Here is a 115,343-nt window from a genome sequence, read left to right as displayed (position 1 = left end):
CCGGCACGGCTTCCTTGACACCGGCCGCCTTGGCTTCGGCCACTTGCTGGCCGGCTTCGACTTCGGCTTGTTTGATCATCTCGTTGGCAGCCTTGTCGGTAATCACCCCTTGTTTGACCAATTGCTTGATCAAATTAGTGGTGGTATTGCGCAATTTCAGCAACTCTTCCTTTTCTCCGGCCTGCACGGTACCGATCAGCCCCGATAGCGCCAGGGCCATCAGCTGTTTCTTATTCGCCATTGTTTTACCTGTGGATACTTAAATACGTGATGAAATTTTTAACTTGATCGGTTGCTGCATGCCCGGCGGCGGTGCTTCCGCCACGCGGTCGAACTTATTCAACAAGCGGCTGAGCAATTCGTCGATGTCCGCATCGTTGCTGCCCTTGGCCAATTCCACCCGTTCTACCGAGCCGTCGGCTTTCAGCCAGACCTTGACGATGGCGGTATAGCCTTTACGGCGCAATTCTTCGTGGCTGCTGAGAATGTTCAGAATCCCGTTCTTGACCAAACCGCCGTACCAGGCAAACGGGTTGCCGGCGCCACCGCCGAACAAGCCGGTACCGCCCTTGCGGGCCGCCAGACCAAAACCGTCCGACCCGGCCGTACCCTCAGCATCCAGACCCAGATCGCGCGGCGGTGCTTGTTCCGGTTCGGGTTCCGGCTCAGGCTCGGGTTCCGGATCCGGTTCCTTGATTTTTTCCTTGATCTCAGGCTCGGGCGGCTTCTCGACTTTCGGCGGTGGCGGCGGAGGGGGCGGCGGTTTAAACAAGGTAACCGGCTGAATTTTTTTCTCGTTTTTCGCCGGCTTTTTGTCGACGAACTCCATAATGATTTTAACGACGTAAAAAATCGCGATAGCGGCAATTACGGCAGCAATGAACATGGGAATATAAACCCGCCAATGTTTTTTCTTTGACATGTCGCAAGGCTTTATTTGGTCAGATTTTGGGTAACCAGACCGACCTGGGTGATTTCCAGTTTGCCGAGCAAAGCCAAAATATCGACGACGCTTTGGTACTGGACGGTAGCATCTCCCTTAACAACAACCGGCAATTCCGGGTTGGCGGCTTTGTATTGCATCAGCGTCGATTCCAGCTGTTCCATCGTCACCGGAAAGGTATCCAGAAATAAAGTGCCGTCAGCCGTCACGGTAATGGCTTTAGTTTGCGGCTTAGCCAAACTGGGTGTGTTACTAGCCTTGGGCAGATTGACTTGCACGCCTTGCACAGCCGCCGTAGTCATCAAGATAAACACCACCAGCAACACATAAGCCAAATCCAGCATAGGCGTAACGTTGATTTCGTCGTACGCCGCGTTTTCTTCTTGAACTTTCATTGAATCTTCTCGGGTTTTCGTAGGGTACGCAACGCATACCGGCAGACTTTGGCAAGGTACGCATTGCGTACCCTACGAACGTTTAATTAGCTATGCTGCTCGGCCAGTTTGGCGACAAATTCGTCAACAAACACATGCATGTCGGCGGTCACGGCCTTGATCATGCTGCCCAAATAGTTGTAAGCAAACAGCGCCGGTATCGCCACGCCCAAACCGGCGACGGTGGCCGCCAAAGCCGCGGCGATACCGGGCGCAATAGCGTTGACGTTCACTTCGCCGCTGGCGGCAATCGCCGCAAAGGTGATCATGACCCCGACCACGGTGCCCAGCAATCCCAGAAACGGACCTCCGGAAATCGCGATGGTCAATAACACCATTTGCGAATTAAGTTTTTGCAGTTCCCGCACCAACACGCCGTCCATCGAGGCCTTTACCGCGTTCAACGCCTGGGCAGACAAGCCCTGTTCGGCCGCTTCGGCGCCCACGCTTTTGGCCAGACGTTTGTTCATTTCCTGCACACCAACGTGATAAATCCGGTAGATCGACGAACCGGCAAACGCCGAATGATTGCCGGTCAAGGACAGCAACAACGGCGATTCGTCATAATCTTCCTGGCCGTCTTCGTCCTGGTGATCCAGATTGCTGATATTTTTGGCGCCCAATTGGCTAAAGGCGTCTTCGAATTTTTTGTTCTCACTGCGGGTACGGTTCAGGACAATCGCTTTGCTGACGATCACCAGCGTACTGACGACAAACATCACCCCCAGAATCCCGATGATGACCCAGCCGTCCACGGTAACGTTATCCAGCGTCGACATCAGATAAGATTCGCCGCCCTCTTCGCTGTCGGGTGTGCTGTCTTCACCGTAGTTCAACAATGCCGACGACTGACCTTGCATAAGCGCGGCGAATTGCAGGTAATTCTGGTCACGAGCAACCTTGGCAATACCAAATTCGTCAATGGCACCGACCAAGCCGCGTGAACCGTCCACCGCCGCGCCTATGCTCATATCACCCAACAGCGAAGGCACGCTGGCCGGTAAGATACCGACCGGTTTACCGTCCACATACAAGGTAAAACCGTCCTTATTCCCTGCGACTGACAAATACTGCCAAGTGGCCAAATTCAGATCGGCGGAACTGACCAACTGCTTACGATTAACCTCCAAAACCGGGGTTTGACCTCTAACAGATAAAATCAGCCCATCCCGCGCGAATATCACCCCGTCGGTTTGCGCCTGATCAATTTTTACCCATGCCGAAACGGTCCAGCCAAATTCGACCGCCATTTGAATCGCAGGCGTTGCCGTGATGCGTATCGCTTGACTACCGTTAAAACCGCCCGCTTCGCCAATGGCTCCACCTTCCACAACGGTTTGGGTAGCGGTGGCCGGTTGATTGGCGTAGGCCGTAGCGTCTTTCACCGGACCGGCTTCGAAGTGATAGGCAACCGCTTGCGCCACATCGAAAATTCCCGGCGCATCTTGGCCGTCTACAGCCTTGGGATTGCCGTAATACATCCAGAACATCGGCTCATCGGCCGTAGCAATGTCCTTGGGCAATTTCACCCAAATCAGCGCCATCTCGTTGACCGTATCGATCTTTTCGATATAAAACTTCAACGGAGTCTTATCGTCGCCGGCCATGAAGCGCAAATCTTTGCCGTTTTCGCCCAAATCGGCGAAGAAGCTGAAATTGCCGGTATGCAGTCGCACCAGCACCAAGCCCTCCGCTACCGGCGTCACGCCGCCCTGCTGCAATTGCTGGGCATCGATGGTTATTTTCTTTCTATAACCCCAGTCGTCATTCCACCAAGCTTGGGCCAGGCCGGGCATGGCTAACAGGGCCGCTACTAAAAACACAATCCGTTTCATGATCACTCTCAAATCAAAACATAAACTGGATTATCCCAACGTTTTTTTACATGATTATGACGGGCGGGAAAGAATCGAAAAAACGGGAAAAAAATAGTATTAATACGACCGAGTTAGCGCAGGCCGACACGCCCACTGCCCGCTGCGAACACGGGCAATTCAGCCATTGTCGGCCTGAATGGCAAGACAGCAGGCTATTCACCAAAACCCAGAATATCCACGCTCAAGATACCCAAGGTGTTGGTCGCTGCCTTAGCGAGTTTTTCGGCTGCATCCTTGCCAACATTGCCGGTGCTATCCAGCGATTTGCCGACCGCCGCCGCCACATTGCTGACACCGGTCAAACCGGCGGCGATGCTGCCGGTCGCGGCGACCGGCACGCCCACGGCAGAACCACCAACATCAATATTATCCGCGCCCACAATGGCCGTTGCCGCCAGCGTGATGTTATTGCCTCTGATACCCGCCTCACCGGCATCAATGATGCCGCGCGGTGCAAACAACAACACGTCGCCTGCTCCTACCGTTCTGATACCGCCGCCCTGCAACACCGGCGATACTTCCAGTACCGGCATCCCCGCCGCGTCGTAACTGACTTTAAGCGGTGGAGCCGCCAACGCGGTTTGCGCACTCCGACCGGCATCGACATCGCCTTCAGTGGAACCGCCGGTTATATTGCCGTTACCCAAAGTCACCACGCGCTGGATGTTCACGTCGATGTCGTTGCGGGCCAGCAGATTGGCCTCACCCTGCTTTTTCACGATCACGCCCAACTCATCATCTTCCTTTGCTAAACCAATATCGGCGGTTGCCAAGCCCACGGTAATGCCGCCATTGGGGGTAAACAGATTGGCGTCGCCGCCGTCCTTGGTTTGTATCGAGCTTAAAAACAGCGATATATTGCCCAGCTTGGGCCTGACCAACTCACGGGCGTCGTCTTTCTCGCGGTCGCTAGCGCTGGCAAAGGTTTTGCCCTGCCTCGTCAACTCTGCTTCGATTTTTTGCTGCAGCGCGGCGTTCAAACTATTCAAGATATTACTGGCGCTGGTATCGGCGTTAACTACAATGCCGTTCGCAGCGTCAACACGGTAATCGCTATTGCCTGCCAATAAGGTGGTACCGGGGAACAGCGACTCGATGGTAGCCAGCAATTTTAGCTCGGCCAGATCCTGCGCCTGTTTGGTGGTGGCTTTGGCCAGCGTGCTGGCATTGGCTTTTACCTCCTGCAAAAACACCGATTGCACGACGCTTAACAGCTTGCTGTCTAACCGGGCCTTATCCACCGTGGAAAGCCCGCTAAATACCAGTTTGGCCGCATCGACACTTAACGACGGGTCGCCGGTGATGCTGCGCATTTCCTGCACGAACAAATTCAGGTAACGCTGATTTTCCAGGACGTATTTACCAGAATTTGCCATAAACCCTTCGGCAAAGCCATTGCTGTCCAGCGCACCGCCAGCCAAACCGGCAATCACGGCAATGTTGGCACCGTCATCGGCCAGCGCGGCGTTGGATTGATCGCCCGAAGATGTAATGCCTATGGACGATCCCAGATTCACATCCCGGCCCGCCAGCGCGGTTAATTGTCCGGGACCGGCCACGTCTATGCCTTGATCAGCTTCGATGATATTGCCGGTATCGGGGTGAATATTGATCGTGTAACGAATGTCTCGGCCGGCATTAAAGATACTGACCGCGTCGGCATTGTTATGTTGAATATTAAACGTGGCGCGGACAATATCCTTACCGGCGCTGACCTCGGCGGGCTTGGCCAATACGAATACGATGTCATCGTCGATACGGCCGATGTTGCCGGTGCCGGTACTGATCAACACCGGATTCGGGTCATTGGCGTGCAACGGCGTGCTGGCATGTATCGCGGTGGGCGATTGCGGTTGCTGAATATCCAGAACCTTAAGCACATTGTCCAAGTCGGTTAAGGAAGACCCGAAGAAGGGCAATGCGGCGCTAGGTAATGCCGCGGGTTCCGCATCGCTCAAAATAATCCGCGGATTACCCTTACCGGTTAAATTCTCAGCCGCGAATAACTCCAAGTCACCCTGCGCCGATGGGTACAACGTAAAGCTCTTATCGACGGCAATATTGCCGTTCAGTGCGTAGGCTTGTAGGCCGGCCGGATAAACCAAAAAGCCCTCGGAGATATTGGTATTGGTGGCCTTCTTCAAACTAGCGATGTCGTTTTCCAGGCCAAGGTCGCCGGAGAGCGTGGTCAATGTCACATTGCTGTCGGTGCTATAGCGGAAAAACCGATTCGACGAGCCATTAATCAAATCGACCGACTCCGGCAAGGTCACGAACATCGGATCGACAATCGCTTCCAGGGCCATGGACTTGCCGGCGACGACATTAAACTGCGCATCGCCCAAAGCCAATATCGGATTCAAACCCTTGTTGGTACCGGCTTTCAAAGAGCCGTGCGCATAAATATCCGCCGCCCCGCCATCCACATAAAACACGCCGCCGGCGATATCGCCACCCGCCTGCAATTGCAGATTACCGCCGCCGTTCACTTCGACCACATTGGTCTTGAACGTGATAACAGTGGCATCCGCTACCGGCGTATCCCGTTCACCTACCTGTTTACCGGTGGTAGGGACCATCACCGACAAGTCTTCGACATTTCCGCCCGCGCTGATGCGGACATTACCGCCGCCGAAAGCGGTTACGCTTTGCTGATGCTGACGAGAAAAGCCACTTGAGTCGCTGATACCCAAGGCCACGCCCCAGGCTGTCGGACGTTCCGAGTTAAATTCCGTACTGTGCTGATTGCTGTTGGACCAATCGCCGGTGCGCACCAAGGCATCACTGAGCAATTGCGCACTAGGTTTGGCGTCTATATCCCGCCCCACCTGAATGCTGATGTCGCCGCCGTCCAAAGGATATTCTGCGTAGAACAATGCGGCCAAATCCGGTCCGCCGCTGCCCCAGCGTTTGGCATCATCCACATCCGCCCGGCCCGCCGTGTAGATCGCCGAGTTTTGATTACCGTAAACCAAGTCACGCGCCGCACGAATATCAATATCGCCGGTGCCGGTCCGCACGCTGACATCATTGGCTAAACTGACGTCGCCGCTGCCGGCACTGGTCAACAGACTGGCAGAGGCCAGCACTGTCATTGCATCGGCGGAACCCAAATCGGCGCCGCCGATCAGCTGGTAACTCCATGAAGCTCCGGTTTGCAAATAATCGCTGACGTTGATCGGTCCAAAACTTGATGAATTCAAAACCCCGGTGGAAAAACCGTCGCTCAAATTGGCATTGATTAACAAATTGCCTTTCGCTCTAAGCGTTAACACCCCAACCAGATCGTTGTTCGCGCCATAACGCCAGGCTTCTCCGCTATCGAGTTTCCCCAAATCCCAAGTCTCGGCGATAGTCAAATTGCCGCTGCTGCGAACTTCCACCCCGGGGATGATGGTAAAACCGGCGCCAAAGCGGCTGTTAGCCACATTGGCCGCCGCCAAATCCGCCATATAAGCTAGATTATCGTTATGCATCGCCTGCTGTTCGGCGGAGGCGATACGGCTGTTGTGATAAATGCGCGCGCCTTCAACGGTAACGTCGCTATCGCCAACGATAGTACCGGCAGCGATGGCTTTGACGTTAATGTCCGCCAAACCGTCGCCGTCGGTATCTTCGCGGTCGGCACGTAAATACACCTCGCCCGCCGCACCGGTTCCAGCCGCTGCGACGTTGATACGCGCGCCGGACTGGATCTCAATGCCGGCGCCATCTGCCGTGGCCCCATCGATAGACGACAAACTGACCTTGCCGCCGTTGCCGTTCACCGCTTGCGCGTTCGCCAGAATCAGCGCCGAGCTATTCAGCGTCAGCAGATCTTCCGCTGCCAAGGTCACCGAACCGCCATTCGCACCCGCAGCATCCAAGGTGCCGGCAATGCTGATACTGCCGGTGTCGGCGCTCAGATTGATCGCATTAGCACTCACAGTTTGCCCAGCCTCAACCACAATGTCGCCGCTGCGGGTTCTCAGTTCGACAGCACCGCTAAAACCGGCGGCGGTAAACACCGCATTTAACACACTAAAGCCGCCGGCGCTCAAACTGCCGGTATCAATGGCGACCCGGCCACCGTTGGCCTTACCGACGCCATGAGCATCGATAAAACCGTTGAATTGCACCTGGCCGGCGCCGGCTTGCGCGGACAACAATCCGGCCAGCATATCGGCGTTACTGGCGTTTAGCAGTAGCTTACTGCCTGCTTCGGCGCTGACATTGCCATGCTGAGAACTCAGACCGATTTTGCCGCCGGACAGATTCACCGGCTTGCTTAAGCCCGCATAAGCCACCGCGCCGGACACATCGATCAATGCATTCCCACCTAAGGTCACATTACCCTGCAAGGCATTCAAGAACACATTACCGGTTTGATACAACAAAGCCGTGTTCAAACCAATGCTATCGGCTTCCAACAGTAATTGCGCAGCTATGCCTTGGGTAGAAGCGGTTAGCACCTGGCTGCCACCCGTGAGCGACAAGTTATGGCCGCTGGCACTGATGATGGTTTTAGCGCCGTTCTCGGCACTGACATAAGGTGTGCTGACACTTAAGTCGGCCAATGCGGTCAAGGTGCTATCACCCTTGCCCATCATGCGCTCACCGGCATTAACATTCACTGCGGCAAATCCCGACAGCTGGAATTTACCTTGGTCCAGCAGCAGCTCTTGCACATTGATATTCAATACCCCGCCGCCGTCGCCCGCCAAAACACTGCCCGTAGACTTACTATTGGCAATACTCAGGGTTTTCACATTCAAAGACAGGGTTTTCCCGGCATTGGCTTTGCCCGCCAAACCCAAGGCGTCGATACGTAAATCACCGAATTGAAAAGGCTGACCCAGCGCATCGGTTTGCAATAACTCGCCGTACAAATTGACCATACCCCGGCTGCTCAACACCAGCTCATTAACAGTCAAGTGCGCGAGCTGAGTATTATCCAGCGACAGGCCGTTCGCTACGCCGGCGGTCTCGCCGAGGTTGATGGTCTCCGCGCCCAGATACAAGGAACCGCCGGCCAGATTCAATTCGCCGGCCATTTTGGTCCGCCGTGTCGAGTCCAGCGCCACCGAACCCGCGCCGGCCGAAATGATCGCGCCGGCATTTATAGTCAGATCGCCTTTCAAGCCCTTGGCGCCGGTTCGGTTGATCGTTGCCTGTTTGCCCGCCGATGCGCGCAGCAATGCCCCATCTCCGTTCAGCTCCAGCACCGTATCGCCATCGGTATCCGCAACCGCGCCGCTGGCTTCGATTTTGGCACCCTGTTCAAGCGTGACGGTTTCGCTGGCGGCCAGCAAGGCCTCCGGCGCTTTCAAGGTCGTGTTTTGAGCTAGCGTCACCGACTTGGCGATGACATCCAGCTTGGTGTGGCCGGTCGTCGCGTCAAAGCTTCTCACCGCCCCGAGCAACAAACTATCCACTCTAAACTTATCCAGGTCGCTAACCAACAATTCAACATCGTCGGTTGCGGCGGTTGTGCCCAAGGCCAATTTATCCGCCACGATGTCGACCAAGCCGCCACGTCCGCCCTCGACCACATCGGCCACCACGGTGGGTAGCTCCAGACGGGTTTTGGCGTTTAGCACCAATTGCCCGGCATCTTGCGGCAGACGCGGAATCGCCAGTTCTTTATTTACCGCTCTATCCGCGAAAAATTGGTTGGCCGAGCTGATGTTGTATTCGCTGCGGGTTTTCGCGATGCTGCCGGCTTCGACGACAAACTCCGACCAATACTGATCGCGGATGTCTGTTCCGGCAACGCTGCGGTAGCCGGTGACGACAGCTGCGCCATCGACCCGGGTTCTACTGGTGCCGGGAATGGCATTGGCGCTGCCGGCGACCGGCGCCACCAAAAATGCATCCGGCAATAAGGCGTAACGAGCCGGCAGTAAGGCGTAGTAGCCGGCGGCAAGGCCGCTACCGGCACCGATGTAAATGCTGTCGCCAGTCTTCAAACCTGATTCGGGAAACGATTTGGGGTCGAACGGCGAATAACCGGACATACCCGGCACGACCGCAAAGCGCTGATCAGTATCAAGAACATCTACCGAACCGCCATCACCGGGAATAAATTCGAAGCCCAATAAATCGCCGCCGCCGGATAAATCTACCAAAGCACCGTCTTCCCGAAGGATTTGCGCGGCTTTAACGGTTATTTTTTTCTCTGGGCTTTCAAACACCCGCTTTTTATCCGTTTCAGCCGGTTTCAGATCGGGGTTGACCACGTTAAGATTGTTGCCGGTGCCGGCCAATGGCAACAACCATTCCAAGCCGCCTTGCGTCACGCCCAACGGGATAATTTGCCCCTTGGCCGAGACCGACGTAACGCTGTCGGCGCCGAAGGTCACCGATTTTGTCGCGTCCAAAACGATCTCACCCAAGGGCGCGGTGAGCACGCCGTTTTGGACGATATTCGGACCCTGCACGGTCAAACTACCCAAGGCCGACAGCACCGGCGTTGCACTACCGCTTTTGTTGAAAGTCACCGTGCCGTTCGGATCGCCGGTGACCGCCAAGGTAAACTCGGTCAAGGAGGTGGGATAAACCTGCGCCGCAGTTAAATTAAGTTTGGAAAAGGTTTTAAATTCGCCAACAAAATCCAGTTCCTTACTGTCGATCCTTATACCTTTCAGGCGAATATCGCCAGCGGCGGCAAGATCAACCGTATTAAAACCGGTCGTTACCGAGCCACCGACCAAATCGATTAAATCGGCATTAACCGCCAATCGGCCATCCCCGTTGCTGGCTTTTACTAGCGGCGCGCGATAGCTATCCGACCCCAAAGTCGCAGTAGTAGCGCTGATTTGCACATTACCGGTATCGGCGGCGGTGTTCCGCTCCCAACCGAAATTGACTGCATCCAAAGCAATAGCGTTATTCAGTTGCAGATCGACGTCGCCAGTAAAACGAATCTCACCCTTCTCTCCGGATACGGCCAGATCCACAGAGCTAAAACCGCCCTCGCTAATCTGCTCGGCAGCCAGATAGCCAATGCCGGTCAGCCGGTCGCCGGGCGAGTCCTTCTTGGGTAACGAATCGCCGGGTTTAGAAAAAACGGCAGAAAACGGTACATTCCGTTCCTGGGAGATTTTCAAAATGCGCGGCGCGCGCGGAAAGATGGAGTTCTCTATGTCCGAATCGCGGCGATTGTCTACGTTAAGAAACACCGACAGTTTGCCGCCGGAGGTGCCTGGCGCAACGCCGCCGGCGGCTTGCATATCGCCGTCCAGGAACGCGCCTTCGGCGGCGGTAACGTTAATGCTGCCGGCATGCGAACCTACTAGCGTGGCAGCAAAACTCGCGCCTATCGCGGCGGGACTATTACCCGGTAAATCCAGGATGTCTTGGCTACCGGATACATTGATCAAAGAGCCGGCCTGGGAGGCAAAAAAGCCGCGTTGCGCATTGACGACCACCTTGCCGCCGTCAAAAACCTTACCGATACGCCGGCCCAAGCCGTCCACGGTAATTTGACTGCCGCCGGACACATCGATGCGGGCAGTGCTGCCCAGCCAGATGCCTTGATTCTGCTGGTACTGCGGATCGACCTCACTTTGATCGGGAATAATATCCAGAGCCACCGTACCGCCATGTGCGACGATCCGGCCATCCAGCACCAGGGACGAATCGGACTCTAGCGTGACGCTGCTTAAATCGTCGGCGTTAATCGTTGCGGTAGCAGCCACCAGCAAATTGCTGTTGGCATTAATCCCCGCGGCATGATCGGCTCGCAAGGTCAATTTGCTGGGTGCGCGCAGTTCCGGCAACAAGGTCGTCAAATCCGCGAACGCTCCGATACCGTCGGCATTAGCCTGTTCCAGATAGGTGTTGTTTAGTACTCTGTTCTGTTGGCGCAGCTGGATATTGACGCCGTCTTCCACCGTCAAGCCGTTCAGGTTTGCGCCTATATCAAACTCGGCAAAACCGCCTTCGCCGAAAAACGTCGTAGCGATTTGCAAAGGCTGTACGCCGCCATCGCCTATGCTAGGCGTCTCTTCCCGGCGAATGGCTACCGCATTGGCTTTTACGGTAAAGCCGCCGCCTTGTTGCATGGCATAAGCGTGCATGACACCATCCAGCAACACGTTGGCGCCGGCCTTGTCTATGGCAGGTTCGGCGACCAACACAATACCGCCCTCTTTAAAAGTATCACCCTCGCCGGTGTTTCTTTGCGCCTTACCGGCTTCCAGCTTACGGTCTTCGTGCAACCAGGCCCCGGCGCTAATGTCGATCAAGCTGCCGGCCCGCAAATTCACGCCGCCGCCGTTACCCTTGGCCTTGGCAATAAAACTACCGCCGTCTATGGCCACCGTCTTGCCATCAAGATTTTCCGGCTGGGCGAAATCGTTAATCCATTCCCCGCGCAAATCGATTGTCGCCCCGGAAGCCAGGTTAATCTCGCCTTGCAATCCCGGTGCGTTGGTTTCGGCGGTTTCCAGTTTTACCGTGGCGCCGGCACCAACGATATTGCCGCGCACGTCAATCGCGCCGCCTTGTAACGTCAGATTACCGCCGGCCGCCAAGCGCAAGGTCGCATTCTCGGCAAGGCTGATGTTACCGTTGGTTTTAAACACCGCAGTATGCACGCCGCCGTCGATGAGTTTGTTAGCATCCACGGCCAGAGCCATGGCCAAGCCGTCATTTCCGACCGGGAACACCTCGTCGATATCCAAATCAACGCTGTTTTGCACACCAGCGGAGAAAATCAAGGCCTGCGCATTACTCAGGGTAAACGCGGTATCGACGGTCAGACGGCTGCCTTTGGCCTGCTCGGCCAGCGTCCGCTGCCGCCTGCCGTTAGTGGTTTTACCCAATAGCTCGCCGTCTAAAATCGCGTTGTTGGCTCGAATCATCAGGCTGCCGGCGTCCTGGCCTTCCACATAACCCGGTTCGAAACGCGCCAGCGTGAATGGACCGTCGATTTTCCAGACTTTGGTGATGCCCCATTTCTGATATTTTTTCACCACCTCGCCGTAAATCGCCTCGTAAGGCACTAAAGGATCGGCTTCGCTAATATCCACCAAGCGGCCATTGGCCAGCAGTTTACTGGTGGTAATAAAGCCATCCAGATAGGTAAGCTCGCCACCGGAAAAGTCCAGAACCGCGCCTTTTTCCAGGATGACATCGCCTTCGGAGTTAAGCACAATCTCGCCGCCGTTAACCATCCGTTCGGCGACCGTGCGGCCAATCCCTGCCACGGTGGGCTCAATGTCCGTGAGCGGCGTACCTTCTCGGATGTCCACCAAGACGGTCTTACCTTTTAATATCCCGGTCTTTTGCAACGGCGCGTCTTTCAATTCAAAGTTGCGCAGTTCCACTTCCAAGACATTGCTTTCCATGGTGCGGATGACTTTATCGGTACCGGACACATCGATTTTCGCGCCGGCATCGATCAGGATCCGGCTATCGTTTTTTTGGCTGTTGTCGGCAACCGGATTTAACGGCGATTTGGTCGCGGTAATTGATACCTTGCCCGAAGGCGCGTTGATTTCCGACCCAGCCTGTAAATGCACCTTATCAGCCATAATCTCGACCCGAGATTGCGGCTGCACCTGACCGGGTACAGCGGTTTTCTCCACCAACACCTTGACGGTTTCGCCGGACTCTAGATTTTGCGTTTCCTCAATGTATTCCACCTCGGGCAAAATCTCGGTAGTACTGCCCGCACCCAAAGTCACTTGCGCGGAACGCCCCAAACCATCGCCTTTATCTGTCGTGCGGGTGGTGGACTTGGCGGCTATTACTGTCTCGCCGCCTTCGGTCTTGGTGGTGAAACCCTCCCTAGCCAACAGACGGATAGTGCCGTTCACATTGGTGGAAGTCGTTGCCGACACCTTGCCGCTTTGTTTGACGGCAAAGCCCATCAAGGTGACGTTACCGCGATTGGCGGCGATGTTGCCCAAGTTTTCCACCTTGCCGCCGGTTTCGACTTCCACCAGCAAGCCGCGCACATCGTTATTGCTTCTGTCATCGGCGGTAGGTGCTTCCTGTAAGTACACCTTGTCGGTCGCCGCCGCCATGATCACCTGGCCGCCGGGCGATTCCACATCGCCTTTGTTCATGATGCTCGGCGCAATCACCAGGATGCGGCCGCCCTCGCCGGACTTAATCCGCGCTCCGCTTTCCACTTTGATTTCGATGGGAACTTTTTGGCCGTTAGCATCCAGCTTAAAACTGCCGTCGGTATTTTTTTGATAATAATCGCCGGAACCGACAAAAGCGGCGCGACCATCCTTGGAGACAGTGCCGATGGTTTCTTTATCAAAGGTTTTTTCGAAACTGACATCCATCGTCGAAGCCACCAAACCGCGGGCATTGACCACGGAATCCCTACCGAACACGAAACCGTTTTTATTGACCAAATATATCTGGCCGTTGGCAGTCACCGAGCCCAAAATCTGGCTGGGATTTTTACTGGGATCGACGATTTTATTCAGCGCGATGGCGCTGGCGCTGGGCTGTTTGAACTCGACGGAACTGTCGGCACTGACGTTGAATTTATCCCAATTCAGAATAACCCGGTCGGTTTCCTGATTAATGGTCATATTATTGCCGATGACGGAACGACTGGCGCCACCCATGCTGGCCCAAACCGCGCTGGGCACCGGTAACTCGGCGCAAACCGGCGAGACGAAAGCGATCAGCATACTGCCCGCGACTGCCGACTTTACGCAAGCCGCAATAGGATTTAATCTGAAAAATACCGCGTCGCCATGCTGATGCTGTTGTCTATTAGTCATAATTTCGCCTGTGCCAATCCAAGAAACAACCGAATAAAATCAGTTGGCAACCCGGCTGTCTTGACTGACAAGACCCGCGGCTTTCCGCCCCCGCCTCGCAACGGGTTTAGCAATATTTAAATAAAATGGTAAAAATTATAAAAATAACTTTTAACTACCTAAATAACCGTTTAATTCAGAATAAATACTAATTTAAAACAGCCGCATAATAACTGTACAAAAGTAGTATCAAGGCAATATAAAATATTACATATTTATTACATGAAATAGATTTGCAATAAATATGTAATATTATTAAGCGAAACCTATAATCTAAAATAATCGTATTGCCCGCAAAAGCGGCTGCCCAGGGAAATCCACAACCTGGATTCGCTGCACGGTCTGCGGCTCCCGCATACGCGAGAATGACGAGTTTTTAGCGACCCTCTAGGGAGCCACTGATAGTGTCTTTTCCCTCAGCAGGCTGTCGTAAACACGCCTTGCCCGGAAGGCGATACCGTTAATTCTTAAGGGTCCGCGTAGGGTGGATAAGCCTTGCGCATCCACCACGATTGCCGGATGCGCTTCGCTTATCCAGCCTACGATTCATTAACGCTGTTTTGACTGAATAATTAAGACAGGAGCGAATAACCCAAAGACACCAGTTAATTCGCTCCCGTCTTCCGCAACCATTCAGCCACCGCGCCCTAAAATTGGGTAGCAATCCTAAAGTCCACCCTATTCTCGCCGCGCCGGACAGTGCCTTGGTCCAGCAGCGGGATACCAAAATCAAACTCGCCTTGCACATGTTTAAACATATCGAAACGTAAACCCACGCCGGTGCTGGCCAGCGCCATTTCATTAGCATTACCGGGCAAGGCATCGACAATCCAGCCTTTCCCGGCATCGACAAACACCAGCGCCCGCATTTTGTCGAACTCGTCCCATTCGTCCGGCACCAGCCGGGGGCTATACCATTCCAGCGAGGCGGTCACCCCGTCATCCGACAGCGCATTAGTTTCCAAATAACCGCGCACGGTTTGATAGCCACCCATTGAAAACTGCTCGTTACTGATCAACGGCGAATCGGTGATCTGTCCGGACATGCGCGCCGCCACTTCCATACCCCATGGCAAGTCATGCCGGTAATCCATACCGCCGCTCAGATAGATAAAATTGGATCGGGCTAAAAAGCGCTTGTCGGCAAACTGCTGCTCATCGCTGCCCAAGCCGCGTATCGCAAAATTAACGCCCACATTGAAAGACAGCAAAGACTCGGCATCGCGGTAATTGCCGCTGTACTGGGCCATGAACGGCAGATAACTGATAGGGGTTTTTAAGGTATCCGAACCTAATAAATTCAAATCTTCCTTAAAGTCTTTGTAATCAACGCCTAGCGTCGCAGTGTGGGTGTAATTATTTAGGGTCTTCAGCGGCGACACAAAACGCGCGCCGTAAATATCACCGCTACCAATCACCGATAAGGCGCCGGCGCTGGCAATTTGCGACGTTGACGATGAACTGACCGCGTATAAGGCCAGGCGCTTATCGTCATCAATGACCGGCAGCACATAACTGCCCACCAAAACCTCCACTTCGTCCGGATTTTCCGGCGAGGTTTGATACATAAACGAAGCACTGTGAAATTTTTGCCAGAGATTGTCGTAACGCAGCGATACCAAGGTCCGTAAGCGGCTGGTGTTTTGCGTATTGTGAGAATTCACTTCCACCTTGCCGTGCAAAGGCAGTTCGTCTTTCACCTTTAGATCCACTTCCAGCGTGCCCGGCGTTTCACCGGCGCGCAGCACCGGCACCACGGTTCTATCCTGGCTCTCGCCGGCCAACGTGGTCAATTGCTCCTGCATTTTTTGTAGATTGGGGACATTACCCTCGGCCAGCTCAGGTACTTTGGCTTTAATGGCCCCCAACGAGAAATAACGGGAATCGGTAACCCGCAAGCGCGACACCTTGCCTTCCGTCACCTGTAAATACACGACGCCGCCGACCACGTTCTGTTCGGGAATATCCACGGAGACGGTTTGATAACCTTTACTACGATAAAGCTCTTCCAGTGCGGTACGGGCTTCCTCCACGGTATCGATGGTTTTTTTCGGCCCCAAAAACCGGTAAACCGTGCGTTCAACCAGTTTCCGGTCCAATAAGGTGCTGCCCTTCATCCGCAGCTCCAGTAAATCGAATTGATTGCCGGTTTCTTCCGCCTGACCAAGCGCGCTGGCCGTCAGCAACACAGCCGCGAGACCGAAACGGACCGAGCCTAAAAACAAATGTTGTTTCATTTCACCCATCGCAAAAAAAGACAGCCTCCGCAAGCGAAGGCTGTTTGTATTCAATGCGCATCCTTGCGCGAACCTCCAGCTATTACACTAAAGGTTTGTTACATGCTGATTACATCGGCTTGCTGGTGTTGGTAGATGATTTGATAACCGGCACTTGGCAGTTGCTCAAAGAACCTGAGGCAGCGTGCGAGTAAGGCATAACAGGTGCATTGACATTCAAGGTGTCGGTGAAGTTGTTGCCGTTACCGATAGCCAGATAACCTGATTGACCGAATGGGTGAACAAAACCAATGTTCAACTCGGTAGCCAGAATGGTTGGTGAAGCCGCGTCGGCAGCGATTTTAGCGATGACGGTAGATTTATCCGCGCTGATACCTTTACGCCATTGGAAGGTTTGCTCAACCCAATCCATATACTTGCCTCTGAAGGCTTGTTCCAGAGTCGGTGCTACACCGTCCACTTTGATAAAGCGGTAATGCTTGGCGTGCGTGGCATTGTTTTCCAAGCTTTGGTGACCGATGGCCCAGCCTCTGTTACCGGCAGTGTTAACCGCAGTGTTGAACACGTCTGGATTAGTCGTAGTGATTTGTTTAGCCACCGCTTCGCCGTCGGCAAAGTCTTCCAGACACAACTCCATATCACCGGAACCGCTAACTTCATGCTTAACAGGACCCGCTAAATTAGAACCCGTCCAATCAGGTGACAAACCGGCAGTACTGCAAGGGTTGTTCAGGAATTTGACGTATTGTTGTGCGCCGGTACCGGAACCGTCGATACGTTTGCAAAAGTGCACTTTAGTATCGTTAGGGGTAACGTTTCTGACAGTGCCATCGGAATCGGTGTAAGTCAAACCGGCAGTCAAGCTGGTTAAGGCAGTGCCGTTTACTTTAAACTCGGACCATCTTTTGATTTGACCGGAGATCAATTCAGCCACTTGTTGTTTGCTCAAGCTAGGCATACAGGCTTCGGTGTAATCGCCCGGTGCGCAGCTGCCGCCAAAACCGGCCAACAGGTTTTGCGCTCTTTGCAAAGCCACGTACAAGTTATCGGAAACCGGCACACCAAATACCAAAGCCGCCGCAGGCACCACGTTCAGAGCCGCGTCGGCAGCCACTGGATCAACCGCAGAAGCGTTTGAAGGTTTGTTTGGGCCAACAAACAATTTTGGCTCGACATCGGAAATACCGGCATCGGACAGCACGTTGGTCAGGTTAGCGCCGCTGGCGTTGCAAAACCAAGTGTTGGTCGCGCCTTGTTGCGTGCAGTTACCGTTGTCGATACGCATCGCCGCAATCGCCACGCCGTCGATCAGCGGGTTAACGCCTTGCGCAGAACCGCCGGCAGAACGTTTGTGGAACAGGACTTTAGCCGTGGTTGCCGCAGAACCGTTGACGGTCAGGCCGGGTACGTTAGTAGAGTTCAGTGTGCAGAAATAAGCACTATGGTTTTTACCTTCGGAACCCGCTGTACCGTTGTCTTTAAATACATCCAAAGTACCGGCGTCGCACAAGTTCACAAACAAGGCAGCCAGGGCTTTGTCTTGCGCGCTAGCGCCGGACATGAAGATTTCGATATCCGGCGTAACGCTAGGCGCATGTGCGGATGCACCTTGCGAGAAACCTGCCAGAGAAGCCACTGCGATAGCAGCAGACAATAATTGCTTTTTCATTGTATATCTCTCAATTGATTGAATTTAGAGTGTGAGCCGACCCGTTCTTGAAGAGGGAACCAGCGAAACAGAATCCGGCCGGCTCAAGACGTTTGCGGGATTAAACCGCCAGCGATTTACGGCGAGTGGCGCGCAGTACACCCATCAGACCGGCGCCGAACATCCAAACTGCGGCTGGCAGCGGCACAGCAGCAGGTGCAGCGGTGTAGGTCAATGAACCGACATTGCCGTTGATTGCAAAATTCCATGTACCTGGAAAAGTGACTAATTCGCCAGTGTCGAAGTCGCTATCATTGACTTTTTCATGAACAAAGGCCAAAGCGGTGCCCAATTGGCCTTGCCCGGTAAATGGCAATGCGGTTTGCAAATCATTACCGTAAACAGCAGTGTAGCCTTGTTGGCCGACTGTTTTGAAGGTGCTCAGGTTGTTGGCATTAGCATCTTGAGTTTGGATATAGCTGACCAAATCATTCCATTTACTCATGCTGTTGCTAATGTCTGCTGCGTTGGTATCGAAAGCAGCAGGTGCAGGAACTACTGAAGTTGTATAGAAACCATACTTAGCAGTATCTGAAGGGTCGTTCAGTAATCCATGTCCACCCGAAACACCCCAAGTAACGTTGTTGCCGGCAGTGTAAGCAGCAGCGAACGATTGGAAGTTGTTGTCGCTCAGTGTGAATGACAATGGTTGGCTGGGGTTAGCCAAAAATTGTTCAACAGTGATGCCCAAATCCAGCGTGTAAGAGTTTTGTGCTGTGTAGTTAACCAGGTTAAACAAAAACTCACTACCGTCTGCTGTTGCATCGCCGATAGCTTGGATACGCGCTTCCGCGGCGCCTGAAGCGGCCGCTGCCAATACTGCAACTGCCAACAATTTTTTAGACAATTTCATTTTTAAAACCTCATGTTTAAATTTCGATTAATGACATAAGGTGACAGCCCAGCCGTCTTGACCTGCAAGACCCGTGACTTTCCGTCCCCGCTTCACAACGAGTTTGGCTTTTACACGCTTTAGATTGCACTCGACACCATCTAACATCCTGACAGCGCCGCTTTGTTGCCCCCGCGACCATGTTCCGCCTAGCCTCCTCCCTATCCTCTTCCTTCGCCGCTCCTTGTTCGTGCCGTCCGTGTTCCCTAGTTGCTCCCGAATCTTTGCTGAACGGCCGTTCCTCAACCCCTCAACTTGGCGCGAATTATTCCAGAGCAATAGCGGCGTTTCGGTTACAGCATTGTTAAATTAACGTGACATGTAATACATCTGTATTACAAAGCCCGCTGCTAACACGAAAATTCAGCTGATGACTGGGCGCGGGAGGGAGCGATGAAATCTAAGATTCTATTTGCGGGGGTCGCATCAGTGCGATTCAGTTAAGGAAGAAACCCCTTCTCCCTCCGGGAGAAGCTTGGGATGCGGGAATCAAATAAAGCTATTTTCGGTGTAGCCTAGGTATTAGTGGCCGCTAGCTCTCGACGGCAAGGGCCTTGCTGGCTATTGAGCAAGTTAGTTAAATCCAAAAAGTCCGTCATGCCGCCGGGTTAAGGGCGTCCGGTGCCATGGATGGCAAGCTTCGAACTCTGCGTGCGCTGAACACGGCATTCCCCGACAAGCAAACGCCTTGCGACCGCTTCACCAATCGATTGGGAACACTGGGCTCCCGCCTGCGCGGGAGCGACGGACGTTAAAGGCCAGGCTAATATGAAGGCGGGCTAAACAACGCCCAACAAGACTTTGGCGTTAACGATACCGTCCGCATCGGCCGGTTTTTCCACATCGATTTGCAGCACTTGCAAGCGGTGTTTGGTTTCCAAAATTGTCAGCCATGACATCAGTCGGTCGAAGGCCAGATTTTCCAGCCAGACGCTGACTTTGTCCTCGCCTTCCGGTGACAGATGTTTGATCGCCGGTTTTATATCCAGCTGTTGGCTGCTGAAATCGACTAACGCCAGCGGCGATTGATTACCGCCATCCACTGCCGGCGTATCAACCGCGGCTTGTTGCCGCAAAGCCGCCGCTTCGTTGCCGACTTGTTGTAAATAGCTATAGATTTGCTGTTGCGCCTGGATTTTTAGCGTCAGCAAGCGGCTCTGCTCCGCCATCGGTTGGTAAAACAGCAGGTATGCGCCATACACCAGTACGACCAATAAACCGCCCAGCCCCAGCACTCGCTCTCTGGGTGATAGTTCAGCAAAACGCTGGGTTAAGTCATTTTTCGCGAATCTCAAGTTGCGCCTCCACGCCGTTTGCGCCGCTATCGGCGGATTGAAGTTTCACCAGCATGCTGCTTTGCAGTTGTTGTTTGAATTGCTCCAGCTGGCCGATGTCATCGGCAACCACATGCAACTGCAAACCGCCGTTCAGGAAATTGAGCTTTTTCAGGTGCACGGCGGGCGTGTCTTTCAATACCAAGCCGGACCGGTAAAGCAAGCGCATGAAACCGCTACCGACGGAATCGTGTTGTTTTCTGAGCAGCGCCAGTTGTTGCTCGGCTTGGGCTTTGACATTAACGATACGTTTCACTTCGGGAAAGCTTTGTTTGAACAGCGCTTGGGTTTTTGCTTCCAACTCGCTCAGCTCGGCTTGCTGTTGCCAGTAGGTGTGCAATAAGGCGTAGCTCTGCACCGCCAAGGCCACCGCCAGAATAATGGCCGCCGGCAGCCACTGTTGCCAGCGGTCTACCTTTCGGCTGCTGACAGCATAGGCACCGCTCAACAAATTCAGCTCTACAGGCAATAATTCGACGGCACTCGCCATGAATGACAAAGGTGCTTTGATGACCGTGTCCATACCGGTAATAGCCAAACCGTCCGGCAGCTTGCTGTCTTCGCTGCCTTTGCATAGCAGCAAAGTCTGAAAATCAGCACCTTCGGCACGGACTTTTTCCAACAGCTGCGGCAGAAACAGCGCATCCACACCACCGCCCAAATAGGCAGCGCTGCGCAGAATGGCGTTGCTGTCGTCGAGCAACAAAGTCGCTGGTCCGGGCTGATACGGCAGACATAAGGTTTCCGGATACGCACCATCCAGCTGCAAACCGGCTTCCTGAAACGGTGTAAGCAGCGCCGCTAATGTTTCGTGCGTAATCGCCGCCACGGCGAGTTTATCCCGGTCCTGCTTTAACCAAACCAGATGATAATTTTCCACGTCCTCGGCCAGTAAATCTTCCAAGGCAAACGGCAAGGCTTTTTTCAGTTGCGCGGTGGTTTTAACCGCCAGCTCGATTTGCAATAACAACACCGAGGCAGCCGGCAATAACAGCAGCACAGACTTACCCTGCGCAGCCGCTGTTAACTCGGCCATCGTGCCGGATGCCGGCTGGCTATCAGGCTCGGCAAGATTCAACCATTCCAGTTTATCGGCCGATTCGGCGCCGAATCTGACCAGCAGTTTCTCAGCCATGCGCCAAGCCCTGGCGCTGGCGCTTCACCACTTGCGCGCCACCACTATCGCGTTGCAATTGCGACTGAAACTGCAAATGGGTTTTGCCCATATCAATTTGCCCTTGTAATAAAAAATTTTGCGAACTGACACCCAAGCCGTATTTACCGATGCCGGCATCGGCAACCGCTTCGTCCTTTAAAAATTCGGCGACTTTTGCGAAAGGCTTGCCTCTGGCCCTGAACATGGACGCGGCCCGATCGGCGCTGATGTCGTCCGCCAAACAGCGCAGCACCATGGCGCTGGCGGTATTGATATTCAGCGGCGCGTAGCCTTCCACCACATACACATACGGCAATAATTTCGAATAAATCTCGCGCGTCATGCCTTTTACCAACAGCAACTCGCTAACATCTGCAAATTGCCGGTTCGCGGCGCGGTAGGCCGGCTTGGATCGAGTATAGGTTTCGTCTTCCGCACCGTGCGGATAGCTAGCGTCCATATCCGCGTCTATCCAATCCACGATTGCCTGCGCCAATTCGGTTTTCAGTTTCAGTACCGCCAGTAAGCGCTCCAGACGTTTCACATCGGGCGCGGATACTTTGCCCTCGACCAATAAGTTGTTCAGATTGATCCGGCCTTGCAAGTCATCAAGCTTCGCTTGCATCGTACCGCCGGCCACAGTTGTCCTTGCCAGCGGTTCGGACCAGGTGTCATCCAAACCATCGACATCACCCACTTTGGCATCGGCCGCCAGCCGGCCAACAGCCCAGCTTTCCAGGCCATACGCATATTCCCAGGCTTGCATGCTACGCAACTGATTTTCGGTGCGGCGTATATCCAGCTGCCGCGCGCTGGACATGGACACCACCGCGACCGTGGCGATAGCCAGTATCAGCATCACCGTGATCAACGCTATGCCGCGCTGCGCCTGATGCAGCGATCTCATTCCCGCACCAGAAACAGCCGACGCATATCACCCAGACCAGCCAAGTTAAAATTCGCTTCCACCGCTTTGGGTAATCCGCTGCCGTCTGCCGGCCAATGCGTAGTCCAGTCGCTGCCGAAAAAGCGCAATTCAAGCGCATTAACATCCAGCAATTTTTTCCGGCGAAACTGCGTCTGTTGGGTACGATCCAACACGGTCCAAACTTGCCTGTACAAACTGCCGTTTTCCAGGCGATAACTGACTCGTTGCAACTGACTTTGCATGGCCAAAGCCGACCATTCCGGCACGCTGCGGGTCAAGGTCAGCAAATCCTCGCCATTACCACCGGAAAACGCCGGCTGTTCGCTACCGAATTCGTCACGAATAGAACGCGGTAAGGCTTGGGCCAGATCTTCGTTCAGCAGATACAAGGTTTGCTGCAACGCAGCAATGCTCTCCGAGCGCTGTTCGGTTCCGGCTCTGGCATCCAACACCGCACGCAAACCGGCATAAGCCATGGCCGCCATGATGGCAAACACGGCCATCGCGATCAGGATTTCCAGCAAGGTAAAACCGCGACCGGCGCTATTTTTCATGGCCTGCCGGAATATGACTAAGCAGACCGGCGTAAGGTGACTTGTCGCCTTCCAGAAACACCTCAATCCGGTAATCCCAGACAGTGCCGCCGAGACTCGGCGTCACACCGCGCCTGGCCTGCCAATACCAACGCCTGCCAGCCATCGTTTCCCATCCATCCCGGTTTTCCGGTTTTTCGGTATCCAAACGCAATTGCACCGCATGATTGGCGGCTATCGTTGCTGCTATGGTTTTGTTTTCCAGGTACCAGAGGTTCTTGGTGTTATCGGCGGTAATCTTGATCAGACCGGCCATCAGGATGGCTAACAGGGCCAGCGCAATTAGTACTTCCAACAGCGTGAAGCCGCCGTTGCCGGAGTATTTCATGGCTTCACGGCGACACTGGAAATTGCCAAGCCCTCATCCGCCGTATTACTCAACCAAAACCGGAACTCGCTTTTGGCTAAATCCAAAGCAATTTGAAACATCGCAGAGGCCCCGTCCGGGGTAAACACAATCTGCGGTTCAGGATGTACTTGGCCGCCGAACCGTTGATTCAGATACACTGGCTTTTCGTCTAGGCTTAAAGCCAATCGCATACCGGCTGGCAAATCCCGCTGTCTAAATAGCGCATCGCCAGTCTCAGCCTGCCACTTGCCTTGTGCCGGCGACAGAAAACGATAACCCTGGCCAACCAACTCCAAGCCGATACTTTCGCCGCGTATCATCGCTTCCTGCTCAGCCAGAGCCAGCAATTTTGCCAGCCGCTCAACTTCCAATTGTTGCTGCTTGCTGTGATCGGCATTGCCCATCGCCAGCATCGCCATGCTGCTCATCAAGCCGATCAGGACCATGGCAATTAACAGTTCTATCAGCGTAAAACCGCGCGCCTTCAAGCTGTGGTACGGCCTTATTTTTGCACCCAATTGGTGATGTCCGCGCCGGCTTCGCTGCCGCCTTCCACACCGTCGGCGCCAAAGGAATACAAATCAAATTCGCCGTGCGCGCCGGGCTGCATATAAAAATACGCTTTGCCCCAGGCATCGACCGGCAATTGATCCAGATAGCCGCCCTGCTTCCAATGCGCGCCGGCCGGTAGATTGGCGGGTTTATGCACCAAAGCTTCCAGGCCTTGGTCGGTGGTGGGATAGCTGAAGTTATCCAGTCTGTACAAGTCCAGCGCGGCGCTGATGGCCCTGATGTCTTGCAAGGTGCGCGTGGCGCGGGCCTCGTCCGGTCTGCCCATGATTTTCGGGACGACGATGGACGCCAAGATGCCCAAAATCACCACCACGATCATCACTTCGATCAGGGTAAAGCCTTGCTGTTTTTTATTGCTCATAACGGTTTAAAGTCGGATTGGTTTAAACAGGTCCCGGCCTGCGGGACAACGGGGAGAAGATTAAGAAGATAACGTGACAGGCGTATGACAAAACCGCTATCTAATCAGCTGGTTCATTTCAAATATCGGTAACAGAATCGCCAGTACGATGGTCAGCACCACCAGGCCCATGAACAAAATCAGAGCCGGCTCGAACAAACCCATGGTCAATTCGGTCAGCGCCTGAATATCGCGCTCCTGATCGTCGGCGGCGCTTTCCAGCATGCGCGGCAATTGGCCGCTGGCCTCGCCGCTGGCGACCAAATGTATCGTCACCGGCGGGAAGAAGCCGCTGGCTTCCAGCGCCTTATTCAGGCTCTGGCCTTCCCGCACGCGAATCGCGGTATGCGCCACCGCTTGCTGCATGGCGTTGTTGGACAAAACCTGGCTGGATATTTTTAGCGCTTCCAGCAACTCCACGCCGCTATTGGTCAAAATTGCCAAGGTGCGGGTAAATCGCGCGGTGTTTAAGCCTTTGGAAAAGCGGGCGGTAATCGGCATGGTCAGCAGCCAACGGTGAAACAGCATGCGCGGCCGCTCCCGTCGCAGAATCAGCTTGGCGGCTACCGATAAAGCCCCGCCAATAGCCAGCAGCAGCAAGCCATTGCTCTGCAAAAAATCGCTGCAACTAATCAGCCCTTGGGTAATGGCCGGCAGTTCGTGGCCCATTTTGTCGAACACGCCGGTGATTTCCGGCACCACGTAAGCCAACAGGCCGACGACCACCAGTACGGACACGGACGACAGCAACACCGGATAAATCATCGCCATCTGCAACTTGCGATGCAGCTGGCCTTTGTCGCTGAGATAATCGGCCAGTTTTTCCAAGACCTGATCCAACTTGCCCGACGATTCGCCGGCTTCGATAGTGGCGCGGTACAAGGGCGGAAAGGTACTGGGAAATGCCTGACAGGCCACGGCCAGGCTTTGGCCTTCCAGAATCCGGCTCCTGATCGCAAGCAAAATCCGTCTGGCGCGATTGGATTCCAATTGCCGAGCGATAATGCCCAGTGCTTCGTCTATCGCCAAACCGGACTTCAGCAAAGCCGCCAACTGCCGGGTGATATGCGCCAACGCGCGCATGCCGATGTTTTGAGCTAAAAACGGCGACTGGCCTGTGCGTTCTTTTTTATGAACTTCCTGAATGTCCAGCAGGGTTAAGTCGTTGACTTTTAATTGCTGGCGCGCGGTTTTGATGGTGTCGCTTTCAATCGTGCTTTTAACCGCCTTGCCCTTGCCGTTCAGCGCTTTATATTCGAATACCGCCATGGCCGATTTTTAATCTTTTAAGGTGATGCGGATGGCTTCGTCGATGCTGGTGTCGCCATTCAGGACTTTTTCCAGCGCGCTTTGCTGAATGCTGCGCGAAGTCAATCGGGCATGCCGTTCCAGTTCCAGGTCACCGGCGCCGTCATGGATTAACTGCTGCATCACGCTATCTAGCATGATCATTTCAAAGATCCCAGCCCGGCCTTTGTAACCGTGGTTATGACATTGCGGACAACCTTGGGCTTGATACACAGTTACGAATTGGTCGGCATCGCCGCCATAACCCAGCTTGGCTAAATCCCGCGCCGGCACCTGCTCCGGCGTTTTGCAATGCGGACACAATTTGCGTAGTAGCCGTTGCGCAATCACGCCGACCAAGCTGGAGGCCAACAAGAACGGTTCTATGCCCATATCCCGCAGCCGGGTGATGGCGCCGACGGCGGTATTGGTATGCAAAGTCGATAGCACCAAATGTCCGGTCAAGCTCGCTTGCACGGCAATTTCGGCGGTTTCCCGGTCGCGAATCTCGCCGACCATCACGATGTCCGGGTCCTGGCGCAAAATTGCACGCAAGCCCTTGGCAAAGGTCATGTCTACCTTGGCATTAACCTGAGTTTGGCCGACGCCGTCCAGGTAATATTCGATAGGGTCTTCGACGGTGAGAATATTGCGGCTGCGTTGGTTCAATTGATTAACCACCGCGTACAAGCTGGTGGTCTTGCCGGAACCGGTCGGCCCAGTCACTAAAATAATGCCATGCGGCCGGGCGATCATCTGCTGAATGCTGTCAAGTTCGTAATCCGACATGCCGACTTGTCTAAGGCTTAACTGATTAGCCTGCTTATCCAGCAAGCGCAACACCACCCGCTCGCCGTGGCCGGAAGGCAAAGTCGATACCCGCACGTCCACGGTGCGGCCGCCGATATTCAGGGAGATGCGGCCGTCCTGCGGCAAACGCTTCTCGGCGATGTCCAGCTTGGCCATGACTTTCAGGCGGGAAATCACCATCGGTGCAAATTCGCGTTGCGGTTCGATAATCTCCCGCAAGGTGCCGTCCACCCGAAACCGCACCACCATGCGTTTTTCGTAGGACTCGATATGAATGTCCGAGGCGTTTTCCTTGATGGCTTCGGTCAGCAGCGCATTGATCAAACGGATGATGGGCGCTTCGTCCTCGCTTTCCAGCAAGTCTTCCGGCTTGGGCAGATGCTGCGCCATCTCCGACAGATCCAGATTGTCCTGCATATCGGCCACCATTTGCTGGGCATGGCCGGTTTTATGTTCGTAAACCGCCTGCAACAGCCGTTCGAATTCCTCCGCACCCACCGCTTCGTAACTGGCCGGTCTAGCAACGAAGCGGCGGATTTCAAGCAAAGCCGTTACCGTGGCTTTTGGTTGGTAAACGATACGCGCCTGCTTCGCCGAACATTCCGCGACCAGCACGCCGTGGCGCTTGGCAAAACCGTATGACGGCAGCCTGATGTCGGTCGGCGCTGGCGCTGTCGGTTCAGCGCTGGCCATTGCCGCCAGCCTCGCCGCGATTGTCTTGCCCGGCCAAATTGTCGTCCGGTAAATTGTCCAGCAACGGCTGTTTCTGCTCCGGCATCAACAATACGCCGTCTTCGTTAAACTCTTGCTGCTTGTCGCGAATGTAGTTGTATTTGTCGTGGGTCAAACCGCTGGATTTACCCGCGTCCCGGATGATTTGCGGGCGCAAAAACACCATCAGATTCTTTTTGGTGATGGTCGTGGAATTGGTTTGGAACAAATAGCCCAGATAAGGAATGTCCCCCAACAGTGGCACTTTATCCACGGTTTCGGTGATGTCGTCTTCGATCAAGCCGCCCAATACCAGGACCTTGCCGTCATCGACCAATACGCTGGTTTCGATTTTGCGCTTATTGGTCTGCAAATCGGCGCCGGTTGTGCCTTGCACCACACTGGAGACCTCTTGCGCGACTTTCAATTTAACTGCGTTGCCTTCGTTGATCTGCGGCAAGACTTTGAGTTTGATACCGATGTCTTCGCGCTGGATAGTCTGAAACGGCGTGCTCAAGCTGCCGCCGACCGACGGCGTGTATTGGCCGGTGGTTAACGGGATGTTACGGCCAACTATCATGCTGGCTTCTTCGTTATCCATCGTCACCAGCGACGGCGTGGATAACACGTTGACGTCGGTATCGCTGGCAAAGGCGGTCAGCAAGGCTTTTAGTTCGCTACCGGCTAGATAACCGATGCTCAGGCCCTTGCCGGCGGAGGTAATGAATTGCGACAAATTCAAAGAGTTGCCTTCGCCCTTTCTGCTGGCCGCAAACACACTGCCATCGTCCTTGGTTTGCCATTCGACGCCGATGTTCTGCGATTTGTCGTAGCTGACTTCAGCAATAATCGCTTCGATATGCACTTGCGCGCGGCGCACGTCCAGCTGCCGGACCACCGATTTCAAAGTCAGCATCAAATCGTGCGGCGCCGTGATAATCAGCGCATTGGCGGCCTCGTCGGCCCGAATGTCAAAGTCCTTGGCAGTAGTGGCTTTGGTTTTGGCTTGATCGGCTTTTTCGTCCTTCAAAGACCCCACCCCGGTCAGCGTTTCCACCAATTCCTTGGCTACCGCATAACGCATATAAATTACTTCTGTATTGCCGGCTTTTTCCATCGGCGTATCCAGATTGGCGATCAAGGCGCGCATCTGCAAACGCATCTCCGGGTCGCCGCCCAGAATAATGGAATTGGAGCGTTCGTCGGCCACCATGGGCGGCGGGACAGCCGTGGTTTTTCCGGCATTATTGCTGGTAATCAGCGTATTCAGCGGCAGTATCAAATCGGCGGCGTTGGCATGCCGCAGATTGATGATTTCAATGTTTTGTAAATCGCTTTTATCGATTTGCTTGATCATCGCTGCCAAGCGCTTAACATTCGCGGCGGTATCGGACAGGATGACGGTGTTACTTTCCGGCACGGCGCCGATAAAGGCGTATTGCGGCATCAACGGCAACAGGGTCTGTACCAGTTGCGTGGCATCGACATGATGCACCTGTAACACCCTGGTCAGTTGCTCGTCGCCGTTCTGTGGGTTGCCGCGCAACTCGCTTTCCTCGCCGTCCTGCTTGGCGGTGACGTTGGGAATAATCTTCACCACATTGCCGTTCGGAATCGCGGAGTATCCGTGCACCTTTAGTATGGACAGGAATACATCGTAGACTTGCGCGGACTTCATGGGCGTGGAAGTCACCACCGAGATATTGCCGGTAATGCGCGGATCGATAATAAAGTTTTTACCGGTGACATCGGCAACCGTTTCGATCAGGGCGCGAATATCGACATCTTTCAGATTCAGCGAGAATTCGTCTTTTTCCGCCAGTACCATCGGGCAGAATATGGCCAGCAGCAAGCCGATCAACAAGCGTGTTTTCATTTGCAGTTTATAAGGGAGGGAATTATTCGGCGGCGGATGGCGCGTGGACGCTATCTTTTTTTAATAACAGGGATTCCCGGCGTTCGCCACGCTTCAGCAACACCCGGTCGGCTTGGACAGACTGCAACACCGCGCCGCCGGGCAGTTCATCGCCCAGCCTATATTTCTTTTGCTGGCCGTCGTCGGTTTGGATGATGCCGCTGGCATTTTCCGGATTCTTGGATAAAAACAGGATGCCCAGCAGTTTGAGTTGCGATTGCGTCTCCGCAACGGCGCCATCACCAGATACGCTATCCGGGCTTTGCCCGAACAAATGCCAAGTGCCGATTTCCGACAAATCCATGGGCGGATTTTGCGTGACCATTTCGGGTGAGATGGGCGCTGCGGACTCTGCCGGCATCTGGTCGACATCGGCCAACGCATCGGGCAGGTTGGCATACAACACCGCAAGCAAATAAACCGTCGCCAGCGCTGTGGCAAGCCATGGCAAAGAAACGCCGCCGCCTAATCCACACGCCGCTGATTTCCAATCGAAAGCAAATCTTGAATATCCCGCAAATTTCATCATGCTTGGATTATGCTGGGAAAACATGACTGTTTTATGACAAAGCCGGCCCGGCCGATAGCCACCCATCTGCGTCGGCAGCTGGCTTGCCGGTAGCCCTAAAGCGCTGATAAAGTCGGTCGAAAAACTGAACCCACCCACATTAACTAAGCACATGAATGGATTATCAACCCTGGCACAGGCCTTTGGCGGCGAGGCGAGCCGCATTGAGGGAATCGACAAATTAGCCAGCGATTTAAATCGCTGGTATTTGCAACAGCCGCCGGACCGCAACTTTCTGCATCCCTGTTTAATCGGCGGCAATCCGGCCCTGGTGTGTCAAGCCGGCCTGAGCCGCGACGCCGCCTCAGCTTATGCCGAATTGGCAGCAATAGCCCGGCGCTACGACATCTATCTTAAAGAAGACAACCGGCAGCGCGACGATAGCACTATCCAGCATAACCGCCGCCGCGAAGTCAGTCTGGTATTGAGTTTTTGCATCGGCATGCTGGGCTCTTCGCGCATCGTAAGCGCCAACGATTTGCAGCCGGTCAATGCCGTGCCGGCCGTCGCCAGCCAATTGGCCGAACCGGTCAACAGCATGCAGGCCAAGCTATCGGTCGATCAGGACGGCGCAGCCACGATACGCTTGCGTCTGCGTAAACCGCCCAGCGCCGCGGAAGTGATGGCGGCCTACAGTCAAAAGCAGGCCACGCTGAACAGCGATGCGCTGGCGAAAACGGAAATTGCCAATTTTCTAAGCACCATCTACCAGGCCGAGTCCGCCGATCCCTCTAATATCCGCGCGGATCTGGCGGTGATGGCCGACTACTTTTCGCACTACCCGCAAGCCGTGAATTTGCTTAACGAACTGCGCGGCCAAAAACTCGTACTCAAATACCGGCAAAACACCTGGCAAACCCAGGCTTTTGGCAACGAATTTGGTGTGGATAGCGTAACGATTTATTTCGATACCCGCTTGGGTGCGCAATTGCTGAACGAACCGGGCTGCGACAGTACACCCGCCTGTAGCATCTCGCCTGCCGACGCCTTACTGCACGAGTTGCTGCATGCCAAATTGATGTTGCTGGACAGCCGGCATTTCATAGACGGCGGCGGCATGGCCCAGACTTTGTACCCTTTTGAGCACGAACGCGAAGTGATCAATCACGAAAACCGGCTTTACCAAGATATGAACCAATTGGATGGCCGTGCCCGTCCTTTAAGGCATAGACATAGCGGCGAGTTATTGCAAGTCTCCTGCCCGGCCTGCAACCCAACAAAGCAAGTTGCGTCAGGCGACCCAAGTCTGTAAAACTAGCGAAATTTCGTGATAGACATAACAAAAACTACTCAACACAGGAGACACACCATGACGCCCATATCCAGCCGCAATGTTGCCGAAAAATGGCGGTTTGCCCGACTCGGCGGTTTCGATCAGGTTGAATTGCAGCGCGGTAGCGATTTAATCGGACTGCCTGAACTGGATCAGAAATTATGGGCGGCGCTGAGTTGCCCGACCCACGGCTTGTTCTTCGACAACCAAACCCTGGCGTTGCTGGATACCGATAACGACGGCCGCATCAGAGCGAACGAGGTCATCGAAGCGGTGCGTTGGGTGAGTAAAGTGCTGAAAAACCCGGCCGATTTGATCCAACAAAACACGACCCTGCCGCTGGCGGCAATTAACGATCAAGATGAAGAAGGTCAACAGCTACTGGCCTCCGCCATTGAGATCTTAAAAAACCTGGGCAAGGCGGATGTAAGCCAAATCACCGCCGACGATCTGGCCGATATGACCAAGATTTTCGCCAACACCCAATTTAACGGCGACGGCATTATTCCGATTAAAGCCGCCGGCGACGAGGCCGGCCAGCAAGCCATCACCGACATCATCGCCTGCTTGGGCGAGGTTGAGGATCGCTGCGGCGAGCCGGGTATTAATCTGGAAAAAATCGAGCAATTTTTTAAAGATGCCGGCGCATACTTCGATTGGTGGCAACAGAGCGACGCAGAAGCCGTGCGGATTCGCAATCAAATCGCCGACACCGAAGCGGCAGCGGCCTTGCTGGCGCAAGTAAAACCCAAAATCGACGACTTTTTTACCCGCTGCCAATTAGCGGAATTCGACACCGGCGCAACCGAGTTGTTGAACCCAGCCGACAGCCGCTACGAGCAACTGGCCGGCATCGATTTATCCGCCGGCAGTGAAGAGCTGGCTAAACTGCCGCTGGCCGCTATCGCCGCCGGCGCTAACTTGCCGTTAAATGCCGGCTTGAATCCGGCTTGGCGGGCGGCGATAGACCAGTTAAAAACCCAGGTGCTGACACCGCTGCTGGGCACTTTGGATAGCTTGTCCGACGCACAATGGCAAAGCGTGGTCGGCCAATTCGCCGATTACCAGGCTTGGTTGCAGAAAAAACCTGCCAATGCCGTCGAAAGCTTGGGGCTGGAGCGCATCAAAACGCTGTTGCAAAGCGATACGCAAGCCAAATTGACCGGCTTGGTCGAACAGGATTTGGCTCTGGAACCGCACGCCAAAGCCATCGATTCTGTCGTGCGCTTGCTGCATTACTACCGCGATCTGTACACCTTATTAAACAACTTCGTGTCGTTTCGCGATTTTTACAGCCCGGAACCGCACGCTATTTTCCAAGCCGGTACCTTGTATCTGGACGGCAGAAGCTGCCAATTGTGCGTGAAAGTGGATGACGTGGACAGCCATAGCAAATTGGCGGAACTGAGCAAAATCTTTCTGGCCTATTGCGTCTGCCGCCGCCAAGGCAGCAACGAAACCCTGACCATCGCCGCGGCCTTTACCGGCGGCGACAGCGACAATTTGCGCGTCGGCCGCAACGGCGTGTTTTACGACCGCAATGGCTTGGACTGGGATGCGACCATCGTCAAAATCATCGAAAACCCGATCAGCATCAAAGAAGCATTCTGGGCGCCTTATAAACGTGTCGCGCGGATGATTAACGAGCAAATGGAAAAAAGTGCGTCGGCCCGCGACAAAGCGGCGCACGAAAATACGTTTAAAGGCATTTCCGAAGCCGGCGCGAATGCCGGACAAGGCAAGGAACCGCCGGCCCCGTTCGACGTCGGCAAATTTGCCGGGATTTTCGCCGCCATCGGCTTGGCAATCGGCGCGATCGGTACTGCGCTGGCCACCGTGATGAGCAGCTTCATGGGCTTGGTTTGGTGGCAAATGCCGCTGGCCATCATCGGCGTGATGCTCGCGATTTCCGGCCCATCCATGTTTATCGCTTATTTGAAACTACGCCAACGCAATCTGGCACCGGTTCTGGACGCCTGCGGCTGGGCGGTGAATGCCAAAGCCTTTATCAACATCCCGTTCGGCCGCTTGTTGACCGGCATCGCCAAATTACCGAAAGACGCGGAAATGCAAATGGTCGATCCATTCGGCGAAAAGCAAAGCCATTGGAAAAGCTACGTGTTTTTGCTGATCCTGCTGGCCGGCGCGGCCTACGCTTGGCATAAAGGCTATATCGGACCCAAGCAAGAAACGGAACAAGCGGCCCAGGTGGAGGAAAAAGCGGCGCCAGCGAAAGTTGATGCGCCTGCTCCGGCAGCGGCCTCGGCAAAGCCTGCGGAACCGGCTAAGTAAGCCTATCGTTGCATACGACCGGAGCGGCGGCGCTTATCGGCTGTTGCTTCGGCCCTATCTAGTGTTGAAAATGTAGGGCGTCAATAGGCGTAGCCGTATTGCGCCGTATGTTGGCCTTAAATCATTCGGCGCATTACGCTAACGCTAATGCGCCCTACGCGGCTGTTTTAGCTGTTGGTAGACGCTTATATTGTAAACTTTCGTATTGTCACAATAAGGTGCTGTTAGAAACCAGGTAGTGCCTAATCTAACGAAATTATTGATTTTTTCAGTTCATCGACAGTAGTTTTATATGCAATGTCTTTCAAGTCGCCAACATGAAATGTTTCGCTATTTAATTCGTCTGTCGCGAAAAATGCAAATCTATATTCGTTTTGATATGCATACAATTTTCTTTTCCTGAAAATTGACTCAACTCCTTGGAATTTGGTGCTAGTCGCTTCATCATTAAAATATCCAACAAGACCGTGGTGCATTTCTTTATCGCAATGCTCTTTTACTCGATCTATAAATTTTCGCACGTTAGTTATGACAATCGCTATATTGCCAAGCTCAGAAGATATTTTTTCTTCAATTTTAATTTGCTCGCTTATGCGGTAATTTATTTCTTTTTGAAGGGACACCCTTTCCTCTTCGGTTGAATATTCAAATCTGAAGTCATCGATTGCTATTGCATACATGCAATATATTTTATAATAATCATATTCTGTTGTTTGTACTGCTGTTGGAGCGGCCAGATCGGCTTCTGTGATTGTTATTTCATCATCTGGGAGTCCTTCTATATTTTGTGGCAGTTTTAGAGAAATAATGCAGTCTTTCGGTTGAAGAAAAAGAATTAACCCTTCATATCTATCTCCTCTTACTTCATTGCCTTCAATTGCTTTGAAATTTCTTAAAGCTTGGCAATACATTTCCCCATTATTTAAAAATGCGTCTGCATAAGCTTCGTCGCTGTCTTTGAATACTTTAACAAGGCAGTAAATAATTTTCTTCATTTAATATTACTTTTCTAAAATTCGATCACAGGTTGCTTCATACTCATATCGGACGGAAAAACAGGGTGTAGTGCATTGGGTTTTATTTTCAATGCCATTTCAACAAATTCTTTGTCTTCCTCATTTACGTAAAGTATTTTGAATTTCTTTACGCCAGCTTTTTCAGATCTTCTGAGGTCATATAAATATTTGCCTCTAAAGTTTATGGTTCTCATGAGCAGAGAATAAAGACCGTAACTAAATCGATCGTTTAGCGCCTCAATTTTTTGAGCAACTAATGGGTTGCTGGCTATGTCTGAAATTGATTTCAGCAAGTCAACCAAATCATTTTTCTTCGCTTTTGCTGGGGCTGTCAGTTGGTGTTCAGTGCATAGAGATTTAAGCTCGCTAACCTTTAATTGACCAAGTGCGTCTTCGCTCGTTGCTGCGGTGAATACTTTATTCTTCGGAAAGCTTGACGGAAATTTTCCAATTTTTGTGAATCTGCTATTCCATTCCTCATATTCATCCCATTGCCAATCCCTACCTTTGAAATATTTTTCCCATACAATAGAGTGATAGCCACCCATGTTAAGGAATCCACCATCGCATTTTTTTATAATGGAGTGAATTTCCTTCCCTTCATTTTCTGTTAAACCAGATATGTCAGAAATCATTGTCTTGAAAACCTCGTCATAGCATTCAAAGATTTCTTTATCTGGTTTTATTGTTGGCATTGAATTGTTGGGTTGAGGCAGAAGGATGCTTTTATTGGTGGGTTCTTCTTTTTTACCGATTGATTTCAGAAAGTCAAAAATTCCCATGATTTCTCCGAGTTTGTGAATTCAAGCTGAAGGGTTAGTCAGGTAGGGTGGGCACGGTTTTTGTGCCCACGCGGAATTAAAGCAATCGCGCGAAATGGTGGGCAGAAAAGCGTTGCCCACCCTACATTTGAATATGGCTTGCTCAGTGCATATAGGCATTTACTGCTCATAAAGAAAGTATTGTCACTCGCCAGCATATCGACATTCCGGATGCCTAAAGAAAGATTTCACGACATCCGGGAGTTTCTGTAATCGGTGCATGGCCGATTGAACGAGTTTCTTTAATTCGATTTTATTTTCCGGCATTTGCTTGGCGACACGCGGCTTGATATAGCCCCAGACCTGTTCATCGGGATTCAATTGCGGCGCATACGGTGGCAAAAAGGCCAATTTCAACCGGCCTTGCTGCTGGTCCACAAAGGTTTTTACGATCTTGGTCTTGTGAATCGGATGGCCGTCGACGACCAGAATGATCGGCTGTTCGGCACCGCGCAGCAGGCGCTTCAAGAATTCAACAAATACCTCGGCGGTGACGTTGCCTTCCTGCACCATGAAGCGAAAATCGCCCCGCGCACTGACCGCCGAGATCAGATTCAAACCATATCGGCGCCCGGTTGCCTTCACGATGGGTGTGCGTCCGACCGGCGCCCAGGTAGTGCCGGCATGAAAGTCAGAACGGACGCCCGCTTCGTCAGCAAAATAAATCACCGCGCCGGTGCGTTTCGCTTCGGCCTTCAAGGCAGGAAACTCGTCAGCCTGCCACTTTTCCACCAGCACCGGGTCTTGCTGCCAAGCCCGATATAAGGGCTTTTGCGGGGTAAAGCCGAGAATCCGCATGATCCGCCCCACACTCGGTGCGGTCAGGCGCTTACCAAACTGGCGGTGAATGATTTCGCCGATCAACGACAAGGTCCACAAGCCACACTCCAGTTTCATCTGCCAGGGCGTTTTATCTCGCACCATCTCGGCAATCCAGCGCATTTCTTCAGGCGTCACCAGCGGTGGACGCCCCGTGATCTTCTTGGCCAGCAGGGCGTTTTGCCCCCCGGTCGCAAAGTCTGATAGCCAGCGAAACACGGTGCGGATGTTGACGCCCATGACTGCCGCTACGCTGGCAGCGGTCTGCCCGTTTTTCACTGCTTTGACCGCCTGCTGACGCATTACTTGCAGGGTATGGTGATCAATTTCTCGACCATCGGAATCTCGTTTACATTTCATGCGCGTATTATCGCATGAATATGGCTTAACTTATTTTAAGAGCAGTAACACCCGTCCAACACTTTTCCCACCTAAACCTCACGGCGCAATCATGCCATTGTGTAAATAGCTTTCTTCGTAATTAAATACGATATTCGCATCAGGCAAGACCAGCGATTCGTCCTTGCCTTTGTAGTCCAAACGAAACAATAAATCCTTGATGATATTGATCCGTGCGGCTTGTTTATCGTCGGATCTAACGACAGTCCAGGGCGCGGATAAATGGTGGGTTCTGGCAAACATGATGTTGCGGGCTTCGCTGTATTGCTGCCAGTGTTTTTGGGCTTCCTTGTCGATGGGGCTGATTTTCCATTGCTTCAGCGGATCTTTTTGGCGTTGTTTTAAGCGTTCTTTTTGTTCGGCTTTGCTGATGTCCAGATAGTATTTCAGCAGTTTGATGCCGGAGCGCACCAGCAGCTGTTCGTAATGCGAGACGGTTTCGATGAACTCGTGGTATTCGTCGTCGTTGCAAAATCCCATCACCCGCTCCACGCCGGCCCGGTTGTACCAACTGCGATTGAACAACACCATTTCCTGGGCGGCCGGCAAATGGTGGGTGTAGCGTTGAAAATACCAGGTGCTGAGATCGCGGTCGGACGGTTTACCCAGTGCCACCACCCGGATTTCCCGAGGACTAAGATGTTGAATGATGCGCTTGATGGTGCCGTCTTTACCGCCGGCATCGCGGCCTTCCAGGATGATCAGAATTTTGTCGCCATGCTTGATGATGTGATTCTGCAACTTGACCAGTTCCACCTGCAATTGCTGCAAGGTATCTTTGTAGACCTGTTTGTCGGACTTTGGTGGGTGTTTTTTGCTCATAGTTACCTGCCTGTCTAAAAGGGTTTCCACCGTTCCGGCTTATTCAACCGCGTTGTCGCTCACTGCCCATTCTCACCCGCAAAATCAGATTTTTCTTTTGCTTCCTGAGTTCAAGAATGTCTTCGACGTTTTTTTCGTTGAGAACCTGATTCTTTAAATACAACACGTCGTTACAAATAATCTCGGCGGCTTCCATGCCTGCTTGCAACTGGGTCCAGGAAATTTCGATAATCGGCCGTTCGTCGACAGTTTCCGATTCGGCAAGCAGCGCCAGAAAGGTATCAACCACCCGTGGGTCGTAGTCCTTGGCTTTTTTACTCAGCAGCCGCTCTTTCACTTGCTCGGTCGTCATCGCGGTGCCGGTGATCGAGCCGTCCAGATAATTGATATAGTCGCGCACCAGGGTCAATATCCTGGTACCCAAGGGTATCTCCGCGCCCGCCCAACCCAAAGGTTGGCCGGAACCGTCGAAATGTTCATATTGTGCGGCGATGAGTTCGGCAGCGTTATGCAAGGGTTCCAGGCCTTTTAATAGCGTTTGCCCTTCCAAAGCGTGGTTTAAGTAGCGTTTGCGTTGCTGGCTGTTCATGCTTAACAAAGCCTGGGTCAGCAAACTGTCCGGCAAACTCATTTTGCCGATTTGCAGCAATAGGCCGGCATAAACTAAATCCTTCAGCTCGGCGGCATCCATGCCCAGCCGCCGTCCGACTTCCCTGGCATTTTCCGCCACATATTTGGCATGACCGCTTTTGATGCCCGGCCGCATTTCGATGGTTTTGGCGAACACCTTAACCGAATCGGCATACTGTTTTTTTAAGGCATCGTGGGCTTGATCGATCATCTGCAAAGACTTTCTCAGCTGCTCGGTGCGCTTTTCGACCTTGTCTTCCAAACCGGCGTTCAGCTCTTTCAGCTCCTGATTTTGCCGGTTGATAATATCAAACAGCTGCCGACGTTCGTCGCGCAGGCGCTTTTGTTCCAGCGCGTTGTTCACCAGAATTTTCAGTTCGTTGTCTTCCCAAGGCTTGCTGCAATAACTGTAGATCTTGCCTTTGTTGACGGCGGCGATGGTCGATTCAATGTCGGCATAGCCGGTCAGTAAAATTCGCACGATATTCGGCCAACGTTCAGCCGCCCGGGTGAGAAACTCGGCCCCATCCATCTGCGGCATCCGCATGTCGGAGATAATCAGATCGATGGGCTGTTGCGCCAAAATCTCCAGGCCGTCGGCGCCGCTCTCCGCCATATAGACTTGATATTCCGCACCGCGAAACAGGCGTCGCAGGGCCTTTAAGACATTGGGTTCGTCATCGACGAATAATAAATTGGCAACGGTTTGGGAGTCTGGGGATAGCTCGGTCATGGCGCGGCTGCGATAATCGTTAACTGGCAGGGGTACGGGTCGGCAAATAAATCCGGAACCGAGTTCCTCGGCCTATTTCCGAATCTATCTCGATACGACCATGATGGTCCTGGATGATTTTGTACGATAGCGACAAGCCCAGGCCGGTACCTTTACCGACCGGCTTGGTGGTAAAAAACGGATCGAATATCCGCATTCGGGTTGCCTCGCTCATACCTTGGCCGTTATCCTCCACGTCCACCCAAACCCAATCGGCATCCTGATAGCCGGTACGCACCGTGATTTTGCCGAAATCTTCAATGGCTTGCGCGGCGTTGACCAATAGATTCATGAATACCTGATTCAACTGCGCGCCAACGCATTCGAAAGGTTTGATACCGCCGTATTCCTTCACCACTTCGGCCTTGTATTTCAGTTCGTTGTTGACGATATTCAAGGTGGCATCAATCCCGGCTTCCAAATCGAACATCTCCCGGCCCTGCTTATCGATCCGGGAAAAATCGCGTAAATCCTGGACAATTTTCTTCGCGCGAGTCGCACCTTCCAGAGACTCTTCCACCAGGTCGGCGGCGTCATCTTTCAGAAAATCCAGATCGACCGTATTTTTAAACTGTTTAAAGGCTTGCACGTCCGGGTGATTATCCGCCAGTTGCCCGGCCAGACGCTCAGCCAATTCGGCGGCCTTGGTGAGTTCTTGTATGTATTGTTTCAGGCTGTTAAGGTTGGAATAAATATAACCGAGCGGATTATTGATCTCGTGCGCCACCCCGGCCGCCAATTGGCCGATCGAGGCCATTTTTTCCGATTGCACCAGATGGGCCTGAGTTTCCTGAAGTTTCTGATTGAGCAGGGTTTGCTGGTTTTTTTCCATCTGCAGCGTCTGATTCGCTTCTGTCAGCGCTTGGGTGCGCTCGCGAACCCGTTCTTCCAGTTGTTGGTTCAGTTTCAGCAAAGCGGTTTCCGCCTGCTTTTGCGTGCTGATGTCCATCCCACAGCCCATCAAGCCGGCAAATTTACCGTTCTTGCGCATCCTGGGCACAGCGGTTTCCAGAATCCAGGTTTCCTTGGCATCCTCGGTACACAGCCGGTACTGAATCTTGAACTTGGTTAATTCCTGCGCGGCTTGCTGATAGGTCTGTACCACCTTGTCCCTATCGTCGGGGTGTATCGTGTTTAGCCATTGCCGGCGGTCGACGAAACCGCGTTCGATGTGAAAGGTTTTAAACCAGAAACGATTGCAGAAAATCGGCAGGTTTTTGGCGTTGGTGATCCAGATCAGGGCCGGGAGATGGTCGGCAAGTTCCTTGAAACGCTCTTCGCTTTCCCGCAAGGCCGAATACAAATTGCTGTGCAAAATATCGACATGTTCATCCTTATCGATACTGACTTGCTCGGCGTCGATGCCCTGATTAAGGCTGATCGCCATCAACTTGTCGGTTTTTAAAATATGGTGGCAAAGCCAATCCACCAAAAAATCCAACAGATCCTTGGAAATGACCGAAACATCGGATTGCGCCTCGACATGCACTTGCTGCATTTTATCGATAAATTCTTGATGTTGCTGGCAATGCTGGTCCTGCATCCGCGGATTGAAGCCTGCCTCCATCATCAGTTGCTCTTCGTGTTGGAAGTGCTCGACGGTATACTCGACCAACTGCTTGACGGTTTCCAGCACGGTTTGCAGGTCCGCGCCCAAGGCGTTTAATTCATCCAGGCGATTAATCAGCGCGACCAGTTGCCGATGCTGATTATCCACACTTTCTATACCAACCAATAGTTGGTCGTTCCACGTTAAAATACTCATCCGCGATCCATTCTCAGGAGGGTCAAGTCTGATTGCCGACCTTTGGCATTATGGCACAATGCACTTACGCTGTCGGTTATTTCAAGACTCAGGTTATTGCTATGGATATTCAAGATTTCGACGGTTTACAAGCCTTGCTGGATTCAACGTTTCCGAAAACCTGTCGCAGTTGCGGTTACGTATATCTCTCGGCCGAGCAGTTTTTCATCGAAACCCAAGACATGCCCCATGGCCGTTCATCGTTACGGTCGGCTATTGAGGACGATGGCTTAATTCTAGTGGAAGTATTCAGAAACTGCCGCTGCGGCTCTACGCTGATGGATGAATTCGGCTGTCGGCGCGACCAAAACGAGGATGGCCTGCAGCAGCGTCTGGTTTTTGAGACGATACTTCGGGCCATGCAAGCCCGAAACGTTCCCGCAGACGTTGCCCGCATGGAGATTATCAAATTTTTACAAGGCCAACCCAATACGCTGGTGGCGCTGCTGAATATTGAACTGTTGCCCTAAGCAGCAACCTGCTCAACCCTGCAGGGCTTCCAATTCATCCCAACGCTGATAGGCCTCACTTAGATCGGCCTCGGCGGTTTGCAATTGCGCCAGTTTGGCGGCCACCGCATCGGGACTTTGTTTATAAAAACCGGCTTCGTTCATTTCCGCTGTCAGCTGGGTTTGCAATGTTTCCAGTTGTTCGATCAGCGCCGGCAGTTGCTCGAGTTCCCGCTGTTCTTTAAAGCTAAGTTTCTTGGCCGGCGCGGTTTTGGGTTTTTCTTTTTTCACCGCTTGTTCGGCAATCTTTACTGCTTCGGCTTTTTTGTTCTGCTCCATCAGGGCAAACCAATCGGCATACCCGCCGATGTATTCTTCCACCCTGCCCTCGCCTTCGAACACCAACACACTGGTGACGACGTTATCCAAAAACTCCCGGTCATGGCTCACCAGCAGCAAAGTGCCTTGATACTCCACCAGTTTTTCTTCCAGAATTTCCAGGGTTTCCAAATCCAAATCATTGGTGGGTTCGTCCATCACGATCAGATTGGCGGTCTTGGTAAACAGGCGCGCCAGCAGCAAGCGATTTTTTTCGCCGCCGGACAGACTTTTAACCGGCGAACGGGCGCGGGCCGGCGCGAATAAAAAGTCGGCCAGATAAGACATGACGTGGCGTTTGCCATCCGGTGTATCGACAAACTCGCCGCCGTCCAGCACGCTGTCGGCCACGGAGATTTCCGGATCAAGCTGTTCGCGCAATTGGTCGAAATACGCGATTTGCAGATTGGTGCCCAGCTCGATGCTGCCGGTGGTCGGTTGCAATTGGCCCAGCAGCAACTTTAATAAAGTGGATTTGCCGGCACCGTTGTTGCCGATCAAACCGATTTTGTCGCCGCGTTCGATGCGCAGCGAAAAATCCTTGATGATGGGTTTGTCCTGATATTGAAAATTGACATCGATGGCTTCGACCACTTTCTTGCCGGACGCTTCGCCTTTATTCAAACTGAGCTTGGCGGTGCCCTGGGTATTGCGACGTTCCGAACGCTCGGCGCGCAATTTCTTCAGCGCTCTAACCCGTCCCTCGTTGCGGGTCCGCCGGGCTTTGACGCCTTGCCGGATCCAGACTTCTTCCTTGGCCAGCTTCTTGTCGAACTCGGCGTTTTGATTGGCTTCGTCTTCCAAAGCCGCCGCCTTGCGGGTCAAATAATCTTGATAATTACCGGCCCAGGACGTTAATTGCCCGCGATCCAGATCGATAATCCGCGTCGCCAGTTTTTGTAAAAATGCCCGGTCATGGGTGACAAACATGACCGCGCCCTGGAAGGCCAGAATTTGCTCCTCCAGCCAGGCGATGCTTTCGAAATCCAGATGGTTGGTCGGCTCGTCCAGCAACAACACTTCCGGTTCGATCACCAAGGCGCGCGCTAGTGCGACTCGGCGTTTCCAGCCGCCGGACAGGCTGCCGACCAGCACGTCCGCCGGCAATTGCAGTTTGCTCAATACCGCTTCGACCCGGGTTTGAAACTCCCAGCCATTGTCGGCTTCCAGCTTATGTTGCACATCGCCCAAAGCTTGCAGCGACTGCTCGCTGCCATCCATATGGCTCAACAATTCATGGTAACGGGCGATGACCCGGCCCAATTCGCCAAGTCCACCAGCGACGGCTTCGTAGATCGTGTCGTTTTCGTCCAGATTGGGCGATTGCTCCAACCAAGCCAGGCGCAGTTCCGGTTGTTTCCAGATTTCGCCGTGATCGGCATGAATATCGCCGGCGATGATTTTCATTAATGTGGATTTGCCCTCGCCGTTGCGGCCCAGCAGGCCGACCCGCTCGCCGGCGTCGAGTTGAAAAGCGGCGTTATCGAGCAGCGCGTGGGTGCCGAAGGCGATGGAAACATTGGTTAAACGGATTAAAGGCATTTGTTTTGTAGGTAACGTCTAAGTAAGTCCAGCGCGAATAAAGTCGCCTGGTTTTGTTTGGTTTTAAGGGCGCCATAGGCGCTAAGCTGGGTCGAGACCACGCCGCTGGGTGTGGCTAGGGCATTGTAAAGGACTATGGCTTTATCTTTATCCCGGTAATCTTCGGCGCTACCGGCAAAAAGCTGAACTAGGGCAAAGTCGGTTTGCTCGCGAGCTTTCAGTTGTTCCGCCCAAATTTTGGCGATAGGCAGTAAATCGCCGCCTCCCGCTTCGCCTGCACCGGTGTTGCGCCCCCAATCCAGATTGATTTCAACGCGCCTCAACCAGTCGCATCCCAAACATTTGGCGGCCAACTGGCCTTGGCTGGCAGTTTCCAGCAAGGCGAGCGAATAAGATTTCCGGCTCATGGCCTTGCTCACGACATCCAGCAGATCGCCCTGCGCTTCTTCCAGGCCATCGATGGCAAACACGTAATCGCCGATTTTGTCAGCCACGGCGGCCACGCAGCCACGCTTTTCTTGCTCGGGGAAATTACTGGGAAACAATAGTTTGGTCTGCACTTCATCGGGCGCGGCACGAAACCCCAGTTGCACACCCGCGGGCACATCAAATTCGGCCAAGCACTGCTGAATCGCCGATTCGCCTATGCCTATGCTGCGCAAGCTGACCAAACACGCCGGCTGTAGCTCAAAACCCTCCAGCAATTGCGGCCTGACTAGCGAGGTAAACATATTCTTCATTTCCGACGGCACACCCGGCAGACACACGAACCAGCAGCGTTTGAATTGCAAGGCAAAGCCCGGCGCGGTGCCGTAAGCGTTGTCGATACGTATGGCCGACTGCGGCAGCAAAGCTTGCTTGCGATTTGCAGGCGGCATCACGCGATTGCGGCGGGCGTAATACTGTTGAATGTCGGCAAAAGCCTGTTCGTCGAATCGTAAAGGCTGACCGCTGGCGATACTGACTGCTTCGGCGGTTAAGTCGTCGATAGTCGGCCCCAAACCGCCGGTGCAAATACAGCAGTCGGCGCGCTCGGCAATTTCCGTAAACAAGGCCACCAAATCGTCCACGTCATCGCCCACCGCCGTATGGCGTTTCAGCGTAAAACCTAGTTCCACCAATTGCTGGGAGAGCCAGGCGGCGTTGCTGTCCACGGTCTGCCCGCAGACAATTTCCTCGCCTTGCGAGAATATTTCGGCAATCTGTTTCATAACACCCGATACCAGAGCGGTAAGCTCACTAAACTCAAGGCCGTCGTCACCGTCACGGCCATCGCATATAAACCGCTGTCCAGCTTATAGCGGTCGCATAACACGATGCCCATCACCATACTCGGCATGGCTATATCCATCACGGCCGCCGCCCTGGGCTGACCGGTCAAATTGAGCAGGTTTGCCAGCCACAAGGCAATCAGCGGCATCAACCCTAGTTTAACTAATGCAGTGGGGACAATGAACGGTACGTTGCGCAGGCGTATATCCCGCCAGCTAAGCGCCAAACCTAACGAAAAAATCATCAACGGTGCGACCGCTCCGGAACATTTTTGCAGTAAGCCGGCAACCCAGAACGGTATCGGCACCTGATTGAGGTTTAACACGACCGCGACAAACGCAGCCCAGAACGGCGGCGCATTGAAAAATGCCAACACCGATTTTGGCTTAGGTTCGCCGCTAGCGCCGTAATGGCGGGCCAGCATGATACCTAAGGTATAGACCAACGGCGCTTCGGCAAATAAATCGATCTGAATGACCAAAGACCGGGTCCAGTCGCCGAAAATCTGCTCCAATACCGGCAGGCCCAGATAGGTGACGTTTGGAAAAGCCGCCGCCAAAATCACCGCCCCGGTTTGCGGGTTTTTAAATTTAAACAACTTAGCAAGCAGCCAGGTCGCCAAAATCGACAACAAGATACTGATAAAACCCAATGCGGAGTATTGCAGCGATTGCCAACCAATATCGGCCCGCCACAGCACATCAAGCACCATAACCGGCATAAAAAAATAGTACACCACGCTGGTTAATACCAACCGGGTCTGGTCCGCCGTCAAGCGGTTAGGGGTCAATACTCGCCAACCGGCACCACACAGCATCAGCGCGGTCATTTGCATCAAGGTTGTATTCATGCCGCGCATTTTATCAGGCTGGCGATGCTGCCACCCGGCTAAAGCATTCCGATCAACCAAGGCCCTTAAATTTTCCGGATGCGTGTCCCGCAAAAACGGGGGCGGCGATAGATAAAGGCCGGCTAACCATTCCAGTGTTCTGGCTAATGCCGCCCATCGCCGGATGGCGCTTGGGTAAAAGCCTTATCGAGCAACTGTTCGAATTGGTCGGCCGGGACCGGTTTGGAAATTAAATAGCCTTGTCCGTAATCGCAGCCCATTCGGTTTAATAGATCGTATTGTTCCTGGGTCTCTATACCTTCGGCGACGACCTTAATGCCCAATTTGTGCGCCATTACCACGATGGCTTCGCACAAGGCCATGTCGCTGGAGCCGGCCACCAGACTCCGGACAAACGCCTGGTCTATCTTGATGTAATCGATGTCGAATTTTTTCAAATAGGCCAGAGACGAATACCCGGTGCCGAAATCGTCCAAAGCCACCTGCATCCCGCCATCGCGAAACGCTGACAGTTGCTCGCGCGTGCTGTTGCTGGCATCCAATATCAAGCCTTCGGTTATTTCAACGATCACACTCTGGCCCGGCAAATCCAGCTCTTGCAATAAGGCAAGCCATTGATTGGCTTCCATGGCTTGCCGGCGGAACTGCACGGGCGATTTGTTGACGCTGATCTGGAAATCCGGATGATAGGTCTGCCGCCACTGCTTAGCCTGGTGCGCGGCAGTGTCAAAAACCCAATCGCCAATATCGACGATAACCCCGGTATCTTCGGCAACCGGAATAAATTCGGCCGGGCTGACCATGCCCAGCGTCGGATGCAGCCAACGCAGCAGGGCTTCGGCTTTGGCTATGCTGCCGCTGGCAAACTCGATAATCGGTTGGTAATGCAGTAAAAACTGCTGACGGGCCAGCGCGCCGTGCAAATCGTTGGCCAGCCGCATGCGCAGTTGGGCGTTCTGCTGCATCAAGGCAGTGAAATATTGGTAGCGGTCGCGACCCTGATTTTTGGCGGCGTACATTGCTTGATCGGCATTTTTTAATAAGGAATCGGTGTCCAGCGCATCGTCCGGATATAGGGCAATGCCGATACTCCCTGAAATATAGGCCGTCTCATTGCCCAAACGAAACGGTTCCGCCAAAGCCTGCAAGATGTTCCGGGCGATCCGGTTGACGCCATCCACTTGATCCAACTCGCCGAGAATCACGGTAAATTCATCGCCGCCCAGTCTGGCAATGCTGTCGCAATCGCGCACGCAGCCGCTGATGCGCCGCGCGGCTTCCTTCAACAAGATGTCTCCCATGAAGTGGCCCATGCTGTCATTGACATCCTTGAAACGGTCCAAATCCAGAAACATCAATGCCACATGCCGGCCATGCCGAAAAGCCTTTTTGATTTCCTGATTAAGCCTATCTAAAAACATATTGCGATTCGGCAAACCGGTCAGCGGATCGAAATTGGCTTGCCGCCAAATCAATTCCTCGGATTTTTTGCGTTCGGTAATATCCGCGATCAAGGCCACTCGCCTGTGTACACCGCCACTCTCGTTCAGAATGGAGTTGATGGTGACCCACTGAATGCAATCCTCGCCGTTCTTGCGGCGGCCGCTGATTTCGCCGGCCCACTGGCCGTGGGTATTGATCACTCGCAAGACGGTTTTATAGAAAGCCTGATCATGCGGCTCTGTGGTGGTACCGACAAAGGCCCGGCCTATCACTTCGTCCGCCGAGTAACCGGTTACCGTAGTAAATGCCGGATTAACCGTGATGATAGTGCCCGTGGCATCGGTAACCATCATCGCTTCGCTACTGTTCAAATACACCAGGGCCGCCAGTTGCATTTCCTCTTCGGCGCTTTTCCGCGCGGTGATGTCCTCGTACACACCCAGCACGCCGATGATCTGTTGCTGTAAATTACGTAAAGGCACTCTTGAGGTCCTTAAATGCATGGTTTTACCTGCCGGCCCCATTAGCGTTTCTTCGTAATTCAATTTTGCCGTATCGCTCTCGATGACCTGCTTATCGTCTGCGCGATATAAGTGCGCTAAATCCCGCCAAACCAATTGCTCATCGGATTTACCGATCAGTTCGGCCGGATTCTCTAGCCCGGCATCTTGACTGAAGGCTAAGTTGGCGCCCAGATAACGGTAATTCAGGTCTTTCCAGAATACACGGCTGGGGATGGTGTTGATGACGGTTTGCAGCATGTTTACCGAATCGGCCAGTTTGTGCATCGCTTCCAACCGTTCGGAAATATCGCGCAAAATCAGTAATTGATTGCCGGCCAAGCTATCGCCTAACAAGACAATGTCGACCAACACCATCCGACACCTGCCATCCTTGCAACAGACTTTCAATTCCGCGGTTTGGCCGGACTCGGTAGCAGACTGGGGAACACGCTGATAAGTATGCCAATTAGCGATGACCTGTTGCCGATATTCAGCGTCGGGATGGGCATGCCACCACCATTCCGCCAAGGTCGGAATATCGCTTAGGGTATAACCGAAGGTTTTTACGAAAGCCGAGTTCAAATAACTGATATTGCCCTGGCTATCATGCAAAGCATAGGCAATCGGCGACTCTTCGATAATGGCGTGAAATTTGGCTTCGCTAACAGACAGTGCCTGATGCGCTTGATAGAGCCGCTGGTAAGGCAGTTGGATGCTGTTGAGGAAAACCGAACGGTAAATCAGGCCATAGGCGACCAACTTATAGGCATGCCCGAGCAAAATATACAAATCGCTGACGCTGGCATAAAAGGTCGCGAACAACTCGCTCATGGCCATGATCGCAGCAGCCGCCGCCAAACCGGCCGGATCGTAGGTATGTTGGCGGCGGGTTTGGCGTAAATAGCCGATGGCGCTGACAGCATAGACGCCAGCCAATACATATTCGCAGGTTTTTTTAAAAGAGGTTAAACCATCAACTGCATCAAAGGTGCGCGGCAACCAATCTTGATGGAAAAACACCAGCCAGCAACTGAGGCCAATATAGAGCAGCACAACGCTCAGCATCAACGCCCGCGACACCGGGGTTATCGGCCGGTTTGGCAGCAACCATCCCATCACCAGACCTATCGCTGCAAACCCGCGGGCCATTAGCCAAAAAGCGATGGCTTTTTCCGGATCGCTTTCGGTGATAAAGGCCGGCATGCCGCTGAAAGACAGGGTATGCATTAAATCGAGGACCGCCACCCCCAAGAAGCAGCAGGCCAGCATCAGGAATCCGGCGGAATTCTCCTTTTGATAAACGCTCCAACCCACCGCGAAAACCAATGCGGAAATCACGATGGAAAAACCTTCCATCAAGGTATGCACGCCCAAGGATTGGCTGACAAAGGGCCGTAAGTAGTCTGCCAGCGGAAAATACAAGCTAAGCAACTGCGCAAGTAAAAGTAGTAGCACCGTCCAAAGCAGAGGCCTGGCCTGGTTTTGTTCGCGATATTGCTCCACAGTGATCCCTTGCTGTTTACCGGTCTGCCGACATTATGTAGATTTAAGTCTGTTGGCGGCTAGTGTTATTGTTATGTTTTGTCGATGGTGCTATGGGTACTGTCAATGCATCAGCGGGCTCATTCAGTACGCTAAAGCTCGCCAATGTTGCCTAATTATGTCGATTTGCCCGACGTCCAGTTGCGCAGTGCGGGAATGTTCCCGGCATAAGGCGCCGCGAAAGCCCAAATAATCCGGACCTAACTGCACTAAACCCGCTACATCGTCGACGCGCAAGGAACCGGCCAAGCCACTCAGCAAACCCAGGCCGGCGACCCTATCGACAAAAAGTTGCAATTCGTCGAACGTCATCAGCCGCGTCAATGAACCGAGTTGTTTATTGGCGGTATCCAGCATCACCCCGCGAAAACCGGCCTGGGCTAAAGCATCAATCATCGCAAAATCCGGGCGGGTATCGGCAAACAATACCGCCACCAGAGCCACGCCCCGCGCAGCAATCGCCTGTAAACCCTCGACGCACGCCAGCCAGTCGCCGTCCGGAAAAAACCCGATTTTCACATAATTGACGCCGGTAGCCGCCATGGCTTGCACGGCCGGCAGGACCAGTTCGGGCTGCATCGGTAAATCGCCGATAGTGGCACTAACACAGCTGCCCGGTTGCAAGCGGCGGACAATCTCGGCAACCTCGGCCACATCCAGAGCACCCAAGGCGCCGCGAGCGGGTTGTTTTAAATCGATAATATCGACGGCGGCGGCTTCGACCAACAGCGCTTCCGCCAAACTATTCACGCTTGCCAACATCGCGGTCATACTTGCACTCCCCGGCGATGTTGTTCAATCGCCGCCATCAGCCAATCCCAGGCCTGACGCTCCCGCTCACCAGCGGTTTTATCCAGGCCGATGCGCAAATAATCCAGTTCGGCTTGAATTTTCTCCCCAGGCAATCTATCCAGCCGGCTGATCAAAATCGCCGCTTCCAGCACTGAATATTGCGCCCGATTAAAGCCTTGAAATGGCTTATGGTTGACCGTGTGCACGGCCCGGCAAAACAATTTCGGCCGGGTGTCGTCGTCTTCGATTCGCACCAATTGCAGTTCGGTATGCGCCAAAGTATCGGCCAAATAATACCCCGCGACTTGTTGGGCGGGCAATAAGGGCCAGTCCCTACGCCCGGTCAGACAACCGGCAAAAATCCGTACATCGTCGCAATAATTGATGACAGCGGTTTTGTTAACTAGCAGATTATCCAGCGTGGTCGAGGGCCGAAACGGCAAGATAATGTATTGATCTTGTTCAACATGCACCCCCATCGGCGCGATGTGCGTATCGCCCTGCAGATTGATGGTAGTGACGAGGGTTTCTTGAATCATGGTGGTTTAGGTCTATCCTGAAGCGTGAAATGTTGCCGGTTTACCGGCAAACCAACGCGCAATTTTAATCTCGCCGGCTACCCTTGGGGATTTTTTTTCCAGCCGGCGCCTGCAGGATGCAATTCCGTTCAACATTAACCAGGCCACACGCTTATGCACGCCATAGATATTGCCGACTTATCGATTTTGCTGATTGAGCCTTCGACCACACAATTAAAAGTCATCATGCAGCATTTACGCGACGAAGGCATAGCCAAAATCGAAGGCGTTTCCAACGCGGCGGCGGCGCTGGAAAGCTTGCATAATCACCGCCCGGATTTGATTATCAGCAGCTTGTATCTACCGGATATGATGGCCACCGAACTGGTTGAGCGTCTGCGCAATGAAGAAGCGCTGAGCCATGTCCCCTTCATGCTGATATCCAGCGAATCCAGCTTCGATGTACTGGACACCATCCGCCAAGCCGGCGTCGTAGCGATTTTGCCCAAACCCTTCGCGCACGACGATTTAAAAAACGCCTTGCGGGCGACCATCGAGTTCATCGATCCGCAAGAAATCAGCCTGGAACATTACGACATCGAAAATGTGCGGGTCTTGGTGGTGGACGACAGTCCGCTGGCCCGCAAGCACATCAGCCGGGTGTTGAACAATATGGGCATCGTCAAAATCACCCAAGCCCATGACGGTAAGGAAGGCGTGGACATATTCAGCCGGGACCAGAACGCGTTCGAGCTAATCGTCACCGATTACAATATGCCGATAATGGACGGCCAGCAATTGATCAAAACCATTCGCCAGGATTTGGGTAACTCCATCGTGCCGATCTTGATGGTGACCAGCGAAGAAAACGAAACCCGCCTCAGCAATGTCCACAAAGCAGGGGTATCGGCGATTTGCGACAAACCCTTCGACCCGCAAACCGTGAAGGAAATGTTGTTTCGGGTACTGGAACCGGATTGAGGATTACAGCATTGGTTTGCTGAAGCTTTATCTTGTTTAACCGTTCCATCCGCTAATAATTAACCGCCCCTCCTGTCATCACTCGTCCTTTACCCGCGCGTATGGCATCGGATTTGTTCCGGGCAAACGCTTGCCAAGCCTAAGTTTGAACATATAAAACCCACCTAGCTGCTCAAAGCCGCTAGCGTGCAAGCAGCAGTTTTTATAGCTGCCGGATAGTTGTGCTAATCCCACCATACGCACTATACTGCTTATAAAAGCAGTAATCATAGAAGCAGCATGAAACCACTCACCGACCGCCAACAAGACATCCTGACTTTCATCGAGCGCAGCCTGTTACAGGATGGCTTTCCGCCGACCATCGCCGAAATCGCCGCGGCCTTTGGCGTGCGCTCCACCAACAGTATTCGCGGCCATTTGCAGGCTCTGGCACGCAAGGGCGCCATCGAACTCGTGCCGGCCGCATCGCGCGGCATCCGCTTGCTGAAAGCGACACCCAATCCCGAGCAAGGCCTGCCCCTGGTTGGCCGGGTGGCGGCGGGCCAGCCGATACTGGCCGAAGAACATATCGAGCGCTATTGCCGCCTGGGGCCAGAGTTGTTCGACAACCGCGCCGATTATCTGTTACGGGTACAAGGCATGAGCATGCGCGATGCCGGCATTCTGGATGGCGATCTTTTAGCCGTGCAACGCACGCCGGAAGCGCGCAACGGCCAGATCGTCGTTGCGCGGATTCACGATGAAGCCACGGTAAAGCGGCTACGCCTGGAGGGCGTTAAAGCGTTTCTGGAGCCGGCCAATCCGGATTTTTCCATCATTGAAGTCGATTTGCAGCGCGAACCTTTGGTAATAGAAGGCCTGGTAGTCGGCGTGATTCGCAGCGGGCTATGAATGCAACTCCCCTGGATCAGCTGTTACGCACCCAGACCGGGATTTGGCGCGGATTGCATTCGAAAAATCAAAACTGGCGAACAATTGCCAGCGGTTTTGCCGAGTTGGATGCCTTGCTGCCCGGTGGCGGCTGGCCGCTGGGCGGCGTACTGGAAATTCTATCGCCCTGCTTGGGCATCGGCGAATTAAGCCTGTTGCTGCCGGCCATGGCCTACATAACTCAAACCAAGCGCTGGATAGCCTGGATCGCGCCGCCCCAGCAAGTCTATGCACCGGCCTTACTACAGGCAGGCATTGATGCAAGCTATGTTCTGGTAGTCGATTGCCGGCAAGAAGCGGACATTCCCTGGAGTCTGGAAAAACTGCTGCGTAGCGGCCGCTGCGGCATGGCCTTGGCCTGGCCACGCCGGCTCAGTGATCATCAAATCCGCCGCTTACAACTGGCCGCGGAAGCCGGCTCGGCGTTGGCAGTGCTATTTCCCAAACAGCGCAGCGGCAGCGGCTACACGGCATTGCGCTTGGAAGTCAGACCCGCGAAAACCGGCCTGGCATTACAGATTTTAAAGGCGCGCGGCAGTTTGCAACGTGCGTCTTTGACCTTGCCGCTGTAAGACCGCCATGGCTGCCACCGCCAGGGCGCTATCGCCAACGCCGCCAGAGCGAATCGGCACACTCGTAAAGCCCAATTCGGCCAACAGCCAACTTTGGCTATGCGCCTATTTTCCTGACTTGGCTTTGACTACACTGCATCTGGATTTAAATCAGGCCGTCGCCAGTGCTATGTCCTACAAAGGCCAGACTCGTCTACATACGGTCTCGGCGCCAGCCCGGCAAGCCGGCGTCGAACCGGGCATGACTCCCGCCGCCGCTTTAGCCCTATGTCCCGGCCTGAGCATTCATAACCGCGACCCGTTCGCCGAACGCCAGGCATTACAACAACTTGCCGAAATTGCGCTGGATTTCAGCCCCTGGGTCAGCCTGGATCAGCCGGACTGCCTGCTGCTGGAAATTCGTTCCTGTCTGACCCTGTTCGGCGGCGTGGAAAGTTTAAGAGACAAGCTAAAAACGGTATGGCAAAGCAGCGGACATCGGCCGTCGATTGCCATCAGCCCCGCGCCTACAGCCAGCGTATTGCTAACCAAACTTGGTCAGGAAACAATCGTCATCGACCGACAAGCCTTGCGCTCGGCACTGGGCCCACTGCCCATCGCCGCGCTAGCGCTGGAGGATAAAATCTTGCATCGGCTATCGCGCACCGGCATCCGCCAACTCACCGACCTGTGGCGACTGCCGCGCGACGGTTTAGCCAAGCGCTATGGTGCTACCTTGTTGCAACAACTGGACAGACTTGCCGGTCAGCAAACTCAAATTTTACAGGCTTTCCATAGGCCGCCGCGCTTCCAGGCCAGCCGCGAGATGCCGATCGAACTGGAACGCATCGAACATTTTTTTCCGGCCATCGAACAACTGGCCGGCGAATTTGCCGCGTTTCTAAAAACCCGCGATGCCACAACCTTAGGCATCACGCTGGAACTACTGCATCACGGCCGCCCGGCTACGTTTTTTGTATTGGATTTTCGCGCCGGCAACCGCAACCCTAAACACTGGTGCGACTTGCTGTACGAAAAACTCGAACGCTCACCGTTGCCGGCCCCGGTGCTGGCTATCACCCTACTCAGCGCAGCCATAGTGCCATTTCAGCCGGAACGCTTCAGCCTGTTCGACGACCACGAAAAACCGGACAGTGACGCCGAATGGCAAGCGGTTTTGGATCAGTTGCAGGCCAGACTGGGCCATCAAGCCTTGAAATTTCCCGGCGCGCAAGCCGACCATCGCCCGGAACGCGCCATGACCGTTGCACCAAACCAACTAACCGCCAATCCCGATTTAGCGCCCAGGCCTTTGTGGCTGCTAACTAATCCCGAACCGGTGCGGCTAAGCGGCCTTAGCCTGCTATCGTTGGCGGAACGCATCGAGTCCGGCTGGTGGGACGACCAGCCGATCCGCCGCGACTATCACAGCGCCCAAGATATTAGCGGCCGCCGGTTATGGATTTATCGAGATTTAAACGCCAAACAACAATGGTTTGTGCATGGCTTGTTCGGATGAGGCCTCCACACCCAACATCGGCTTTGCGGAATTGCATTGCCTGTCCAACTTTAGTTTTCTGCGCGGCGCCTCGCATCCGGAAGAACTAGTCGAGGAAGCCGCCCGCCTGGGTTACCAGGCACTGGCACTGACCGACGAATGCTCGCTGGCCGGCGTGGTAAGAGCGCATCTGGCCGCTAAGAAACACCATATCAAACTGATCATCGGCAGCGAGTTTGTCTTGGACGACGGTCTGAAATTGCTCTTGCTGGCCACTGACAGGGCCAGCTACGGCAACCTGTCCGCTTTTATCACCCTGGCCCGCCGCCAAGCCGAAAAAGGCCACTATCGGCTAACCAGGACCGATTTGGCCGAACACTTTCCGCAAGGTTGTCTGGCGATCTGGCTAACCAACGACTGTTACCGGGAAGAAGATGGCTATTGGTTGAAACAGTTATTTGCCGGCGATTTATGGCTGGGGATCGGCCTGTTTCTATCCGGCCGCGACGAAGACTATTGCCAGCAGGCGCAAGCTACCGCCCGACGCTTAGACATGCCAATTGTCGCCTGCAACGACGTGCACATGCATCGCCGCTCGCGCCAAGCCTTACAGGATACACTGACCGCGATCCGCCTTGACCAGCCCTTATCGCAACTGGGCTATGCCTTGTTCGCTAACGGCGAACGGCATTTACGCCCGCTATCCCGGCAGGCCGAGCTGTATCCGTCTGAATGGCTGCAACAATCCTTGGTTATCGCCGAGCGCTGCCACTTTTCGTTGGACGAGTTGCGCTACGAATATCCGCAAGAACTGGTGCCGGATGGGTATACGCCCACTTCCTGGCTGCGGCATTTGACCGAAACCGGCATCCGCAAACGCTGGCCGCATGGCGAGCCGGCAAAAGTTCGTCAACAAATCGAACACGAGCTGGCACTGATCGCCGACTTGGCTTACGAGCCGTATTTTTTGACCGTGGATGACATCGTCCGATACGCCCGGAAACAAGGCATACTCTGCCAAGGCCGCGGCTCGGCGGCTAATTCGGCGGTGTGCTTTTGTTTGGGGATTACCGAAGTCGATCCGAGCCGGATGAACCTATTATTCGAACGTTTTTTGTCTCGTGAGCGCAACGAACCGCCGGACATTGATGTCGATTTCGAGCACGAACGCCGCGAGCAAGTGATTCAATATATCTATCGAAAATACGGCCGGCATCGCGCCGCGCTGGCCGCCACGGTGATTACCTACCGCAGCCGCAGCGCGGTGCGCGACGTCGGCAAGGCCCTGGGTTTGAACTTGGCGCAAGTCGAACGCCTGGCCGATAGCGTGGATCGTTGGGACGGCTATCAATTGATGCCGGAGTCTTTAAAAGAATGCGGCTTCGACCCGGACAGCCCCATCGTGCAACGCTTGGCGCTGCTGGTCGAGCAAATCAAAGGCTTTCCTCGCCATCTGTCGCAGCACGTCGGCGGCTTCGTCATCGCTCGCGACGAATTATCCAGATTGGTGCCGGTGGAAAATGCCGCCATGGCTGATCGTACCGTGATTCAATGGGAAAAAGACGATCTGGAAGCGATGGGCTTGTTGAAGGTCGATGTACTGGCGTTGGGCATGCTCAGTGCGATTCGTAAAGCGCTGGAGTATCTTGGTCAATATTGCCGTCCGCCCCAGCACCAATATCCCTTTGTTGAAGAAAATTGCAGAAACGCCCTCTCCCGCCGGGAGAGGGATGGGGTGAGGGAATATTCAAACCATAACCACCGCCCTCATCCTAACCTTCTCCCGGAGGGAGAAGGGACTGTTTCGACTTTTATCACCCCTACCGAAGAAACAGGCTCACCCAACATCCCCTGGACTTTAGCCGACATTCCCGCCGAAGACCCGGCGGTTTACCAAATGCTGCAACAAGCCGACAGCATCGGCGTGTTCCAAGTCGAGTCGCGGGCGCAAATGACCATGCTGCCGCGCCTGAAGCCGGCCAATTATTACGATCTGGTCATCGAAATCGCCATCGTCCGCCCCGGCCCGATTCAGGGGGAAATGGTGCATCCATACCTGGCCCGGCGCAAAGGCTTGGAGCCCGTGGAGTACCCCAGCCCGGAAGTCCAAGCCGTGCTGGAACGTACACTGGGCATCCCGATTTTTCAGGAACAAGTCATGCAACTGGCCATGGTCGCGGCCGGTTTCACTGCCGACGAAGCCGACCAACTTCGCCGAGCGATGGCAGCCTGGAAACGCAAGGGCGGCCTGGAACCGTTCGAGCGCAAATTGCTGGACGGCATGCGAGTGCGCGGTTATAGCCAGGCGTTCGCCCAACGGATATTTCAGCAGATCAAAGGCTTTGGGGATTACGGTTTCCCAGAATCGCATTCCGCCAGCTTTGCCTTGCTGGCTTATGTGTCGGCCTGGTTGAAACGCCATCATCCGGCGGCGTTTTGTTGCGCCTTGCTGAACAGTCAACCGATGGGTTTTTACGGGCCGTCGCAATTGGTGCAAGACGCCCGCCGCCATGGCGTAGAAGTGCGCCCGGTGGATGTGCAAGCCAGTCTCAGCGAATGCTCGTTGGAGTTTCCCGCCAACGCCGCACCGGCCTTGCGTTTGGGTTTTAATCAAGTCAAAGGTTTATCGCCAATAGCGGCGGCCAAGATTGTCCAGGCCCGCGGCCGACAAGCATTTGCCAATGTCATTGACCTTGCCGCACGCGCGGTTCTGGATCGGCAAGATTTGGAACACCTGGCGGCAGCAGATGCGTTAAAAACCCTGGCCGGCAACCGGCACCGCGCCTTCTGGGCCGCCGGCGGCGTCGAATCGGCCACGCCGGTATTTGGCATGCCGGTGATTGCCGAAGCCGCGCCGTTGTTAAAACCGCCCAAGCCAGGTCAAGAAGTACTGGCCGATTACGCCAGCACCCGGCTCAGCCTGCGCGAACACCCGCTGGCCCTGCTGCGCGAGCGCTTGCGCCGCCGCGGCGTCACTACCGCCGTTTCCTTATGGCAACGGCGTAACGGCAGCATCGCTCAAGTTGCAGGTTTGGTGATCTGCCGGCAACGGCCGATGACCGCATCCGGCGTGACTTTTGTGACACTGGAAGACGAAACCGGCCAAGTCAACCTGGTAGTCTGGCCCGCCACTGCCCTGGCCCAGCGCAAACCCTTGCTCAAAGCTCGTCTGTTGTCGGTAACCGGCACCATCCAGCAAGATGACGGCGTGTTGCATCTGGTCGCCGGGAAGTTGGAGGATTGGAGTAGCTGGATCGGCGACTTGGCGAGTAAATCCAGGGATTTTCATTAAATGTTAACGTCCCCGAAGCCTTAACTACCGTTGCGCGGCTCAGGGAGATTCTTCAAGTTCAAGCTGTTTGGCTATTTTTGCTTCGAAAACGGTAAAGCGTTTATCCAATTCCCGCCGCGCCTCAGCCTTTTCCTGGTCATGCAAAAAAGCGTAATCGATACTGTTGTAAACCACGGCCTTCAATTCGTCGTAAGCAGGTTTGTAGCGACTGGTAAATAACAGATATTCGTTGCTTAAATTGTTACGCGACACCCCGGCATCATCGGTGGAAATCACATAAGGCACGTGATAGCGCCGGTATAACTGCAAGGGATGGGCCTCGTATTCCACTCCCAAAATAAACGCATTGCTGGTTAGATTGATCTCGACCGCCACGTCGCCGGTTTTCATCTGCTCCAGCAATTGATAGGCATCGGTTTCATGCACGATGTCTATCCCGTGCCCAATACGCTGCGCTCCGGCGGTATTTAGCGCTTCTTGGATATGGCTTTTCAAGCCTTCCGGCGGCACCATGCCCAACACCAACTCACCGGCATGCAGCGACAGTTTGGTCTCGGGAAAGTGCTGCCGCAAAAACCGTAGCATTTTCATATGCAAGCTATAGTCGCGCATCGCGATATAACCGTTTTCCGGCCCTACCAAATTAACACCCACAATCAAAGCCGATTGCTACGCGGCGGCGAAAGCGGCATACAAGCCAGAGAATACCTTACCCGGCTCGCTGTTGCGCGACACATAGGTCTGAAAGCGCAGTGTAAAATTGCCATCATTGATACCGGCGGCCGCTTGTTCATGGGAAACGGCATACTCCTCTACGGCGGCCTTGGATGCCGGATCGCTTGCCAGAAAATCGAAATAAGCCTGAAAGGCCGCTTCCATTTCCAGATCGGTGCTGTCGGCGTTTAAGGCGTTGAGTGTCTTTGCCAGCGCCGGATTATCGATGGCCGGCGCGCTTTTCAGCATGGTCTCCAAATACAACACGTTTTCGGCTATGGCCCGCTGTTTAAGCGCCTGCAAACCTGCTTGATAGGAATAGTCGGATACCGATCCGAAGAAACCGAAGGTATCGAAAAACTGTTGGTCCGGCGGGGATTGTTCGTGAAAGTGGTTGGCAAAATCTTTATCCGACCATCGCTTCAGCAGATCGCGGTAGAGGGTTGAATATTTTTTCTTGGTCCGCAAATCACCGGCGCTAACGCAAGTGCCTGACTTCCAATGCTTGACAACCTCGTATTTAGCCGCCCAATCCAACTCAGCTTTGGTGCCGCCTTGGCAGGCGTTGTCCAAGCAAATACAAAAATGGCTTTTGTCCACCTAATCCAGATAAGTCTCCACGTAAAGCGCACCTGAATAGTGGTGGTGTAGATCGCCGCCCTTGGGCAGTTGATTGGTGAACAGGGTCAATTCGGCGATGCTGGGCATCGTGCCGGAAATCAGTTCGTGATAGTAACTTTGCGTTGCCAGATAATTCAAATCCGGCACGGATTGGACTACCAGGTTTTCGCCGGGAGCCTCCGCCAAATCGGCATGGTTGACACACCCGGAAACCAGGAAAACAGCGGTCAGCAGGGTAAATTTTAGAGTTGAGCTAATCTGCCAAATTGCCATTTTTCTATCCGCCCCGGTATAAAAACCTGCTGGAATTGAAACAAACATCAAAAGTCGGCTCATGGTAAGCCATCCTGATTTGCAATAGCTAGCGAATTGCTTTGATGGGAGTTTTATCGGCGAGGGAAGCGAGCATGCTGGGCCTATGCCAATACCGCGTGGGCACAAAAACCGTGCCCACCCTACGCCTACGATACTACGCAGAGTTAGCGTAAAAAAATTCGCGATGGGTTGGGGTTTTCCCGTATGCCGCGCCGAGCACCGAAGCTTTCGCCGAGAATAGCCCGTTAGGGGCGATGCAGGGATGCATCGCGTTGCCGAAGGGGCAGGAAGCCCCTTTCGGCAACCCTCGGCGAAAGCTTCGGAGCGCAGGATAAAAGCGGCATTCGGGTGTCTTTTCTTTTGGTTACTTTTCTTTGGACAAGCAAAGAAAAGTAACCCGCCCGCCGGTGCGGGAACCGGCATTCAATAAATTTTCGCGATAGCGAATCTCTAACAATACAAACAGAAATTCCAAGTGGACACGAAAACGGAGATCAACTCCAATTAAATAGGTGAAAAAACATATTTAACTTGCGACTTCCCCCCACATTTAAAACATGAAAATACATTACCAAGTTTTATTAAATGATAACCCACATAATTGATGGTATCGCATGAATTACAAAGGTATTCTATTTCCCTAGCTTTTACGGTGAACGTGCCTTCGTCTTCAGAAACTATGTCATGCACGGCTTTACATTTTACGTCTTGGCAAACAATACCTAGATCTTTATTAATACTTTCCTTTCTACATTTAATGTCTTTCTTACAATAACTGCATTGAAATTTATAAAAACTCCCAAAATTCACGTTAAATACCGGAGAACTCAGAATTTTCTCGATTTCATTAACCACAGTAGTCGCTTTTTTTAAAACTTCTTCTTTACCCTTGGTTTTTCCTGATTCAATTTGTGCGAACGTAGGAGCGTGGAGGAAGTTTCCAAGTGCGTTATGTTGCGTATTAGCCCATTTAAGGGAGAAACGGTGATCTTCACCGAGCAATTGTGTTTCGGCTGGCTCACCAAGTTTTTCCTGAACCCCTAAAGAAACAATAATGCTTTTATCAGCGTTGGGGTCACAATCCAATAATAAACTTATGATTTGCTTCGGAGTCCATTTTTTTAGAGCGTCATCAGAAACTTCTTGTATATATAACTCCAACTGTGAATAGGTAATATATTCGATACAAAACCGTAATTCTAAGCACGCATACCTTGCGGAAACTTCATCATCTTTTGCAATAAGGTCTTTGGCGCGATTGAGGCAAAATCTAGCAGCATTACGCATTTATTATTCTTAATTTTTATTAAACTAATAATGAACAATCAACACTTCTATCATCTAAATTATCAAGTGGTAACTTGCTAAATATATTTGCTGGAAATATCTATTCTACGGAATATCAATAAACACACTACAAACCCACAAACTCCATCAACGCCGCCAATTCCTTAGCTTCCAGCTCATAAAACGAATGCGCCCTGACTCGCTCCGGCAAACCGACATCGCCGTAGCGGACCCGGATCAAGCGGCTGACTTTAACCCCCTGCGATTCCCACAAGCGCCTTACCAAACGATTCCGCCCCTGTTTCACCGTGGCGTAAAACCATTTGTTGGCGCCTTCGCCGGCGTAAAAGCTGACGTCTTCGAAATGCGCCGGCCCGTCGTCCAGTTCCACGCCTTGTTTCAGGCGCGCCAGCATCGCGTCATCGACTTCGCCCAAGATCCGCACCGCGTATTCGCGCTCGACTTCCTGGGATGGGTGCATCAAGCGGTTGGCGAGTTCGCCGTTATTGGTGACTAAAATCAGGCCGGAGGTGTTGATGTCCAGCCGGCCGACCGCGATCCAGCGGCCGACCTGCAGGCGCGGCAGTTGGGTAAAGATTACCGGCCGGCCTTCCGGATCGCGGCGGGTGACCAGTTCGCCGACCGGTTTGTGATAAACCAATACGCGGGTCGGTTGCTCGGCGTATTTTTCCCATTTCACGACCCGGCCGTTGATTTGCAGATGGTCGTCCGGCTTTAAGTGGTAACCCGGCTGTACCGGATTACCATTGACGATCAGTTTGCCTTCTTCTATCCAGCGCTCGATTTCCCGCCGAGAGCCCACGCCGGCCCGCGCCAGCAGTTTCTGGATGCGCTCGCCGCCGGCGGGCGCGGCTTTAGTGGAGGGTGAGCTTTTCGGCGCCGAGGCCGGCTTCGGCTTGTGAGTCGAACTCGGTTTCCGCTGCTGCGGTTTCTGGGTCCGTTTGTCCTGCGGGGCTGACGGGTTGTTGGATCTCGGCGGTTTGCGGTCTTTCACTATGGTCCTGCTCGGGTTGCGGTTGCGGCGAATTGCCGAAATCGAAATTGACGATTTCTTCCAGCGTCGGTAATTCGCTCAATGAGGTTAAATTGAAATAATCCAGAAATTGCTTGGTGGTGCCGAACAAGGCCGGCCGACCCGGTACTTCCTTATGGGCGATGACGCGAATCCACTCGCGCTCCAATAGGGTTTGAATGATGGAACTGCTGACACTGACGCCGCGGATGTCTTCGATTTCACCGCGCGTCACCGGCTGGCGATAGGCGATGATAGCCAATGTTTCTAAAAGTGCCCGCGAATATCGCGCGGGTTTTTCCTCGAACAAGCGGGTGACATACGGCGACAAGCCTTCGCGCACCTGAAACCGGTAGCCGCTGGCCAATTGCCGGAGGCCGATCGGCCTATCGGCGTAATCGCGGGCGATTTCATCCAGGGCCATTTGCACCGACAAGGTATCGGGTTGCTCCAGTTCAGGAAAAGTTTCCTGAATCTGCCTGATCGTCATTGGCCGATTGGCGGCGAACAAAATGGCTTCCACGATGCGCTTGGTGTTCATGTCGCACTCTTTAATTATGTCGGGCTGTAGTCGGTGGCGTTCGACCACGATGGGTTCGTAGGTGCTGGCGCGAATAATCTCGGCCCAACGCTGCGGTAAACGGGTTGCGCGCCTAGCCTCGCTAACGGCTGCAGCCACCGGTACGGGTGCTTGCCAACTACTCCGCCAATCCGACTGTAAGCGCACCGCGTGCCTAGGGGACGTTGGCAAAACCACCGGCTTGCTTGGTTCTTGGATGTGAACAACCGCGACGCGCGGCGCGCTAACCCAGATAGCCGGAAAGCGCACAGCGCGCCGTTTGACCGGCACGAATATCGTAACCGGCTCGGGTTTGATGCGCGGCTTGCGGGGCGTTCTGGGTTTGGTTTTGGGAATAACATCATCGACGACGGTTTCGGCTAGCAGTGAGTCAGTCGCCGGTGCCGCTATCGAGGCGGATTCTGACCTGGATGCCGGCGTAGGGTTCGGATTGGAAGATGTCGATGATGCGTTCCTTGGAGAGTTCAAGGATGGCAAGAAACGCGACAACCACTCCGTTTTTTCCTTCACTTCGGGTAAAACACGCTGCGAAATGGAGCTGATTTGCTCCGTTAAGTTTTTCCAAAATGGCTGCCATTCGTTCACGGACTGATAGGGGTTCTTTGGTTATTTGATGATGGGTAAGCCTCTCGGCGCGCTTCAAAATGTCCTGGAAGGCCAGCAGCAGTTCCTTGAGTTGCACATCCGGCAAAATTTGCTGTACATCCACGGTTGAAGTATCCACGCCGAATTCGAAGGTATCGCGCTCGTTTCGGGGCAGCTGGTCGATTTCTTCGGCTACTTTTTTGATCGCTTCGTATTCCTGCAATTTGCGAATCAAAAATGCTCTGGGGTCCTCTTCTTCCTCTTCGCTTTCCGGCTGTCGGGGCAGCAGCATCCGCGATTTGATCTCCGCCAGCAGCGCGGCCATCACCAAATATTCGGCGGCCAGCTCCAGACGCAAATTTTCCATCATGTCGATGTAGGCGATATATTGCCGGGTAATCTGGGCGATGGGGATGTCGAGAATATCCAGATTCTGCCGGCGAATCAAATACAACAGCAAATCCAACGGCCCTTCGAACGCATCCAGAAACACTTCCAGCGCATCCGGCGGGATGTAAAGATCTTCCGGTAAATCCTGATAAGGCTGGCCTTGCACCAGCGCCAGAGGCGGCAGCGCGGCTTCAACCGGTAATGCTACTTCGTTCAAAACTACATGCCCGCCAAACTAAAAAATAATTGTTGGGCGTAGTACATCGGATAAGCCAGCAAATATTGCAACACGTCGGTAGCAAGTAATATCAACAAAAAAATAAAACCAAACCGTTCCAAACGATTGTATTGCCAGGCCCAATAATCCGATAGCACTCCGGACAAAATCCGGCTGCCGTCCAAGGGCGGTATCGGCAGAAGATTAATCAAAGCCAAAACCAAATTGATGCTGATGCCTGCTACGCCGCTGTATATCAGCGGAAAAGAGATGTATTCGATTTCCAACATCACGCCGATTCTAGACAGCAAAGCCCAGGCCGCCGCCATTAATAGATTGGACAAGGGGCCGGCTACCGCCACAATCGCCATGGCTTGACGCGGCTTTTTAAACGCGCGGGGATCGACCGGCACCGGCTTGGCCCACCCGAACACAAAACCGGTAAAGGTCAGCAACAATAAACCGGGAATAATCAGCGTGCCCAGCACATCAATATGTTTGAGAGGATTCAGCGTTAAACGGCCTTGGTCGGCAGCGGTATTGTCGCCCAATTTCTTGGCCACCCAACCGTGTGCTACCTCGTGACCGGTGATCGCGAAAATCACCGGCAAAATCCACACCACGATCCTTTGTATCAGGGTTAATTCGTCCATCATGGCTTTTACTCCAACATCGGCGCAATACCGATACCTTGCCGAACAATGTCAATGGACTTGTCGCCGCAAGCGATGACGGTAGTGGGTTGATATTCGATCACGCCCACATCTATGACCAGGGCTAACTCTTTTTCCAGCCGCTTTCGGATTTCGTAAGGATCGGCCAAAGGCTCCTCATCGCCGGGCATCATCAACGTGGAGGTCAACAAGGGTTCGCCGAGCTGCTCGACCAAGGCTTGAGCTACCGGATGGTCGGTGATTCTGACGCCTATGGTTTTCTTTTTGGGGTGCTGCAACCGGCGCGGCACTTCGCGTGTGGCATCCAGTAAAAACGTAAACGGGCCTGGCGTCAGTTTTTTGATCAAGCGGTGGGCCTCGTTACCCATTTTGGTAAAGTTAGAAACCTGCGATAGGTCGGTACACAACAGTGTGAAGTTATGATTATCGTCCAGCCGGCGGAGGCTGCGAATTTGATCCATGGCCGCCTTATCGCCGATCTGGCAACCCAGCGCGTAGGATGCGTCAGTGGGATAGACGATGACTCCGCCGTTGCGCAAGATATTGACTGCTTGTTGAATCAAGCGCGGCTGCGGGTTCTTCGGATGAATTTCGAAATATTGCGCCATGGGCTAAAACTATCGGCTTAGGTAAAGGGCTATTGTACCCTAGAAGGTATTTAAAAATGTGGCGCGGCCGTTTTAGCGGCCGCTGGAAACCGGAAACCGACTCATCTTTCCGATTGTTTTTTGGCGACTTTATCGCGCAAATAAACCGGCATGGCTTGCTCGACAGGCACCGCCAAACCGCAAGCAAAACCGTAAGCGCCCAATTGCGCGACACAGCCGGCGCGCGGCCAGACATCCACCTCAACGCCCAGCACACGCTCTGCTAAACGCTGGCCCAACTGCTCCGCATAAACGCCCCAGCCGGAGCCGACGCCAAAGCCACGGCAATCCGGAAATATCGCTTCGCCGGCTGGCGTGACGGCTTCCGCGCCGATCAAGTCCGCCAGGCCCAATTCATTGCGTTGATACACGCCCCAAAAAATCTCGTCCATCCTGGCGTCCATTGCGGTAAAACTCAGCTGGGCATCGGACCGCCGGTTAAAAAAATCTTGGGCGATGGCCGCCAACGTCGAAACCGGCACCACCGGCAAGTCGGCACCATAAGCAATGCCTTGCACCACGCCGCCGGCAATTCTGACACCGGTAAATGAACCGGGCCCGCGACTTAAACCGATAGCGTCCAGTTGTTGCGGTTTGAGCTGAGCATCGGCCATCAATTCGTCGATCATCGGTAAAATCAATTTGGTATGTTCGCGCGGGGCGACGGCAAACTTTTCGGCAATCTCGCCATTGATAAACAAGGCCGCCGAACAGGCGTCGGTGGACGTTTCTACTGCCAATAATTTCAAATCTGTACCTCTGTCAACAAGATGCCGGAAACGCTAACGCTTATTCCGGCCTACGCAATGTTCAATGTGATTCATCCAACGCAAAAAACCGCCGCACATCCTCGATCTCACGGCTGCGCTTCATCGCCGGCACGCTATCCAGAAACATCTGGCCGTAGGAGCGCTTTAATAATCTGGGGTCGCAGACCATCAGCACGCCGCGGTCATTGACATCCCGAATCAAGCGGCCCACACCCTGGCGCAACATGATGATGGCGCTGGGCAGTTGATGCTCAAAAAACGGGTTGCGGCCCTGCTTTTCCATTGCATTCATCCGCGCTTTCAATACCGGATCGCCCGGCGATGCAAACGGCAGTTTGTCGATAATCACGCAAGATAAAGCATCGCCGCGCACGTCCACGCCTTCCCAGAAACTGGCAGTTGCTAACAATACCGCGTTGCCCAGTTCCTTGAAATGATCCAGCAATACGCCTTTAGATTTTGTCCCTTGTACCAGGATGGGATGGTCGAGCTTGCCTTCCAACAATTGCGCGGCGCGTTGCAAGGCGCGGTGGCTGGTAAACAGGAAAAACGCCCGACCCCGGCTGGCTTCTAAAACCGGCAAGGCAAACTCGACAATTTTGTCGGTAAAGTCAGGATCACTGGGCTGCGGCAGGCCTTTAGGATGGTAAAACAAGGCCTGGTTCGGATAATCGAACGGACTCTCCCAACTCTGGCTGAGCGCGCCGCTCAACCCAAGATTCTTGGAAAAATGCACGAAGTTATTGGCCACACTCAAGGTCGCGGAAGTGAAAATCCAGGTGGCTTTATGCCGGGCCATGAAACCACGAAACTCCTTGGCAATATCCAGCGGCGTGCGACTGAGCGTGAAAGACTTGCTATAAGTCTCGTACCATTTGATCCACTGCCCGTCCTTGTCGTTAATCAGCGTTTCCAGTTGCGCGTCCAGCGCTTCGGCGCGGTCAAAGCAGGATTCCAGGCCTTTGCTGCGCACCGAGGCGCGCTCCAGTTGATCGGTTAGCCGGGCCAATTGCTTTTGCAAGGATTCCAACGCGCCGGCGATTTTGGGGTTGGTTTCGATGTCTTGCCAGTCGCCGCGGCGCAATTCCAGGCCAAACGCTAGGCGTAAATCCTTGACTTCGTGTTGCAGGTCCTCGCAGGCGGTGCGCAGGTCCGGCATATCCTTGGCGTCGGTGAAATACTCGGCCAAGCTGTCATCGGCCAAATCGACCAATTGTTTGCCGCTAATCGTCACGCCCAAAAAATTGGAGGCGGTGTCGGCCAGTTGATGGGCTTCGTCGATAACGACGACTTCGGCATCCGGCAGCAATTCACCGAAGCCGGTTTCACGGATCGACCAATCTGCGCAGAGCAAATGGTGATTGACCACCACGATCTCGGCTTCCTGCGCTTGCTTGCGGGCCTTGGTTAGAAAGCAATCGCCATAGTCAGGACAGTTTTGACCCAAACAATTGTCGGTGGTGGAAGTGGCGTGAAACCAGACCGGATCGCCGTCATGCACGTCAGCCACTTCCGAGACGTCGCCGGCCTTGGTGCGCTTCGACCAAGCCTTGATCTGCGCCAGTGCCGCCGCGTCTTCCTGGCTGTAACCGAACGCGGAATTCAAGGCCTGTTCCAGCCGATAAGTGCATAAATAATTGGCGCGGCCTTTCAGCAAACTGGCTTTGAACGGCCGTCTGCTCAAGGCTTTGCGGATCACCGGCAAATCCTTGTTGAACAATTGATCTTGTAGATTTTTGGTGCCGGTGGAAACGATGACTTTTTTACCGGACAGGATCGCAGGAATCAGATAGGCAAAGGTTTTGCCGGTGCCGGTGCCGGCCTCGGCAATCAGGTTTTGCTGGGACTCGATGGCGTAGGCGATTTTTTCCGCCATCTCAATCTGCGCGGCGCGCGGCGAATAACCGCTGATAACCTCGGCTAAGGCGCCGCCGTCGCCAAACACATCCACCAATTTGCTAGCGGCGCCGGCAAGCGCCGTCTTGGAACCCTCAGCCACTAGCGACCGAAAAAGCTGTCCGCCTTGGCTTTAGCTTCTCTTGCCCCTTGGACATTTTGCTGCATTTGCCGGGCTTCGGCGATCAACAACCAGCTTTTGCGTTTCAGATCCAGATCACCGCCAGCCAGTAAAGCAGCCTTGCCCGCCAATTCCTCGGCCAATTGCGGCTTATTTTGTTTGATTCTGAGCTGCGCCAGCTTGTAAGTCAGCGTGGGGTTGCGTGAATCGATGCGTAGCGCCCGTTCCATCACGACCACTGCAGCATCCAGGTCGCCACTATTACGGCTGCGGTCTGACTCGCTAATTAAAGCCACCACCGCCGGCGGCGTGCCGCTGGGGATGCGCGCGTCTTCTATAACAAACCTTGGTGCCGGCGCAGTTGCTGTAGCCACCGCCGCCGGAGCGGGTGCAGTCAGAGCCGGACTGGCTGGCGCAGGCGGCGGAATATCGGCCGGCGGCATCAACGGCTCGGCGCGAAAGGTCGGCAGATTCGGTTCATCTTTAAAGTTATTGCTGACACTTTCGATAGGATAGGTGGCGGTATCGGGACTAGACACCGGTTTTTTAGCCGTAGTTGCGGGGGCTTTGTTTGCCGCTGATTTTTTAGCCGGGGCTTTTTTGGCCGGTACGCTGCCGGCCACCGGTGGTTCTGAGCCAGGATTACTACACGCCGTTAATATCAGTAACAGAGGGCACAAAATTAACAGAGATTTTTTTTTCATTTACGATTTGAGTAGCCAAGTAAAATTAAAACAGTTCGATTTCATCGTCGTCGCTTTGCCGATTTGCTTGTTGAAACAAGGCTAGCGCTTCATCGACGCTTTTGCCCTGATGGATAGCATCAAACATCACTTTTTCAGATTCCATAGTGTACTGGTTGCGAATGCTTTCCTGAAACTTATACCATTCGGCAGGATTATATAACCTCTGCGGCGTATCGATGATGACCGACAAGCCTTTTAGATTGTTGGACACGTGTTGTAAGCATTGCTGCAGGCGATCATAAAACTGGAACGCCACAATCGCCGAATAGATTTTATCCTGGGTCGCCTCGCAATGCGCCAGAGCCTGGTCGCGGCTCTCGCTCTGCTGAAAACTACTCAGTAACTGATGAATATTTTTCATATCTTCAACCATACCGGTAAACGAGTCGGCCAAGGCTGAGACCGACTCGTCGCCGGCTTTCATGCTGCCCTCAACCTGAGCAACCGAAACGGTCAACAGCTTGATGGTTTCCCTAATCTGGCTCCAACCCAAGTCTGGCTGGCTTGATGGTGAAAGTGTCATAAATAACTATCCTAAAAATACCGATACAAATTAAGTTGTCGCGACATATGCGCCCTATTGTAACCGACTATACAAAAGCAATGACGACGGCTTAAGTATAGAGAAACTGGAGATTAGTCGATTATTGGCACCGGTATTTTTAAAAAACCCGGAATTGACGGTGAAATCGCACTACTCTTTTGCATAGGGTAGCAACGCTTATCGGGCACAGGGCAAGCGATAGCTCGGTTGACGATAACTCTACACTTGGAGTAGAAATACCTTTAGCGCAGCACCGGGTTTGCGTTGAAACCGCTTTTCCACGCTTTTTACAAGGATAATATGAATATTCAATCCGCCGGCAAAAAATTGTTCGTGTTGGACACCAACGTACTGATGCACGACCCAACGTCCATTTTTCGCTTTCAAGAACATAATGTTTTCATTCCGATGGTGGTGCTGGAGGAATTGGATCACGCCAAAAAAGGCTTATCCGACGTATCGCGCAACGTCCGCCAAGTTAGCCGGTTTTTGGACGAATTAATCCGCGATGCCGATCAACAAACCATCAACGCCGGGCTACCGCTGTCGCGCATCGATTATGCTCGGAACGGCGAGCGAGAATTCGACGGCCGTTTGTATTTTCAAACCCGGCAATTGTCGCATCTACTCCCTGCCGACCTACCTGGACAGATTGCCGATAATTCTATCCTCAGTATCGTATTGGCCTTGGGTAAGGAATACCCGGATGTGAATGTAATCCTGGTCTCCAAAGACATCAATATGCGCATCAAAGCAGCCGCGCTACAGATTACTGCCGAGGATTACCATAACGATCAAACCATCGAAGATATAGACCTGCTCTACACCGGCACGATGCCGCTGGACAGCGACTTCTGGGAGGAACACGGCGGCAAGATGGAATCGTGGCAGGAAAACGACCACACATACTACCGCGTGAATGGTCCGCTGGTGGCCGAATGGTATCCCAACCAATATCTGTATATGGAAGGCGAAGATAACTTCGAAGCCATCGTGAAAAGCCGCGAAGGCGACACGGCTGTGTTGCAATTGGCCCGCGATTATCGGACCAAACACAATAGCATCTGGGGGATTTCCGCCAAAAACCGCGAGCAAAATTTTGCGTTGAATGCCCTGCTCGACCCAAACGTTGACTTCGTGACGTTAATAGGCTCTGCCGGCACCGGTAAAACCTTGCTGGCACTGGCAGCCGGCCTGTCTTTGACTCTGGAAAGCAAAGCCTATTTGGAAATTATCATGACACGGGAGACCATGCCGGTCGGCGAGGACATTGGCTTTTTACCGGGTACGGAAGAGGAAAAAATGGCGCCGTGGATGGGGGCGTTGATGGATAACCTGGAGTTGCTGGGCAGCCGCTCGGGCACGACCGAATGGGAACAAGGCGCGTCGCAAAACGTCATGATGAACCGGGTAAAAATTCGTTCGCTGAACTTTATGCGCGGACGGACTTTTCTGAACCGCTACCTGATTATCGACGAGGCACAAAACCTGACGCCCAAACAGATGAAAACCTTGATTACCCGAGCGGGGCCCGGCACTAAGATCATCTGTATCGGCAATCTGGCACAAATCGATACGCCGTATTTAACCGCTACCAGCTCCGGTTTGACCTATGTGGTTGATCGTTTCAAATCTTGGCCGAATAGCGCCCACATTACTTTGCGGCGTGGCGAGCGTTCGCGCCTGGCGGATTTTGCATCCGATAATTTGTAACGCCATCAAGCCGATGATTGACTGATCTCAGCCTTTGGCCACGCCATTAACACCGCTTTAACCAGCGTGGCCAAGGGTATCGCAAAAAACACCCCCCAAAATCCCCATAAGCCGCCAAAAAACAGGATGGCAACAATAATTGCAATAGGATGCAAATTCACGGCTTCAGAAAACAGCAGCGGCACCAATATGACACCATCCAGCGCCTGAATCACTGAATAGGCAATAAATACGTACATAAAATGATCACTGCCGCCCACGCCCCACTGCACATAAGCCACCGCCAATACCGGAAAAGTGACTAATGTCGCGCCGACATAAGGAATCACCACAGACAAGCCCATCAGTACCGCAAGCAACATCGCATAATTCAAACCCAACAACCAGAAGACTATGTAACTGACCGCCCACAGGATAAACACTTCGAGAAATTTGCCTCTAACGTAATTGGCTATTTGCCTATCGACTTCATGCCACACTCGCAGGCTAAGACTGGTATCCCTTGGCAGAAACTGTACAAACCAGCCCAATAAAACCTGTTTATCTTTCAGAAAGAAAAACACCATCAACGGCACCAAAAACAAGTAAATGATCACCGCCACCAATCCGACAAACGATTGGGCGGAGCCGGAGATCAAATCCTGACCATACTTGAGCAAGTCTTGCTGAATGGAGAACATGATTTCGCGAATCCGGACTTCCGAAATCAGTTCCGGATGGCGTTCAGGGAAGCGCATGATTTCGGCTTGGGTACTGGAAACAATCTCCGGTATGTGTTGCACCAGTTGCACGGTTTGCTCGGAGACTATCGGCACCAACACAAACAACACAAAACCCAGCACAGCCATAAACGCAAAGAATACGAGATGCACCGAAATCAAACGACCGAGTTGGCGCTGTTCGGCTTTAACCACCAGCCCTTCCAGTAGATACGCCAACACAATCGCTACAAAGACCGGCATCAGCAAATCCAGCAAGCCGTATATCAATAAAAAGCCGCCCAGCAAAACTATGGCTAGGGAAACAACTTGGGAATTGGGTAGAAATCGCTGGAAAAAATTTCTAATGAAATCGGAACTGGAAAAGTCAGTCTGCTGGTTCATGAGGTGTTGGCGGCTACGCAAACCGTTGTCGGTTTGATCGCGCCATTAGGTTATATAAAAAAGCGGGATTGCTCAGGATAGTGTAAATAATTTATCAAAATTAGCGATTTCCAAAATTTTTTTAACTTCGGTACGCGAATTTTTAATCCGTATTGCCGACTTATCACCCGCCATCTTATCTCGCAGAACTAACAGCATGCCAAGGGCTGAGCTATCTAAGTATTCGGTGCCGATCAAATCCACTTCTATCAACTTCACGCCACTTTCAACCAGCTTGGTGGCTTCGCGAAACTCGTTGTGCACGCCGAAATCGAACCGACCGCTTATTTTAATCGACAGCACTCCCGCATCAACACGTGCATCAATACCCATATTCTTTAACCTCACAAATTTTCATGTCATCTCTTACCTTTAGCCTAAAACAGATCCACATCGCCTTCCTCCATGGAAGATTGCGACACAATGTGCGATTTTCTGACTTGCCACTGTTGCTTCATGATTTTCAAGCGATCCGAGCCTTGCCGTAATTGGTCACGCCAATCAGTGTCGCCACCGGTTTTAAATACCCCCAAACCTATACTGACCTCGTCAGATAGCGAACCGAAATGTTCTAAATTGAATTGTAAATATTCAATCAATTGCCGGGCCATATCCTCAAATTGCAGACCTCTCACCGCATTACCCACATTGAACTCGATTTGATTGGTCAGTTGGGAAATTTCGCCGACGTTGTTGGAGATATTGGCATTAATGACGGCGATATCATCCATCATCTTGTCGATACTGGCTTTGGAACTAATCGCCACGTTCATGTCTTTGGAGGCCATTATTTCGATCATGGTTTGCGCTTCGCGGATATTATCCTTGGAGGCCTTCACCACGCGCTTAATTTCCTCGCTGAACTTATCGGAGTTTTTTGAAAGATTTCGCACTTCTCCCGCAACCACTGCAAAGCCTCGACCGGCTTCTCCCGCCCTGGCTGCTTCTATGGCGGCATTCAGCGCCAACAAATTGGTTTGATCGGCAATCTTCTGCACATCGCCCAATAGTTTCTCGACATGAGCCATATGGCCCCCAACATCATTGATGACCGCGACCATTTCCATGCTCTGCTTACTGATTTGCAGAATATGGTCGATAAAAAACTGCAGGACATCATCGGTTTCCTGAGCAAAACTCGTGAAATTGATACTGCTACGCCCTTTGTCGGTACTTCCTTCCAGATCAGCTACCAACGAATATACTATCGATGACTGCCCGGACGTCAGACTAGCCAAACTATTGAAGCTGTTGGACATCGTAGTCACCGCATCGGCAAGCATGGATTTGAGCTGTTCCAATTCCGCGCGAAAATAGGAGGCTTCTTGGTCGATACAATCTTTCAAATGCAGTAAATAGTCATCAATCGCGCGCACCAATTCGGCTTCGCTTAGACCCTTGCTGTTTGTCAAGGCTGACACTTGCGCACGTTGCGCACGAAATGCTTTGACCATCCACAACATGGTTGCGATGGGGGCGGCTAGCCAATAAACCAGCGCGTTGGACGAAAGCAACGGCAATAACAAAACTACCAGCGTGAATAAAACCAGAAGCGCGTTATCTTTTAGGAACTGCAACATATTTTCAATCCACCAAGGCCAGGATTTTTTCCGCTATTTTCCCCAAGGATAACACATGATGCGCGGCTCCCAGTTTGTAGGCCTCGCCGGGCATGCCCCAAACGATACTGGATGCTTCATCCTGCACTATGTTGACGGCCCCGGCCTCGCGCATCTCAAGCATGGCTCTGGCACCATCCGCCCCCATGCCCGTCAACATAACCCCAACCGCATTGCTACCCACATTCTCGGCAACTGATCGAAACAGGACATCCACGGAAGGCTTATGTCTGTTGACAGGTGGACCATCATCAAGGCGGCACGCATAACGAGCACCATCTCTCACAACCATTAAATGCTGATCACCTGGCGCTATATAAATATTTCCGGGCAATATCAGTTGCCCATCGCTAGCCACGCAAGCAGTCATCTCAGTGGCCTCGTTAACATGTTTGGCAAACGAAGCGCTGAAGGCGAGCGGCAAATGTTGGGTAATGACAATCGCCGGCGCCGTCCTAGGCAGGCTTTTTACCAGTTCCTTGACCGCTTCGGTGCCGCCCGTTGAAGAACCCAACGCCACAATTTTATGAGTCGTTTTGAAATGCTTTTTCATCGTACTGGCTGCATTCTCATTCACTGAATTAAGAGCTGGGACATTAACCCGATTGGTTTCCAAAGCTTTGACTTTTGCTTGAGCGGCCATCCTGATTTTACCGATAATCTCATCGGCATAGGCTCGTAAGCCATGGGAGACATCGATTTTTGGTTTTGCCACGAAATCAACCGCACCGAGCGCTAACGCATCAAGGGTCACTTCGGCGCCTTTTTCGGTCAACGTTGAAATCATGACCACCGGCATCGGTCGTAAACGCATCAAATTACGTAAAAATGTCAGACCATCCATACGCGGCATTTCTACATCCAGTGTTAATACGTCGGGATTCAAGGCCTTTATTTTTTCCCGGGCAATAATCGGATCACTGGCCGTGCCGACAACTTCAATATCGCCTGCCTCATTAAAAATTTGCGTCAACATTTGGCGAATTAATGCCGAGTCGTCAACAATCAATAGCTTAATTTTTGTCATCCTGGTTTCCTAAAATAGCTCTACGCTACCTTCAACCGGTGCGTCCTTGATACTGGAACTATATTGCTTCTCGCGCAGGAAGATAGTTTGGTTGTGTAAATCTTTAATTTTTTTCATTCTGACCCGTCCGGTATGCGGAAAGAAATTCACCTTACGCGGATAAATATCGCCCAAATCATGAGAAACCAGATTCAACGCTTCAGTGTCCACATAGTCCAAAACGAATTGAATGTTTCTGGCCCCCACATCACCCAGGGTAGCGATGATTTTGCCGCCGCCGAACAGCTTAACTTCCAGGTTTTTACGCTTACCGCCATTTTGCAAAATAGCGTTGATCAAATGTTCCATCGCGTAATTGCCATAGCGAGAGGCATTGCCAACGACAGCTTCGTCTCTGGCATTCAAGCGACTTTTACTGGTCTCCGGCAACATGAAATGATTCATACCCCCCACACCGGTCACCACATCCCTGATACAGGCTGCCACGCAAGAACCCAGCACAGTCGTAATCATTTCATCCTGTTTGGTGACGTAGTAATCACCGGGCATTAATTTTGCCGCCACTATTTGATTTTCTTGATCCCAATATCGATTGACGTTTTCGAAGCCGGCGATAAGCGGTCTATCCACATGTCGCACATGACTCACTTAATCGACTTCCTGTAGATGGTGTTACCTATCAAACTGAATCCGGTATCGAGCTGATGCAAGGATTCTGAATGTCCAATGAATAAATATGAACCCTCTTCCAATAAGCCGCAGTAACGATTCGCTAACATCGCCTTGGTTTCCCGATCAAAATAGATCAAAACATTTCGGCAAAAAATAAAATCAAAATACCCTTTCAAGGGCCACTCCTGCATCAAATTCAATTGTTTAAACTCTATCAATTCTTTCAATTCCGGTTTAACTCGCACCTTGTTCGCTTGTCCACCCACACCTTTTTGAAACCAGCGCTTAAGGCGTTGCTCGGCTATTCCTGTCACGCGATCAGCCATGTAAATACCGGCTGCTGCGGTGGCCAAAACATTCGTATCAAGATCGGTAGCCAGAATATTTATAGTCCAATCAGCCGGAACGCTTTCCTTCAAGGTCATCGCCAAAGAATAAGGCTCCTCACCTGTTGAGCAACCTGCGGACCACACTTTAATCTGTTTAGTCCCGGCATGTTTTTTAAGCAAGCCCGGTACAACCGTCTTGCTTAAATATTCAAAGTGGTGATTTTCGCGAAAAAAAGAAGTGAGGTTAGTGGTGACAGCATTAATAAATTCAGTAAACTCAGTATCCGGGTTGTTTTTCAAATAGTGACAATACTGTTTGAAGCTGGTAAAGCCCAGCATGCGGACCCGTTTCGACAACCTCGAATAAAACATATCGAATTTATCGTCCGGCACCAAGATTCCGGAATATTGGTTGGATATTTTCCTTAGAACGTCAAAATCTGCTTGGGTATATTCAAACTCGCGCGCTTTTTCTTTCATTTTTTATATTCGGGTAGTACCCCATCAAAAGAAGCCGGATGCAGCCTGATCAACTTCCAACATTTCGGCAATCCCCAACAACTCCGAGGCTTCAATAAACTTATCGGAAGGAAAATCGATAGAAACAGATTTCTGCAAGCCAATTGCGGTCTGCTTTAAAATCAATAACAGTTGCAGAGTGGCCGTATCTATCATCGTCACGCCGGAAGCGTCGATATCGATAGCCTCAAAATTGCTGAGCATCTGCGTTAAGCGCTGGTGGAGAGCCGCGACATTTTGAATATTCAGTACCGGATCCAATACCAAAACCGCTCGCTCACTTTGAGAGGCGTATGGATCAGAGCCGTCGGCCGGCACTTGATCCAAGTCTGTCTCAAGGTTTGACCCTGTTTCTGTCGAGCTCGCAAGTTCTGTCGAACTGTCCGCTTCCGCTTCACTAACTTGGGCTTTTTGTGAGTCGTGATTGAAATCTGATCGATGCATCCAGGCCAGAGGGTCGTAACCGATCAAACTATCTTCATTTTGTTCCGCCATTACATCATCCTCCCTTCTAAAAAGTCTTCGGCAAGTGCCATAAAATCTCGTGCGGAACGGCAGCCCGGGCGATATTCAAAAATGGTTTTACCAAAACTAGGGCACTCTGCGAGTAAAGCCGTTTCCCGAATGGTGGTCGCCAAAATTTGCCCAGGGAAGTATTTTTGTATGACACTCAATACCTCCTTTGACATGCGTCTGGCCGGAATATACCTGGACATGACCAGGGAAAATTTGTAGGGCCTTTTCGAAGCACTTTCAAATTTCCTGATGGTTCCCACCAAATGCGACAAGCCTTGCAATGCCAAATAATCACTGGTCATTGGCACCAATATTTCATCGGCGGCAAACAAGGCATTGGCTACCAATACCCCGGAAGAAGGGGGACAATCGATAAAGATAAAATCTTCATCGCGATTGCCGTCAAGCAAAGCTCTGCGAAGCAGATCGCCACGTCTGGCTCCACCATCCGTCAATTGCTCAATTTCCTGCAATCTTGGACCGGCAACCACCAAATTCAGATTCTTTCTAACCGGAATTGATTGCTCCGCGAGACTCGCCCCTTCCAACAAAACCTTATCAATCCCACTTGTTTGCGTATCTACGGAACCAAGCGAAACGGCCAAATGACTCTGTGGATCAAAGTCTATCACTGTAATTTTCTTACCGAGTTTAGCTAGAGCGTGGGTTAAATTGACCGAAGTGGTGGTTTTTCCTACCCCGCCTTTCTGGTTAAGGACCGCTACAATCCTCGCGCTCATTTACCCTCGGCAATAGCAGCAAGCCCGGCAATACCGACAAACTCTTCCGGATTTAAAAGCTTATCGACATCCAATAACATCACCATATTTTTCTTGCCGACGAACATGCCGCGCATATATTGAGTATTGATTTTCGACCCCAAATTCGGCGCTTCTTTTATATCGGACAGCTTAATATCCAACACGTCGGATACGGCATCAGCGACGATGCCCATCACCGAAGTACCGGAAGCAGTATTGACACTCATCACAATAACGACTGTCACCGGGGTATATTCCACTTTTTGCATCTGAAAACGTTCGCGCAGATCGACAATCGGCACTATGGAACCGCGCAAATTTAACGCACCTTTTACAAAATCAGGGGTATTGGGAATTTTTCTAATGGGCTCCCAGCCTCTAATTTCTTGGACTTTCAAAATTTCGATGCCATATGCCTCGCCTTCCAACTCGAAAGTCAGAAATTGCTCAACGTGCTGATTGGATTCTAAATCGGCTGTCATGGCGGCTATTCCCTATCTAATGGTTTGGTCAATCAAGCAACTCCGCTAAAAATCCTGCCACTCGTCGTCGGCTTGTGAGGTTTGCTTAAAACTACTCGGCTGACGAACCGCTGGCGATGATGCCATTCTATTGGCCTCTGCACGAACAACACTGGCACTATCGGCTTGATGAACGACTTTTTGCTGCCCGGATTTTTTTTCTGTTTTGAAAAACGCCAACATCTCGACCATATTCGTCGACAAGTCGCTCATTGAAACACTGGCGGCAGATGCTTCTTCGGCTAAGGCCGCGTTTTGTTGGGTGATTTCGTCCATTTGCGCAACAGCCTGATTCACCTGCCCTATACCCGCAGACTGCTCAATACTTGCATCGGCAATCTGGGCGACGATATCTCCCACCTTCTGCACACCTGCCACAATTTCGTTCAGCGCTTTACCGGTTTCGTTCACAAACTCGGTGCCTGCTCTGACTTTTTGCACACTGGTTTGAATCAGCTCTTTACTCTCCCTGGCTGCCGTGGCACTGCGTTGCGCCAGATTTCTCACCTCTGTGGCAACAACGGAAAAGCCTCTACCTTGCTCGCCTGCTCTGGCTGCTTCCACTGAGGCATTCAAAGCCAACAAATTGGTTTGGAAGGCAATTTCATCAATCACGCTGATGATGTCAGCGATTTTATTACTGCTCTCATTGATTTCCTGCATGGCGGAAACCGCCGCCTTGACGACATTCCCACCTTTTTCAGCCAATTCTCTGGCGTTATTGGCCACTGCGTTAGCTTGCTGAGCGTTATCGGCGTTATTTTTTACAGTACTGGTCAACTCTTCCATGCTGGCGGCAGTTTGCTGCAAATTCGCAGCCTGTTGCTCGGCGCGTTGTGATAGATTGTTATTACCGCTGGCAATTTCTTGGGACGAGTTGTTAATAAAATGAGCAGACTCGCTAACCTGACCGAAAATTTCGTTCAGTTTATCGATGGTGGTATTAATATCGTTCTTGCAGTTTAAATAAACCCCTTGGTAATCACTGGTGATTCGATTGGTCAAATCTCCAGAAGCCATACTTTGCATGGTACTGCCAACATCTCTGAATACATTTTCGATCACATCGGTCAGTTCGTTGATGCCTTCGCTGAGCGTTTCAAAAAAGCCTTGTTTGTCGGCCATCTCAATCCGGCTGGACAACTCACCCACTTTGACAGCTTCCACAATGCTGGCAATTTCCTGCTCGATTTTTACTTCATGCGTTCTATCCAACCACTCGACCACGATGCCGATACGCTCGTTTTCGTCGTTCTTAACCGGGTTGGCAACGATATTCATGTGTCTGCCGCCAATCACCAACGCAGAACTAAATGTGCTGGATAGGTTTGCCAACAGGCCTCGTTGGTGAGCTGGTTTTTTATGGAATTGATCGATGTTGGCGCCCATCAGTTTGCTGGCATTGAAGTCAGGCAATTGCTTGCGAATGTCCGCTTCCGCATTTTGAAACATATCGGCTACTGTCTTATTCATGTAGATGATGTCTAAATCGTTGTTAGCCACCATGACACAGGACTGCACGTTGTCGAGCGCCTGCTTGATGCGCATCGCTTCCGACGCTACCTGTTTGGAATAAGCCAAATCGGAATTCAATTTAACTTGCATGCCGTATAAGGCTCGATAGAAATCGCCGATCTCATCACCACGGTCCAAATCTATAGTATTCCGGAATTGCTCATCCGCCATCCGATAAGAAATACGTATCGAATTCTCTAAAGCCTTTACAACACTACGAATCACCGAATATCCCAATATTGAGGCAAATCCGGCCAAGCCCAAAAACAGGAACATCTCCGGGTATTTTTGTTCGATATAGTGATCGTAAATGGAATTGATCGTCGGCAACAAAAAGATCAGGTAGATAATCCCCACTTTTTTCCACAAGCCCAGTTCCAGTAATTTCTTGATGAGCGCATTAATCCCCGTCGGCCGTATTGTGGCTTTATTGGCATTTAGTTTTTCATACAAAGATTCGGCTTGTTGGATTTGTTCCCGGGATGGCGCGTAACGAACCGACAGGTATTCCTGTACTTTGCCATTCTTGAACACCGGCGTTACGTTTGCTTCTACCCAATAATAATCTCCGGTCTTGGTCCTATTTTTGACGGGTGCGGTCCACGGGCGCCCAGCCTTCAAACAATTCCATAAATCTTCAAATGCCGCCGGCGGCATGTCAGGATGACGAACCATATTATGATTCGCCCCCACAAGTTCATCCTTGCTAAAGCCGCTAATCTCAATAAAAGCGTCGTTTGCATAGGTAATAATGCCTTTTAAATTGGTGCGCGTGACCAAAATGGTGCCTGGCTTCATTAAGACTTCGCGATCAGTCACAGGGTGATTGAGTTTCATTGCATATCCTCCATTACAAGCCAGCCATAAACAGCTCTTTTTTTAACTTTCATCTTCACCATCCAGGCCATCAAGTTTTAATAATTTATCTACATCCAACAGCATCACCATTCGGCCATTTACTGAAACCAGGCCGTTGATAAATTCAGTACTGACTTTTGCACCAAAATTCGGCGCGCTTTGGATACTTTTTTTATTGACATCGACAACGTCTGAAACTGAATCCACCACGACCCCGATGATCCTGGTTTTATCGGCCATGTGCGCTTGCAAGACCACAACGACCGTCAAAGGCGAATAATCACTGTGTCCCAGTTGAAATCGCTCGCGTAAATCTATGATAGGCACTATCGCACCGCGCAGATTGACCACACCTTTTTCATAAGCCGGCACATTGGGAATTCGCGATACCGGCTCCCAACTGCGAATCTCCTGAACTCGCAGAATATCTACCCCATATTCTTCCTGGCCCAAGGTAAAGCTTAAAAACTGCAAACTAGTATCCAACCGCTTTGCATCTTGCTGGTCAGTGCTGCTGAGTTCGATTATTTCCGACATGACACGCTTTAGGTTAGGTTTATTGATTGGCTAAACGCACGAGACCGGGGATATCAAGAATCAGTGCCACCGAACCATCGCCCAGAATAGTTGCGCCGGATACCCCGTCAATCCGTCGATAATTCGCCTCGAGCGACTTGATTACCACTTGCTGCTGTCCAAGCAGATCATCCACGAACAATCCGCAACGCAACCCTTGCCCTTCGACAACCACAATTAAACCTTCGGTTAGCTTGGTGGTTTTCGCGGTGGGTACGTTAAAAATTTGATGCATTCTGATAATCGGCAGATATTGGCCGCGTAACAGGAAAGTTTCACCTTTGCCCGCTACTCGATTGAGCCTGTCTTCCTTGACGTGGAGTGACTCGATAATAGAACCCAAGGGTAATATGTAGGTTTCGTCGCCAACCGCAATCGACTGACCATCCAGGATAGCCAGAGTCAGCGGGAGATGAATGGAAATGGTGGACCCTTTGCCTAACTCGGAAAGGATTTCTATGTTGCCGCCCAAAGCCTGGATATTACGTCGCACCACATCCATCCCCACGCCGCGACCGGAAATATCGGTAAGCTTTTCGGCCGTAGAAAACCCCGGCATAAAAATCAGCTCGTATGTTTGCTTATCGCTTAAGATCGCATCGGGATCGATCAAACCTTTTTCAATGGCTTTGGCCCTTAATTTATCTTTGTCGAGGCCTTTACCATCGTCAGTCACTTCAATCACGATGTTCCCGCCGCGATGATAAGCTTCCAGGGTAACCGTACCCGTCTCGGGTTTGCCGGCCGCGAGCCTGACATCGGGCATTTCAATGCCATGATCCAAGCTGTTTCTGACTAAGTGAACCAAGGGATCACTGAGCAGTTCGACGACTGTCTTATCCACTTCGGTGTGTTCACCCACCAATTTAAGTTCGATTTTTTTACCTAGTTTGCTGCTGATATCATGCGCCAGCCGTGGGAAACGGCTAAACACGAAACTGATAGGCAGCATGCGAATGTTCATCACGCTTTCCTGCAGTTCGCGGGTATGCCGCTCTAGCTGAGAAAGTCCGTTTTTCAATTGATCAAGTTTATTCAGTTCGAAATGTTCGCCTAATAAGCTGAGCATGGATTGCGTAATGACCAACTCCCCTACCATGTTAATCAAGGTATCGATTTTGCTGGTATCCACGCGAATGGAACTTGAACCTTTCGGTGCGGCTTTTGCTTCCTCTTTTTTGCCGTTTTTACGCTCCAGCGTATTCGACTCAGATTCTCCGGTACTTGCAAACTCAGGGCTGATGTCTCTATGAACGCTGTTTGTAACGGGCGTTATAGCGATGTCTACTGAGACCTGGGCTTGCGCAGAACCTGTGGACGTTTTGTAGATCGGTTGTTTAGCCAAATCGCAATCGTCCTCGACCCAATCGAAAATCTCGTCAATTTCCGCCTCCGGAATATCGCCCAAAACACGCAATTTCCAGGACAAATGACACTCTTCCGGATCCAAATCGTCAAGATCGGGTACACCTTGTAAATCAACGTTTGTCGTCAATTGGCCCAGGGCTGCCAACTCCCTGAACATCCGTACCGGTTCGTTACCGGTCTTCAACAAATGTAAATGCGGGCTGAAGGCTATCACCCAGCCGGCGATTTGTTCAGCTTCTTCAGCCGGCAAATCCGCAGCACTTTTTGAAGCCGAAGTGTCTGGAGCGTGTCTCCCTGCAGGGGAACTGGGCACTGTATTATTTAGCTCGTTATCCAATGCTAATTTATGCTCAGCGACATCAGACTGATCCACTTCACTACCGTTTTGTATCGATTGCAGCATATCTCTCAGACAATCGACTGACCCCAACAACACATCAACCGCCGGTTGCGTGATCTTTCTGCGGCCGTCGCGCATTTCATCAAGCAAGGTCTCCATGACATGGGTGAAGTCGGAAACAGCGGTAAAACCGAAAGTTCCGCTACCGCCTTTGATCGAATGCGCGGCGCGGAAAATGGTGTTGATGTCTTCGACGTTAACATCCCCCAAATCAAGGTTGAGCAATCCCGATTCCATCGCGTCAAGTCCTTCGAAACTCTCTTCGAAAAAAACCTGATGAAATTGCGCCATATCGATTGACATAGAATTACCCGGTGCTGATGTCTCTGAAGAGGCGGATACTTAGCCCATCACTTTTTTGATCGTTTTCAAGAGTTGGTCGGGATTGAATGGCTTCACTATCCAGCCCGTTGCACCGGCATCTTTGCCCTGCTGCTTTTTATCCGCTCCCGCTTCAGTGGTCAGCATCAACATCGGCGTAAACTTGTAGTTTGGTAAAGCGCGTAAGTCTCTAATCAACTCAATTCCGTCCTTGTTTGGCATATTGACATCGGTAACGACGCAGTCAAAAGCTTGCGCTTTCGCTTTATTCAAGGCATCCGCTCCATCAACCGCTTCTACCACGTTATAGCCAGCGCCTTTTAAGGTAAACGCCACCATCTGCCTCATTGATGCGGAATCGTCTACAGCAAGAATTGTTGCCACAATTTTCTCCTCAAAATTTATCGAACATAATTTAAAACTGTTAAATCAGCACAAACTGCGATTGCCAGTTCAGCTGATTAGCATTTTACATTGCTCAGATTGTAGCTAAGCTCAGCTAAGATTGTAGTTAGAGAAAGCTGATCTTGCCGAAAAACACTCATTTTAAAAATCTAAGACGCTTCGTTGCAGGGACCGCCATTTTGGCGAAAATCTGTAAACACTCACATTGCGATTGTGGTTTAACTCGCATAACTTTGTTGAATCCTGTGCTATCTTCAAACTCGATTTTGACGAGCCAACGCTTCCCTATTCCCAGAGTAGAAATGCACTTTTCATAGGCCGGAGCGGCAAATAACAGCAACAGAGTTCGAGTTCATTTGCGCCCAACTACCTGAGTCACAATCCAATAAATCATGCAAAAATTATTCACCGAAACATCTAAAGGATTCACACTGGTTGAGCTGATGGTGACCATCGCTATCGCCGGCGTTCTGGTGGGTATTGCAATTCCAAGCTTCACTTCGATTATCAGCAACAACCGCTTAACCACATCAGCCAACGAATTAGTCACAGCATTGAATTTAGCGCGAAGCGAAGCGGTAAAACGTGGCGTATCGGTGACTGTGCGCAAAGTTGACGACAAATCATCGACTAATAAGAACAAGACCGCCTGGGCTTCAGCGAATTGGGAGCAAGGCTGGGATGTTTTCACGGATGCAAATGACAATGGCGAGTTCGACACAGGCGACGATGTGCTTCTCAAAACTTATGGAGCACTAAGCGCCTCTTATACCTTGCGAGGCAATAGTTTTTCAGACTTCATTAATTTTAGTTCTTCTGGACAAAGTAATGGTGGAGGTAGCTTTGTAATCTGCAACAACAGCGACGGCAATAACGTCCCCGAAGCAAACACCTCTAGGCTGATAATCGTTAGCCCTATCGGTCGATTGCGCATGGGCCTCGATGCAAACAACGATGGCATACCAAACAAGGACACGGTCGCAAGCACCGCCTCGAATATCACCTCCTGCTTACCCCCATTTTAGTTACCGATGAAAACAACCAACGGTTTCACATTAATAGAAGTCTTGATCGCCGTGGTGATACTTGCCCTGGGCTTGCTGGGTTTGGCGGGCTTGCAATCCACAAGCCTGCGGAACAATCAAAGTGCATATTTTCGCTCACAGGCTACTTTGCTTGCTTACGATATAGCCGACCGAGTACGAGCAAACGCAGTGGGTAACTACGATAACCAAGCAGAAACGAATAACGATTGCTTAGCAAACACTTGCACACCGGCACAAATGGCTGGTTACGATTTAAAACAATGGAACGACCAACTAAGAAGTCAATTACCTAGCGGCGAAGGTGTTGTTTGTAAGGACAAAACCCCGGGGGACGGAAATTCAAAATCCGCACACAACTGCGACGGGATCGGCGATGCGTATGCGGTAAAAATTTGGTGGGATGACGACCACGATGGGGCGGCGACGCAACGGTTTGTAATGAGTTTCCAGCCATGAGAAAAAATCAGACCTATTTCCTGCAAACAGGCATGACTCTCATAGAAATTATGATTGCGCTGCTTCTGGGCGCATTCCTATTAGGTGGGGTAATCAAGATTTTCGTTAACGCGAAGCAGACTTACGGGATGCAGGAAGGCTTATCCCGTTTACAAGAAAACAGCCGTTATGCGTTGGAAATACTCAGCAAAGACTTACGCTTAAGCGGTTTTCAAGGCTGTATATCCATAACCGATTTAACACCCACCAATACTGCCACAACCGCAATTACCTCGCCCGTTGTTGCGCCAGCTATATCGTCGCCAACACCAGCCACTATCATAGTCGGCTACAACGGCAGTGAGGCATCGCCGGTAACGACCACTTGGTCCCCAGCCTTGCCAAGCGCCTTGTCAGGTTTAGCTACGCCGATTACCCCTGGCACCGATGTGATAACAGTAGTTTTCGGTGAAAGTTGCGGCGGTTATTTGTCAGCAGATATGGCAAGCGCAAGCTCGGATATACAAATTTCCAGTTCCAATACTTGCGGCATAGTTGATGGTGATCCGGTTTTAATATCCAGCTGTAGCAACGCCGACCTTTTCCGGGCCACCACGGGCACTACCTCGACACTGATAAAGCACAATACGGTGTCTTTGCCGGCAACTTGCGCTTCCCCACCCTGCTACAAAACCAGCTCGGAAGTGTTTGCTTACCGCGCATACAGCTATTTCATCCGTCCAGGCGCAAGCGGGGAACCAGCTCTTTGGCGATACGACAATACCAAGGCTGCAAGTAGCAGCAATCCAGTTGAAATACTCGATGGCATCGAAAACCTGCAAATTCTCTACGGAGAAGATACTGATGCCGACGGGGTAGCCAACCAATATAAAACCGCCGCCAACGTCACCGATATCACCCATGTCGCCAGCGTGCGTATCTCAATCCTGGCGCGCACCAGCGAGAATCTGGCCTCGCAAACCCTCACTTACGATTACAACGGCAGTACTGGCATTAACCCAGGTGACCGGCGAATTCGCCGCGTGTTCAACGCGACGCTTGCAGTACGTAATCGGCTGCAATAGGTGGCACCATGAATAAGTCGAAAATAAATCAAACTGGCGCAGTGCTAGTCGTCGCCTTAATCATGCTGATGCTTCTGACGATCATTGGCGTGACCGGCACCAATGTCACCAGTCTGGAAGAAAAAATGGCCGGCAATATGCGTGACCGTAATCTTGCCTTTCAAGCGGCGGAGTCCGCCTTGCAAGCGGGGGAAACTTGGCTAAATACCCATGCCTACACCTGCAGTAAAGCTGCCGGCAGATTCAAGCCGCGCGATAAAGATTGCAATAGCGCAACAGCGGAAACGTCGGAAGTTTGGGACAGCATAAGTTGGGACGACAATGATTCGGTGCTTTATACGGGCGTTTTGTCAAACCTCAGCGCTAATCCTCGTTACATAATCGAAGACTTGGGCTGCTTGCCCGCACCTGCGGCATGTCCCGGAAAACACAACTATCGAATTACCGCCAGAGCAACCGGCGGCACAGCGGACACTATCGTCATGCTCCAGTCTATTTACCAAATTTAGTGAGTCGTACTGACTATGTTGATTTCAGACAGAAACACGCAGAGGGCAAAATCATGAAAACTAAGCAACGCCAAGTAAAAGCCTTTTTTTTGCTGATTCTGTCTCAGACATTGCTAGCAAGCTTCAACGCTTCTGCAGGTATTTCTCAACAACCTTTATTTCTAACCTCCAGCGTTCCGCCTATCGTCATGCTGACCATGGGCCGCGACCACAAGCTTTATTACGAAGCTTATAACGATGCCTCTGACCTCAACGGCGATGGATTAATTGACGTTGGCTATAAACCAAGCATCGACTACTTTGGGTATTTCGACTCGCATCGTTGTTACGATTACGTGGACAGCGACGGAGGATACTTTACACCGAAAGCAAAAACACCATCAGCTACTGATAAAACCTGTTCATCGGTGGACGGCGACTGGAGCGGTGATTTTCTTAACTACATTACAACCGCGCGTATTGACGCTCTCCGCAAGGTACTATATGGCGGTTACCGAGGCGACGACACCACCTCGAAGACCGTACTCAAACGCTCATTTATCCCTCAAGATGCCCATTCATGGGGTAAGGAATACAATCCTAGCAATAACCCGGGATACCTTATCTCAGACTACACACCGTTGGCCGAACCCGCTACGGGGAAAAGCCACCTATTTGCCAATGTGTCCTTAAGTTACACCGGCCAACCATTGATGCGCGTCTTAAATAATACTTCCTACCGCGTTTGGGAATGGCTTTCCATCGAACGGCCCGTGGCCGGTAGCGATTGCGATAACGGCAGCCGTACAGCCTGTGCAACCACGGGTAGCTCTAACTGGTCGGTAGTTCCCGATATAGTATTCAGCAATTTGGTGAGAAAAACTTATAGAACCGGAGATACTGCTCCCGCCCATCCATCGAGCGCTGCGGAGTATGCAACATTTGTTACTAATTACGGCACCACCGGTAACTTACGCCACACTGACAATATGACTAGACTGGAAGCCAATGGTAATCCTGAACGTACCGAACGTTATTTAACCGTTGTAAAAGGAAAAATCACTGTTCCTGCCAGTCTCAATTACAAGTTTTCGGTAGATGGCGACGATGCAGTAGAAGTATTGATTAACGGTACGGTAGTGGCAGGATATTACGGAGGCCATGGCGTCTGCAATTGCAATACTAATAATGGCACTATTCATCTCACCGCTGGTGTCGCTTACGATATTGAATACCACCACGAGGAGGCTTACGGCGACGACAGCTTCGTATTGCGCTGGGACACCTCGAATACCGCCTCTAGCATCACCGACTACAGTGTCAATGTTAACGTCTGCGAAACCGGCAAATTGGAAGCCAACTGCAAAGCCTACAAAAGTGGATCAACCACAACCTATAAACCCACAGGGTTGCTACACACCTATGGCGAAAATGACTCGATGGCATTTGGCTTGCTGACCGGTTCTTATAAAAAGAACATCTCGGGCGGCGTACTCAGGAAAAACATAGAATCTTTCACCAACGAAGTAGACCCTACTACAGGCATATTTACGACAACCAACGGTATCGTCAAGACAATCAACAACCTACGTATCAACACCTTCAACTACTCGGATCACGCTTACGCTTCTGGGTGGATTACCACGCGCGCAATAACTGAAGGTGAAGCAGCCGAATGGGGTAACCCTATAGCGGAAATGATGTACGAGGGTTTACGCTATTTTGCTGGTAAAGCAGCCCCCACCTCAGCCTACTCCATAACAGCCACGGATACCCCGGATGCAACACTAGGATTGCCTTTGCCGACTTGGCTTGATCCATATTCAAATACAGGCGGTAAATATCTGAGCTGTGCGAAACCAATGCAACTGGTTATAAGCGATATAAACGCATCCTACGATACCAATCAGTTACCCGGCAGCTATTTTGACTCGTCGTTCTCAGGTGATTTGTCTGGTCTGAATGTATCGACTCTAGCCGATACAATTTGGGGTAACGAATCCGAATCGAGCAATATTTTTATCGGTCAATCGGGGATTCTCAGCGACGGTGCCCCCACGGCAAAATCGGCAAACAGCTTTAAAAATATCCGTGGCCTCGCTCCGGAAGAACCCACCAAATTAGGTGGCTTTTATGCCGGTAGCATTGCTTTGTACGGCAGACAAACCGATCTAAACGCCGCTACCGGCGATCAGAAAACTGATACGTTGGCAGTGGCATTAGCTTCGCCGCTCCCCAGAATCGAAATACCGGTCAACGGCAAGATAGTAACCTTGGTACCCTTCGCAAAATCCGTAGCGGGCTCCAGCATCTCCCAGTCCTCAACCAGCTTTCAGCCCACCAATCAGATCGTAGACTTTTACGTAGAAAAGATTGTCAACACGGTAGAACCAGTCTCGGGTGTTACTCCAGGCAATAAAGATGCCGCGATTAACGGAGGACGCCCGTACGGAAAATTCCGTATAAATTACGAGGACGTCGAGCAAGCTGCCGATCACGATATGGATGCGATTGTGGAATATACGTTTACGGTCAATGCATCAAACCAAGTAGTGGTCGATCTGAATTCAACCTATGCCGCGGGCGGCATAACCCAGCACATGGGTTACGTTATTTCCGGTACCACCAAGGACGGCGTTTATCTGGAAGTACGTGACAAACCCGATGCCGGAGAAAATGATAAAGATTATTTTCTTGATACACCTCCAGGTCAGTTTCCTGGTGGTACTTGGGCCGATGGCGTCTCTTTACCGCTCACGGCATCCAGAACATTTAACGTGGGCACCACCACCTCAGCCAGCTTTATTAAACATGACCCGCTTTGGTACGCGGCAAAATGGGGTGTAAACGACAAAAACAAAGACAACATTCTTGACCAAAATGAATGGGACGAAGATAAAAATGGTACTCCTGACGGTTATTTTCTGGTAACCAATGCCGGTAAACTTTCCGAACAATTGGGAAAAGCTTTCGCCAAAATACTCAGCAACGTCAGTTCTTCCTCTGCGGTAGCAGCCAATACCGCAAAATTAAATACCGGGACATTGGTTTATCAAGCCAAATTCGATCCCAGAGACTGGAGCGGACATTTGTTGGCAATCCCGGTCAATGACACTACTGGCGCATTGGAAACAAACAATCTCAACTGGGACGCTGCCACAAAGTTACCGACATCAAGTAGCCGCAAAATTTACACGCTCAACCCAACGTTAACTAGTGCTCCACGGGGTATAGAGTTTCGATGGGCAAACTTAACCACCGCGCCAACAGGCAGTTCGCAGCAGGACTATTTAAACCAAATATCGGGTACTGCTGACGGCAAAGGTGAGTTACGGCTCAATTGGTTGCGCGGGGATAACACAAACGAACAGCGCTTGGGTACCGGAAACTTTAGAAACAGAATCAAGAAATTTGACGGCACTTTCTTAGAAAACAACACGGATCTGGCGAATGCCACAATTGCTACCAACAAGCTCGGTGACATTGTAAACTCCGACCCCATCTATGTTGGAACCGATGACTTCGGATACAGTTCACTACCCGGAGCAGAAGGTAGCGACTACACTTCATTTCGGGCCAGTACGAGTTACCAAAATCGCAGACCCATGATTTACGTAGGTGCCAATGACGGCATGCTACATGGGTTCGACGCTAAAAAGAACTCCGGCTCGATCACCACTGGCGGCACAGAGATTTTTGCTTATGTTCCGAATGCGTTATTTCCGGAATTAAGCAAGTTGACATCGCTCACTTATGCCCATCAGTATTTTATTGACGGCATGTCAAGCTTTGGCGACGTGTATTACGATTCGAGCTGGCATACCCTTCTCGCAGGTGTCACAGGAGCCGGAGGCAGAGCCGCATTCGCTCTCGACATCACTAATCCGGATACGTTTGGCGCCAGCAGCGTTTTATGGGAGTTCACTAGCACGGATGACAATGACCTAGGCTATACAATAGGTCAACCCGCTATCGCTAGAATGAAAGACGGCACATGGGCCGTTATCGTTGCGAATGGCTATAACAGCGACGCGGGTAAGGCAGTGTTGTTTGTATTGAATGCCAAGACAGGCGCATTAATCAAAAAATTTGATACCGGAGTCGGTGACGCCGCGCAAAAAAATGGTCTGTCATCACCAAAGGCGGTTGATACTGACGGGGACACAATTGTAGACACCATATACGCCGGCGATCTCTACGGAAACCTTTGGAAATTCAACGTAGGCACGACCTCCGCAACTAGTTGGACTATTGCTAACAGTGGCGCGCCACTATTCGTCGCCTGCACCACAACAGGCACGTCATGCACATCGGCAAACCGTCAGCCGATTACCGGAAAACCTAGTGTTGGTGCAGTTGGCTCAGAGCAAACCGGTGGCATTATGGTGTATTTTGGTACAGGCAAATATTTTGAGACTACTGACAACGTCATACCGACGAGTCCACAGGTTCAGTCTTTTTACGGCCTGTGGGATGACAACTCTGGGGCAATCACCGACAGAGCGAAACTACAAGAGCAAACTATCACATATGAGGGTAACCCCAAAAACTCTGCCGGCGTAGAGGAAACAGGCGTGGTACGGGTAAGCTCTAGAAATACTGTGTGTTACTCGGTGGCAACCATTCCATCAACGGACGACGATACGCCCACCGCCACTTGCAGTGCAGCCAATCTTAAAAAAGGCTGGGCTATGAACCTCCTTAAGCCCACGAATATCGCTCAAGGTGAAAGAGTCGTTAGTCCAGCGGTTCTGTATCAAGATTTAGTGATTTTCTCGACAATGATTCCGAGTGCTGATCCTTGCTCGGGTGGCGGTGTGAGCCGCGTCATGACTGTGGAGGCAATTACAGGTAAACGCCCCGCTACAGCCTCTTTCGATTTATTCGGTAATGATAGTAAAGCTGATATAAACGATCTTATGCTAATTGATGGCAAATTAGTTGCTGCTACTGGTTTTGACATGGGCATTGGCATACATAAAAATCTTAGTCTTGTTGAGAATATTGGTATCGGATCCGGTAGCGATGGTCTGGACAAAATGATTTTTAAAAATGCCCCAACTACCCCTGGCGGAGGAGGTGGTGGCGGCAAAAGGACTTCTTGGCGCCAATTGAGATAAATAGCTCAGTTGTTGAGAACTTATTTTGGAATTAGTCTGATACTAAGAGTTTAATGCCTGTGACTTTTGGGGAATCTTGGTTTAGCCGTGAACTTGCGTGTATTCACTGAATTAAACCGATATGCGATAACAGGCTTACATATTTCAATAAACGATAAAACCCAAACCGGTCAAAATTAAAATGAACAAAACACAGCAAGGCGTAACTCTTATAGAGTTAATGGTTACAGTGGCGATCATCGGCATACTTGCAGGCGTCGCGATACCTGGCTATCAAGAGAGTGTACGCAAATCGCGAAGAGCGGATGTCAAAGGCGTATTGCTCGGACTAACCAATGCCATGGAGCGACGTTTTACGGAAGCCAATACCTTTTGTGACGCCGCTGCGGGAGGAACTGCGGTAACCGGTTGTGGGTCATCAACCGGCGATACCGGGACACCATCGATCTATACGATCCCAACAGAAACCGCCGGCTTTTACACGGTAACTATCAGTGGCGCCAGTGCTAGTAGCTATACCTTGAGCGCGGTTCCGACCGGAGCCCAAGCCAGTGACAAATGCGGTACCTTATTAATAGACAATACAGGCAGCAAAACCGTAGCGAGCGCAACATTAGATGCCTCAACATGCTGGAGCAGATAGAATCTTCGCTCAGAAAATCCTTAAATAACCAGCATCGCATCGCCATAGCTGAAAAATCGATAGCGTTGCTCAATAGCATGGCGATAAGCGTTCATGACTGCGTCATAGCCGGCGAATGCCGAAACCAACATTAACAACGTCGACTCCGGCAAATGAAAGTTGGTCAGCAACGCATCTACAGATTTGAACGAATAACCCGGCGTTATAAATAAGTCAGTATCGCCGCATCCAGCCTGCAATACGCCACTATGTGAGGCTGACTCCAAAGCTCTTACAGCAGTGGTACCTATAGCCACAACTCTGCCTCCCCTGGCCCTCGCCTGATTAACTGCATCTACACAATCTTGCGAGATGCTATAAAACTCCTTGTGCATCACGTGTTCGGATAGATCCTCGACCCGCACAGGACGAAATGTGCCGCTGCCGACATGCAAAGTTACAAAACTGCGAGCTACGCCTTTTTGATCTAAGCGATCCATAGTTGGCTGATCGAAATGTAACCCGGCTGTAGGTGCAGCCACGGCACCCAGTTGCTCGGCAAATACCGTTTGGTAACGATCCAAATCACTTGCTTCGTCAACACGGCTAATGTAAGGCGGCAGCGGAATATGCCCTACTTCGTCCAATAGCGCCAACAAGCCGGCTTCCGTTTCAAACCGCAGCCTGAATAAATCGTTATGTCTACCCATAACCCTGCATACCGCGCCATTTTCCAAGCTCAACAAGGCATCGGTCTTTGGCGACTTACTTGCTTTAACATGAGCAAGCGCTGTGTGAGTATCCTCGATTCGCTCGATCAACATTTCGACTTTACCGCCGCTTGACTTATGCGCGAACAAGCGAGCAGGCATGACTTTGGTATTGTTAAAAACCAATAAATCGTTACTGCTTATCATGTCGACAAAATCGGCAAACTGACAGTCTGCAATTGCCGCACTTTGTCTATCCAGACGCAGCAATCGACTGGCGCTCCGTTCCGGCAGCGGATACTGGGCAATAAGTTGCTCCGGCAACTGGTAATTGAAGTCGCTCTTTTTCATTCCGAATAGGTTTTAAATGACTTTTGAACAATCTTGGGACTTTATCTGCCGCAAGATACGTAAAGGAGAGTTTATTTGAAGTTTTTTAATACGTTAAATCATTTTGTATGGTGAGAAGCATCGCTTTTGCAGCCAGATTTTAGCAAAACTTAAACCGGCAAAGTTCTGATTACCAAGACCAAGCTTTTCATACTCTCGTCGCTCGGCAATTGTTCACCCATCAAGTATCGCATCAGTTCAGTGTCTTCAAGTTCCAACATTTGCAAAAACGTTTGCTGTTCCGTAGTGTCGGCGAAGAGGTAACGATGTTCTAAGTACCTGAGCAGCATCAAATCCAGCTCAAGGGTACCGCGCCGGCAACGCCAGCGCAGCTTATTGATGTTTTCGCTCACAGATGGTCGCGTTCCACCAAGAGCTTCTTGATTTCGGCAATCGCCTTGGCGGGGTTAAGTCCTTTTGGACAAGTATCCGTGCAATTCATAATGGTGTGGCAACGATACAATTTAAACGACTCATCGAGTTCGTCCAAACGTTCTTTATCGTTTTCATCGCGGCTATCGGCTAACCAACGATAGGCTTGCAACAGGATTGCCGGGCCGAGATATTTATCGCTATTCCACCAATAACTTGGGCAACTGGTTGAACAACATGCGCAGAGTACGCATTCGTAGAGGCCGTCGAGTTTGGCACGATCTTCCCTACTTTGCAGGCGTTCGGTTTCCGCAGGCGCTTCTGATTCAGCAGTTAACCAGGGTTTTATCGACGTATATTGTTCGAAGAAATGCGTCATATCCGCGACCAAATCCTTGACCACGGACATATGCGGCAACGGGAATATTTTCACGGTACCTTTGTAGTCGCTAATCGCTTTGGTACATGCCAGCGTATTTTTACCGTTGATGTTCATCGCGCACGAGCCGCAGACGCCTTCGCGACAGGAGCGGCGAAAAGTCAGACTACTGTCGATTTCATTTTTAATTTTCAGAATCGCATCCAGCACCATCGGTCCGCATTGGTCCATATCGATCTCATAGGTGTCGATGCGCGGATTTTCCCCAGAATCCGGATCCCAGCGATAAACTTCAAAATGACGAATATTGGTAGCGCCCTCGGCTTTATAGGTTTTACCCTTTTTAATCACCGAGTTTTTGGGCAGTGTAAATTCAACCATTAGTAAACCCTCTCTTTAGGCGCAACGACTTCGACTTCGTCGGTGAGCGTATACAGGTGAACGGGGCGGTAGTCGATTTTGACTTTGTTGCCTTCCCGCCAAGTCAGAGTGTGCTTCATCCAATTCTTGTCATCTCGTTTCGGGAAGTCCTCACGCGCATGGCCACCGCGACTTTCTTGACGATTACCGGCGGCAGTAATAGTAACCTGAGCCTGGCCGAGCAAATTATCCAGCTCCAGGGTTTCCACCAGATCGGTATTCCAAATCAGCGATTTATCACCCACTTTGACATCGTCAAACGAAGCGGCAATTTCGCCTATGGCCTTGATACCTTCGTTTAAAGTAGCCTCAGTTCTAAATACCGCAGCTTTAGACTGCATGGTCGTTTGCATATCCATGCGGATTTCCGCCGTTTTACGGCTACCGTTGGCATGGCGGATTTTATCGAAACGCGATAATGCTTGATCCGTGGCGTCTTTTACCAACGGCTTATGCGGCATACCCGGCTTGATCAGCTCTGTGCAACGAATCGCCGCCGCGCGACCGAATACCACTAAATCCAATAAAGAGTTAGAGCCTAAACGATTGGCGCCATGTACCGAAACACAGGCGGTTTCACCGATCGCCATCAAGCCAGGAACCACATAATCGGGATTACCGTCTTTCAGTGTGACCACTTCGGCCTTGTAATTGGTCGGAATACCGCCCATGTTGTAATGCACGGTGGGTAAAACCGGAATCGGTTGTTTCGTCGCATCGACACCGGCAAAAATTCGGGCGGTTTCGGTGATGCCGGGTAAGCGTTCATGGATGATAGCCGGATCGAGATGCTCTAGATGCAAATGCACATGGTCTTTCTTAGGACCGATGCCGCGTCCTTCGTTAATCTCAACCGTAATTGCCCGGCTCACTACGTCGCGAGACGCCAAGTCTTTGGCATGCGGGGCGTAACGAGCCATGAAGTGTTCGCCTTCGGAGTTGGTCAAATACCCCCCCTCACCGCGCGCGCCTTCGGTCATCAAACAGCCGGAACCATAAATACCGGTTGGATGGAATTGCACGAACTCCATATCTTGTAAAGGCAAACCCGCTCTCAAGATCATGCCATTGCCGTCGCCGGTAACCGTGTGCGCCGATGTGCACGATAGAAAGGTGCGACCGTAGCCACCGGTTGCCATTACCGTTTGATGGCCGCGAAACAGGTGAATGGAACCGTCATCCAGGCACCAGGCCAGGACGCCACGGCACTCGCCCTCTTCCATGATCAAATCCAATGCGATGTACTCGACGAAGAATTCAGCTTTGTGTTTTAAAGCCTGTTGGTAAAGGGTATGCAAAATGGCATGACCGGTTACGTCGGCTGCTGCACAGGTTCTTTGCGCTTGGCCTTTACCGTAATGCGTAGACATACCACCAAAAGCCCGCTGGTAAATTTTACCTTCTGCGGTTCTGGAAAACGGTACGCCGTAATGTTCCAACTCGATGATGGCAGGAATCGCTTCCCGGCACATGTACTCGATCGCATCCTGATCGCCCAGCCAATCCGAACCTTTTACGGTGTCATACATGTGAAAACGCCAGTCATCCTCACCCATATTGCCGAGCGCGGCGCTGATACCACCCTGTGCTGCGACGGTGTGACTGCGGGTAGGAAACACTTTACTGATACAGGCGGTTTTCAGACCTTTTTCCACCATACCAAAAGTAGCCCGCAAACCGGCCCCGCCGGCGCCAACCACCACAACGTCATGTTGGTGTTCGATGATGTTATATGCTGAGGCCATGAGTTACCTTGCGAAAAAGATGATGATAATCGCGAGTAATGCCGCGACACCCAAAACTAAAAAAATCAGATTGGTGGCACGTATTGCCAAGTTTCTTACCGGAATAGTCGACACATAATCTTCGATCACCACCTGCACACCCAACGCGGCGTGATAAACCACTGCCACGGTCCAGGCGATAATCGCCAGGGTGTTGAATGGTGAAGACAACCAATCCACGGTATCCGCATACGGTGCATTTAGAGCCTTGTTTAGTAGCACAATCAACCAAATAGACAATGGCACCAAGGCCACAGCGGTGACGCGCTGATACCAGAAATGACCCGAGCCGCTATGTACCGAGAAAAAATCAGCGGCTTTTTCCAATGTTGCTTTGTAATCCATAACCAGCCCTCCTTTAAGAAACCACAAAGGTAATCAATGTCAACGACGCCGAAGCAATCAGCTCGTAAACTGCATATTTGTCCAGTGTCATGCGTTCGAAGGTTTTGCAAAAATCCCAAATCAGATGGCGAATACCGTGCACCAAATGAAAAAATAACGCATAAATAAAGCCCCAATACACCAGTTTAAACAACCAGTAGGACATAAAGGCCTGCATGGCGCCATACGCACCTTCACCAGCGGCAATGGCGAACAGCACATAGACAAATAGCACCAGGCCCATGGAAAGGAACACCCCGGTCATGCGGTGGGTGATTGACACCAAGCCGGTTAAGGGCAATCGATAAACTTGCAGATGGGGCGAAAGTGGTCTGTTTGCTGACATGATTTACCCTGTATTTAAAGTTGAAAAATAATTTTTTGTTAGAAATCGACGCAACGGCCTTTGCGTTCCCAATCGCCAAAGCGAGTAGGCTCCGGCCCTTTCGGGCCATTAATTTCTGTCGGAATGGCAGGATCTTGCTCCGCAGACGGCGTCTTCTCGGGTTCTGTCTTGGCGTTCTCAGGCGGTTCTTGCGTATTGGTTTGTGCTGACTTCATGTCGATTTTCTGCATAATTTAGCGATTATTCACAGCGGTATAGTCGCGGCGCGGCGGCCCTACGTATAACTGTCTCGGCCTGCTGATCGGCGTCGCCGGCTCTTCCATCATCTCCAACCAATGTGAAATCCAGCCGGCGGTTCGGGCTATCGCAAACATCACAGTGAACATTTCGACGGGGATGTGCAGGGCTTTATAGATAATGCCGGAATAGAAATCGACATTGGGGTAGAGTTTTTTCTCGATGAAATACTCGTCTTTCAACGCATATTCTTCCAAGGCCAAGGCCAGTTCAAACAGCGGATCGTTGGTGTTGGTTCTGCTCAACACCTCGTAGCAGGTTTTGCGGATGATGGTAGCGCGCGGATCGAAGTTTTTATAAACCCGGTGCCCAAAGCCCATTAAGCGGAACGGGTCGTCGTGATCCTTGGCTTTGGCGATGTATTTGGGGACGTTTTCGACGCTACCGATTTGCGCCAACATATTCAAAACCGCTTCGTTGGCGCCGCCGTGAGCCGGTCCCCACAATGCCGCTATGCCCGCTGCCACGCAGGCATAAGGATTGGCACCGGTACTGCCCGCCATGCGCACCGTCGAGGTACTGGCATTTTGCTCGTGGTCGGCATGCAGAATAAACAACAGATTCAGCGCTTGGACCAGATTGGGATCGATGTAATGTTCTTGATCGATATAGTTTTGAGAGGAACGAGAGAACATCATATTCAGGAAGTTCTCGCAATAACTCAGATCCATGCGGGGGTATACGAAGGGTCGACCGATGGAATGCCGGTATGAGGCTGCGGCAATGGTGGGCATCTTGCCTATCAGCCGGGTCGCACAGATCATGCGGCTGGCAGGATCTTTAATGTTCAAATCGCTGTGATAAAACGCCGACAAGGACCCCACTACCCCCACCAGCATCGCCATAGGGTGGGCATCGTAATGGAAACCATCAAAGAATTTGCGCAAAGCTTCGTGGATGATAGCCCTATCGCTGACTTCCTCATTAAAATCACGCAACTGCTCCGCATTGGGCAGTTCGCCATTCATCAGCAAATAGGCAACTTCAGTAAATTCGCAGTTTTCCGCTAATTGCTCGATAGGATAACCGCGATACAACAAAATCCCGTTATCACCATCAATGTATGTAATTTTGCTTTTGCAAGCAGCCGTGGCAATAAAGCCCGGATCGTAAGTAAAACACCCAAGATCTTTGTTTAAAGAGCGAATATCGACAGTATCTGCACCCAAAGACCCCTTCAACAACGGATATTCAACTTCTTTTCCGGTGGCATTGTGCCTGACCAGTAAAGTATCGTTTGACATGGTTTCCTCAGTATTCTGTTAGCAGAAGCTTAGCAGTTGAATTCGATTATCACACAGCGAATGTGATTAGGCCAACCGCTTGTACCATGAATCATCTCAAGATTAAGCCATTAATGATTACCGCCTATGCCTAGAAAGGTTCAAGCCATTGTTCGGCTGGTTGATAAAAAACCGTCTAATTCAGAAAAAGCGTTATGCATCAGCCAAACACAGCAACATTTCTGTCAGATTTTGTAAGCAACGGACAGAGTGTCTGTTTCATTGTTACAAAGATAACCAAATACGTTAGTCACTGTTTCGCCCCTTTCCACTGGGCAGTCTACCGCAAAGCGTTGAAGTTACCGACTTAGCGAGAACTCAGAACCCAAGATTACTGATGGTTTAAATTTTGCTTTGCTGCTTGTAGACAATTCGATGGAGATTTAACTATGAACAAGATTGGAATTTTCTACGGCACCGAGAAAGGTATGACAGCGATGATGGCGCAGGTCATGTACCGAGTTTTGGGCGACGAAATTGCCAGCGAACCGGTGAATGTTAATCAAGCAACAGTAACGGAACTGCTTGGTTACAAAGCCTTGATTTTGGGAATGCCCAGTTACGGCGTCGGCGAAATACCCGGCAGAACCACCGGCAGCGAAGAAGGCAACTGGGAAGAGTTTTTATTCCGCCTGGATGAGGCGGATTTATCCGGAAAGCGGGTTGCCCTGTTTGGTTTGGGTAACCAACAAAAATACTACGCGCGCTTTGCCAGCTCATTAATTCATTTGTATCACCACGTTCGGTCTTATGGTGCCGAGGTGACCGGCGCCTGGAGCACGGATGGCTATCACTTTACCCACTCCAGTTCGGTAGTCGATGGCAAATTTGTCGGCTTGGTGCTGGATCACCACAACCAACCCGAGCTGACCAAAACCCGAATTCTGGATTGGCTTGACTTGGTAAAGCCGGCTTTGCTGGAAAAACTGAATTGATTGTACTGCTACCCTCAAACATACTGCCCCGCACACCACCCCGAAGCCCAAGCCCATTGAAAGTTATACCCCCCCAACCACCCCGTGACATCCAACACTTCCCCAACAAAATACAACCCCGACACTTGCAAGCTCTGCATGGTTTTCGAGGAAATCGCATCGCAATCCACGCCACCGACGGTTACCTCGGCGGTACGATAGCCTTCGGTAGCATTCGGCTTGATCGTCCAGTGGTGCAGATTTTCCGCGATCACGTTCAGATCTTTGTCCGCGCAATTGGCAACGGTTATATCCAACTGCCGCTCGTCCAATAAGGCTTGTAACAAGCGTTTGGGTAAGTAGTCGGCCAGTAAATTTTGGATTTTTAATTTGCTGCCTTGCCGCCGCTTTTCTTTCAATGTCTCCGCCAGATCCATATCCGGCAATAAGTCTACATGCAGCGCTTCGCCGGGATGCCAATACGAGGAGATTTGCAGGATGGCCGGCCCGCTTAAACCGCGATGGGTGAATAAAATATTTTCTTTAAACGACTGCTGTTGATTGCTGACCCGACACGGCACCGCGATGCCGGTCAGCGGAGTAAAGCGCTCTGAATCGCCTGGTTGCAGCGTTAACGGCACCAAACCGGCTCGGGTCGGCCAAACTTTGATGCCGAATTGTTCCGCGACTTTATAACCAAACGGCGTGGCGCCCATTTTCGGTATCGATAAGCCGCCGCTGGCAATGACCAAGGCTGATGCAGACATCGCACCGCTGCTAGTGTGCAGTAAAAAATCGCCGTCGCCGCGTTTCTCCAATCGCTCTACCCGACAATTTAACGCCAGCGTCACGCCGGCTTGGCCGCATTCTTTTAACAGCGCATCCAGAATATCCTTGGCGCTGTTATCGCAAAACAATTGCCCGTGCAGGCGTTCGTGAAACGGTATTTGGTGGCGCTGCACAAAACTCAAAAAATCCCACTGCGTGAAGCGGCTGAGCGCCGACTTGCAGAAATGCGGATTATTGGAAATGTAATTTTCCGGGGCTATGCTGTAGTTAGTGAAATTGCAACGGCCACCACCGGACATCAGAATCTTTTTGCCCGGCTTGTTGGCATGTTCCACTATCTTCACCCGCCGGCCGCGCTTGGCGGCTTCGATAGCGCACATTAAGCCGGACGCGCCGGCTCCGACGATAATGACATCAAATTTATCCATGGCGCGTAACTTGTAATGACTCAAAAAAATAGGTAAAAAGTGGGGTATTCTAACCGCAATACCCGGCATCACGAGACGCCGACAAGCTACTCAAGGCGTTTCCCGCAGCCATCATTTAACTTCAACACTTCGACAAGGCCATAATGACTCCAAAATACAGCTATTCATTCAATACGGGCGACGGCAAAAACAAGGCATTACTGGGCGGCAAAGGCGCAAACCTGTGCGAAATGACGCAAATGGGCTTTAACGTACCGCCTGGCTTTGTCATCACCACCCAAACCTGTCTGACTTACCTGGAAAACAAACAGTTACCCGTCGATCTGATGGATGAAGTTCGTCAGCAAATTGCCGAAATCGAGCAACTGAGCGGTAAATCGTTTGGCGGCGCCAACGACCCGCTACTGGTTTCGGTACGTTCCGGCTCGGCCATCTCGATGCCGGGCATGATGGACACCATTCTGAACTTGGGCTTGAACAAGCAAACCCTGGCCGGCTTGATCGAAATGACCGACGACCCACGCTTTGCTTACGATGCCTATCGCCGCTTCATCCAATTATTCGGCAAGGTAGCGCTGGGTATCGACGACGAAAAATTCGACGTCCATTTCAACAACGTTAAGCGTGCGGCCGGCATCAAAGCCGACGTGGCGTTGACTGCCGACCAACTGCAAGAAATCAGTGAACTGTTTCTGACCGTGGTCCATGAAGAAACCGGCCGGCCATTTCCGGAAGACGTTTACCAGCAACTGGAAATTGCCATTCGTGCGGTATTCAACTCCTGGCTGGGAAAACGTGCCGTCGATTACCGCCGCGAGTTTCACATCACCCCGGACATTGCCAACGGCACCGCCGTCAATATCGTCACCATGGTATTCGGCAATATGGGCGACGACTGCGCGACCGGCGTCGGTTTCACCCGTAATCCCGGCACCGGTGTCAACGAAATGTACGGCGAATACCTGGTCAATGCGCAAGGCGAAGACGTGGTCGCCGGTATTCGCACCCCCAAACCGGTTCACGAAATGGCGAAGGAAATGCCGGAACAATATCGGCAACTTGTGGAATTGCGCAATAAACTGGAAGCGCATTATCACGAAGTGCAGGATTACGAGTACACCATAGAGCGCGGCATTCTGTATTGTTTGCAAACCCGAAACGGCAAAATGAACGCGACCGCGATGGTGAAAACCTCCATCGATATGGTGGCGGAGGGCTTGATCAACAAAGAACAAGCGCTGCTGCGGATCAATCCCGACATGCTGGAACAATTGCTGCATCCGCAATTAGCTCCCAATCACGAAGTTAAAGCCATTGCCCAAGGCCTGCCGGCTTCGCCCGGCGCCGCGTGCGGCCATTGCGTATTCGACGCCGACACGGCAGTTCGCTTGGGTAAAACCGGCCAAGATTTGATTTTGCTACGCGAAGAAACCAAACCGGAAGACATCCACGGCTTTTTCGCTGCACAAGGCATCTTGACCAGCCGCGGCGGCAAAACCTCGCACGCAGCGGTGGTGGCGCGCGGCATGGGTAAAGCCTGCGTGGCTGGGGCTGAAGACATCAAAGTCGATGTCCGCGCCCGCTTGGCTATCGTCGGCGACATCCATATCAAGGAAGGCGACCTGATTACCATAGACGGCAGCAACGGTAATATCTATTTGGGCCGGATCCCCACCATTCCGCCCTCATTCTCTGAGGAATTAAAAACCTTGCTGGGCTGGGCCGACAGCATAGCCCGCTTGCGTGTGCATGCTAATGTCGACACGCCGGAAACCGCGAGACTGGCGGTCAGCTACGGCGCCAAAGGTGTCGGTTTGTGCCGTACCGAACGCATGTTTAACGCCGCCGACCGTTTACCCTTAGTGGTAGACATGATTCTGGCGCACAACACCGAAGAACGCGAGGCGGCTTTAGCCAAACTGTTCCCGATTCAACGCGATGACTTCCAACAGTTGTTCGAAGCCATGTCGCCGCACCCGGTTACCGTGCGTTTGCTGGATCCGCCTATGCACGAGTTTTTGCCCAATGAGCACCAATTGATTGATGAGCTGGATGCGCTGAAACACTACCTGACCATCGTCAAAGGCCAACGGGTCACGCTGGATACGCTGGCGCACCCGGCGGAAATGCCGGCACCGTTCAATATGCTCAACGAAGACGTGATTTTAGAAGCAATCAGCAAAAAACAAATGATGCTGGACAAAGTGCTGGAGCTGTACGAAGTTAACCCAATGCTGGGTCATCGCGGCGTCAGGCTGGGTATGAGCTATCCGGAAATCTACAAAATGCAGATCCGTTCAATTCTGGAAGCGGCGGCATTGTGCGTGAAACAACGGATTCCGGTCGAACCGGAAATCATGGTGCCGCAGGTGATCACCGCACAGGAATTGAAAACCGTGAAAACCTATGTCGACGAGATTCAAGCTGAAGTGGAAGCGCAATACAAACTCAAGCTCAACTTCAAGTTCGGCACAATGATTGAAACGGTGCGGGCATGTACCCGTGCCGACCGTCTGGCCGCGACGGCTGCTTTCTTTTCATTCGGCACCAACGATTTAACCCAGGCCACGTTCTCGTTCTCCCGCGAGGATGCCGAGAACAAATTCTTACCGCTGTACGAAGAATCAGGCCTGCTGGAAGACAACCCCTTCGAAACGCTGGATATTGAGGGCTTGGGCAAACTGATGAAAATGGCCGTGGAACTGGGTCGTCAGCAGCGCCCGGATTTGAAAATAGGCATTTGCGGCGAACACGGCGGCCATCCGCGTTCGATTAAATTCGTTCACGACCTAGGCTTGAACTATGTATCGTGTTCCGCGCCGCGCATTCCCGTGGCTCGCTTGGCAGCCGCTCATGCCAAACTATTGGAAAAATATTCGTAACTGACATGGCCAGGGCCGGTCAAACACCGGCCCTGGCCATCGTTTCAAACCCGGCGTTTGCCAACCCGGTTTCTACCGGTGGCCTTGGCATCGTATAGCGCCTGATCCGCAGCGTGCAGCAGGCTTTCGAAAGACAGGTCGTCACTCGGAACGATACTGGCAACGCCAAGACTGATAGTCACAAATTCGGAAATTTTGGAAGCCGGATGCGGCAGACGCATATTCTCGACGGCTTTACGCAGAATTTCGGCCAACACCATGATTTGTTCGGCATCGCAGGCCGCGACCACGCAAAACTCTTCGCCACCGTAACGTGCAATCAAATCGCCCGGCCTTCTAAAGAAACGCTTCAAGGTTTTAGCCACTTGCCGCAAACAATGATCGCCCTCGATATGTCCGAGATTGTCGTTGTATAGCTTGAAGAAATCGATGTCTATCATGATCATCGAGATAGGATATTTATGCCGCAAGGCGCGCTTCCACTCCCTTTTTACAAAGGCATCGTAGTAACGGCGATTGGGTAGCAAGGTCAACGAATCCAGATACGCCAGTTGCATACGGCTTTTGGCTTTATCCAGGCGCAGGCTTAGTCTGGCTTGCGCCAAATAAGACAACAGCAATACGATCAAACCGATAACTGCCACAATTGCATGGGTGATTGTCAAATGCTCCAGACGCTCGCTCACAAAAGCATCGATACTGGCACTGGGAATACTGACACTAATACCGCCGCGAATATCGCCCTCTTTATAGCCTTGCCGCTGATGGCAAACGAGGCAACTTTGATCGACATGCAGCGGCGCCATGTAACGATAAAAAGACTGTCCGTTGATAGTGCCGATACTGCTCACACTTTTTTGACCTTGCTGGAACGCCAACAATGCCTCTGCTTCCCATTGGTCCGGCCGATTTTCCGGGCGAATCGGATTAAAACCGGTAATATGAAAGGCAATATCCGATTCGTCACCCATTTCCGAGAGCTGCCGAGTCATATAAGCTGGATTAATTAAAGTCAGGTGCTTGCCATCGGTGGTCTCTACATCGCGATGAGGAACTTCCAGGTAAGGATTGGGCTGAGTACTCTCGGTGATAGGCACGTAAACGCCGCCGTGCAACGCATTCCATTTTCTGATCAATACGATGTGATCGAAAAACATCTCTGCCTGCCGCGTGGCAATTTTTTGCGCGTACTGTTTGGTATCCGTGACTTGCTGGTAAAGGTTCAGGCTAATCAACAAAATCCATAGCACTGCATAAACCAGGAATGTAATCCTTCTCATTTATTGCCTCAAAATTACTTATAGCCGCTCGCAAAAGTCCGCCGAGAAACCGCCAAACAACCATACTATGGCGCTTAACCGCGCGCCTTAAAAACACACAAAATTTATTTGGTAATCCGATTTGAAATGGGTTGTTTATGCTGGCACTATAACTTACCGCATCCACAAAATGAATGAACCCAATCACCCTTTGCAAAATGACCGACCAAGCAATTTTCCCGGCACCAGAGCATGACCATAACGTATGCATCCACAGGGCGATAAGTGTAGCCGAACAACTTTGCTTGACGCGCGGCGTACAACTGACCCCCATCCGCCATAAGATTTTGGAGCTGATCTGGAACAGTCATAAGGCCGTTAAAGCCTACGACTTGCTGGATCAAATCAGGCCGGTAAACGACGCCGCAAAACCCTCGACAGTCTACCGGGCCTTGGATTTTCTGTTGGAACAAGGCCTGATTCATCGGGTGGAGAGTTTAAATGCGTTCGTCGGCTGCCACTGCTCCGGCACCCAACACGATCAACTACTGTTAATCTGCACCGCGTGCCATACGGTTCAGGAGCGCGCCGCGCCTTCGGTACTCAGCGCATTATCCAAAGAACTTGGCGATGCCGGCTTCGTACCGCAGCGTAAAACCATTGAAATTCACGGCTTGTGTAAAACCTGCCACCCCGCCACCAACACGGCTGAAGAACAGGCTATTCAATAACCCGCCAAATATTGACCTAGATCAACGCTTGTTCCCTAGAAAACTTTATATTAAGCCCATGTCACGCGATTTCCTACCGTTGACATGATCCTCTTGAAAGATAGATGCTTCGGCGGGCGAGTTCTCTCTCCCGCCTTTTTTTTGCGATATTATCCTCTATAATCGCCGCCCTACCCGACACATCTATCCCCGGCATGCTTACCGACAGTCAAAAAGCTATTCTTTTGCAGACCACGCTAAGTTCGAACGATCTTGGTGAGAATCGTTTTTGCGAATTGTGCACACACGCGGATTTGCTGCATACCGTGACGGACAGTGAATTAGTGACGTTCCTGGAGATTGCCAACGCTTTGTATCGCGGCGGCGAACCGATCATCAGCGATACCGATTACGACTTCGTTTATCTGGCAGAACTGAAAAGACGTCATCCCGAGCATCCGCTGTTGCACACAGTCGAGCCGGAACCGGCTTTCGCGGGTAAAACCGTCGATCTGCCAACTGTGATGCTCTCCACCGACAAAGCCTATAGCCGAGAAGAAGTGGAACGCTGGGCCGGCCGCATCGAAAAAGCCGCTGTCGATCTGGACAAAAACTTTGCCGAACTGACTTTTAAAGTCACGCCCAAGTTGGATGGTTACGCCGCCTATGACGACGGCCGGATGCTGTATACCCGCGGCGACGGCCGCAAAGGCACCGACATCACCCGCGTATTCGAGCGCGGCTTGCAAGTCGCCAATCAGGGCCCGCGAGGCCTGGGCGCCGGTGAAATTGTGGTCAGCCGCAGTTATTTCGACGCTAATCTGGCCGAATATTTCGACAACGCCCGTAACTTCCAAGCCAGCGTGATCAAGGAAAAGGAACTGGACGAGCACGCCGAACGCGCCATCGCCGATCATGCCGCGGTGTTTTATCCGTTTGCTATATTGCCTTGCTGGGAGGGAGTCTGGCAGGACCTGATCGACAACTTCGAAACCATCGTCAAAGACATCTGGCATAAGCTCGATTACGACGTGGACGGCGTGATTCTGGAAATCGTCGACGAGCAACTCAAACAAGCGATGGGCGCCACCCGCCACCATCACCGCTGGCAGCTGGCTTACAAAGAAAACCTGGAAACCGCAGAAGTCACCGTCATCGGCGTCACGCCGCAAACCTCGCGCTCCGGCCGCATCACCCCGGTCGCCGAGTTGGAACCGGTGCGCCTTAGCGGCGCCCTGCTCTCCAGAGCCACCGCCCATCATTACAAAATGGTATTGGATAAAGGCATTGGCCCCGGTGCGCTGATCCGCCTGGCCCGCTCCGGCGAAGTGATACCCAAAATCGAGGAAGTTCTGCGTCCGGCCGAACCGCAAGTACCTAGTGCCTGCCCCAGCTGCGGCCACGAATTGATTTGGGACAACGACTATTTAGTCTGCCCCAACAACCTGGAATGCCCGGCGCAAATCAGCAACAGCATGGAACATTTCTTCCGGGTGCTGAAAAACAACGACGGCTTCGGGGCTGCGACCATCAAGAAGCTTTACGAAAACGAAATCCGAAGCGTCGACCAGATTTACGCCTTAACCGCCGCAGAATTCGAAAACATGGGCTTCGGCCCCAAGCAATCGCAAAACCTGGTCGATCAATTGCTGCGCAGCCGCAACGAAGCCATCGAAGACTGGCGTTTTCTGTCCGCGTTTGGGGTATTTCGAATGGGTCTGGGCAACTGCGAACGGCTGCTGGCACATTATGCGTTGCCGGAGATTTTCAATCTCAGCGAAGCCGACATCGTCGCCATCGAGGGCTTTGCGGAAAAAACCGCCGCGGTAATCACCGAAGGCTTTGGCAAAATCAAACCTTTATTCGACAGCCTGATGGCGCTGGGTTTTACTCTCACCCCAACGCAAAACCAAGCCACAGACAACGCCCATCCGCTAGCCGGCAAAACCTTGGTGTTCACCGGCACCCTACACAGCGGCAGCCGCGACGACTTGAGCAAACTAGCCAAAGCAAAAGGCGCTAAAGTCGGTAGCTCGGTGTCGGCGAAAACCGACTATCTGGTAGCCGGCGACAATGTCGGCGCCAATAAAACCAACGCCGCTCGCGAGAAAGGCGTCAGCGTCATCAGCGAACAAGAGTTTCTAGCCTTGCTGAATGGAGACGGCTTATGAGCCGCAACCGCCCGGTGGTAGTCTGTTTTTCCGGTCACGATCCCAGCGGTGGCGCCGGTGTGCAAGCCGACATCGAGGCCATCATTAGCCACCAATGCCATGCGGCTAGTGTGATTACGGCGTTAACCGAACAGGACAGCCGCAACGTCAAGAAGCTGATTCCGCAACAGCCCGCAGACATTCTCAGCCAGGCACAAACTCTGTTGGCGGACTTTAAAGTCTCCGCGTTCAAAATCGGCCTGATCGGCGACGCCGGCGTTGCTGTAGCGATTGCGCAAATTTTGCGGCAACATCCGGCTATTCCGGTGGTGCTGGACCCGGTACTGGCAGCCGGCGGCGGCACTGCATTGGCCGGCCAGCGATTAATTGATGTCATCGTCGGGCAACTACTGCCGTTGACCACCTTATTGACACCCAATAGCGAGGAAGCCCGCCGCCTATCCGGGCAAAACGATTTGAGCGACTGCGGCCGTTTCTTGCAAGGCAAAGGCGCTAAATACGTGCTGATCACCGGCACCCACGAAAGCTCGGAGCTGGTGCATAACCGCTTGTACATGCCCGACGATCTCAATGAAACCTTTAACTGGGAGCGTTTGCCGCAGAGCTATCACGGCTCGGGTTGCACGCTGGCCAGCGCCAGCGCCGCGCTGCTGGCGCAACGTCTGGACGTGTTTACCGCCGTTAGCGAAGCTCAGGAATTTACCTGGCAGTCGCTGGCCGCCGCCTATCGTCCGGGACAAGGCCAATACAACCCCGACCGGCTGTTTTGGGTGGAAGCATGAAATTTCCGCACGAGGGTTTGTACGCCATCACCCAACCCGAAAACAAAACGATTGCCCAAATTGTAAAAGACGTCGAAGCGGCCTTGCGCGGCGGGGCTAGCGTGATTCAATACCGCGACAAAAATCCGCTGGATGCGCCGCAATTAGCGAGGCTTTTGTTGGAAGTTTGCCACGCTTACGATGCTCCGCTATTGATTAACGACAGCGTCGAGTTGGCGTTGGCGGTTGATGCTGACGGTGTGCATCTAGGTCGCGACGATGGCGAAATCGCCACAGCGCGGCGCCTGTTGGGCCAGGACGCCATCATCGGCGTATCGTGTTATAACGATGTGGATAAAGCACAGAACATGGCCGCTGCCGGCGCCGACTACGTCGCATTCGGCCGCTTCTTCCCGTCCGGTTCAAAACCGTTGGCCGCCCCCGCCGACATTATCAGCCTGCATCGCGCCAAACAATTGATAAATGTGCCGATAGTCGCCATCGGCGGCATTCTGCCGGAAAATGGTGGAACTTTATTGGCGGCAGGCGCAGACTTATTAGCGGTGATAGGCGGCATATTTGACCATGAACCGGAAGCGGCCGCGCGCGCCTACCAAGCCTTATTCAACCCTCAAGCGGAGTAAATAACATGCCAGAACATGTCTATCAAAAAGTCGAACTGACCGGTTCATCCAGCCTGGGCATCCAGCAAGCTATCGAAAACGCCGTCGCCAAGGCCGGCGAAACCATCCAAAACATGCGTTGGTTTGAAGTTGTGGAAACCCGCGGCCATATCGATAACGGCAAGGTCGCGCATTGGCAGGTCACCATTAAAGTGGGTTACACGCTGCCACACTAGGCGATTAGACGCCGCTAAAGCGAATATAACGCCTTAGCGGCGAGCCGGCAGCCCATACGAAGGCCTCGGTGTAATAATGCATCAGGGCCAAATATCCAAGAAAACCCAAGGTTACGGCTTTATAAATTTGCGTGGAAAACAGGGTTTGCAACAATAAATTGACCAGATCGTCGCCATAAGCCTGTAACAGGTAGGTCAACACAAACGACAGCAGCGGCAATACCAGCCAAACGGGTAATCGAATCGCCGTTGCAGCTCGGAACAAATTATTCTGCGGCTGTTCGCTGTGGCGATTCACATCGTGAGTCACGTAAAAACTATAAGCGGTGATGTCGTGCACCAAGCGCGGCATCAAGATCGCCAAGAAATAGTATTGCTGGCTGTAAACATACCAACTGCTAACGACCAGCAGTGTGTTGGCCCACAAAAAATAGATACCCAAGCGGCTGGGCACGTAACGTTGGCAAAACACCGTGCTGATAACCAAAGCCGTCGTCAGCACGCTGGCAATTTGCAACACCAACGCCGCTTGTTCAGGCTCCAGGCTATTTTTTAAAAATATCCCCATGTAGATAAAAATCCCTGCACTAACGCTGAGCCACAATTGCAGATAAAACGCCCAATTAGGCAAACGACACACTGCCTTGGCGATACCCTGCTGTTGCTTCAAAACGTGATATACCGTCCAGCAAGCGGTAATGATGTATAGCGCACGGTATGGAATAAACAGACTGCCGATACCGAAAAACACCATGATAAACAAAGTCATGGCGATTAATTTGCCTTTAAAGGCTTGCAGATAGTCCTGATGACTGACCAACAATAGGTTACTGGCGACGATATGCGGAGTACCGAACAAAATTTGAAACAACAAAAAATGGGTCGGGCTACTGGGCAGCATATCGCGTAATGCGAAATTGAAGCCGAATTCGTCTAGCCAAAGAACCAATAAACACAGCGGCACAATGGCGTACAAACTCAGTAAAAAGCGGAAAGACACCGCCAGTTTATTGCTACTTTTTTGCTCGGGGAATGAAATGATCTGCGCAACCACGGTGCCACCTTGTTATTATTTTTTAGGCAGCGGCTATTATCACCATTTTGGGTAATGACTCAATATCTATCTGATTTTTAACTGGTAACACGACAGGGAATATTACTTGCGCTTGCCTTGCAAACCGCCGGTATGGATTGCCACTATCCGCTGCCCAGCCGGGAAATACCCCTTCCGGATTAAATCGTAGAGCGCAAACAGCAATTTTCCGGTGTAGATCGGTTCCAGCTCGATACCGTGTTGCCGTTGAAAATCCTGCATAAACGCCAACAAAGCCGGCGTCGTTTTGGCGAAACCGCCGAAATGGTAATCCACCAGAATTCGCCGGTCCGCATGACTGATGATTCCCTGATTATTCAGCAATTGCTCGACATCGTCGATTAGAAAGTCGCCACCCTTCAGCGCTGCCGCACCGATAGCCTGTTGAGTTAGCGGCGAGGTAAGCAAACCTGCCAAAGTGGTGCCCGTGCCGCAGGCAACGACCAGCGTATCAAAGCCGACGTCAATTTCATCGATCAGTTCGGCAACGCCTTGCAAAGCCAAGTCGGTGGCTCCACCTTCCGGCAGCCAATATTGGCCGGCCTGCAGTTCAGGTAAGCTGTCGTGACCTTTGTAATCGCGCAATTGCCGGTAGTCGCTACGCGACACAAAACGCAGCTCCATGCCCCAATCAAGTAAATCATGCAGCGTGGCATTAAGTTGCGCGGGCCGCTCGCCGCGAATATAGCCTATGGTTTTCAGCCCCAAGGCTTTACCGGTAAAAGCCAGGGCGTGTAAATGATTGGAATAGGCGCCGCCCATGCTGACGATACTGTCGGCGCCATTGTGTAAGGCCTGATTGAGGATATATTTGAGCTTGCGCCATTTGTTGCCGGAGATAATCGGATGTAGCAAGTCATCGCGCTTGATCCACAACTCCAACTGTCGGTCCGCTAATTCCGGGTCGTTGATCTTAGTCAGCGGCGATACCGCCAATTTAGCCTGCAATTTCTGTAGCAGCGGATGGAGATCGGTCACTGTGCCTGCTTGATGGCCCACGCCACATCCGCTGCCTGCCGGTTGGCTTTGACATCATGAACCCGAAACATTTGCACTCCCGCCATCACCCCTAACGCCGTGGTCACGGCTGTCGCGGTAACCAACTCTGCGGGTTCGCTGACATTGCAGATGCTGCCCATGAAGCGCTTGCGGCTGGTACCCAGCAACACCGGGTAACCCAAACCAACAAAGCTACGCAAATGTGCTAACAAATCGATATTGTCTTGCTTGCCCTTACCGAAACCGATGCCGGGATCTATAGCAATGTTTTCCGCCAACACGCCTGCCGCTAACGCTTCGGTAATACGTTGTTGCAAAGCAGCGATCACTTCGGCCAGTACATTGCCGTAATGCGGTCGGTCTTGCATGGTTTTAGGTGTGCCCTGCATATGCATCAGGATGATCGGAACTTGCGCTGTTGCCGCAAAAGCCAACATCTTAGGGTCGCCTTGGCCGGCGGAGACATCGTTGATGATACTCGCCCCCGCCGTCACCGCCGCTGCAGCAACCTGGCTTAAGGTGGTATCTATACTGATTTGAACTTGGGGATTGTTCGCACGGATCGCGCTAATCACCGGCACCACCCGGCGAATTTGCTCATCCGCCATAACGGGATCGGAGCCAGGCCGCGTCGACTCACCGCCGACATCGATAATATCGGCGCCTTCAGCGATCATTTTTTCAGCTTGAGCTATCGCTGCCGCCACGCCGGTAAATTTGCCGCCATCGGAAAAACTATCGGGAGTGACATTGAGTATCCCCATCAGTTGGGGAGCGTGGATAGCATTGAACATGTTTGAAAACTCCTCGATAGCCGCAAACGTGTAGTTTACCGTTGTCGAGTCGTTTTTAGAATTTACGGACTGCCGTTTTACGCCTTACCGATAACGGTGCCACCCCGCCGGGAAGCAGGATGGCACTCAATCGTTAAACTCTGAGGAGAGCTTTGGCAAGTTTTTCTGAAAGCTGTTCTTCAACAAATTGCGGCTCGTTGGGTGGGTACAATTCCACTTCATCGATTTCGAACCCGTATTCCTTACCCAATAACAATAGCTCCTTGATTTTGAGACAGGCTTTCAGCTTTTCTTTCAAGCCCTCATCGCTTTTGGATTTTTCAGAAAACTCTTTGATAACCTTGATTGACATTGATAACTCCGTGATAACTCTGAAAGATGGATAAAATCCAATCTCTCCCAAGCAAAAAATCGGCCATATCTATATGACCGTTATTTTTCATGCGGTTCATGGCGTTACAAATCAACAAACCCGGCAACAATCGCGTCTATTCACACACAATTCATGAGAAATTTGTCGGGTATACGACAATTGTCAGCTCTATCAAGCAACAATTCGCAACGAGGATATTTGGCTTAATCTTGCGCCGCCACCGTGCGGTAAGCAGAATGATAGTAAAGCAAAGGCTCGCCTTCCCGGCAAACCACGCTATCGACCTCACCGATAATCACCCAGTGGCTACCGGCCTGAACTTGTTGCACTACCCGACACTCCAGTGCCGCCAGAGCTTCGCTCAAAATAGGCGCGCCATTTTCACCCGCTTGCCAGGCAATGCTGGCAAAACGCTGTTCTTGGGTGGTGCTACCGGCAAATTGGTTGGAAACGTCTTCTTGTGCGCTGTTCAGGATGTTAACCGCAAAGCGGCGGCTTTCCAGCAATGCAGCACCGGTATCGGTAGCCTGATTCAAACACACCAGAATTTGCGGGGGCTCCAGGGACACACTACTGAATGCGGTCGCGGTCATGCCTCTGGGCTGACTATCACGCCCCTGAGTCGTAACCACTGTCACGCCGCTAGCCCACAACTTGAGGGCATTTTTAAATTCTTTGGCTTCAACGCTCATAATTTTCTCTTAGATCCAATAGCGATAACACGAAATAGACGTCTGATTGCGTCATCAGTTTTTGGGGCGCATATGCGGAAACAGCAGTACGTCGCGGATACTCGGTGAGTTGGTAAACAGCATTACCAAGCGGTCGATACCAATGCCCTCGCCTGCGGTCGGCGGCATGCCGTGCTCCAGCGCGGTAATGTAGTCGGCATCGAAATGCATCGCTTCGTTGTCGCCGGCTTCTTTTTCCTCGACCTGTTTCTGGAAGCGCTCGGCTTGGTCTTCGGCGTCGTTCAACTCGGTAAAGCCGTTGGCAATCTCGCGGCCGCCGACGAAAAACTCGAAGCGATCGGTAACATGCGGATCGTTGTCATTACGGCGCGCCAGCGGTGATACTTCTACCGGATAAGCGGTAATGAAAGTTGGATTCATCAAGCGATGTTCGACGGTTTTTTCGAAAATCTCGATCTGTACCTTACCCAAGCCATAACTGTCTTTCACCGGAATTTTCAGATTCTCGGCGACTTTCACGGCCGCTTCGCGAGTGGTCAAATCGGCCAGTGTCAACTCCGGGTTGAAATGCAAAATCGACTCCAACACTGTCATCCGCGCGAACGGTTTGCCGAAATCGTATTGATCACCTTGATATTCAATAACGCTATTACCTACCACATCTTCGGCTATGCCTTTTAGCATCGCTTCGGTCAGATCCATCAAGTCGCCATACTCGGCGTAGGCTTGGTAGAACTCCATCATCGTGAATTCGGGGTTGTGGCGGGTCGACAAGCCTTCGTTACGAAAATTACGATTGATCTCGAACACCCGTTCGAAGCCGCCCACCACCAACCGCTTCAAATACAGCTCCGGGGCGATGCGCAGATACAATTCCATATCCAGCGCATTGTGGAACGTCGTAAATGGCCGCGCGGTGGCGCCACCTGGGATGACTTGCATCATCGGTGTTTCGACTTCCAGGAAGTCGCGCGCGATCAAAAATTCGCGGATGTAATTGACGATCTTCGAACGCATCAGGAAGGTTTTGCGCGTCTCGTCGCTCATGATCAAATCCAGATAACGCTGACGATATTTGATCTCTTGATCGGCGATACCGTGGAATTTTTCCGGCAACGGCCGCAACGCTTTAGTCAGCAGTCGAATGTCATCAACCTTAACGCTAAGCTCCCCAACCTTAGTTTTGAACAACACGCCCTCGGCACCGATAATGTCACCGATGTCCCACTTCTTGAACTGGTCGTTATAAACGCCTTCTGGCAGATTATCTCGAGCCACGTAAACCTGAATCTGTCCGGACATATCCTGCAAATGGCAGAAACTGGCTTTGCCCATGATACGCCGCGTCATCATCCGCCCGGCGATCTTCACCCGAATCGGTTCGGCTAATAATTCGTCTTCAGATTTATCGCCGTATTCGGCCAACAATTCACCAGCCACCACATTACGCCGAAAATCGGTGGGAAATGCAATACCTTCTTCGCGTAGGGCGTTTAGTTTTTCGCGGCGTTGTTTGATCTGTTCTTGTTCGTCGTGTTCGAGTTCTGACATTTTCAAAAATTATTAATAGAGATAAATTAGGCTTAAATTTAGCGACTTAAGGGCAACAACCTTACTCTTTCGCGCAATTCGTCGGCAACGATCAAAGCACCATTATCAAGCTCCGTTTTGAAGCGGTGCAACAATTCAATAGCTCTCGGTCCGAGCACTTGTGGTGAAATATTTTGGGTACGAATTTGAAACACGCTCGGTGCTTCCACACCGGTCAACGCTAACAGCGCGCCAAAATCCAAATCGTGGGTAAATACCACGGCTTCATTTTCCCTGGCCCATTTAAATAACTGAACGTCTGGAGCATCCGCAGGGCCGACTGTGGACCAGTGTACGGAATCGAACCCTGCTTGGTTTAGCACACCTGTCCAAGCAGGGGATAAATTCATGTCCAATAATATTTTCACGCGGCATTCAATGGTAACTCAATCTCCTCGGCTCTCCACGCGGCGAAACGAAGGGCTTCCGTAACATCATCGGCTTCCAAATAAGGGTACAACTCCAGTATCTGTTCGGTCGAATAGCCACTGGCCACCAAACCAACAAGCATTCCCGCTGTCACCCTTAGTCCTCGCAGACAGGGTTTTCCGCCCATCACCGTAGCGTCAAACGTAATCCGTGAAAAACCTTTCATAGTCCCTCCGACAGTAAATTCAGAGCTTGAAGTAAAGCGGGAGCGTTTCCCTATGATGCCCAGTGTGCGTCAATCAGTTTTAAGTAATGCTAGAATCGCAACAATTAGGCTTGCAAATGCTATCACCAAAGAAGCGATTGCGATTTTGTTGGATATTGTCGCTTGAGCTAAAGCACGCTCGGCCATGCGCCGACGTTCTTCTGCTCTAATCATTTCATGAACCCAAGGGTCTCCAGAATGCCCATACGCATCCACGAGTTCATGATCAGATAAAGATGAAAATTCGTTGTTATTTTGTGTCATTCAAACACACCACTCATGCTTTGGCGACGACGTAATTAATGATTATCAAACTTACAACCCGCTCTTCAAACTAGCCTCAATAAACTGATCCAGCGAGCCATCCAAAACCGCCTGGGTATTGCCGGTTTCGACATTGGTACGTAGGTCCTTGATGCGGGATTGATCCAATACGTAGGAGCGAATCTGGCTGCCCCAGCCGATGTCGGACTTGGAATCTTCAATCGCCTGCAAGCCTTCGCTACGTTTCAGCATTTCCATCTCGTACAGTTTGGCTTTTAGCTGCTTCATCGCAGTGTCTTTATTTTTGTGCTGCGAGCGATCGCTTTGGCATTGGGTGACGATACCGCTGGGGCCATGGGTAATCCGCACCGCCGATTCGGTCCGGTTGACGTGCTGGCCACCGGCACCGCTGGCCCGGTACACGTCAATACGCAAATCGGCGGGATTAATATCAATTTCGACGTCATCGTCGATTTCAGGTGAGACAAATACCGAGGCAAACGACGTGTGGCGGCGGTTGCCGGAATCGAACGGCGATTTTCTCACCAAACGATGTACGCCGGTTTCGGTGCGCAGCCAGCCAAAGGCATACGGCCCTTCGAACTTGATAGTCGCGCTCTTGATGCCGGCCACGTCGCCAGGCGATTCTTCAATGAGCTCGGTTTTAAAGCCCTTGGCCTCGCCCCAGCGTAAATACATCCGTTCGATCATGGATGCCCAATCCTGGGCCTCGGTACCACCGGAACCGGCCTGAATATCCAAAAACGCATTGTTTGGGTCCATTTCCCCGGCAAACATGCGTTGAAATTCCAACGCCGCGACTTTCTTTTCGTACTCTTCGAGATCGGCGGCCACGGTATCGACGGTATCTTCGTCGTTTTCTTCCACCGCC

Annotated in this window: 99 protein-coding genes and 2 riboswitches (2 of these 101 cut by a window edge); of the genes, 22 read left to right on the top strand and 77 right to left on the bottom strand. The window is 51.9% G+C overall.

Translation table 11 applies throughout. The features are described 5' to 3' along the window. The 19 genes from DDY07_RS03380 to DDY07_RS03290 all read right to left on the bottom strand — a co-directional run. Nucleotides 1–241 carry the beginning of a putative porin gene (locus DDY07_RS03380; protein ID WP_171694808.1) on the bottom strand. Its footprint begins 1,454 nt before the window's first position, so only the first 241 of its 1,695 coding nucleotides appear in the window; the start codon lies at nt 239–241; its stop codon lies off the left edge, out of view. A gap of 18 nt (nt 242–259) precedes the next feature. Beyond that, complete coding sequence (locus DDY07_RS03375) at nt 260–922, bottom strand: energy transducer TonB (protein ID WP_253734394.1); 663 nt, start codon at nt 920–922, stop codon at nt 260–262. 11 nt (nt 923–933) lie between these two features. Next, nucleotides 934–1,338, bottom strand: a complete 405-nt coding sequence (locus DDY07_RS03370; protein ID WP_020482301.1) for a biopolymer transporter ExbD — start codon at nt 1,336–1,338, stop codon at nt 934–936. An 86-nt stretch (nt 1,339–1,424) separates the two neighbouring features. Then, on the bottom strand, nt 1,425–3,212 hold the full coding sequence (locus DDY07_RS03365; RefSeq protein WP_171694807.1) for a DUF2341 domain-containing protein: 1,788 nt from the start codon (nt 3,210–3,212) through the stop codon (nt 1,425–1,427). Between the two features lie 194 nt (nt 3,213–3,406). After that, nucleotides 3,407–13,987 carry a filamentous haemagglutinin family protein gene (locus DDY07_RS03360; protein WP_171694806.1) on the bottom strand — a complete coding sequence of 3,527 codons (10,581 nt, stop codon included), beginning with the start codon at nt 13,985–13,987 and terminating at the stop codon, nt 3,407–3,409. Nucleotides 13,988–14,029: 42 nt separating this feature from the next. Next, nucleotides 14,030–14,108, bottom strand: a riboswitch (cyclic di-GMP riboswitch). A gap of 565 nt (nt 14,109–14,673) precedes the next feature. Further along, the gene (locus DDY07_RS03355) at nt 14,674–16,263 is read right to left on the bottom strand and encodes a ShlB/FhaC/HecB family hemolysin secretion/activation protein (protein ID WP_253734393.1); all 1,590 of its coding nucleotides are present in this window, start codon (nt 16,261–16,263) and stop codon (nt 14,674–14,676) included. 109 nt (nt 16,264–16,372) lie between these two features. Continuing rightward, a complete protein-coding gene (locus tag DDY07_RS03350; RefSeq protein WP_033159018.1) occupies nt 16,373–17,932 on the bottom strand; it encodes a hypothetical protein in 1,560 nt (519 codons plus the stop codon). A gap of 100 nt (nt 17,933–18,032) precedes the next feature. Continuing rightward, nucleotides 18,033–18,824: a hypothetical protein gene (locus DDY07_RS03345; RefSeq protein ID WP_033159019.1), complete on the bottom strand. Its 792-nt coding sequence runs from the start codon at nt 18,822–18,824 to the stop codon at nt 18,033–18,035. Between the two features lie 39 nt (nt 18,825–18,863). Next, a riboswitch (cyclic di-GMP riboswitch) is annotated at nt 18,864–18,942 on the bottom strand. Nucleotides 18,943–19,642: 700 nt separating this feature from the next. Continuing rightward, nucleotides 19,643–20,158, bottom strand: coding sequence for a type II secretion system protein GspM (gene gspM, locus DDY07_RS03340; protein ID WP_165385940.1), 516 nt, complete (start codon nt 20,156–20,158; stop codon nt 19,643–19,645). After that, on the bottom strand, nt 20,139–21,332 hold the full coding sequence (gene gspL, locus DDY07_RS03335) for a type II secretion system protein GspL (RefSeq protein ID WP_171694805.1): 1,194 nt from the start codon (nt 21,330–21,332) through the stop codon (nt 20,139–20,141). Before gspL ends, gspM begins: the two co-directional genes overlap by 20 nt. Continuing rightward, entirely contained in the window at nt 21,325–22,260 is a 936-nt protein-coding gene (gene gspK, locus DDY07_RS03330; protein ID WP_171694804.1) for a type II secretion system minor pseudopilin GspK, read from the bottom strand. Before gspK ends, gspL begins: the two co-directional genes overlap by 8 nt. After that, a complete protein-coding gene (gspJ, locus tag DDY07_RS03325; RefSeq protein ID WP_171694803.1) occupies nt 22,257–22,835 on the bottom strand; it encodes a type II secretion system minor pseudopilin GspJ in 579 nt (192 codons plus the stop codon). The genes gspK and gspJ overlap by 4 nt, the downstream gene beginning before the upstream one ends. Continuing rightward, a complete protein-coding gene (gspI, locus tag DDY07_RS03320) occupies nt 22,825–23,202 on the bottom strand; it encodes a type II secretion system minor pseudopilin GspI (RefSeq protein ID WP_171694802.1) in 378 nt (125 codons plus the stop codon). The genes gspJ and gspI overlap by 11 nt, the downstream gene beginning before the upstream one ends. Continuing rightward, entirely contained in the window at nt 23,199–23,741 is a 543-nt protein-coding gene (gspH, locus tag DDY07_RS03315; protein ID WP_171694801.1) for a type II secretion system minor pseudopilin GspH, read from the bottom strand. Before gspH ends, gspI begins: the two co-directional genes overlap by 4 nt. Further along, the gene (gene gspG, locus DDY07_RS03310; RefSeq protein ID WP_171694800.1) at nt 23,726–24,157 is read right to left on the bottom strand and encodes a type II secretion system major pseudopilin GspG; all 432 of its coding nucleotides are present in this window, start codon (nt 24,155–24,157) and stop codon (nt 23,726–23,728) included. The genes gspH and gspG overlap by 16 nt, the downstream gene beginning before the upstream one ends. Before the next feature lie 96 nt (nt 24,158–24,253). Beyond that, complete coding sequence (gspF, locus tag DDY07_RS03305) at nt 24,254–25,465, bottom strand: type II secretion system inner membrane protein GspF (protein WP_171694799.1); 1,212 nt, start codon at nt 25,463–25,465, stop codon at nt 24,254–24,256. Between the two features lie 9 nt (nt 25,466–25,474). Then, entirely contained in the window at nt 25,475–26,986 is a 1,512-nt protein-coding gene (gene gspE / locus DDY07_RS03300; protein WP_171694798.1) for a type II secretion system ATPase GspE, read from the bottom strand. Continuing rightward, nucleotides 26,973–28,880, bottom strand: a complete 1,908-nt coding sequence (gene gspD / locus DDY07_RS03295) for a type II secretion system secretin GspD (protein WP_171694797.1) — start codon at nt 28,878–28,880, stop codon at nt 26,973–26,975. Before gspD ends, gspE begins: the two co-directional genes overlap by 14 nt. A 22-nt stretch (nt 28,881–28,902) precedes the next feature. Then, complete coding sequence (locus tag DDY07_RS03290; protein ID WP_171694796.1) at nt 28,903–29,448, bottom strand: type II secretion system protein N; 546 nt, start codon at nt 29,446–29,448, stop codon at nt 28,903–28,905. Between the two features lie 151 nt (nt 29,449–29,599). Here DDY07_RS03290 and DDY07_RS03285 point away from each other — a divergent pair, with 151 nt between their 5' ends. Further along, nucleotides 29,600–30,739: a hypothetical protein gene (locus DDY07_RS03285; protein ID WP_171694795.1), complete on the top strand. Its 1,140-nt coding sequence runs from the start codon at nt 29,600–29,602 to the stop codon at nt 30,737–30,739. Between the two features lie 57 nt (nt 30,740–30,796). Then, nucleotides 30,797–33,052 (top strand): hypothetical protein, encoded by a 2,256-nt coding sequence (locus DDY07_RS03280; RefSeq protein ID WP_171694794.1) that lies wholly within the window; start codon nt 30,797–30,799, stop codon nt 33,050–33,052. 242 nt (nt 33,053–33,294) lie between these two features. Here the strand turns inward: DDY07_RS03280 and DDY07_RS03275 are convergent, their stop codons facing one another. The 6 genes from DDY07_RS03275 to DDY07_RS03250 form a co-directional block, all read right to left on the bottom strand. Next, complete coding sequence (locus DDY07_RS03275) at nt 33,295–34,047, bottom strand: hypothetical protein (protein WP_171694793.1); 753 nt, start codon at nt 34,045–34,047, stop codon at nt 33,295–33,297. A gap of 14 nt (nt 34,048–34,061) precedes the next feature. After that, nucleotides 34,062–34,850 (bottom strand): hypothetical protein, encoded by a 789-nt coding sequence (locus tag DDY07_RS03270; protein ID WP_171694792.1) that lies wholly within the window; start codon nt 34,848–34,850, stop codon nt 34,062–34,064. Nucleotides 34,851–35,033: 183 nt separating this feature from the next. Then, complete coding sequence (locus tag DDY07_RS03265; protein WP_171694791.1) at nt 35,034–36,068, bottom strand: IS630 family transposase; 1,035 nt, start codon at nt 36,066–36,068, stop codon at nt 35,034–35,036. A gap of 78 nt (nt 36,069–36,146) precedes the next feature. After that, nucleotides 36,147–36,929: a polyphosphate kinase 2 gene (gene ppk2 / locus DDY07_RS03260; protein WP_171694790.1), complete on the bottom strand. Its 783-nt coding sequence runs from the start codon at nt 36,927–36,929 to the stop codon at nt 36,147–36,149. A gap of 43 nt (nt 36,930–36,972) precedes the next feature. Next, entirely contained in the window at nt 36,973–38,292 is a 1,320-nt protein-coding gene (locus DDY07_RS03255; RefSeq protein WP_171694789.1) for an HD domain-containing phosphohydrolase, read from the bottom strand. A gap of 19 nt (nt 38,293–38,311) precedes the next feature. Further along, nucleotides 38,312–40,096 (bottom strand): bacteriohemerythrin, encoded by a 1,785-nt coding sequence (locus DDY07_RS03250; protein WP_171694788.1) that lies wholly within the window; start codon nt 40,094–40,096, stop codon nt 38,312–38,314. Nucleotides 40,097–40,197: 101 nt separating this feature from the next. Between DDY07_RS03250 and DDY07_RS03245 the strand changes: the two genes are divergently transcribed. After that, the gene (locus tag DDY07_RS03245; protein ID WP_171694787.1) at nt 40,198–40,605 is read left to right on the top strand and encodes an oxidoreductase; all 408 of its coding nucleotides are present in this window, start codon (nt 40,198–40,200) and stop codon (nt 40,603–40,605) included. A gap of 12 nt (nt 40,606–40,617) precedes the next feature. On the opposite strand, the gene DDY07_RS03240 is transcribed toward DDY07_RS03245, so the two are convergent. From DDY07_RS03240 to DDY07_RS03215, 6 genes are all read right to left on the bottom strand, one after another. Next, nucleotides 40,618–42,504 (bottom strand): ATP-binding cassette domain-containing protein, encoded by a 1,887-nt coding sequence (locus DDY07_RS03240; protein WP_171694786.1) that lies wholly within the window; start codon nt 42,502–42,504, stop codon nt 40,618–40,620. After that, nucleotides 42,495–43,715 carry a molybdopterin-binding protein gene (locus DDY07_RS03235; protein WP_171694785.1) on the bottom strand — a complete coding sequence of 407 codons (1,221 nt, stop codon included), beginning with the start codon at nt 43,713–43,715 and terminating at the stop codon, nt 42,495–42,497. The genes DDY07_RS03240 and DDY07_RS03235 overlap by 10 nt, the downstream gene beginning before the upstream one ends. Beyond that, complete coding sequence (locus tag DDY07_RS03230) at nt 43,712–44,626, bottom strand: AEC family transporter (protein WP_171694784.1); 915 nt, start codon at nt 44,624–44,626, stop codon at nt 43,712–43,714. Before DDY07_RS03230 ends, DDY07_RS03235 begins: the two co-directional genes overlap by 4 nt. A gap of 143 nt (nt 44,627–44,769) precedes the next feature. After that, nucleotides 44,770–48,075, bottom strand: a complete 3,306-nt coding sequence (locus DDY07_RS03225) for an EAL domain-containing protein (protein ID WP_171694783.1) — start codon at nt 48,073–48,075, stop codon at nt 44,770–44,772. 123 nt (nt 48,076–48,198) lie between these two features. Then, on the bottom strand, nt 48,199–48,885 hold the full coding sequence (locus DDY07_RS03220) for a (5-formylfuran-3-yl)methyl phosphate synthase (RefSeq protein ID WP_171694782.1): 687 nt from the start codon (nt 48,883–48,885) through the stop codon (nt 48,199–48,201). Then, on the bottom strand, nt 48,882–49,445 hold the full coding sequence (locus tag DDY07_RS03215) for a DUF447 domain-containing protein (RefSeq protein ID WP_171694781.1): 564 nt from the start codon (nt 49,443–49,445) through the stop codon (nt 48,882–48,884). The genes DDY07_RS03220 and DDY07_RS03215 overlap by 4 nt, the downstream gene beginning before the upstream one ends. A gap of 153 nt (nt 49,446–49,598) precedes the next feature. On the opposite strand from DDY07_RS03215, the gene DDY07_RS03210 reads away from it, so the two are divergent. The 5 genes from DDY07_RS03210 to DDY07_RS03190 all read left to right on the top strand — a co-directional run bounded on the left by DDY07_RS03210 (nt 49,599) and on the right by DDY07_RS03190 (nt 56,676). After that, nucleotides 49,599–50,405: a response regulator gene (locus DDY07_RS03210; RefSeq protein WP_171694780.1), complete on the top strand. Its 807-nt coding sequence runs from the start codon at nt 49,599–49,601 to the stop codon at nt 50,403–50,405. A 279-nt stretch (nt 50,406–50,684) separates the two neighbouring features. Beyond that, the gene (lexA, locus tag DDY07_RS03205; RefSeq protein WP_171694779.1) at nt 50,685–51,296 is read left to right on the top strand and encodes a transcriptional repressor LexA; all 612 of its coding nucleotides are present in this window, start codon (nt 50,685–50,687) and stop codon (nt 51,294–51,296) included. Next, the gene (gene imuA / locus DDY07_RS03200) at nt 51,293–51,907 is read left to right on the top strand and encodes a translesion DNA synthesis-associated protein ImuA (protein ID WP_033157446.1); all 615 of its coding nucleotides are present in this window, start codon (nt 51,293–51,295) and stop codon (nt 51,905–51,907) included. The genes lexA and imuA overlap by 4 nt, the downstream gene beginning before the upstream one ends. 7 nt (nt 51,908–51,914) lie before the next feature. After that, complete coding sequence (locus DDY07_RS03195) at nt 51,915–53,405, top strand: DNA polymerase Y family protein (RefSeq protein ID WP_171694778.1); 1,491 nt, start codon at nt 51,915–51,917, stop codon at nt 53,403–53,405. Beyond that, nucleotides 53,389–56,676 carry an error-prone DNA polymerase gene (locus tag DDY07_RS03190; protein WP_171694777.1) on the top strand — a complete coding sequence of 1,096 codons (3,288 nt, stop codon included), beginning with the start codon at nt 53,389–53,391 and terminating at the stop codon, nt 56,674–56,676. The genes DDY07_RS03195 and DDY07_RS03190 overlap by 17 nt, the downstream gene beginning before the upstream one ends. A gap of 39 nt (nt 56,677–56,715) precedes the next feature. Here DDY07_RS03190 and DDY07_RS03185 read toward each other — a convergent pair whose 3' ends face one another. The 13 genes from DDY07_RS03185 to DDY07_RS03125 all read right to left on the bottom strand — a co-directional run bounded on the left by DDY07_RS03185 (nt 56,716) and on the right by DDY07_RS03125 (nt 67,795). Continuing rightward, entirely contained in the window at nt 56,716–57,330 is a 615-nt protein-coding gene (locus tag DDY07_RS03185; RefSeq protein WP_171694776.1) for a hypothetical protein, read from the bottom strand. A gap of 15 nt (nt 57,331–57,345) precedes the next feature. After that, nucleotides 57,346–57,963, bottom strand: a complete 618-nt coding sequence (locus DDY07_RS03180) for a hypothetical protein (protein WP_171694775.1) — start codon at nt 57,961–57,963, stop codon at nt 57,346–57,348. A 27-nt stretch (nt 57,964–57,990) separates the two neighbouring features. Next, a complete protein-coding gene (locus DDY07_RS03175; protein WP_171694774.1) occupies nt 57,991–58,347 on the bottom strand; it encodes a hypothetical protein in 357 nt (118 codons plus the stop codon). Nucleotides 58,348–58,830: 483 nt separating this feature from the next. After that, the gene (locus tag DDY07_RS03170; RefSeq protein WP_171694773.1) at nt 58,831–59,613 is read right to left on the bottom strand and encodes a hypothetical protein; all 783 of its coding nucleotides are present in this window, start codon (nt 59,611–59,613) and stop codon (nt 58,831–58,833) included. Nucleotides 59,614–59,740: 127 nt separating this feature from the next. Next, the gene (gene rluB, locus DDY07_RS03165; protein ID WP_171697685.1) at nt 59,741–60,463 is read right to left on the bottom strand and encodes a 23S rRNA pseudouridine(2605) synthase RluB; all 723 of its coding nucleotides are present in this window, start codon (nt 60,461–60,463) and stop codon (nt 59,741–59,743) included. Nucleotides 60,464–60,488: 25 nt separating this feature from the next. Then, entirely contained in the window at nt 60,489–61,475 is a 987-nt protein-coding gene (gene scpB / locus DDY07_RS03160; protein WP_367650908.1) for an SMC-Scp complex subunit ScpB, read from the bottom strand. A gap of 121 nt (nt 61,476–61,596) precedes the next feature. Continuing rightward, nucleotides 61,597–62,418, bottom strand: coding sequence for a ScpA family protein (locus DDY07_RS03155; RefSeq protein WP_171694772.1), 822 nt, complete (start codon nt 62,416–62,418; stop codon nt 61,597–61,599). Between the two features lie 2 nt (nt 62,419–62,420). Then, nucleotides 62,421–63,074: a site-2 protease family protein gene (locus DDY07_RS03150; protein WP_033157440.1), complete on the bottom strand. Its 654-nt coding sequence runs from the start codon at nt 63,072–63,074 to the stop codon at nt 62,421–62,423. 5 nt (nt 63,075–63,079) lie between these two features. Then, on the bottom strand, nt 63,080–63,700 hold the full coding sequence (locus tag DDY07_RS03145) for an L-threonylcarbamoyladenylate synthase (RefSeq protein ID WP_171694771.1): 621 nt from the start codon (nt 63,698–63,700) through the stop codon (nt 63,080–63,082). A gap of 101 nt (nt 63,701–63,801) precedes the next feature. Further along, complete coding sequence (tsaB, locus tag DDY07_RS03140) at nt 63,802–64,488, bottom strand: tRNA (adenosine(37)-N6)-threonylcarbamoyltransferase complex dimerization subunit type 1 TsaB (RefSeq protein ID WP_171694770.1); 687 nt, start codon at nt 64,486–64,488, stop codon at nt 63,802–63,804. Nucleotides 64,489–64,549: 61 nt separating this feature from the next. Next, nucleotides 64,550–66,385 carry an ATP-dependent DNA helicase gene (locus tag DDY07_RS03135; RefSeq protein ID WP_253734607.1) on the bottom strand — a complete coding sequence of 612 codons (1,836 nt, stop codon included), beginning with the start codon at nt 66,383–66,385 and terminating at the stop codon, nt 64,550–64,552. 122 nt (nt 66,386–66,507) lie between these two features. Beyond that, the gene (locus DDY07_RS03130; RefSeq protein ID WP_171694769.1) at nt 66,508–67,230 is read right to left on the bottom strand and encodes a M48 family metallopeptidase; all 723 of its coding nucleotides are present in this window, start codon (nt 67,228–67,230) and stop codon (nt 66,508–66,510) included. Between the two features lie 25 nt (nt 67,231–67,255). Next, the gene (locus DDY07_RS03125; protein ID WP_171694768.1) at nt 67,256–67,795 is read right to left on the bottom strand and encodes a hypothetical protein; all 540 of its coding nucleotides are present in this window, start codon (nt 67,793–67,795) and stop codon (nt 67,256–67,258) included. A 321-nt stretch (nt 67,796–68,116) separates the two neighbouring features. Here DDY07_RS03125 and DDY07_RS03120 point away from each other — a divergent pair, with 321 nt between their 5' ends. Next, on the top strand, nt 68,117–69,529 hold the full coding sequence (locus tag DDY07_RS03120) for a PhoH family protein (protein ID WP_033157479.1): 1,413 nt from the start codon (nt 68,117–68,119) through the stop codon (nt 69,527–69,529). Nucleotides 69,530–69,534: 5 nt separating this feature from the next. Here DDY07_RS03120 and DDY07_RS03115 read toward each other — a convergent pair whose 3' ends face one another. The 13 genes from DDY07_RS03115 to DDY07_RS03055 all read right to left on the bottom strand — a co-directional run bounded on the left by DDY07_RS03115 (nt 69,535) and on the right by DDY07_RS03055 (nt 82,060). Then, nucleotides 69,535–70,632 carry an AI-2E family transporter gene (locus DDY07_RS03115; RefSeq protein ID WP_171694767.1) on the bottom strand — a complete coding sequence of 366 codons (1,098 nt, stop codon included), beginning with the start codon at nt 70,630–70,632 and terminating at the stop codon, nt 69,535–69,537. A 72-nt stretch (nt 70,633–70,704) separates the two neighbouring features. Then, a complete protein-coding gene (locus DDY07_RS03110) occupies nt 70,705–71,004 on the bottom strand; it encodes an STAS domain-containing protein (RefSeq protein ID WP_033157434.1) in 300 nt (99 codons plus the stop codon). 44 nt (nt 71,005–71,048) lie between these two features. Then, on the bottom strand, nt 71,049–72,251 hold the full coding sequence (locus DDY07_RS03105; RefSeq protein WP_171694766.1) for a methyl-accepting chemotaxis protein: 1,203 nt from the start codon (nt 72,249–72,251) through the stop codon (nt 71,049–71,051). A gap of 4 nt (nt 72,252–72,255) precedes the next feature. Beyond that, a complete protein-coding gene (locus DDY07_RS03100; protein WP_033157432.1) occupies nt 72,256–73,317 on the bottom strand; it encodes a chemotaxis response regulator protein-glutamate methylesterase in 1,062 nt (353 codons plus the stop codon). 9 nt (nt 73,318–73,326) lie between these two features. Continuing rightward, the gene (gene cheD, locus DDY07_RS03095) at nt 73,327–73,965 is read right to left on the bottom strand and encodes a chemoreceptor glutamine deamidase CheD (protein ID WP_033157431.1); all 639 of its coding nucleotides are present in this window, start codon (nt 73,963–73,965) and stop codon (nt 73,327–73,329) included. Continuing rightward, the gene (locus tag DDY07_RS03090) at nt 73,962–74,798 is read right to left on the bottom strand and encodes a protein-glutamate O-methyltransferase CheR (protein WP_171694765.1); all 837 of its coding nucleotides are present in this window, start codon (nt 74,796–74,798) and stop codon (nt 73,962–73,964) included. Before DDY07_RS03090 ends, cheD begins: the two co-directional genes overlap by 4 nt. 24 nt (nt 74,799–74,822) lie before the next feature. Then, nucleotides 74,823–75,332 (bottom strand): lipid asymmetry maintenance protein MlaB, encoded by a 510-nt coding sequence (locus tag DDY07_RS03085; protein ID WP_171694764.1) that lies wholly within the window; start codon nt 75,330–75,332, stop codon nt 74,823–74,825. Next, nucleotides 75,332–76,093 (bottom strand): ParA family protein, encoded by a 762-nt coding sequence (locus tag DDY07_RS03080; protein ID WP_171694763.1) that lies wholly within the window; start codon nt 76,091–76,093, stop codon nt 75,332–75,334. Before DDY07_RS03080 ends, DDY07_RS03085 begins: the two co-directional genes overlap by 1 nt. After that, the gene (locus DDY07_RS03075; protein WP_033157428.1) at nt 76,090–76,596 is read right to left on the bottom strand and encodes a chemotaxis protein CheW; all 507 of its coding nucleotides are present in this window, start codon (nt 76,594–76,596) and stop codon (nt 76,090–76,092) included. Before DDY07_RS03075 ends, DDY07_RS03080 begins: the two co-directional genes overlap by 4 nt. Before the next feature lie 45 nt (nt 76,597–76,641). Further along, the gene (locus DDY07_RS03070) at nt 76,642–78,987 is read right to left on the bottom strand and encodes a methyl-accepting chemotaxis protein (RefSeq protein WP_033157427.1); all 2,346 of its coding nucleotides are present in this window, start codon (nt 78,985–78,987) and stop codon (nt 76,642–76,644) included. A gap of 42 nt (nt 78,988–79,029) precedes the next feature. Next, entirely contained in the window at nt 79,030–79,545 is a 516-nt protein-coding gene (locus tag DDY07_RS03065; protein WP_101051607.1) for a chemotaxis protein CheW, read from the bottom strand. Between the two features lie 19 nt (nt 79,546–79,564). After that, nucleotides 79,565–81,655, bottom strand: coding sequence for a chemotaxis protein CheA (locus DDY07_RS03060; protein ID WP_171694762.1), 2,091 nt, complete (start codon nt 81,653–81,655; stop codon nt 79,565–79,567). 39 nt (nt 81,656–81,694) lie between these two features. Beyond that, nucleotides 81,695–82,060 carry a response regulator gene (locus DDY07_RS03055; RefSeq protein ID WP_201799043.1) on the bottom strand — a complete coding sequence of 122 codons (366 nt, stop codon included), beginning with the start codon at nt 82,058–82,060 and terminating at the stop codon, nt 81,695–81,697. 410 nt (nt 82,061–82,470) lie between these two features. Here DDY07_RS03055 and DDY07_RS03050 point away from each other — a divergent pair, with 410 nt between their 5' ends. The 6 genes from DDY07_RS03050 (at nt 82,471) to DDY07_RS03025 (ending at nt 90,895) form a co-directional block, all read left to right on the top strand. Beyond that, nucleotides 82,471–83,103: a GspH/FimT family pseudopilin gene (locus tag DDY07_RS03050; RefSeq protein ID WP_171694761.1), complete on the top strand. Its 633-nt coding sequence runs from the start codon at nt 82,471–82,473 to the stop codon at nt 83,101–83,103. Between the two features lie 6 nt (nt 83,104–83,109). After that, a complete protein-coding gene (gene pilV / locus DDY07_RS03045; RefSeq protein WP_101051604.1) occupies nt 83,110–83,580 on the top strand; it encodes a type IV pilus modification protein PilV in 471 nt (156 codons plus the stop codon). Nucleotides 83,581–83,630: 50 nt separating this feature from the next. Then, on the top strand, nt 83,631–84,644 hold the full coding sequence (locus tag DDY07_RS03040; protein WP_171694760.1) for a PilW family protein: 1,014 nt from the start codon (nt 83,631–83,633) through the stop codon (nt 84,642–84,644). Between the two features lie 8 nt (nt 84,645–84,652). After that, on the top strand, nt 84,653–85,153 hold the full coding sequence (locus DDY07_RS03035) for a PilX N-terminal domain-containing pilus assembly protein (protein WP_171694759.1): 501 nt from the start codon (nt 84,653–84,655) through the stop codon (nt 85,151–85,153). 53 nt (nt 85,154–85,206) lie between these two features. Continuing rightward, the gene (locus DDY07_RS03030) at nt 85,207–90,252 is read left to right on the top strand and encodes a PilC/PilY family type IV pilus protein (protein ID WP_171694758.1); all 5,046 of its coding nucleotides are present in this window, start codon (nt 85,207–85,209) and stop codon (nt 90,250–90,252) included. 181 nt (nt 90,253–90,433) lie between these two features. Beyond that, a complete protein-coding gene (locus DDY07_RS03025) occupies nt 90,434–90,895 on the top strand; it encodes a type IV pilin protein (protein WP_084153333.1) in 462 nt (153 codons plus the stop codon). 20 nt (nt 90,896–90,915) lie between these two features. Here the strand turns inward: DDY07_RS03025 and queA are convergent, their stop codons facing one another. The 8 genes from queA to DDY07_RS02985 all read right to left on the bottom strand — a co-directional run bounded on the left by queA (nt 90,916) and on the right by DDY07_RS02985 (nt 97,200). Further along, nucleotides 90,916–91,935 (bottom strand): tRNA preQ1(34) S-adenosylmethionine ribosyltransferase-isomerase QueA, encoded by a 1,020-nt coding sequence (gene queA, locus DDY07_RS03020; RefSeq protein WP_033157420.1) that lies wholly within the window; start codon nt 91,933–91,935, stop codon nt 90,916–90,918. A gap of 149 nt (nt 91,936–92,084) precedes the next feature. Next, nucleotides 92,085–92,327, bottom strand: a complete 243-nt coding sequence (locus DDY07_RS03015) for a succinate dehydrogenase assembly factor 2 (RefSeq protein ID WP_171694757.1) — start codon at nt 92,325–92,327, stop codon at nt 92,085–92,087. After that, complete coding sequence (locus tag DDY07_RS03010) at nt 92,324–93,106, bottom strand: succinate dehydrogenase iron-sulfur subunit (protein WP_253734392.1); 783 nt, start codon at nt 93,104–93,106, stop codon at nt 92,324–92,326. Before DDY07_RS03010 ends, DDY07_RS03015 begins: the two co-directional genes overlap by 4 nt. Next, a complete protein-coding gene (gene sdhA / locus DDY07_RS03005) occupies nt 93,106–94,890 on the bottom strand; it encodes a succinate dehydrogenase flavoprotein subunit (RefSeq protein WP_171694756.1) in 1,785 nt (594 codons plus the stop codon). The genes DDY07_RS03010 and sdhA overlap by 1 nt, the downstream gene beginning before the upstream one ends. Nucleotides 94,891–94,893: 3 nt before the next feature. Further along, nucleotides 94,894–95,274 (bottom strand): succinate dehydrogenase, hydrophobic membrane anchor protein, encoded by a 381-nt coding sequence (gene sdhD / locus DDY07_RS03000; RefSeq protein WP_171694755.1) that lies wholly within the window; start codon nt 95,272–95,274, stop codon nt 94,894–94,896. Nucleotides 95,275–95,287: 13 nt separating this feature from the next. Beyond that, entirely contained in the window at nt 95,288–95,659 is a 372-nt protein-coding gene (gene sdhC / locus DDY07_RS02995; RefSeq protein ID WP_171694754.1) for a succinate dehydrogenase, cytochrome b556 subunit, read from the bottom strand. Nucleotides 95,660–95,697: 38 nt separating this feature from the next. Then, nucleotides 95,698–95,874, bottom strand: coding sequence for a DUF1674 domain-containing protein (locus tag DDY07_RS02990; protein ID WP_253734391.1), 177 nt, complete (start codon nt 95,872–95,874; stop codon nt 95,698–95,700). An 18-nt stretch (nt 95,875–95,892) separates the two neighbouring features. Beyond that, nucleotides 95,893–97,200 (bottom strand): citrate synthase, encoded by a 1,308-nt coding sequence (locus DDY07_RS02985; protein ID WP_033157413.1) that lies wholly within the window; start codon nt 97,198–97,200, stop codon nt 95,893–95,895. A 428-nt stretch (nt 97,201–97,628) separates the two neighbouring features. On the opposite strand from DDY07_RS02985, the gene DDY07_RS02980 reads away from it, so the two are divergent. Continuing rightward, nucleotides 97,629–98,174: a flavodoxin gene (locus tag DDY07_RS02980; RefSeq protein WP_171694752.1), complete on the top strand. Its 546-nt coding sequence runs from the start codon at nt 97,629–97,631 to the stop codon at nt 98,172–98,174. A 14-nt stretch (nt 98,175–98,188) separates the two neighbouring features. Here DDY07_RS02980 and DDY07_RS02975 read toward each other — a convergent pair whose 3' ends face one another. After that, nucleotides 98,189–99,370, bottom strand: a complete 1,182-nt coding sequence (locus DDY07_RS02975; protein ID WP_171694751.1) for an NAD(P)/FAD-dependent oxidoreductase — start codon at nt 99,368–99,370, stop codon at nt 98,189–98,191. 143 nt (nt 99,371–99,513) lie between these two features. Here DDY07_RS02975 and ppdK point away from each other — a divergent pair, with 143 nt between their 5' ends. Continuing rightward, nucleotides 99,514–102,252 carry a pyruvate, phosphate dikinase gene (gene ppdK, locus DDY07_RS02970; protein ID WP_171694750.1) on the top strand — a complete coding sequence of 913 codons (2,739 nt, stop codon included), beginning with the start codon at nt 99,514–99,516 and terminating at the stop codon, nt 102,250–102,252. 44 nt (nt 102,253–102,296) lie between these two features. Here ppdK and DDY07_RS02965 read toward each other — a convergent pair whose 3' ends face one another. After that, complete coding sequence (locus DDY07_RS02965) at nt 102,297–103,532, bottom strand: diguanylate cyclase (RefSeq protein WP_216614699.1); 1,236 nt, start codon at nt 103,530–103,532, stop codon at nt 102,297–102,299. 197 nt (nt 103,533–103,729) lie between these two features. Between DDY07_RS02965 and DDY07_RS02960 the strand changes: the two genes are divergently transcribed. The 5 genes from DDY07_RS02960 (at nt 103,730) to DDY07_RS02940 (ending at nt 108,012) form a co-directional block, all read left to right on the top strand. Continuing rightward, nucleotides 103,730–104,242 (top strand): transcriptional repressor, encoded by a 513-nt coding sequence (locus DDY07_RS02960; protein WP_240348259.1) that lies wholly within the window; start codon nt 103,730–103,732, stop codon nt 104,240–104,242. A 194-nt stretch (nt 104,243–104,436) separates the two neighbouring features. Then, nucleotides 104,437–106,392 (top strand): BRCT domain-containing protein, encoded by a 1,956-nt coding sequence (locus DDY07_RS02955; RefSeq protein WP_171694748.1) that lies wholly within the window; start codon nt 104,437–104,439, stop codon nt 106,390–106,392. Further along, on the top strand, nt 106,389–107,174 hold the full coding sequence (locus tag DDY07_RS02950; protein WP_171694747.1) for a hydroxymethylpyrimidine/phosphomethylpyrimidine kinase: 786 nt from the start codon (nt 106,389–106,391) through the stop codon (nt 107,172–107,174). Before DDY07_RS02955 ends, DDY07_RS02950 begins: the two co-directional genes overlap by 4 nt. After that, a complete protein-coding gene (gene thiE / locus DDY07_RS02945) occupies nt 107,171–107,797 on the top strand; it encodes a thiamine phosphate synthase (RefSeq protein WP_171694746.1) in 627 nt (208 codons plus the stop codon). The genes DDY07_RS02950 and thiE overlap by 4 nt, the downstream gene beginning before the upstream one ends. A 5-nt stretch (nt 107,798–107,802) precedes the next feature. Next, complete coding sequence (locus DDY07_RS02940; protein WP_033157405.1) at nt 107,803–108,012, top strand: dodecin; 210 nt, start codon at nt 107,803–107,805, stop codon at nt 108,010–108,012. Between the two features lie 4 nt (nt 108,013–108,016). On the opposite strand, the gene DDY07_RS02935 is transcribed toward DDY07_RS02940, so the two are convergent. From DDY07_RS02935 to prfB, 10 genes are all read right to left on the bottom strand, one after another. Further along, the gene (locus tag DDY07_RS02935; RefSeq protein WP_171694745.1) at nt 108,017–109,066 is read right to left on the bottom strand and encodes a hypothetical protein; all 1,050 of its coding nucleotides are present in this window, start codon (nt 109,064–109,066) and stop codon (nt 108,017–108,019) included. Nucleotides 109,067–109,168: 102 nt separating this feature from the next. Next, nucleotides 109,169–110,083 carry a 1-aminocyclopropane-1-carboxylate deaminase/D-cysteine desulfhydrase gene (locus tag DDY07_RS02930; protein WP_367650847.1) on the bottom strand — a complete coding sequence of 305 codons (915 nt, stop codon included), beginning with the start codon at nt 110,081–110,083 and terminating at the stop codon, nt 109,169–109,171. Continuing rightward, complete coding sequence (gene folP / locus DDY07_RS02925) at nt 110,080–110,898, bottom strand: dihydropteroate synthase (protein ID WP_171694743.1); 819 nt, start codon at nt 110,896–110,898, stop codon at nt 110,080–110,082. Before folP ends, DDY07_RS02930 begins: the two co-directional genes overlap by 4 nt. Nucleotides 110,899–111,031: 133 nt before the next feature. Continuing rightward, nucleotides 111,032–111,250, bottom strand: coding sequence for a Nif11-like leader peptide family natural product precursor (locus tag DDY07_RS02920; RefSeq protein ID WP_033157401.1), 219 nt, complete (start codon nt 111,248–111,250; stop codon nt 111,032–111,034). 224 nt (nt 111,251–111,474) lie between these two features. Further along, nucleotides 111,475–111,963 carry a flavin reductase family protein gene (locus tag DDY07_RS02915; RefSeq protein WP_171694742.1) on the bottom strand — a complete coding sequence of 163 codons (489 nt, stop codon included), beginning with the start codon at nt 111,961–111,963 and terminating at the stop codon, nt 111,475–111,477. 54 nt (nt 111,964–112,017) lie between these two features. Further along, complete coding sequence (gene lysS, locus DDY07_RS02910; RefSeq protein ID WP_171694741.1) at nt 112,018–113,514, bottom strand: lysine--tRNA ligase; 1,497 nt, start codon at nt 113,512–113,514, stop codon at nt 112,018–112,020. 38 nt (nt 113,515–113,552) lie between these two features. After that, nucleotides 113,553–113,921, bottom strand: a complete 369-nt coding sequence (locus DDY07_RS02905; protein ID WP_033157398.1) for a DUF5615 family PIN-like protein — start codon at nt 113,919–113,921, stop codon at nt 113,553–113,555. Continuing rightward, nucleotides 113,918–114,148, bottom strand: a complete 231-nt coding sequence (locus tag DDY07_RS02900; protein WP_033157397.1) for a DUF433 domain-containing protein — start codon at nt 114,146–114,148, stop codon at nt 113,918–113,920. The genes DDY07_RS02905 and DDY07_RS02900 overlap by 4 nt, the downstream gene beginning before the upstream one ends. Before the next feature lie 69 nt (nt 114,149–114,217). Beyond that, the gene (locus tag DDY07_RS02895; RefSeq protein ID WP_129871371.1) at nt 114,218–114,451 is read right to left on the bottom strand and encodes a hypothetical protein; all 234 of its coding nucleotides are present in this window, start codon (nt 114,449–114,451) and stop codon (nt 114,218–114,220) included. Between the two features lie 51 nt (nt 114,452–114,502). Continuing rightward, a protein-coding gene (gene prfB, locus DDY07_RS02890; RefSeq protein ID WP_171694740.1) for a peptide chain release factor 2 crosses the window boundary here: on the bottom strand, nt 114,503–115,343 show its 3' portion. 257 nt of this gene lie beyond the right edge of the window; 841 of the gene's 1,098 nt are visible here — the last part of the coding sequence; its start codon lies beyond the right edge, outside the window; the stop codon is at nt 114,503–114,505.

This window comes from Methylomonas sp. ZR1, assembly GCF_013141865.1.
GTDB lineage: Bacteria > Pseudomonadota > Gammaproteobacteria > Methylococcales > Methylomonadaceae > Methylomonas.
This window is presented reverse-complemented; position numbering and strand designations above follow the sequence as displayed.

Coding starts and splice junctions, on each gene's coding strand:
- DDY07_RS03090 (WP_171694765.1), bottom strand. CDS start 74,798: ATGAAAGAAAAAGCGCGCGAGTTTGAATATACCCAAGCAGATTTTGAC.
- DDY07_RS03010 (WP_253734392.1), bottom strand. CDS start 93,106: ATGGTTGAATTTACACTGCCCAAAAACTCGGTGATTAAAAAGGGTAAA.
- DDY07_RS03235 (WP_171694785.1), bottom strand. CDS start 43,715: ATGAAACAGATTGCCGAAATATTCTCGCAAGGCGAGGAAATTGTCTGC.
- gspD (WP_171694797.1), bottom strand. CDS start 28,880: ATGAAAACACGCTTGTTGATCGGCTTGCTGCTGGCCATATTCTGCCCG.
- DDY07_RS03075 (WP_033157428.1), bottom strand. CDS start 76,596: ATGACAGCCGATTTAGAATCCAATCAGCACGTTGAGCAATTTCTGACT.
- DDY07_RS03150 (WP_033157440.1), bottom strand. CDS start 63,074: ATGATGGACGAATTAACCCTGATACAAAGGATCGTGGTGTGGATTTTG.
- DDY07_RS03125 (WP_171694768.1), bottom strand. CDS start 67,795: ATGACACTTTCACCATCAAGCCAGCCAGACTTGGGTTGGAGCCAGATT.
- gspG (WP_171694800.1), bottom strand. CDS start 24,157: ATGAGCAATAAAAAACAGCAAGGCTTTACCCTGATCGAAGTGATGATC.
- DDY07_RS03220 (WP_171694782.1), bottom strand. CDS start 48,885: ATGACCGCGATGTTGGCAAGCGTGAATAGTTTGGCGGAAGCGCTGTTG.
- DDY07_RS03240 (WP_171694786.1), bottom strand. CDS start 42,504: ATGCCTTTAATCCGTTTAACCAATGTTTCCATCGCCTTCGGCACCCAC.
- DDY07_RS03050 (WP_171694761.1), top strand. CDS start 82,471: ATGCAAAAATTATTCACCGAAACATCTAAAGGATTCACACTGGTTGAG.
- DDY07_RS03210 (WP_171694780.1), top strand. CDS start 49,599: ATGCACGCCATAGATATTGCCGACTTATCGATTTTGCTGATTGAGCCT.
- DDY07_RS03230 (WP_171694784.1), bottom strand. CDS start 44,626: ATGAATACAACCTTGATGCAAATGACCGCGCTGATGCTGTGTGGTGCC.
- gspF (WP_171694799.1), bottom strand. CDS start 25,465: ATGGCGGTATTCGAATATAAAGCGCTGAACGGCAAGGGCAAGGCGGTT.
- DDY07_RS03245 (WP_171694787.1), top strand. CDS start 40,198: ATGGATATTCAAGATTTCGACGGTTTACAAGCCTTGCTGGATTCAACG.
- DDY07_RS02960 (WP_240348259.1), top strand. CDS start 103,730: ATGACCGACCAAGCAATTTTCCCGGCACCAGAGCATGACCATAACGTA.
- DDY07_RS03275 (WP_171694793.1), bottom strand. CDS start 34,047: ATGAAGAAAATTATTTACTGCCTTGTTAAAGTATTCAAAGACAGCGAC.
- DDY07_RS03105 (WP_171694766.1), bottom strand. CDS start 72,251: ATGTTGCAGTTCCTAAAAGATAACGCGCTTCTGGTTTTATTCACGCTG.
- DDY07_RS02965 (WP_216614699.1), bottom strand. CDS start 103,532: ATGAGAAGGATTACATTCCTGGTTTATGCAGTGCTATGGATTTTGTTG.
- sdhD (WP_171694755.1), bottom strand. CDS start 95,274: ATGGATTACAAAGCAACATTGGAAAAAGCCGCTGATTTTTTCTCGGTA.
- DDY07_RS03190 (WP_171694777.1), top strand. CDS start 53,389: ATGGCTTGTTCGGATGAGGCCTCCACACCCAACATCGGCTTTGCGGAA.
- DDY07_RS02940 (WP_033157405.1), top strand. CDS start 107,803: ATGCCAGAACATGTCTATCAAAAAGTCGAACTGACCGGTTCATCCAGC.
- DDY07_RS02985 (WP_033157413.1), bottom strand. CDS start 97,200: ATGTCAAACGATACTTTACTGGTCAGGCACAATGCCACCGGAAAAGAA.
- DDY07_RS03280 (WP_171694794.1), top strand. CDS start 30,797: ATGACGCCCATATCCAGCCGCAATGTTGCCGAAAAATGGCGGTTTGCC.
- DDY07_RS03060 (WP_171694762.1), bottom strand. CDS start 81,655: ATGTCAATCGATATGGCGCAATTTCATCAGGTTTTTTTCGAAGAGAGT.
- DDY07_RS03375 (WP_253734394.1), bottom strand. CDS start 922: ATGTCAAAGAAAAAACATTGGCGGGTTTATATTCCCATGTTCATTGCT.
- DDY07_RS02980 (WP_171694752.1), top strand. CDS start 97,629: ATGAACAAGATTGGAATTTTCTACGGCACCGAGAAAGGTATGACAGCG.
- DDY07_RS03250 (WP_171694788.1), bottom strand. CDS start 40,096: ATGAGTATTTTAACGTGGAACGACCAACTATTGGTTGGTATAGAAAGT.
- DDY07_RS03100 (WP_033157432.1), bottom strand. CDS start 73,317: ATGACAAAAATTAAGCTATTGATTGTTGACGACTCGGCATTAATTCGC.
- sdhC (WP_171694754.1), bottom strand. CDS start 95,659: ATGTCAGCAAACAGACCACTTTCGCCCCATCTGCAAGTTTATCGATTG.
- DDY07_RS03030 (WP_171694758.1), top strand. CDS start 85,207: ATGAAAACTAAGCAACGCCAAGTAAAAGCCTTTTTTTTGCTGATTCTG.
- DDY07_RS03170 (WP_171694773.1), bottom strand. CDS start 59,613: ATGCGTAATGCTGCTAGATTTTGCCTCAATCGCGCCAAAGACCTTATT.
- DDY07_RS03215 (WP_171694781.1), bottom strand. CDS start 49,445: ATGATTCAAGAAACCCTCGTCACTACCATCAATCTGCAGGGCGATACG.
- lexA (WP_171694779.1), top strand. CDS start 50,685: ATGAAACCACTCACCGACCGCCAACAAGACATCCTGACTTTCATCGAG.
- gspK (WP_171694804.1), bottom strand. CDS start 22,260: ATGAGATCGCTGCATCAGGCGCAGCGCGGCATAGCGTTGATCACGGTG.
- DDY07_RS02990 (WP_253734391.1), bottom strand. CDS start 95,874: ATGAAGTCAGCACAAACCAATACGCAAGAACCGCCTGAGAACGCCAAG.
- DDY07_RS02950 (WP_171694747.1), top strand. CDS start 106,389: ATGAGCCGCAACCGCCCGGTGGTAGTCTGTTTTTCCGGTCACGATCCC.
- gspI (WP_171694802.1), bottom strand. CDS start 23,202: ATGAAATACTCCGGCAACGGCGGCTTCACGCTGTTGGAAGTACTAATT.
- DDY07_RS03135 (WP_253734607.1), bottom strand. CDS start 66,385: ATGGCGGAAAAAATCGCCTACGCCATCGAGTCCCAGCAAAACCTGATT.
- DDY07_RS03355 (WP_253734393.1), bottom strand. CDS start 16,263: ATGAAACAACATTTGTTTTTAGGCTCGGTCCGTTTCGGTCTCGCGGCT.
- DDY07_RS02920 (WP_033157401.1), bottom strand. CDS start 111,250: ATGTCAATCAAGGTTATCAAAGAGTTTTCTGAAAAATCCAAAAGCGAT.
- DDY07_RS02895 (WP_129871371.1), bottom strand. CDS start 114,451: ATGACACAAAATAACAACGAATTTTCATCTTTATCTGATCATGAACTC.
- DDY07_RS02975 (WP_171694751.1), bottom strand. CDS start 99,370: ATGGATAAATTTGATGTCATTATCGTCGGAGCCGGCGCGTCCGGCTTA.
- DDY07_RS03290 (WP_171694796.1), bottom strand. CDS start 29,448: ATGATGAAATTTGCGGGATATTCAAGATTTGCTTTCGATTGGAAATCA.
- DDY07_RS02915 (WP_171694742.1), bottom strand. CDS start 111,963: ATGAGCGTTGAAGCCAAAGAATTTAAAAATGCCCTCAAGTTGTGGGCT.
- lysS (WP_171694741.1), bottom strand. CDS start 113,514: ATGTCAGAACTCGAACACGACGAACAAGAACAGATCAAACAACGCCGC.
- DDY07_RS03035 (WP_171694759.1), top strand. CDS start 84,653: ATGAATAAGTCGAAAATAAATCAAACTGGCGCAGTGCTAGTCGTCGCC.
- DDY07_RS03110 (WP_033157434.1), bottom strand. CDS start 71,004: ATGGGTATTGATGCACGTGTTGATGCGGGAGTGCTGTCGATTAAAATA.
- DDY07_RS03040 (WP_171694760.1), top strand. CDS start 83,631: ATGATTGCGCTGCTTCTGGGCGCATTCCTATTAGGTGGGGTAATCAAG.
- DDY07_RS03130 (WP_171694769.1), bottom strand. CDS start 67,230: ATGAAAAAAAAATCTCTGTTAATTTTGTGCCCTCTGTTACTGATATTA.
- gspL (WP_171694805.1), bottom strand. CDS start 21,332: ATGGCTGAGAAACTGCTGGTCAGATTCGGCGCCGAATCGGCCGATAAA.
- DDY07_RS03080 (WP_171694763.1), bottom strand. CDS start 76,093: ATGAGCGCGAGGATTGTAGCGGTCCTTAACCAGAAAGGCGGGGTAGGA.
- folP (WP_171694743.1), bottom strand. CDS start 110,898: ATGTTCAATGCTATCCACGCTCCCCAACTGATGGGGATACTCAATGTC.
- gspJ (WP_171694803.1), bottom strand. CDS start 22,835: ATGAAAAATAGCGCCGGTCGCGGTTTTACCTTGCTGGAAATCCTGATC.
- DDY07_RS03025 (WP_084153333.1), top strand. CDS start 90,434: ATGAACAAAACACAGCAAGGCGTAACTCTTATAGAGTTAATGGTTACA.
- DDY07_RS03120 (WP_033157479.1), top strand. CDS start 68,117: ATGAATATTCAATCCGCCGGCAAAAAATTGTTCGTGTTGGACACCAAC.
- DDY07_RS03115 (WP_171694767.1), bottom strand. CDS start 70,632: ATGAACCAGCAGACTGACTTTTCCAGTTCCGATTTCATTAGAAATTTT.
- DDY07_RS03285 (WP_171694795.1), top strand. CDS start 29,600: ATGAATGGATTATCAACCCTGGCACAGGCCTTTGGCGGCGAGGCGAGC.
- DDY07_RS03345 (WP_033159019.1), bottom strand. CDS start 18,824: ATGAAATTGTCTAAAAAATTGTTGGCAGTTGCAGTATTGGCAGCGGCC.
- DDY07_RS03145 (WP_171694771.1), bottom strand. CDS start 63,700: ATGGCGCAATATTTCGAAATTCATCCGAAGAACCCGCAGCCGCGCTTG.
- ppk2 (WP_171694790.1), bottom strand. CDS start 36,929: ATGAGCAAAAAACACCCACCAAAGTCCGACAAACAGGTCTACAAAGAT.
- DDY07_RS03265 (WP_171694791.1), bottom strand. CDS start 36,068: ATGAAATGTAAACGAGATTCCGATGGTCGAGAAATTGATCACCATACC.
- DDY07_RS03370 (WP_020482301.1), bottom strand. CDS start 1,338: ATGAAAGTTCAAGAAGAAAACGCGGCGTACGACGAAATCAACGTTACG.
- DDY07_RS03065 (WP_101051607.1), bottom strand. CDS start 79,545: ATGTCGGAAATAATCGAACTCAGCAGCACTGACCAGCAAGATGCAAAG.
- gspE (WP_171694798.1), bottom strand. CDS start 26,986: ATGGCCAGCGCTGAACCGACAGCGCCAGCGCCGACCGACATCAGGCTG.
- DDY07_RS03195 (WP_171694778.1), top strand. CDS start 51,915: ATGGCTGCCACCGCCAGGGCGCTATCGCCAACGCCGCCAGAGCGAATC.
- queA (WP_033157420.1), bottom strand. CDS start 91,935: ATGAAAAAGAGCGACTTCAATTACCAGTTGCCGGAGCAACTTATTGCC.
- DDY07_RS02955 (WP_171694748.1), top strand. CDS start 104,437: ATGCTTACCGACAGTCAAAAAGCTATTCTTTTGCAGACCACGCTAAGT.
- thiE (WP_171694746.1), top strand. CDS start 107,171: ATGAAATTTCCGCACGAGGGTTTGTACGCCATCACCCAACCCGAAAAC.
- DDY07_RS02900 (WP_033157397.1), bottom strand. CDS start 114,148: ATGAAAGGTTTTTCACGGATTACGTTTGACGCTACGGTGATGGGCGGA.
- sdhA (WP_171694756.1), bottom strand. CDS start 94,890: ATGGCCTCAGCATATAACATCATCGAACACCAACATGACGTTGTGGTG.
- DDY07_RS03350 (WP_033159018.1), bottom strand. CDS start 17,932: ATGAAAAAGCAATTATTGTCTGCTGCTATCGCAGTGGCTTCTCTGGCA.
- DDY07_RS03085 (WP_171694764.1), bottom strand. CDS start 75,332: ATGGCGGAACAAAATGAAGATAGTTTGATCGGTTACGACCCTCTGGCC.
- ppdK (WP_171694750.1), top strand. CDS start 99,514: ATGACTCCAAAATACAGCTATTCATTCAATACGGGCGACGGCAAAAAC.
- pilV (WP_101051604.1), top strand. CDS start 83,110: ATGAAAACAACCAACGGTTTCACATTAATAGAAGTCTTGATCGCCGTG.
- DDY07_RS03175 (WP_171694774.1), bottom strand. CDS start 58,347: ATGAGCCGACTTTTGATGTTTGTTTCAATTCCAGCAGGTTTTTATACC.
- DDY07_RS03255 (WP_171694789.1), bottom strand. CDS start 38,292: ATGACCGAGCTATCCCCAGACTCCCAAACCGTTGCCAATTTATTATTC.
- DDY07_RS03270 (WP_171694792.1), bottom strand. CDS start 34,850: ATGGGAATTTTTGACTTTCTGAAATCAATCGGTAAAAAAGAAGAACCC.
- imuA (WP_033157446.1), top strand. CDS start 51,293: ATGAATGCAACTCCCCTGGATCAGCTGTTACGCACCCAGACCGGGATT.
- DDY07_RS03365 (WP_171694807.1), bottom strand. CDS start 3,212: ATGAAACGGATTGTGTTTTTAGTAGCGGCCCTGTTAGCCATGCCCGGC.
- DDY07_RS03360 (WP_171694806.1), bottom strand. CDS start 13,987: ATGACTAATAGACAACAGCATCAGCATGGCGACGCGGTATTTTTCAGA.
- DDY07_RS03070 (WP_033157427.1), bottom strand. CDS start 78,987: ATGAAACTCAATCACCCTGTGACTGATCGCGAAGTCTTAATGAAGCCA.